This is a genomic window from Paraburkholderia sp. NPDC080076, from assembly GCF_050281145.1.
Lineage (GTDB): Bacteria > Pseudomonadota > Gammaproteobacteria > Burkholderiales > Burkholderiaceae > Paraburkholderia.
Genome location: NZ_JBNNWQ010000001.1, coordinates 1,484,199 through 1,599,541, shown reverse-complemented (window position 1 = coordinate 1,599,541; position 115,343 = coordinate 1,484,199). Strand labels below are relative to the sequence as shown.

General features: G+C 61.8%; 92 protein-coding genes and 2 pseudogenes (2 of these 94 cut by a window edge). 69 read left to right on the top strand and 25 right to left on the bottom strand.

The features are described from left to right. The 7 genes from ACQKRQ_RS07105 to ACQKRQ_RS07075 form a co-directional block, all read left to right on the top strand. Positions 1-876: the final stretch of an FAD-dependent oxidoreductase gene (locus ACQKRQ_RS07105; RefSeq protein ID WP_427475942.1), read on the top strand. The gene continues 1,188 nt to the left of window position 1, outside the view; the window shows 876 of its 2,064 coding nt (coding positions 1,189-2,064); its start codon lies beyond the left edge, outside the window; it ends in the stop codon at positions 874-876. A 2-nt stretch (positions 877-878) separates the two neighbouring features. Then, positions 879-2,792 carry a (Fe-S)-binding protein gene (locus ACQKRQ_RS07100; protein WP_427475940.1) on the top strand — a complete coding sequence of 638 codons (1,914 nt, stop codon included), beginning with the start codon at positions 879-881 and terminating at the stop codon, positions 2,790-2,792. 4 nt (positions 2,793-2,796) lie between these two features. Next, entirely contained in the window at positions 2,797-3,969 is a 1,173-nt protein-coding gene (locus ACQKRQ_RS07095) for an electron transfer flavoprotein subunit alpha/FixB family protein (protein ID WP_427475938.1), read from the top strand. Then, positions 3,966-4,742 carry an electron transfer flavoprotein subunit beta/FixA family protein gene (locus ACQKRQ_RS07090; RefSeq protein ID WP_427475937.1) on the top strand — a complete coding sequence of 259 codons (777 nt, stop codon included), beginning with the start codon at positions 3,966-3,968 and terminating at the stop codon, positions 4,740-4,742. The genes ACQKRQ_RS07095 and ACQKRQ_RS07090 overlap by 4 nt, the downstream gene beginning before the upstream one ends. Before the next feature lie 73 nt (positions 4,743-4,815). After that, entirely contained in the window at positions 4,816-6,129 is a 1,314-nt protein-coding gene (locus ACQKRQ_RS07085; RefSeq protein ID WP_408288627.1) for an aromatic ring-hydroxylating oxygenase subunit alpha, read from the top strand. A gap of 33 nt (positions 6,130-6,162) precedes the next feature. Beyond that, positions 6,163-7,422 carry an FAD-binding oxidoreductase gene (locus tag ACQKRQ_RS07080; protein WP_427475934.1) on the top strand — a complete coding sequence of 420 codons (1,260 nt, stop codon included), beginning with the start codon at positions 6,163-6,165 and terminating at the stop codon, positions 7,420-7,422. Positions 7,423-7,561: 139 nt separating this feature from the next. Continuing rightward, a complete protein-coding gene (locus ACQKRQ_RS07075; RefSeq protein ID WP_132377108.1) occupies positions 7,562-8,419 on the top strand; it encodes a glycine betaine ABC transporter substrate-binding protein in 858 nt (285 codons plus the stop codon). A gap of 83 nt (positions 8,420-8,502) precedes the next feature. On the opposite strand, the gene purU is transcribed toward ACQKRQ_RS07075, so the two are convergent. Together purU and ACQKRQ_RS07065 are read right to left on the bottom strand one after the other, a co-directional pair. After that, positions 8,503-9,378, bottom strand: coding sequence for a formyltetrahydrofolate deformylase (gene purU / locus ACQKRQ_RS07070; RefSeq protein WP_427475932.1), 876 nt, complete (start codon positions 9,376-9,378; stop codon positions 8,503-8,505). 138 nt (positions 9,379-9,516) lie between these two features. Further along, complete coding sequence (locus ACQKRQ_RS07065; protein ID WP_408288640.1) at positions 9,517-10,431, bottom strand: choline sulfate utilization transcriptional regulator; 915 nt, start codon at positions 10,429-10,431, stop codon at positions 9,517-9,519. 162 nt (positions 10,432-10,593) lie between these two features. On the opposite strand from ACQKRQ_RS07065, the gene betC reads away from it, so the two are divergent. From betC to ACQKRQ_RS07050, 3 genes are all read left to right on the top strand, one after another. Continuing rightward, positions 10,594-12,132, top strand: coding sequence for a choline-sulfatase (gene betC / locus ACQKRQ_RS07060; RefSeq protein WP_427475930.1), 1,539 nt, complete (start codon positions 10,594-10,596; stop codon positions 12,130-12,132). 51 nt (positions 12,133-12,183) lie between these two features. Then, positions 12,184-13,134, top strand: coding sequence for a choline ABC transporter substrate-binding protein (locus ACQKRQ_RS07055; RefSeq protein WP_427475928.1), 951 nt, complete (start codon positions 12,184-12,186; stop codon positions 13,132-13,134). Between the two features lie 269 nt (positions 13,135-13,403). Next, positions 13,404-14,552: a porin gene (locus tag ACQKRQ_RS07050; protein ID WP_408256197.1), complete on the top strand. Its 1,149-nt coding sequence runs from the start codon at positions 13,404-13,406 to the stop codon at positions 14,550-14,552. Between the two features lie 59 nt (positions 14,553-14,611). On the opposite strand, the gene ACQKRQ_RS07045 is transcribed toward ACQKRQ_RS07050, so the two are convergent. Beyond that, a complete protein-coding gene (locus tag ACQKRQ_RS07045) occupies positions 14,612-15,532 on the bottom strand; it encodes a LysR family transcriptional regulator (RefSeq protein ID WP_408315166.1) in 921 nt (306 codons plus the stop codon). A 110-nt stretch (positions 15,533-15,642) separates the two neighbouring features. Between ACQKRQ_RS07045 and ACQKRQ_RS07040 the strand changes: the two genes are divergently transcribed. Together ACQKRQ_RS07040 and ACQKRQ_RS07035 are read left to right on the top strand one after the other, a co-directional pair. Next, positions 15,643-16,284, top strand: coding sequence for a glutathione S-transferase family protein (locus tag ACQKRQ_RS07040; protein WP_427475925.1), 642 nt, complete (start codon positions 15,643-15,645; stop codon positions 16,282-16,284). Positions 16,285-16,317: 33 nt separating this feature from the next. Then, on the top strand, positions 16,318-18,366 hold the full coding sequence (locus tag ACQKRQ_RS07035) for a pyridoxamine 5'-phosphate oxidase family protein (protein ID WP_427475923.1): 2,049 nt from the start codon (positions 16,318-16,320) through the stop codon (positions 18,364-18,366). A 28-nt stretch (positions 18,367-18,394) separates the two neighbouring features. On the opposite strand, the gene ACQKRQ_RS07030 is transcribed toward ACQKRQ_RS07035, so the two are convergent. Then, the gene (locus tag ACQKRQ_RS07030) at positions 18,395-19,072 is read right to left on the bottom strand and encodes a TetR/AcrR family transcriptional regulator (RefSeq protein ID WP_427475921.1); all 678 of its coding nucleotides are present in this window, start codon (positions 19,070-19,072) and stop codon (positions 18,395-18,397) included. Between the two features lie 71 nt (positions 19,073-19,143). On the opposite strand from ACQKRQ_RS07030, the gene ACQKRQ_RS07025 reads away from it, so the two are divergent. Continuing rightward, positions 19,144-19,788 (top strand): glutathione binding-like protein, encoded by a 645-nt coding sequence (locus ACQKRQ_RS07025; RefSeq protein WP_427475919.1) that lies wholly within the window; start codon positions 19,144-19,146, stop codon positions 19,786-19,788. A gap of 91 nt (positions 19,789-19,879) precedes the next feature. On the opposite strand, the gene ACQKRQ_RS07020 is transcribed toward ACQKRQ_RS07025, so the two are convergent. From ACQKRQ_RS07020 to ACQKRQ_RS07010, 3 genes are all read right to left on the bottom strand, one after another. Continuing rightward, positions 19,880-21,235 (bottom strand): epoxide hydrolase family protein, encoded by a 1,356-nt coding sequence (locus ACQKRQ_RS07020; protein ID WP_427475917.1) that lies wholly within the window; start codon positions 21,233-21,235, stop codon positions 19,880-19,882. Between the two features lie 354 nt (positions 21,236-21,589). After that, on the bottom strand, positions 21,590-23,191 hold the full coding sequence (locus ACQKRQ_RS07015) for a DUF6345 domain-containing protein (protein ID WP_427475915.1): 1,602 nt from the start codon (positions 23,189-23,191) through the stop codon (positions 21,590-21,592). A 176-nt stretch (positions 23,192-23,367) separates the two neighbouring features. Beyond that, positions 23,368-25,119, bottom strand: a complete 1,752-nt coding sequence (locus ACQKRQ_RS07010) for an FAD-binding protein (protein ID WP_427475913.1) — start codon at positions 25,117-25,119, stop codon at positions 23,368-23,370. A 348-nt stretch (positions 25,120-25,467) separates the two neighbouring features. On the opposite strand from ACQKRQ_RS07010, the gene ACQKRQ_RS07005 reads away from it, so the two are divergent. Together ACQKRQ_RS07005 and ACQKRQ_RS07000 are read left to right on the top strand one after the other, a co-directional pair. After that, a complete protein-coding gene (locus ACQKRQ_RS07005; RefSeq protein WP_408288675.1) occupies positions 25,468-26,460 on the top strand; it encodes an ABC transporter substrate-binding protein in 993 nt (330 codons plus the stop codon). Between the two features lie 336 nt (positions 26,461-26,796). Next, positions 26,797-27,330, top strand: coding sequence for a MarR family winged helix-turn-helix transcriptional regulator (locus ACQKRQ_RS07000; RefSeq protein ID WP_408434034.1), 534 nt, complete (start codon positions 26,797-26,799; stop codon positions 27,328-27,330). A 22-nt stretch (positions 27,331-27,352) separates the two neighbouring features. Here the strand turns inward: ACQKRQ_RS07000 and ACQKRQ_RS06995 are convergent, their stop codons facing one another. Continuing rightward, complete coding sequence (locus tag ACQKRQ_RS06995; protein WP_132377122.1) at positions 27,353-28,288, bottom strand: LysR family transcriptional regulator; 936 nt, start codon at positions 28,286-28,288, stop codon at positions 27,353-27,355. 183 nt (positions 28,289-28,471) lie between these two features. Here ACQKRQ_RS06995 and gtdA point away from each other — a divergent pair, with 183 nt between their 5' ends. From gtdA to ACQKRQ_RS06970, 5 genes are all read left to right on the top strand, one after another. Beyond that, the gene (gene gtdA, locus ACQKRQ_RS06990) at positions 28,472-29,518 is read left to right on the top strand and encodes a gentisate 1,2-dioxygenase (RefSeq protein WP_427475911.1); all 1,047 of its coding nucleotides are present in this window, start codon (positions 28,472-28,474) and stop codon (positions 29,516-29,518) included. A 71-nt stretch (positions 29,519-29,589) separates the two neighbouring features. Next, positions 29,590-30,288 (top strand): fumarylacetoacetate hydrolase family protein, encoded by a 699-nt coding sequence (locus ACQKRQ_RS06985; RefSeq protein WP_408179179.1) that lies wholly within the window; start codon positions 29,590-29,592, stop codon positions 30,286-30,288. Positions 30,289-30,321: 33 nt separating this feature from the next. After that, positions 30,322-30,963: a maleylacetoacetate isomerase gene (maiA, locus tag ACQKRQ_RS06980; RefSeq protein ID WP_427475909.1), complete on the top strand. Its 642-nt coding sequence runs from the start codon at positions 30,322-30,324 to the stop codon at positions 30,961-30,963. 27 nt (positions 30,964-30,990) lie between these two features. After that, positions 30,991-32,196 (top strand): 3-hydroxybenzoate 6-monooxygenase, encoded by a 1,206-nt coding sequence (locus ACQKRQ_RS06975; protein ID WP_132377125.1) that lies wholly within the window; start codon positions 30,991-30,993, stop codon positions 32,194-32,196. A 230-nt stretch (positions 32,197-32,426) separates the two neighbouring features. Continuing rightward, positions 32,427-32,711: a DUF4148 domain-containing protein gene (locus ACQKRQ_RS06970; protein WP_408179181.1), complete on the top strand. Its 285-nt coding sequence runs from the start codon at positions 32,427-32,429 to the stop codon at positions 32,709-32,711. 132 nt (positions 32,712-32,843) lie between these two features. Here the strand turns inward: ACQKRQ_RS06970 and ACQKRQ_RS06965 are convergent, their stop codons facing one another. Then, a complete protein-coding gene (locus ACQKRQ_RS06965; protein WP_427475906.1) occupies positions 32,844-35,582 on the bottom strand; it encodes a LuxR C-terminal-related transcriptional regulator in 2,739 nt (912 codons plus the stop codon). 433 nt (positions 35,583-36,015) lie between these two features. On the opposite strand from ACQKRQ_RS06965, the gene ACQKRQ_RS06960 reads away from it, so the two are divergent. The 3 genes from ACQKRQ_RS06960 (at position 36,016) to ACQKRQ_RS06950 (ending at position 38,827) form a co-directional block, all read left to right on the top strand. Beyond that, positions 36,016-37,398 (top strand): sensor histidine kinase, encoded by a 1,383-nt coding sequence (locus tag ACQKRQ_RS06960; RefSeq protein ID WP_243658285.1) that lies wholly within the window; start codon positions 36,016-36,018, stop codon positions 37,396-37,398. A gap of 379 nt (positions 37,399-37,777) precedes the next feature. Next, entirely contained in the window at positions 37,778-38,419 is a 642-nt protein-coding gene (locus tag ACQKRQ_RS06955) for a response regulator transcription factor (RefSeq protein WP_132377129.1), read from the top strand. Between the two features lie 42 nt (positions 38,420-38,461). Continuing rightward, on the top strand, positions 38,462-38,827 hold the full coding sequence (locus ACQKRQ_RS06950) for a response regulator (RefSeq protein WP_427475903.1): 366 nt from the start codon (positions 38,462-38,464) through the stop codon (positions 38,825-38,827). A gap of 30 nt (positions 38,828-38,857) precedes the next feature. Here the strand turns inward: ACQKRQ_RS06950 and ACQKRQ_RS06945 are convergent, their stop codons facing one another. Beyond that, on the bottom strand, positions 38,858-40,228 hold the full coding sequence (locus tag ACQKRQ_RS06945; protein ID WP_427476108.1) for a sensor domain-containing diguanylate cyclase: 1,371 nt from the start codon (positions 40,226-40,228) through the stop codon (positions 38,858-38,860). Positions 40,229-41,004: 776 nt separating this feature from the next. On the opposite strand from ACQKRQ_RS06945, the gene ACQKRQ_RS06940 reads away from it, so the two are divergent. The 3 genes from ACQKRQ_RS06940 (at position 41,005) to ACQKRQ_RS06930 (ending at position 51,894) form a co-directional block, all read left to right on the top strand. After that, complete coding sequence (locus ACQKRQ_RS06940; RefSeq protein WP_408315183.1) at positions 41,005-41,862, top strand: hypothetical protein; 858 nt, start codon at positions 41,005-41,007, stop codon at positions 41,860-41,862. Between the two features lie 131 nt (positions 41,863-41,993). After that, positions 41,994-50,411: an RHS repeat domain-containing protein gene (locus ACQKRQ_RS06935; protein WP_427475901.1), complete on the top strand. Its 8,418-nt coding sequence runs from the start codon at positions 41,994-41,996 to the stop codon at positions 50,409-50,411. Between the two features lie 88 nt (positions 50,412-50,499). Beyond that, positions 50,500-51,894 (top strand): hypothetical protein, encoded by a 1,395-nt coding sequence (locus ACQKRQ_RS06930; RefSeq protein WP_427475899.1) that lies wholly within the window; start codon positions 50,500-50,502, stop codon positions 51,892-51,894. Positions 51,895-52,036: 142 nt separating this feature from the next. Here ACQKRQ_RS06930 and ACQKRQ_RS06925 read toward each other — a convergent pair whose 3' ends face one another. Further along, positions 52,037-52,282: a hypothetical protein gene (locus ACQKRQ_RS06925; protein ID WP_427475897.1), complete on the bottom strand. Its 246-nt coding sequence runs from the start codon at positions 52,280-52,282 to the stop codon at positions 52,037-52,039. Positions 52,283-52,310: 28 nt separating this feature from the next. Then, positions 52,311-53,273: a LysR substrate-binding domain-containing protein gene (locus ACQKRQ_RS06920; protein ID WP_427475895.1), complete on the bottom strand. Its 963-nt coding sequence runs from the start codon at positions 53,271-53,273 to the stop codon at positions 52,311-52,313. 168 nt (positions 53,274-53,441) lie between these two features. Between ACQKRQ_RS06920 and ACQKRQ_RS06915 the strand changes: the two genes are divergently transcribed. The 4 genes from ACQKRQ_RS06915 to ACQKRQ_RS06900 all read left to right on the top strand — a co-directional run bounded on the left by ACQKRQ_RS06915 (position 53,442) and on the right by ACQKRQ_RS06900 (position 57,982). Further along, entirely contained in the window at positions 53,442-54,248 is an 807-nt protein-coding gene (locus ACQKRQ_RS06915; RefSeq protein ID WP_427475893.1) for a citryl-CoA lyase, read from the top strand. Between the two features lie 63 nt (positions 54,249-54,311). Next, positions 54,312-55,493, top strand: a complete 1,182-nt coding sequence (locus tag ACQKRQ_RS06910) for a CaiB/BaiF CoA transferase family protein (protein WP_427475892.1) — start codon at positions 54,312-54,314, stop codon at positions 55,491-55,493. 124 nt (positions 55,494-55,617) lie between these two features. Further along, positions 55,618-56,925, top strand: a complete 1,308-nt coding sequence (locus ACQKRQ_RS06905) for an MFS transporter (protein ID WP_408315257.1) — start codon at positions 55,618-55,620, stop codon at positions 56,923-56,925. Positions 56,926-56,947: 22 nt separating this feature from the next. Beyond that, positions 56,948-57,982: an esterase gene (locus ACQKRQ_RS06900; protein WP_427475890.1), complete on the top strand. Its 1,035-nt coding sequence runs from the start codon at positions 56,948-56,950 to the stop codon at positions 57,980-57,982. Positions 57,983-58,158: 176 nt separating this feature from the next. Here the strand turns inward: ACQKRQ_RS06900 and ACQKRQ_RS06895 are convergent, their stop codons facing one another. Both ACQKRQ_RS06895 and ACQKRQ_RS06890 read right to left on the bottom strand, forming a co-directional pair. Continuing rightward, on the bottom strand, positions 58,159-58,758 hold the full coding sequence (locus ACQKRQ_RS06895) for a short chain dehydrogenase (RefSeq protein WP_132377137.1): 600 nt from the start codon (positions 58,756-58,758) through the stop codon (positions 58,159-58,161). Positions 58,759-58,944: 186 nt separating this feature from the next. Continuing rightward, on the bottom strand, positions 58,945-59,385 hold the full coding sequence (locus tag ACQKRQ_RS06890) for a YkgJ family cysteine cluster protein (RefSeq protein ID WP_408315197.1): 441 nt from the start codon (positions 59,383-59,385) through the stop codon (positions 58,945-58,947). Between the two features lie 846 nt (positions 59,386-60,231). Between ACQKRQ_RS06890 and ACQKRQ_RS06885 the strand changes: the two genes are divergently transcribed. The 3 genes from ACQKRQ_RS06885 to ACQKRQ_RS06875 all read left to right on the top strand — a co-directional run bounded on the left by ACQKRQ_RS06885 (position 60,232) and on the right by ACQKRQ_RS06875 (position 63,064). Next, the gene (locus ACQKRQ_RS06885) at positions 60,232-61,287 is read left to right on the top strand and encodes a methyl-accepting chemotaxis protein (RefSeq protein WP_427475888.1); all 1,056 of its coding nucleotides are present in this window, start codon (positions 60,232-60,234) and stop codon (positions 61,285-61,287) included. A 506-nt stretch (positions 61,288-61,793) separates the two neighbouring features. Continuing rightward, a complete protein-coding gene (locus ACQKRQ_RS06880; protein WP_427475886.1) occupies positions 61,794-62,594 on the top strand; it encodes an acetoacetate decarboxylase family protein in 801 nt (266 codons plus the stop codon). Between the two features lie 95 nt (positions 62,595-62,689). Then, a complete protein-coding gene (locus ACQKRQ_RS06875) occupies positions 62,690-63,064 on the top strand; it encodes a tautomerase family protein (protein WP_408285919.1) in 375 nt (124 codons plus the stop codon). Positions 63,065-63,196: 132 nt separating this feature from the next. Here the strand turns inward: ACQKRQ_RS06875 and ACQKRQ_RS06870 are convergent, their stop codons facing one another. Continuing rightward, positions 63,197-63,406, bottom strand: a complete 210-nt coding sequence (locus ACQKRQ_RS06870) for a DUF1059 domain-containing protein (protein WP_427475884.1) — start codon at positions 63,404-63,406, stop codon at positions 63,197-63,199. Positions 63,407-63,660: 254 nt separating this feature from the next. Between ACQKRQ_RS06870 and ACQKRQ_RS06865 the strand changes: the two genes are divergently transcribed. The 5 genes from ACQKRQ_RS06865 (at position 63,661) to ACQKRQ_RS06845 (ending at position 68,718) form a co-directional block, all read left to right on the top strand. Continuing rightward, complete coding sequence (locus tag ACQKRQ_RS06865) at positions 63,661-64,119, top strand: MEKHLA domain-containing protein (RefSeq protein ID WP_132377142.1); 459 nt, start codon at positions 63,661-63,663, stop codon at positions 64,117-64,119. Positions 64,120-64,280: 161 nt separating this feature from the next. After that, positions 64,281-65,330 carry a Rieske 2Fe-2S domain-containing protein gene (locus tag ACQKRQ_RS06860; RefSeq protein ID WP_427475881.1) on the top strand — a complete coding sequence of 350 codons (1,050 nt, stop codon included), beginning with the start codon at positions 64,281-64,283 and terminating at the stop codon, positions 65,328-65,330. 69 nt (positions 65,331-65,399) lie between these two features. After that, on the top strand, positions 65,400-66,764 hold the full coding sequence (locus ACQKRQ_RS06855; RefSeq protein ID WP_427475879.1) for an MFS transporter: 1,365 nt from the start codon (positions 65,400-65,402) through the stop codon (positions 66,762-66,764). Between the two features lie 22 nt (positions 66,765-66,786). Then, positions 66,787-67,734 carry a PDR/VanB family oxidoreductase gene (locus tag ACQKRQ_RS06850; protein ID WP_427475877.1) on the top strand — a complete coding sequence of 316 codons (948 nt, stop codon included), beginning with the start codon at positions 66,787-66,789 and terminating at the stop codon, positions 67,732-67,734. Between the two features lie 75 nt (positions 67,735-67,809). Next, complete coding sequence (locus ACQKRQ_RS06845) at positions 67,810-68,718, top strand: LysR substrate-binding domain-containing protein (protein ID WP_408179202.1); 909 nt, start codon at positions 67,810-67,812, stop codon at positions 68,716-68,718. Positions 68,719-68,741: 23 nt separating this feature from the next. Here the strand turns inward: ACQKRQ_RS06845 and ACQKRQ_RS06840 are convergent, their stop codons facing one another. After that, positions 68,742-69,977 carry a citrate synthase gene (locus tag ACQKRQ_RS06840; RefSeq protein ID WP_427476106.1) on the bottom strand — a complete coding sequence of 412 codons (1,236 nt, stop codon included), beginning with the start codon at positions 69,975-69,977 and terminating at the stop codon, positions 68,742-68,744. Between the two features lie 266 nt (positions 69,978-70,243). Between ACQKRQ_RS06840 and ACQKRQ_RS06835 the strand changes: the two genes are divergently transcribed. From ACQKRQ_RS06835 to ACQKRQ_RS06800, 8 genes are all read left to right on the top strand, one after another. Beyond that, positions 70,244-71,371, top strand: coding sequence for a cupin domain-containing protein (locus ACQKRQ_RS06835; RefSeq protein WP_132377147.1), 1,128 nt, complete (start codon positions 70,244-70,246; stop codon positions 71,369-71,371). A gap of 28 nt (positions 71,372-71,399) precedes the next feature. Next, positions 71,400-72,293, top strand: a complete 894-nt coding sequence (gene dapA, locus ACQKRQ_RS06830; protein ID WP_427475874.1) for a 4-hydroxy-tetrahydrodipicolinate synthase — start codon at positions 71,400-71,402, stop codon at positions 72,291-72,293. A gap of 43 nt (positions 72,294-72,336) precedes the next feature. Then, positions 72,337-72,891 (top strand): hypothetical protein, encoded by a 555-nt coding sequence (locus tag ACQKRQ_RS06825; protein WP_427475872.1) that lies wholly within the window; start codon positions 72,337-72,339, stop codon positions 72,889-72,891. After that, positions 72,888-73,877 (top strand): ornithine cyclodeaminase family protein, encoded by a 990-nt coding sequence (locus ACQKRQ_RS06820; protein ID WP_427475871.1) that lies wholly within the window; start codon positions 72,888-72,890, stop codon positions 73,875-73,877. The genes ACQKRQ_RS06825 and ACQKRQ_RS06820 overlap by 4 nt, the downstream gene beginning before the upstream one ends. A 133-nt stretch (positions 73,878-74,010) precedes the next feature. Beyond that, positions 74,011-75,072 carry a porin gene (locus ACQKRQ_RS06815; protein WP_408179207.1) on the top strand — a complete coding sequence of 354 codons (1,062 nt, stop codon included), beginning with the start codon at positions 74,011-74,013 and terminating at the stop codon, positions 75,070-75,072. 14 nt (positions 75,073-75,086) lie between these two features. Beyond that, complete coding sequence (locus ACQKRQ_RS06810) at positions 75,087-76,448, top strand: MFS transporter (RefSeq protein ID WP_132377152.1); 1,362 nt, start codon at positions 75,087-75,089, stop codon at positions 76,446-76,448. Between the two features lie 25 nt (positions 76,449-76,473). Then, positions 76,474-77,463 carry a 4,5-dihydroxyphthalate decarboxylase gene (locus tag ACQKRQ_RS06805; RefSeq protein WP_427475869.1) on the top strand — a complete coding sequence of 330 codons (990 nt, stop codon included), beginning with the start codon at positions 76,474-76,476 and terminating at the stop codon, positions 77,461-77,463. Between the two features lie 49 nt (positions 77,464-77,512). Continuing rightward, entirely contained in the window at positions 77,513-78,433 is a 921-nt protein-coding gene (locus tag ACQKRQ_RS06800) for an alpha/beta fold hydrolase (protein WP_427475867.1), read from the top strand. A 31-nt stretch (positions 78,434-78,464) separates the two neighbouring features. Here ACQKRQ_RS06800 and ACQKRQ_RS06795 read toward each other — a convergent pair whose 3' ends face one another. After that, positions 78,465-80,441, bottom strand: a complete 1,977-nt coding sequence (locus ACQKRQ_RS06795; protein ID WP_427475865.1) for an APC family permease — start codon at positions 80,439-80,441, stop codon at positions 78,465-78,467. Between the two features lie 490 nt (positions 80,442-80,931). Here ACQKRQ_RS06795 and ACQKRQ_RS06790 point away from each other — a divergent pair. Further along, positions 80,932-81,981, top strand: a pseudogene (locus ACQKRQ_RS06790) (sigma-54-dependent transcriptional regulator); the annotation flags it as partial. Between the two features lie 136 nt (positions 81,982-82,117). Here the strand turns inward: ACQKRQ_RS06790 and ACQKRQ_RS06785 are convergent. Beyond that, positions 82,118-84,016: a serine aminopeptidase domain-containing protein gene (locus ACQKRQ_RS06785; protein WP_427475864.1), complete on the bottom strand. Its 1,899-nt coding sequence runs from the start codon at positions 84,014-84,016 to the stop codon at positions 82,118-82,120. A 1,762-nt stretch (positions 84,017-85,778) separates the two neighbouring features. On the opposite strand from ACQKRQ_RS06785, the gene ACQKRQ_RS06780 reads away from it, so the two are divergent. The 15 genes from ACQKRQ_RS06780 (at position 85,779) to ACQKRQ_RS06710 (ending at position 102,920) form a co-directional block, all read left to right on the top strand. Then, on the top strand, positions 85,779-86,945 hold the full coding sequence (locus ACQKRQ_RS06780; RefSeq protein ID WP_427475862.1) for a hypothetical protein: 1,167 nt from the start codon (positions 85,779-85,781) through the stop codon (positions 86,943-86,945). Positions 86,946-88,024: 1,079 nt separating this feature from the next. Next, a complete protein-coding gene (locus tag ACQKRQ_RS06775; RefSeq protein ID WP_408181352.1) occupies positions 88,025-89,068 on the top strand; it encodes an NAD(P)-dependent alcohol dehydrogenase in 1,044 nt (347 codons plus the stop codon). Positions 89,069-89,103: 35 nt separating this feature from the next. Further along, entirely contained in the window at positions 89,104-89,421 is a 318-nt protein-coding gene (locus tag ACQKRQ_RS06770; protein ID WP_427475861.1) for a hypothetical protein, read from the top strand. Further along, the gene (locus tag ACQKRQ_RS06765; RefSeq protein WP_427475860.1) at positions 89,418-90,440 is read left to right on the top strand and encodes a CobW family GTP-binding protein; all 1,023 of its coding nucleotides are present in this window, start codon (positions 89,418-89,420) and stop codon (positions 90,438-90,440) included. The genes ACQKRQ_RS06770 and ACQKRQ_RS06765 overlap by 4 nt, the downstream gene beginning before the upstream one ends. Then, positions 90,437-91,531: a WD40 repeat domain-containing protein gene (locus ACQKRQ_RS06760; protein ID WP_427475858.1), complete on the top strand. Its 1,095-nt coding sequence runs from the start codon at positions 90,437-90,439 to the stop codon at positions 91,529-91,531. Before ACQKRQ_RS06765 ends, ACQKRQ_RS06760 begins: the two co-directional genes overlap by 4 nt. A gap of 40 nt (positions 91,532-91,571) precedes the next feature. Continuing rightward, positions 91,572-91,775, top strand: coding sequence for a hypothetical protein (locus ACQKRQ_RS06755; RefSeq protein ID WP_132377162.1), 204 nt, complete (start codon positions 91,572-91,574; stop codon positions 91,773-91,775). A gap of 469 nt (positions 91,776-92,244) precedes the next feature. Then, on the top strand, positions 92,245-93,915 hold the full coding sequence (locus ACQKRQ_RS06750) for an aromatic/alkene/methane monooxygenase hydroxylase/oxygenase subunit alpha (RefSeq protein ID WP_132377163.1): 1,671 nt from the start codon (positions 92,245-92,247) through the stop codon (positions 93,913-93,915). Positions 93,916-93,972: 57 nt separating this feature from the next. Continuing rightward, positions 93,973-95,055: an NADH:ubiquinone reductase (Na(+)-transporting) subunit F gene (locus ACQKRQ_RS06745; RefSeq protein WP_427475855.1), complete on the top strand. Its 1,083-nt coding sequence runs from the start codon at positions 93,973-93,975 to the stop codon at positions 95,053-95,055. A gap of 60 nt (positions 95,056-95,115) precedes the next feature. Continuing rightward, on the top strand, positions 95,116-96,198 hold the full coding sequence (locus ACQKRQ_RS06740) for an aromatic/alkene monooxygenase hydroxylase subunit beta (RefSeq protein WP_132377165.1): 1,083 nt from the start codon (positions 95,116-95,118) through the stop codon (positions 96,196-96,198). 44 nt (positions 96,199-96,242) lie between these two features. Further along, positions 96,243-96,596, top strand: coding sequence for an MmoB/DmpM family protein (locus tag ACQKRQ_RS06735; RefSeq protein WP_018434416.1), 354 nt, complete (start codon positions 96,243-96,245; stop codon positions 96,594-96,596). An 82-nt stretch (positions 96,597-96,678) separates the two neighbouring features. Beyond that, positions 96,679-97,704: an amidohydrolase family protein gene (locus ACQKRQ_RS06730; protein WP_132377166.1), complete on the top strand. Its 1,026-nt coding sequence runs from the start codon at positions 96,679-96,681 to the stop codon at positions 97,702-97,704. Further along, on the top strand, positions 97,701-98,585 hold the full coding sequence (locus tag ACQKRQ_RS06725; RefSeq protein WP_427475853.1) for an iron-sulfur cluster assembly protein: 885 nt from the start codon (positions 97,701-97,703) through the stop codon (positions 98,583-98,585). The genes ACQKRQ_RS06730 and ACQKRQ_RS06725 overlap by 4 nt, the downstream gene beginning before the upstream one ends. 42 nt (positions 98,586-98,627) lie before the next feature. After that, positions 98,628-100,265, top strand: a complete 1,638-nt coding sequence (locus ACQKRQ_RS06720; RefSeq protein WP_132377168.1) for a molecular chaperone GroEL — start codon at positions 98,628-98,630, stop codon at positions 100,263-100,265. 100 nt (positions 100,266-100,365) lie between these two features. Further along, positions 100,366-100,572 (top strand): hypothetical protein, encoded by a 207-nt coding sequence (locus ACQKRQ_RS06715; protein ID WP_427475851.1) that lies wholly within the window; start codon positions 100,366-100,368, stop codon positions 100,570-100,572. A 356-nt stretch (positions 100,573-100,928) separates the two neighbouring features. Further along, a complete protein-coding gene (locus tag ACQKRQ_RS06710; protein WP_427476105.1) occupies positions 100,929-102,920 on the top strand; it encodes a sigma-54-dependent Fis family transcriptional regulator in 1,992 nt (663 codons plus the stop codon). A 216-nt stretch (positions 102,921-103,136) separates the two neighbouring features. Here ACQKRQ_RS06710 and ACQKRQ_RS06705 read toward each other — a convergent pair. From ACQKRQ_RS06705 to ACQKRQ_RS06695, 3 genes and pseudogenes are all read right to left on the bottom strand, one after another. Next, positions 103,137-103,517 (bottom strand): annotated as a pseudogene (locus tag ACQKRQ_RS06705) (FAD-dependent oxidoreductase); the annotation flags it as partial. Positions 103,518-103,520: 3 nt separating this feature from the next. Then, positions 103,521-103,928, bottom strand: a complete 408-nt coding sequence (locus ACQKRQ_RS06700) for a DUF427 domain-containing protein (protein ID WP_132377170.1) — start codon at positions 103,926-103,928, stop codon at positions 103,521-103,523. Positions 103,929-103,996: 68 nt separating this feature from the next. Beyond that, on the bottom strand, positions 103,997-104,644 hold the full coding sequence (locus tag ACQKRQ_RS06695) for a glutathione S-transferase family protein (protein WP_427475850.1): 648 nt from the start codon (positions 104,642-104,644) through the stop codon (positions 103,997-103,999). 325 nt (positions 104,645-104,969) lie between these two features. Between ACQKRQ_RS06695 and ACQKRQ_RS06690 the strand changes: the two genes are divergently transcribed. The 3 genes from ACQKRQ_RS06690 (at position 104,970) to ACQKRQ_RS06680 (ending at position 107,608) form a co-directional block, all read left to right on the top strand. Next, complete coding sequence (locus ACQKRQ_RS06690) at positions 104,970-105,869, top strand: LysR family transcriptional regulator (RefSeq protein ID WP_408181414.1); 900 nt, start codon at positions 104,970-104,972, stop codon at positions 105,867-105,869. A 240-nt stretch (positions 105,870-106,109) separates the two neighbouring features. After that, on the top strand, positions 106,110-106,577 hold the full coding sequence (locus ACQKRQ_RS06685) for a MaoC family dehydratase (protein ID WP_427475848.1): 468 nt from the start codon (positions 106,110-106,112) through the stop codon (positions 106,575-106,577). 140 nt (positions 106,578-106,717) lie between these two features. Continuing rightward, positions 106,718-107,608, top strand: coding sequence for an NAD(P)-dependent oxidoreductase (locus tag ACQKRQ_RS06680; protein ID WP_427476102.1), 891 nt, complete (start codon positions 106,718-106,720; stop codon positions 107,606-107,608). 10 nt (positions 107,609-107,618) lie between these two features. Here ACQKRQ_RS06680 and ACQKRQ_RS06675 read toward each other — a convergent pair whose 3' ends face one another. Further along, entirely contained in the window at positions 107,619-108,212 is a 594-nt protein-coding gene (locus tag ACQKRQ_RS06675; RefSeq protein ID WP_408181378.1) for a TetR/AcrR family transcriptional regulator, read from the bottom strand. A gap of 102 nt (positions 108,213-108,314) precedes the next feature. Between ACQKRQ_RS06675 and ACQKRQ_RS06670 the strand changes: the two genes are divergently transcribed. From ACQKRQ_RS06670 to ACQKRQ_RS06660, 3 genes are all read left to right on the top strand, one after another. Then, a complete protein-coding gene (locus ACQKRQ_RS06670) occupies positions 108,315-109,283 on the top strand; it encodes a quinone oxidoreductase family protein (RefSeq protein WP_427475846.1) in 969 nt (322 codons plus the stop codon). Positions 109,284-109,463: 180 nt separating this feature from the next. Then, positions 109,464-110,195, top strand: a complete 732-nt coding sequence (locus ACQKRQ_RS06665) for an SDR family NAD(P)-dependent oxidoreductase (protein WP_427475844.1) — start codon at positions 109,464-109,466, stop codon at positions 110,193-110,195. A 199-nt stretch (positions 110,196-110,394) separates the two neighbouring features. Continuing rightward, complete coding sequence (locus ACQKRQ_RS06660) at positions 110,395-111,363, top strand: zinc-dependent alcohol dehydrogenase family protein (protein WP_427475843.1); 969 nt, start codon at positions 110,395-110,397, stop codon at positions 111,361-111,363. Between the two features lie 390 nt (positions 111,364-111,753). Here the strand turns inward: ACQKRQ_RS06660 and ACQKRQ_RS06655 are convergent, their stop codons facing one another. Next, complete coding sequence (locus ACQKRQ_RS06655; RefSeq protein ID WP_427475841.1) at positions 111,754-113,355, bottom strand: 2Fe-2S iron-sulfur cluster-binding protein; 1,602 nt, start codon at positions 113,353-113,355, stop codon at positions 111,754-111,756. 61 nt (positions 113,356-113,416) lie between these two features. Then, positions 113,417-113,962, bottom strand: coding sequence for a carboxymuconolactone decarboxylase family protein (locus ACQKRQ_RS06650; RefSeq protein WP_427475839.1), 546 nt, complete (start codon positions 113,960-113,962; stop codon positions 113,417-113,419). A gap of 136 nt (positions 113,963-114,098) precedes the next feature. Between ACQKRQ_RS06650 and ACQKRQ_RS06645 the strand changes: the two genes are divergently transcribed. Then, the gene (locus ACQKRQ_RS06645; protein WP_427475837.1) at positions 114,099-115,025 is read left to right on the top strand and encodes a LysR family transcriptional regulator; all 927 of its coding nucleotides are present in this window, start codon (positions 114,099-114,101) and stop codon (positions 115,023-115,025) included. 215 nt (positions 115,026-115,240) lie between these two features. On the opposite strand, the gene ACQKRQ_RS06640 is transcribed toward ACQKRQ_RS06645, so the two are convergent. Continuing rightward, positions 115,241-115,343, bottom strand: partial view of an alpha/beta fold hydrolase gene (locus ACQKRQ_RS06640; RefSeq protein ID WP_427475835.1) — the end only. The gene runs 779 nt beyond the window's last position; only the last 103 of its 882 coding nucleotides appear in the window; its start codon lies beyond the right edge, outside the window — the gene reads right to left on this strand; the stop codon is at positions 115,241-115,243.

Here is a 115,343-nt window from a genome sequence, read left to right as displayed (position 1 = left end):
GCGGGTCCGGCGGGACTCGAAGCGGCGCGTGTAGCGAAGTCGCGCGGTCATGACGTGGTGTTGTTCGAGAAGAACGACTACGTCGGCGGTCAGATCATGCTGGCCGCGAAAGCGCCGCAACGCGAACAGATGGCGGGCATCGTGCGCTGGTTCGACATGGAGACGAAGCGCCTCGGCGTGGACCGGCGCCTCGGTGTCGCCGCCGACGAGCAAACCATCATGGCCGAGAAGCCGGACATCGTCGTGCTCGCCACGGGCGGTTCGTCGTTCACGTCGCAAGTGGCGGCGTGGGGCGTCGACGAAGGCCTCGCCGTGAGTTCGTGGGATGTGCTCTCGGGCAAGGTCGAACCGGGCAAGAACGTGCTGGTGTACGACGGCGTCAGCACGCATGCCGGCGCGGGCGTGGCCGATTTCATGTCGAGCCGCGGCTCGAACGTCGAGATCGTGACGCCGGACGTGAAGGTCGCCGACGACGTAGGCGGGACCACGTTCCCGATTTTCTACCGGCGGCTCTACGCGCAAGGCGTGATCCACACGCCGAACTACTGGCTCGACAAGGTCTACGAGGAAGACGGCAAGAAGATCGCCGTGATCCGCAACGAGTACACCGAGGAGCAGGAAGAGCGCGCGGTCGATCAGGTGGTGATCGAAAACGGCAGCACGCCGAACGACGAGTTGTACTGGAAGCTCAAGCCGGAGTCGGTGAATCGCGGTCAGGTGGACGTGCACAAGCTGTTCGCCTCCGAGCCGCAACCGTCTTTGGGCGAAGAACTCGGCAATGGCCGCTTCCTGCTGTTCCGTGTCGGCGACTGCATTTCCATGCACAACATTCACGGCGCGATCTACGACGCGCTGCGCCTTTGCAAGGATTTCTGACGATGAGCCCCGTGTTTGTCATCACCGTCCTGCTGTGGTTGTCGGTGGCTGGCCTGGCGTTCGCGCTCGTCAAACGCGCCGCGTATTGGCGCGAAGGCCGCGCCACGGCGGCGGGCGCATACGGCTGGGCCAATCTGCTGACGATTCCCAAGCGCTATTTCGTCGATCTGCATCATGTGGTGGCGCGCGATCCGTACATTGCCAAAACGCACGTGGCGACCGCGGGCGGCGCGATTCTCGCGATGGCGCTGGTGTTCGTCAACTACGGTCTGGCGATTTACTCGCCGTGGCTCGACAAGCTGATCTTTCTCGCCGCGCTCGTGATGCTGGTCGGCGCTGTGTTCGTCTGGCGCCGCCGTCACGGCGCGAAAGCGGTGCCGGCCCGGCTCTCGCGCGGACCTTGGGATCATTTGCCGCTGTTGCTTGGATCGTTCGCGCTCGGCCTCGTGCTCTTTATCGCGCTGCCTGCCGGGGCGATGTCCGGCGCGCTGGCGATCATCGTCGCGCTGCTGATCGCGGCGGGCGCGTTTGCGATGACGTTCGGCGCGGCGCGCGGCGGTCCGATGAAGCATGCGCTCGCCGGTTTGCTGCACCTCGCGTTTCATCCGCGCCAGGAGCGTTTCGCCGAGCGCAATGACACCGACGTGGTGCCGCCTACCGCATTGAAAGCGCCGCTGCTCGACGCGAAAGAATACGGTGTAGGCAAGCCGGTCGAGTTCCGCTGGAACCAGTTGCTCAGTTTCGATGCGTGCGTGCAGTGCGGCAAGTGCGAAGCGGCGTGTCCCGCGTTCGCCGCCGGTCAGCCGCTCAATCCGAAGAAGCTGATTCAGGATCTCGTCACCGGCATGGTGGGCGGCACGGATGCGGAATACGCGGGTAGTCCCACGCCAGGCTTTCCAGTCGGCAAGCATGCTGGCGCGCCGGGCAAGCCGCTGATTTCCAGTCTGATCGAAGCGGACACGCTGTGGTCCTGCACGACCTGCCGCGCATGCGTGCAGGAGTGCCCGATGCTGATCGAGCACGTGGACGCGATCGTGGATATGCGCCGCAATCAGACGCTGGTGGAAGGCAGCGTGCCGGGCAAAGGCCCGATCACGCTCGCGAATCTGCGCGAGACGGGCAGCTCGAACGGCTACGACATCGGCGCGCGTTACGACTGGGCCGTTGATCTGCAGGTGCAGGTCGCGCAGCCGGGGCGTCCGGTGGATGTGCTGCTGATCGCGGGCGAAGGCGCGTTCGACATGCGCTATCAGCGCACGCTGCGCGCGCTTGTTAAGGTGCTGAATCGCGCGGGCATCGACTATGCGGTATTGGGCGGCGTGGAAACGGATACCGGCGACACGGCCCGCCGCCTCGGTGACGAAGCGACTTTCCAGCAACTTGCGCAGAAGCTGATCGGCACGCTTTCGCAGTACTCGTTCCGCAAGATCGTCACCGCCGATCCGCACGTGCTGCATAGCCTGCGCAACGAGTATCGCGCGCTCGGCGGCTTCTATGAAGTGCAGCATCACACGGCGCTGATCGAGCAACTGGTCGCGAGCGGCAAGCTGACGCCGCGCGCGGTGGCCGCCTTCGCGGATCGCAAGATCACGTATCACGACCCGTGCTATCTGGGCCGCTATAACGGTGAAACGGAAGCGCCGCGCCGTTTGCTGAAGACCATCGGCATCAAGGTCGTGGAGATGGAGCGCAACGGTATGCGCGGACGCTGCTGCGGCGGTGGCGGTGGTGCGCCTCTAACCGACATTCCGGGCAAGCGGCGTATTCCGGATATCCGTATTGACGACGCGAAAACCGTCGGCGCGGAGATCGTCGCGGTGGGCTGTCCGAATTGCACGGCGATGCTCGAAGGCGTGGTCGGGCCGCGTCCGGAAGTGCTGGACGTCGCCGAACTGGTTGCAGCGGCGCTGGAGTAACGCGATGAACACTCTCAAACGAATCGATCCGCGCCGTCCGTTCACGATCACGGCAGACGGACTCAAACGCATCACGCTCGGCGTGACGGGCGTAACTGGTTCACTGGAATTTGCCACGCACGGCGGCGCCTCGCATCGTGAACAGGCCAAACCGCGCCGGAGCACAACTGTGCCGCAGCGCGTGATACTCGTGGCCGCGCATGCCGACCGTGGCGCATTGGACGATCACGCACGTCAAACTCTGGCTGGCGCTGCTTTGATCGCCGATTCGGCAACCGAAGTCGTGCTGCTGGTATTCGGCGAGTTCAGCGGCGACGCCGCCGCGCTCGGCGCCGACAAGTTGATCGAATTGGCGATGTTCGATCGCCGCAGCTTTGCGCCGCTAGACGAACTGAACGCGCTGGCTGCGTGCGTCGCGGCGTATGCGCCAGTCCATATTTTCCTGCCCGACAACGCGACCGGCGACGGCGATCTCGGCCGGCGGTATGCCGCTGCCGCGAATGCAAGCGTCGCGACGCATGTCGTCGAGATCGATGCCGCGCATGTGGCGGCCTATGTTCAGGCGAATACAGCGTTCGCCGCGCGCAAGCTGCCCGAGGTGGTGCTGCTAGCGCCCAACGCGGTCGATCCGAAATTGCCGTTCGTCGGTGCGGGTGAACGGGTCATGTGGCGCTTCGACGGAGAGCCCGCCTCGCAGCAAGGCGTGGTGCGCGATCTCGGCATCGAGGAAATCGACGCCGCGCAACTCGCGCTCGAAGAGGCGGATTTCATCGTGTCAGCCGGCAACGGCGTGAGCGACGTGCCGGCGTTCGAGCGTCTCGCGGCTACGCTGGGCGCGGCGATCGGCGCGAGCCGCGTCGCCGTGGACGACGGCAAGTTCACCCGCGACAAGCAGATCGGCGCGACCGGCAAGACCGTCGAAGCGAGTGTGTATATCGCGTTCGGCATTTCCGGCGCGGTGCAGCATCTGCAAGGCATCAAGGATTGCCGGCATGTGATCGCGGTGAATCTGGACGCCAGCGCGCCGATCGCCAAGCGCGCGAATCTCACGCTGATCGCGGACGCGCAGGAAACCATCGCGGCGCTCAACGAAGCGGCGTCCGCGGCGCGCACGGCGCGCGGAACCGGTGCGGCGCTGCTCAATTCAAAGGCCGTCGCCGAAGGAGCGCTCGCATGAAGATCGCCATCCTCGTTTCCGTGGGCCGTCATCCGGTGAGCGGCACTGCGCGCTACAGCCGCAACGACGCCGCCGCGCTAACCCTGGCGCTCTCGCTCGCCAGAACGCACAACGCGACGCTCGACGTGCTACACGCGGGCGATCCGTCCAATCCCGCATTGAAAGAATATCTGGCGCTCGGCGCACGTTCGGTCGAAGTGCTCGAGATCGCCGCCACGCCCGAATTGCAAGCCGACGCAACCGCGCCGCTGGCTGCGCGTCTGCGTGGCTACGACCTCGTTCTGACAGGCACGCGTGCCGAAGGCGCATTCGACAGCGGCATGCTGCCGTATCGCGTCGCCAATGCGCTGGAGATGCCGCTGGTCGGCGCCGCCGTCGACATCGCGCTGCGCGACGGCTGCGCGGAAGTCCGCCAGTTCATGCCGAAGGGTTTGCGCCGTCGCGTGGAAGTGCGGCTGCCCGCGCTGATTGCCGTGCATCCGCTGGCCAACGCCGCACCGACCTACGCGTATGCGCGCTTGCGCGAAGGCTCGATTCGCCCGGTCGCCACGCAGGCCGCCGCCAACCCCGACGACCTCGCCTGGACCGTGCGCCCGGCGGGCGCGAAACCGGTGCGCCTCGCCGCTGCCGAAAAGCGCTCCGGCCACGCCCGCATGCTCTCGGCGACGACGACTGAAAGCCGCGGCGGCAGCGTCGTAATTGAAGGAAGTTCTGTCGAAAAAGCACAAGTGATTCTGGCGTATTTGCGCGAGCATCAACTCGTGGATTACTGATTTCCGGTTCGGGCCAGCATGCGACCAGGAGGGCCTGGCGCGGCGCCAGACGTGACATGCAACGGAGCACACAATGAAAGTTTCGGCAGACGTTCGCGCAATGATCGAACGCCGCAAGAAGAATTACACGCTGGAAGCGCCGTTCTATACGAGCGAGGATATTTTCGCGCTCGACATGGACGCGATCTTCCGTCAGCACTGGATTCAGGTCGCGGTGGAACCGGACGTGCCGGAGCCGGGCGATTACATCACGGTGGAAATCGGCAACGATTCGATTCTGATCGTGCGCGACGACGACATGCAGGTGAGGGCGTTTCACAACGTCTGCCGCCATCGCGGCGCGCGCCTGTGCAATACCGACAAAGGCTCGCTCGGCAATATCGTCTGCCCGTATCACAGCTGGACGTACAACCTGAACGGCGATCTGATGTTCGCCGAGCACATGGGCGATCAGTTCGACCGCTGCAAACATAGCCTGAAGGCCGTGCACGTCGAGAATCTGGCGGGCCTGATTTTCATTTGCCTGGCTGACAATCCGCCGACCGACTTCGGCGTGATGCGTGCCGCAATGGAACCGTACCTGCTGCCGCACGATCTGGCCGGCTGCAAGATCGCGGCCTCGATCGACATTATCGAAGACGGCAACTGGAAGCTCACGATGGAGAACAATCGCGAGTGCTATCACTGCGTCGCAAACCATCCCGAGCTGACCATTTCGCTCTACGAATACGGTTTCGGCTATCAGCGCTCGCCGGCCAACGAAGAAGGCATGGCCGCCTTCGAAGAGACGGTGGCTCGCCGTACCGCGCAATGGGAAGCGATGAAGCTGCCCTCGGCGGAAATCGAACGGCTGGCCGATCTGGTCACGGGTTTCCGCACGCAACGCCTGCCGCTCGATCGCGATGGTGAATCGCAGACGCTCGACGCGAAAGTGGCGTCGAAAAAACTGCTGGGCGGCTTCGAGCAGGCCGATCTCGGCGGCCTGTCGTTCTGGACGCAGCCGAATTCGTGGCATCACTTCATGAGCGATCACATCGTGAGCTTTTCGGTGATTCCGCTCTCGGCGGGCAAGACGCTGGTGCGCACCAAGTGGCTCGTGCACAAGGACGCGCGCGAAGGCATCGATTACGACGTGAACAACCTCACCGCCGTGTGGCGCGCGACCAACGATCAGGACCGCGCCCTTGTCGAATACTCGCAACGCGGCGCGACGAGCAGCGCGTACGAGCCGGGTCCGTATTCGCCGTTCACGGAAGGGCTCGTCGAAAAGTTCTGCGAGTGGTACATCGCGCGCATGGCGGATTACAGCAATGCACCCCAAACCCATGAGGCAGGCGATACCGCGCCGGCTTCGCACGGCGAAAAAGTCGTGTCCTTCATGCGCTGAGCGCGACACCGCAACCAGGAGTCGGAGAAAACAATGATGCGCGATCAGGCGACGTTTCAGCTCAGCCCCGAGCCGGCTCCGGTCCACGCTGCGAGCCGCGTCACGCAGCCGCGGTTCTGGGAGACGTTGCCGCCACGCTGGAATAGCGATACCGACGATACACTGGTGTGCTGCCAGGTTCGTCAGGAAACGCACGACGTGAAGAGCTTTTTCTTTCGCGCGCCGTCCGGGCGGGCGTTCGTGTTCGAGCCGGGGCAGTTCATTACGCTGGAGTTGGAGATCGACGGCGAATCGATCAACCGTTGCTATACGATTTCTTCGCCGCCCACGCGCCCTCACACGATCTCGATCACGGTGAAGCGTGTACCGGGCGGCAAGGTCTCCAATTGGCTGCACGACAATCTGCACGCGGGCGCCGAAGTTCGTGTGCTCGGGCCGTCGGGCGAATTCACCTGCGCACGGCATCCGGCGCGCAAGTTTCTGTTTCTATCGGCCGGCTCGGGCATCACGCCGCTGATGTCGATGAGCCGCGCGCATCATGAACTCGGCGAAGACAGCGACATCGTGTTCGTGCACAGCGCCCGTACGCCGGACGACATCATCTTCGCGCGCGAGCTCGATCTGATCGCGTCGAATCAGGCCCATTTCCGCACCGCGTTTGTGTGCGAACGGCTCGGTGCGCGCACGAATTGGCCAGGTGTCACCGGTTTTCTGACCTTGCCACTGCTCAAGCTCATCGCGCCGGACTATCTGGAGCGGGAGATTTTCACCTGCGGCCCCGCGCCGTACATGCAAGCCGTGCGCAATCTGCTGGACGAGGGCGGGTTCGATCGCAGCCACTATCACGAGGAAAGTTTTTCCTTCGAGACGGTCAGCGAAGTGGCCGCGCAATTGACCACCGTGCATGTCGCGGACGCATTGCAAGGCGCGCTCGCGCCGGTGACTGCCGACAGCTTTATCGAGGCGCGCGAAGAGGCGTCCGGGTTCACGCCCACGTCCGCACCGGCGCCCGTTTCCGTCGAAACGGAAACGCGCTTCAAGGTGAGTTTCGCCAGGAGCAACCGCGAGATCGAATGCGGCAGCGCCCAACACGTGCTCGACGCGGCGAAGAAAGCGGGCGTGCGGCTCCCCGCGTCATGTACGCAGGGGATGTGCGGCACTTGCAAGGTGAAACTGGTATCGGGTGAAGTCGCGATGAAACACGCCGGCGGCATTCGTCAGCGTGAGATCGATCAGGGCATGGTGCTGCTGTGCTGCAGCAAGCCGTTGAGCGATCTCGTCGTGGATAAGTAAGACGAGAAGGATGGTGTGTCCAGTGGCCACGAAGTCGCGTGGGGACAACTGGATGTCGGAAAACAACGCTACCCGGCAATTCTGGCTGGCGATTCTAAATGCTCATTGGGTTGTTTTGACGGCAAACGGGAGAGCGGCGATGAGACTGATCAGAAAGATATTCGTGTTGAGCGCCTTGAGCGCGGCGCTGGCGGCAAGCAGCGTGAGCGTGTCGGCCGATAGCAAGCCGACCATCAAGATCGGTTACGTGGAAGGCTGGGACGATAGCGTCGCGACCTCGAACGTGGCTGCCCGTGTGATCGAAAAGCGCCTCGGCTATCAGGTCACACTCGTGCCGGTCGCGGCCGGTGTGATGTGGCAGGGCGTGGCGCGCGGCGACCTCGACGCGACGCTGTCGGCGTGGCTGCCGGTCACGCACGGCGCGTACTGGAACAACTTCAAGGACAAGGTGGTCGACCTTGGTCCGAACTTCAACGACGCGAAGATTGGGCTGATCGTGCCGGATAACGTCGACGTGAAGAGCCTGGGCGATCTGCAAGCGAAGAAGTCGGAGTTCGGTTCGCGCATCGTCGGTATCGACGCCGGCGCGGGCGTGATGCAAAAGACCAGTGAGGCGATCAAGGCCTACGGTCTCGACTACACGCTGATGCCGAGCTCGGGCAGCGCGATGACCGCTGAACTGGCGCGTTCGGAAGCGGCGAGCAAGCCGATTATCGTGACGGGCTGGAAGCCGCACTGGATGTTCGCGAAGTACAAGCTCAAATTCCTCGACGATCCGAAGAAGGTTTTCGGCGAAGCGGAGCACGTGGATAGCGTCGTGAATCCTGAACTCGAGAAGAAGGCGCCGCCGGTGGTCGCGTTCCTCAAGAAGTTTCAATGGAAACCCGGCGAAATTGACAGCGTGATGCTGGCGACGCAGAACGGCGAAAAGCCGACCGCCGCCGCCGATGCGTGGATCAGCGCGCATAGCGATCGGGTGGATAGCTGGGTGAAGTGATTGTGCTGTTCGTGTGAACGCGTTGCCGCTTTGATGAAGCGGCAACGTCTAAAGGAAACGCCGCTTTTTAGCGGCGTTTTCGTTTATTGCAGTACGACGGTCCGATCCCCGTTGATAAACACCCTTCGCTCGATAAACGCCTTGACCGCCCGCGCGAGCGTAATGCATTCGACGTCGCGCCCCGTAGCGAGCAAGCGCTCCGGGCTATACGAATGATCGACGCGCTCCACCACCTGTTCGATGATCGGACCTTCGTCGAGATCGTCGGTGACGAAGTGCGCGGTGGCGCCGATCAGTTTGACGCCGCGTGTGTGCGCCTGATGATACGGCTTGGCGCCCTTGAAGCCGGGCAGAAACGAATGGTGGATATTGATCGCGCACGCCGCGAGCGCACGGCTCGTCTCGCCGGACAGAATCTGCATATAGCGCGCGAGAATCATCAGCTCGGCACCCGACGTCTCGAACAGATCGAGCAGGCGCGCTTCCTGTTGCGGCTTTGTGTCCGCGGTGATGGGCAGATGGTGGAAGGGCAGGCCGTGCTGCTGCGCCAGCGGTTCGAGATCGCGATGATTCGAGCCGATGCCGACGATGTCCATTTTCAGCTCACCCATGCGCCAGCGGAACAGCAGGTCGGCGAGACAGTGCTCGAGCTTCGACACCATGATCAGCACCTTCGGCCGAGTGCCGACATCGTGCATTGCCCACGTCATGCGGAAACGCTCGGCAATCGGTTCGAATTCGCGCTTGAGCGCCGTAACGTGCAGCGTCTCGCTGCTGTCGACGCCATGAAACACACAGCGCACGAAGAAGCGCTCGCTGAGGTCGTCGTCGAAAACGGTCAGTTCGTCGATATAGCAATGATGCCGATCGAGAAAGCCGACGACGGCGGCAACCTGGCCCGCCGCGCTCGGACAGGCGACGGTGAGAACCAGCTGATCGGGACGGGAATCGGCGGACATGCGCACTCCACTTGGACGATAGGACGATGCCGCGGGGCGCGGCATGCATCTTCGCAGTAGAGCAAATCAGGCGGGCGCGCGGATAGAAGCTAACCGCCGTCGCGCTGGAACGGGAGCGTCAGGCTGGCGCGCAGGCGTTCATTCGGCGTCGAGCCCGCATTCGCCGAGCAGCCAATGGCGAAAGGCGCCGACCACAGGTGTCGCCGCGCGCTGCGTGACGAGCAGGTAGCCGCGCTCGGTGACGACCGGCGGGTCGAACAGTTCGACCAGTTGGCCGGTGGCAAGCAGTTCGTCGATCAATGGCGCCCAGCCCAGCGCGACGCCCTGACCCATGATCGCCGCATGGGCCACGAGCGCAAAACTGTTGAACGTGATGCCGCGATGCGCGGCGGGCGCATCCAGTTCGTGCGCGGCGAACCAGTCGGCCCACGACAGCCAGCGCGCCGGCTGGGTCGGCTCGAGATGCAGCAGCGGCAGGTTCAGCAGATCGGACGGCGTGCGCAACGACGGATGCGCCGCGAGAAAGGCGGGGCTGCACACCGGTGTGACGCGCTCGGGAAACAGCTTGACCACGCCGCGTGCGGTCCAGTCCGCGTGTTCGTCGCCGAACGCAATGGCGATATCCGCCTTATCGTGCGAAGGATCGAACACGTTCTGCGAGGTGATGATCTTCACGTCGACGTCCGGCATCAGCGCCTTGAACTGCGATAGACGCGGCATCAGCCAATAGGTGGCAAAGCCGAAGTCGGTGGAGAGCGTGAGCGTTTGCGGAGTGCGCCGCGCGCGGATTTCGCTGGTGGCGAGGCGAATCGTGTCCAGCGCGTGGCGCACCGCTTCGAAGAGCCGCTCGCCGTCTTCCGTGAGCGTGACGCCGCGATGGCCGCGCTCGAAGAGCGGCGCGCCCAGCGCTTCCTCGAGTTGGACGACGCGTTGACTCACCGCGGGCTGCGTCGAACCCAGCTCGCGCGCGGCCGCCGTGAAGCTGGCCAGACGCGCGGCGGATTCGAACACCGTCAACGCCTGCATCGGCGGCAAGCGATCCTGTCTCGACATAACACCCTCTTATAGGCACATAACGAATTGCCGTCTTCACAGCGGCGAATTGGACGGCAATAGTGGTGCACATGGCGGGCTCGGCACGCTGGCAGCCGCTCGTGGTTGCATCCATCACGACATTTGCACCAACACTTGCGATTCTATTCGAGGCACGCACCAATGCTTGACACCAGGAAGAATATTCTCATTCTGATGGCCGACCAAATGACGCCGTTCGCGCTCGCCGCTTACGGACACCGTCTGACGAAAACGCCCAATCTCGATCGCCTCGCGAAACAGGGCGTGGTGTTCGAATCGGCCTATTGCGCGAGTCCACTGTGTGCGCCTTCGCGGTTCTCCTTTTTGTCGGGCAAGCTGCCTTCCGCAATCGGCGCCTATGACAATGCAGCGGAATTTCCGTCGCAGACGCTGACTTTCGCGCATTATCTTCGGGCCGAAGGATATCGCACGATTCTCTCCGGCAAGATGCATTTCTGCGGCGCCGATCAGTTGCACGGGTTCGAGGAACGGCTCACCACCGACATCTATCCCGCCGACTTCGGCTGGACCCCCGACTGGGACAACTTCGAAGCGCGTCCCACGTGGTATCACAACATGAGTTCCGTGATCGACGCGGGCCCATGCGTGCGCACTAATCAACTCGACTTCGACGACGAGGTCACGTTCACCACCCGTCAGAAACTCTTCGACATCGCGCGCGAACGTCATGCGGGCAAAGACGCGCGGCCATTCTGCATGGTCGCCTCGCTGACGCACCCGCACGACCCGTACGCGATTCCGCAAAAGTACTGGGACATGTATCGCGACGAAGATATCGACATGCCCGCGTTTCGCGATTCGTTCGAAGACGCCGACCCGCACTCGAAGCGCTTGCGCCATGTCTGCGAAACCGATCGCACGCCGCCCACCGATCAACAAATCCGCAATGCGCGCCGCGCCTACTACGGCGCGATCTCCTACGTCGACGACCAGTTCGGCGCGATCCTCGAAGCGCTCGACCAAGCCGGGCTCGCGAAAGACACCGTGATCGTCGTGACGTCCGATCATGGCGAGATGCTCGGCGAGCGCGGCCTTTGGTACAAGATGACTTTCTTCGAAGGCGGTTGTCGCGTTCCGCTGATCGTGCACGCACCGCAGCAATTCGACGCGCATCGCGTGCAGGCATCCGTCTCGCATCTCGATCTGGTGCCGACGCTGGTCGAACTGGCGCGCGGCGAACAACCGGCTGCGTGGCCCGATTCGCCCGATGGACAAAGCCTCGTGCCGCATCTGCTGGGGACTCGAGGCGGCCATGACGAAGCCATCGGCGAATATCTGGCTGAGGGCGCGATTGCGCCGATTGTGATGTTGCGGCGTGGGCGCTTCAAGTTCATTCATACGCCGGCCGATCCCGATCAACTCTACGACGTGGCGGCTGATCCGCTCGAACGCGAGAACCTTGCCGCGCGCAGTGAATATGCATCACAGGTCGCGGCATTTCGTGAGGAAATCGCGCAACGCTGGGACCTCGCCGCGTTGCACGACGAAGTGCTGCAAAGCCAGCGGCGCCGCCATTTTCATTTTGCTTCCACGACGCAAGGCACGGTCGCGTCATGGGACTGGCAGCCGCTCGTCGATGCGAGCCAGCGCTATATGCGCAATCACATCGATCTCGATACGCTCGAAGCAATGGCGCGCTTTCCCGCCGTCGCCCGTTGATCCTCACGCTGCTAACGACCCCATCCACCCCACGAACAGGAAGCCGACATAATGAAAAAGCTCTTCAAACAGACGGTAACCGGCGTTGCGCTGCTGTGCGCGGCAGCCACTTTCGCGTCGGCCGCCGAGCCACAGTCGTGCGCGCAGGTCAACATGGCGGGGCCGGGATGGACCGACATCGACGCGACCAATGCGATGACCGGCGTGCTGTTGAAGGCGCTCGGCTACAAACAGAACGTCGCGAACCTGTCGGTGCCGATCACGTATCAAGGCCTGAAGAAAGGGCAGATCGATGTATTCCTCGGCAACTGGATGCCGGCGCAAGCGCCGGTCGTCAAACCGTTCGAGGAAGAAAAGTCGATCGAGGTCGTGCATCCGAATCTCAGCAACGCCAAGTTCACGCTCGCCGTACCTGACTATGTGGCCGCTGCCGGCATCCATTCGTTCGCTGATCTGGCGAAGAATGCCGACAAGTTCGAAAGCAAGATTTATGGCATCGAGCCTGGCGCGCCGGCCAATCAGAACATCAAGAAGATGGTCGACGACAAGGCGTTCGGACTCGGCAGCTGGAAGCTCGTCGAATCGAGTGAAACCGGCATGCTTACGCAAGTGGAGCGCGCGGTGCGCGAGAAGAAGTGGATTGTCTTTCTCGCGTGGGAGCCGCATTTGATGAACACGAAGTTCAAGCTCACGTACCTCGATGGGGGAGACAAGTACTTCGGGCCTAATTACGGCGGCGCCACGGTCAATACGGTTGCGCGCAGTGGCTATGCGGCGCAGTGCCCGAATATCGGCCGCCTGTTCAGGCAACTCACCTTCAGCGTGGATCTGGAAAACGGCGTGATCACCGAAGTACTGGAAAAGAAGACTGGCGTGGATGCAGCGGCGACAGAAGCGCTCAAGCGTCACCCCGAATTGTTGAAGTCGTGGCTCGACGGCGTGAACACAGCCAGCGGCGCCAATGGCCTGCAAGCCGTGCAAACCGCACTCGGCGTGAAATAACAGCCGCATTCCTAACGATGAGGTCGCCGTGCGACAGATTTATGTCGCATCCGGTCGAATCCTCGTCAATCTGGACTCGTATTCTTGATCCGGCGATGCGGACATGATTGGTCACTGCATGCATCGTAGATAGCTCCAATCCGTTTCACTCGGTCTCAGCCGGTTTCGAACTGCCCGTCATGCGAGAAGTGCCGCGCGCTGGTCAACAGCACGCAGCAGGGATCGCTTTATCCAACGAAATAAGCAGGCAAAGAGCAGGGGAGAATTAGATGAAGAAGAGAAATGCCGTCAGCCTTTCGGGACTCGCGATCGCGGCAAGCGCTGTATGCGCGCCGACGGCTGCCCATGCGCAAAGCAGCGTCACCCTGTACGGCATTCTGGATGCCGGCATCACCTACGTGAACAATGCCGGCGGGGCTCACCAGTTCAAATTCGATGACGGTATTTCGTACGGCAACCGGATCGGCTTCAAGGGCGTCGAGGATCTCGGCGGCGGCTTGCAGGCCGTGTTCGTGCTCGAATCGGGGTTTCACTTGGGCAACGGGCAATTAGCATTCGGCGGCGCCGAGTTCGGACGCCAGGCTTATGTCGGCTTGAAGAACAACTGGGGAACGCTTTCGCTGGGTAATCAACTCGACATGACCGAAGAGTTTGTCTACCTCTATAACATCTCGGCATGGGCGAGCGGCTACGCGATCCATCAAGGCGACTTCGACCGGATGAACGGCGACCGGCTGCCGAATTCGGTCAAGTTTCTCTCCAACGACTATGCGGGCTTCTCGTTCGGCGGCATGTATTCGTTCGGCAATACGGCGGGCGACTTCCACAACAAGAGCGCGTGGAGCGTGGGTGCGCGTTACGAGCATAGCGCCTTCAACATGGGCGCGGCCTATACCCAGTTGAACAACCCGAACGGCATCTATGCATTCGACCCATACGCGATGATCGGCACGCGCACGTTCCTCGGCAAGCCGACCGTATCCGTCGATCCGGCGACCGGCGCAGTGACGGACCTGTATAGCTCGTCGCCGTTCCCGGTCGACAAACAAGGGGCGTTCGCGGTCGGCGCCGCCTATACGATCGGCAACGTCATGCTGAGCGGCGACTTCACCTACACGACCATCAAGGGTCTCGGCGAAACCTCGCATATGCAGGTCTATGAGGCGGGCGCCTCGTACACCTTCACGCCTGCGTTGATGCTGTACGGCGGCTATCAGCACACGCGGTTCGAAGGCAATCACTGGAACCAGGGCTCGCTTGGGCTCCATTACCTGTTGTCCAAGCGAACGGACGTCTATATCTCCGGCGACTATCTGCGCGCATCGGATGGCGTGAACGCGGTAATCGGTTATAGCTTTACGCCGTCCACATCGAACACACAGACCGACGTGCGGATCGGCATGCGGCATTCGTTTTGACGTGCGGCGAAGTTTTCAGGTTTTGCGGTGTCCCGGGTCACGGGACACCATCCACGCCGTCACGATGCGCGCTCGAGCTGCTTCTTGAACGTGTCGATCAGCGCCCGCACTTTTGGCGGAGGATGGCTGGTGGGCGGAAAGATAGCCTGAATACTCGCGGGCTCGGTCGCCCATTCCGGCAGTAGGCGAATCAACCGCCCGGCGGCGATGTCGCCGCCGATCGAGAAGTCCGTCAACAGGCCGAAGCCGCCGCCGGCAAGTGTCGCCGCACGGCAGGCGTCGGCGGTGTTCACTAGCAACGCGTTTTCACAGCGCACGGTTTCCACGTCGCCATCACTTTTGCCACCGTTGCGCTGCAGGTCGAGCGTCAGCGGACGCGGCAAGACCGTCAACGCGCAGAAGGGCATCGCCGACAATTCGGCGGGCGTCTGCGGCTGCCCCCATATTTCGACGAAATCCGGACTCGCCACGACCCACTTGACGAAGCTGCCGAGTTTCACCGCGCGGTAATTGGAATCGGCCAGCCGGCCGAGGCGAATCGCGACGTCGATGCCGTCCGCGATGAGATCCACATATCGGTCGGTGCACAGCAACTCGACATTGAGTTGCGGATGCGTGCGGCGCAGTTCGACGAGCACCGGCGCGACGGCAAGCGAACCGTAATCGATCGGCGAGCTCACGCGCAACATGCCGCGCACGGACGCCGTTTCGCCGCCGATCGCCGACAGCGCGTCTTCCGTGGCGCGCAGGATCTTCACACTCGCGTCGTAGAATGCGCGGCCCGCTTCGGTCAAACCGAGCCGCCGTGTCGTGCGCACCAGCAGGCTTGCGCCCACTTCGGCCTCGAGCCGCTGCATGTGCGTGCTGACCATCGTCTTGGCGAGACCCAGACGCGCTGCCGCGGCGGTCAGCGAACCCGCGTCGACGACCGCGACGAAGATCGCCAAGCGGTTGAGGTTTACGTCGCGCACGTCGGCCATGGTGGATTGTCCATCTTCGATTGATTGTGTTTCCCGGATTATCAGGCTTCTGCAAGGTGGCTCGTGCGCATTATGCTCGATCCATTCCTTCACGTTTTCCGGAACCCGTCATGCCCGTTGCCCGACCCGCCCAGCCGATCCGCCTCTATACGACCCTGCTTTCCGGCCACGGCCATCGGGTGAAGCTGTTTCTGACCCTGCTCGATCTGCCGTTCGAAGTGGTCGAACTGGATATGAAGGCCGGTGAGAACCGCAAGCCGGCGTATCTGGCGCTTAACCCGTTCGGGCAGGTGCCGACGATTCAGGACGGCGACATCACGCTGTTCGATTCGAACGCCATTCTCGTGTATCTGGCGAAGCGTTACGGCGACGCCTCGTGGTTGCCGGAAGACCCGCTCGGCGCGGCCGCGGTGCAACGCTGGCTGTCGCTCGCTGCCGGCCAGATCGCCTATGGGCCGTGCACGGCGCGGCTCGTCACCGTGTTTGGTGCGCCGCACGATCACGACACCGCGAAGAAGCTGGCCGTCAAGCTGTTCGACGTGCTCGACGGCGAACTGGCGCACAAGCCGTTCGCGGCGGGCAATCAGGCGACGATTGCCGACATCGCCGCCCACACCTACATCGCGCACGCGCCGGAAGGCGGCGTGTCGCTCGACCCGTATCCGAACATTCGTGCGTGGCTGCGCCGCGTCGAGGCATTGCCGCGGTTCATCGCGATGCCGTCGACAAAAGCGGGGCTGCTCGCCGAGTGAGCGGCTGATCCTTCAAGATACCGGAGTCCGGTCATGTCCACCTTTATCCCACTGAATGGCTGGGGCGTCGACGCCTCGCCGTTTCACGCGGCCGAACTCGCCGCCCAGCAGCGCGCCGGGGTGAGAAGCATGGCGGAAGCGTCGGGACGCCGGGGGATTCGCCGCTACATGCCGGATCAGCATCGCAAGTTTTTCAGCGAGCAGCCGTTCATGGTGTTCGGCGGCGTCGATGCGCACGGGCAGCCGTGGGCGACGGTGCGCGCCGGCATGCCGGGCTTCGTGTCGTCGCCGGATGCGCAGACATTGCGCATCGAAGGCGGCGTGTTGCCCGGCGATCCGCTCGCGGATAGCTGGCGGGAGGGCTCGATGATCGGCGGCCTGGGGCTGCAGCCGCAGACCCGCAGGCGCAACCGGATCAACGGCGTCGTGAGGTCGGTGGACGGGGCCGCGTTGACACTCGACGTTCGCCAGAGCTTCGGCAACTGCAATAAGTACATCCAGAGCCGTACGCCGACCTGGGTGGAGCAGAGTACGTCGGAACCTGCCACGCCGCCGGAAATAGCGACCCACCTCAGCGATGCCGACCGCGCGTTACTGGCGCGGGCGGATACGTTTTTCATCGCGAGCGCGAATCTTGCGGAAGATGCGGACCTTGCCCGCGGCGTCGACGTGTCGCATCGCGGTGGCGCGCCCCGCTTCGTGCGTGTCGACGATGAGCACACGCTGACGACGCCCGACTTTGTCGGCAACAACTTCTTCAATACGATCGGCAACCTGATCCACGATCCGCGCGCCGGCCTGCTGTTCATCGACTTTGCGAGCGGCGATCTGCTGTATATCGCGGCGCGCGCTGAAATCGTATGGGACGGCGCGGAACTGGCTGCGTTCGAAGGCGCGCAACGGCTCGTGCGTTTTCACGTGCAGGAAGTGCGGCGCAGCCGGAACGCGTTGCCGTTCCGTTGGTCCGAGGTCGAGTATGCGCCGCAGTTTGCGGCCGCGGTGCGTAAGCCGGTGGCTGCCTCGCCCTGGCATAAGTTGAAGGTCGCGGCCGTGGTCGATGAGACAGCGTCGGTTCGCTCCTTCTATTTCGAATCGGTCGACGGTGTGCCGTTGCCGCCGTACAAGCCGGGGCAGTTTCTGCCGATCCGCGTGCCGGTGTCGGACTCTGCCACGCCTTTGTCGCGTACCTACACGCTTTCCGATGCGCACGATCCGCGGCGGTATCGAATCAGCGTGAAGCGCGAAGGCGTGGCTTCGACATGGCTGCATGAGCACCTCATTGCCGGCACGGAAATCGAAGCGATGAAGCCGCGCGGCGCGTTCGTTTTCGATGAAGACAGCCCGCGGCCCGCCGTCCTTATCTCGGCGGGCATCGGCATCACACCGATGATGGCGATGCTTCGGCACGCGTTGGCAGCATCTCCCAGTGGGGGCGCGCGAGCGAAGCGGCTGTTCTTCTTTCACGGCGCGCGCAGCGATCGCCAACGTCCGTTCAGTGCGCAATTGAAAGAGCTTGCCGCGCGCAATGCGGGGCTCTCCTTGCATCTTTTCGATAGCGCCGCCGATGGGTTGGCCGAAGGCGTGTCGGCCGGGCGTGTGACTATCGACGCGTTAAAGCGCGTGCTTCCGTTCGATGACTACGACTTCTATCTGTGCGGCCCCGAGTCGTTCATGCGTGATCTGTATGAGGGCCTCCGCGGCTTGAATGTCGCGGATGAGCGGATTCGTTTCGAGGCCTTCGGTCCGGCGACCGTCAAGCGTGCGGTGGTCGTAAGCGCGGAGACGAAACCGGTTCAGACTTCGGCGCAAGACACCGGCGCTGTGCAAGTGACTTTCGCGCGTTCGGAGCGGACGATTCAATGGCTGCCGCGCGACGGCAGCTTGCTCGAATTTGCCGAAGCGCACGGTATCGACGCGCCGTCCAGTTGCCGAGCGGGTGTATGCGGGACGTGTTCGACGCGACTGTTGTCGGGCAAGGTCAAGTACGACGGCGAAGTCGAGGCGCAAATCGAACCCGGCGCGGCACTCGTTTGCATGGCACATCCGGTTGCTGGCGATGCGGGCGTGACGTTGGATCTTTGATCGACGGCCTCCAGCTTTCGGTAAAAGTCTAGGACTTCGTTTTGCGTCGCCCGCGTGGTTGCGGATCGGCTGGCGGCTCGTCGCGCGTGCCGCAGATCAACGCGATGCCGGCCTCGGCGGTCGCTCGCAACGAATCGCTCGAGTCGCCCGCACGCGAGCGCAGCGCGATGCTGTGAAGGATCGCCGAGGCGATTTTCGCCAGCATGGCCGGATCCGAGTCCGCACTGAGTTCGCCTTCGGCTTTGGCGCGTTCCAGCCGCCGCTCGAATGCGTGATCGTAGGTAGTCAGGCCGCCGAGGAGCTTGTCGCGAACTTCGCCATCGTTTCTTGATTCCACGACTGCCGTACCGATCAGGAAACATCCGCGAGGCGCCTCGCCTGGAGGAAGGTACATGGCGAGCGCGGCGTCGTACACCGACTGCAAGGCCTTCGCCAATGGGCGATCTCCGGCGAGCGCGGCTTCCATCCCCTGACGCCCGAGTTCGATGTATTGATCCAGCGTGTTCAGATAGAGCGCGTGTTTATCGCCGAATGCGCCGTATAGACTCGGCCGGTTCATGCCGGTCGCGTCGCTCAGCGCGTCGAGCGACGTGCCGGAATAGCCGCCATGCCAGAACGCGTCCCGCGCGTCGCGCAGCGCCTGCTCGGAATCGTAGCCACGAGGCCGTCCGCGCGAACGCTTCTCACTTTTTGTACCGTTGTGCATAAAATTATCTGGCCGCATCGATTTTTATACACTATAGTACAAAAATCATTCCAACGACCGGAGACGCCAGCATGGAGCTTTACTTCTCGCCGCTCGCCTGTTCGCTCGCGACACGTATTGCGCTCTACGAGGCCAATGCGGACGCGCAGTTCATCGAAGTCGATACGAAGTCGAAGCAGTTGCGTGACGGCTCCGATTTCTATCCGATCAACCCGTTAGGTCAGGTGCCTGTCTTGCGTACCGACGAGGGTTGGCTGCTCAGGGAAAACACCGCGATCCTGCCGTATGTTGCCGACGCATTTCCGGCAGCGCGGCTCGCGCCGGCAGTGGGGACCGCGGAACGCGCGAAATTGCAGGAATGGCTGGGTTTTATCAGCACGGAGCTTCATAAAGCCGTATTCGTGCCGCTGCTCGATCCGCATGCGACGGCCGACGTTCAGACCTACACACGCAAGAAAGTCAACCTCCGACTCGGTGTGCTGGAAGCGCATCTACGCGGGCGCGAGTTTCTCATGGAGCATTTCACGGTTGGGGACGCTTATCTCGTCACCGTCCTGAACTGGGCGCAGCATAGCGGTGTCGATCTTGCCGAGTGGCCGTCCGTCGACGCGTATTACAAACGAACGGCGCATCGTCCGCAGGTCGCTAAGGCGTTGGCGGAAGAGGTGGCGCTTTATCTCGAGGAACAGGCTCGACGACAGGTGAATGCTGCGTGAACTGCCGTAGCGCGATGCGGCCGCGTGATACGCCGAACTCGGACCGTTGTCGCTTGTTGCGGGTAGTGGTCCGAGTCCGGCAATTTCTCATTTACGTGCGCAGCGGCCTCAACCCTGCGCGGACCTCTTCGGCAAATAGTTGCGGTTGCTCCCATGCCGCGAAGTGGCCGCCTTTATCGAGCCGGTTGTAATAGATCAGGTTGTGATACGCCCGCTCTGTCCAACTGCGCGGAGCCTGATAATTCTCGCGCGGAAAGACGCTTACCGCAGCGGGGACGGATACATCGGCGGCGGCCAGGAAGTTGAAGTGCGACTCCCAATAGAAACGCGCCGCGGAAACGCCCGTGTTCGTCAACCAGTACAGGGTGATGTCGTCGAGTACATCGTTGCGCGTCAGCTCGCCGGCCGATTCCCCGTTGATGGAGTGCCCGAACACGGCCGAGGTCAGTGCCGCCGCCGGCTGCTCATACCCGTCGCCGTGGTCGAGAAGCCAGCTCGCGAGGCCAATGGGAGAGTCCGACAATCCAGAGAGCGTTTGCGGGCGTGTGCCCATTTCCAATGCGTAGGCGCGTCGCTTCTTGGCCGCGGAACTCAGTTGTTCGTAAGCGTGCTTTTCGTCGGCGGAGAGGTTGGCTGGCGGCGGATCGCCGGCTTGAAGCGCCTTGGTGATTTCCGGTGGAACAGTCGCCGGGAAATTGACGTGGATGCCTAACAATTCCGGTGGTGCCTGCTTGCCCATTACGTTGCAGACGACACCACCGAGATCGCCGCCTTGCGCGGCAAATTTCTCGTATCCGAGGCGCTTCATGAGGACGACCCACGCACGCGCGGTACGCTCGGGGCCCCAGCCGGTCGTGGTCGGCTTGCCTGAAAATCCGTAGCCCGGCAACGACGGAATGATCAGATGAAACGCGTCGGACGCACTAGCGCCATACGCGGTTGGATTGGTCAGCGGATCGATGATTTTGAACTGCTCGATCACCGAACCTGGCCATCCATGCGTGACGATGAGCGGCATCGCATTCTCATGTTTCGAGCGGACGTGAATGAAATGAATGTCCAGTCCGTCGATCTCGGTCACGAAATTCGGCAGCGAGTTGAGCTTCGCTTCGCACTTGCGCCAATCGTAGTCGGTTGCCCAATGGCGCGCGAGTTCCTGGATCATCGCGAGCGGCACGCCTTGCGAGTTATCCGTGACGGTCTCCCGATCAGGCCATCTCGTCGCCTTGATGCGTCGGCGCAGGTCGATGAGTTGCGATTCCGGCACATGCACGCGGAGCCGGCGAATGGCGGTCTTGTCGCCGCCCGTCGCCGGGACAACTTCAGTAATCGCTTGATTCGTTTCCGCGAACGCGAGCTGACTCAATGAGCCGGCGGCAACGGCCGCCGCTGCCACGCTGACAAAACGGCGGCGAGAGGGCGAGTGAGGAGGGAGGTTGTCCGACATAAAGTCTCCGATCGGCGATGAAGCCAGGCTTACCCATCAATGGCAACATGATTTCACGATTTCACGAGCGATTGGCAGGCGGTATTCGATGTAGGGTGGACGTATTGGAGCGCGCGGAGGTATCCCGCGTGTGTCGGGAGGGGCGGTTTTTGTATGCGCGGGTATCGGTGAACCCGGCAGATACGTTGCGATACAAAGCGGAACCGTATCGGCGCACACGGCGGATCCGCTTTCATTTCAACGGCGCAGGTTCGCAGTTGGAGAGTGGTTCAACGACGAAGCCTCCAACTGCCACAGACGTGTGCCGCTTGACCCACATCTACAGCAGTTGGAGTACGAGGCTGAGTGTTGCGCTCAGCAGGTCGTCCACATCGCGGCGAGCCACGTTGGCGAGGTCGGATCGTTGGCGACCGAGCCATAGTCCCATGCGTGGTCGTTGACGGGATCGACTCCGTCCTTGCCCACCCACATCGCGCCGACCCAGACGTTCGGACCATCGGGCGCGGCGGCGCCGTTCGTCGCCGGCTGAATCTCCCGGGCTGTGCGGAACCACGAATCGATGATGGTGCTGCCGCCCTTCGCGTACTGGGCGAGTTTGCGTCCTTCGTCGGTGTTGTCGAAGGTGATCGCGCCGTAGCCCATCAGGATGTGCATGCCATCGAACGCGCCATCCCAGCGGGCCAGCACGTCACCGCCGCCGCTTGCGAGCAGGTCGTCCTGCAATGGGCCGCAGGCGGCAATCGTCGCCCATTCGAGATCGCTTTGGCCCCACAGGTCGCCCGGTGCTTGTGGTCCGGCGCCGACTTCGGCGAAGTCGAGGAATCCGTCGTCGGGTTTGGACAGCACCCAGCCGTTCATATTGGCGTGCCCCGTGTAGAACACGAAGTCGGCGTTGTCCACCCAGGTGTCGTCGTTGCGACGCCAATCCGATTCCCATGCGTTGGCATCGCCCCAGTTGAAATCGATGTGCCAACCTGCTGCCGCCCATTCGTCGACGAATCCTTGCGCGTTGGCCTGGCTCCCCGCCAAACCCCCGCTCTGTCCGATCCACGATGTCCCGGCTTCCCACGGCCGCGTCACGGTTGCGGCGGCAAACGACCGGCGCAATTTGCCGGCTGCTTCGGTCTTGACTTTTTCCTTCGACACCGTGGCGGGCTTGGCCGACTTCGGCCGTTTCGCTTGCGGCTCGCCGAAGGTGAGCGGTGGGCCGAAGTCGGTGGCGGCGAGCATGACCTGCCGAAGCGGCACGCGTTGTTTGCCGAACACGGCGGTGGCGCGGCACACGTACACCGGATAGAGGAATTCCTGCGCGGTAAACGAGGGCGCCGCGTAATAAGCGAGCGACATGTCGAAGGATTCGATTTTCATCTGGCTCATGAGGCCGTGAAACTGTTCCTTCACTTTGTCCGGCGCGATCATTTTCGCGTCGAATTCAGCCACCACTGTGCGCCAGCCGCCGTTAAAGCCGATCACGCTGCCTTTGTGTCCCAACGTCACAGTCAGATCGCTGCCACCGCCGACTACGGGAATCTTGTCGACCATAACCGGGTACACCACCTGCACGTCGAGACGTCGGTTTTGCCGCTTGCCGTCCTTGCGTAACGCGAAATGAGTGCCGCCGATCACCGGCTTGCCATAGGAAAACGGCGCTTCCAAACCAGGCAGCAAACCTTCTCGATGCAGAAAGTCTTTGGCTATCGACAGTGCGTCGTCATCGTCCGGCAGTTCCGCGTTGACCGATGGTCGCCACATCTGCGACTCGTCAGCGGCCCACACGGCGCCGCTGGCATTGGCAATTTCCACGACGTGGTGGGCGTTGCGCAGTACTTTGCCGTCGCGCGTTTCGCTGAGCCGGAACTCATCGTGCAGGCCGAAGATTTGCCGCCCGAGCATCGCCAGGCGGTTGACGCTGGTGTCTTGGGGTTCGAGCCGGTAAATGGGCAAACTGTCTTTCATGATGAACTCCTTGTGCGCATACATACGGGGCGACGACAGGCGATATAAGGAAACCGCCAATCAAAGGACGACGAGCGCGCAAGCGAATTGAAAGACAGTGAAGGTTTGGATGCCGAAACGAGGCGCGGAGTACGCGCCTTCATCGAATGGACGATTCAGCGGTTTGCGGTATTTGATCAGGAAAGGCCGACGTCTTGCGTACGCGATGAAGTGGACTCCAACTTGCTGATCACCTCGGCCTGATCATTCGCGGCAAGCGCCATGGCGGCGAGATATCCAAACGTCAATGCGGGCCCGAGCGTAATTCCGGCACCGATGTAATGACCGCCTACCGGCGAGTTCATATCGTTGCCGCAGGCATATAGTCCGGGAATCGGGCGACTATCGTCGTCGAGAACTTCTCCGTGAGATCCGGTCACGAGGCCACGGCTCGTTCCAAAGTCGCCCGGCATCAGCTTGACGGCGTAGAAGGGCCCCTTTTCAATCGGGCCGAGACAGGGACTGGGCGAGTGTGTCGGATCACCCTTATAAATGTTGTACGCAGATGATCCCTTCCCGAAGTCCTCGTCGATACCGGTTTTCGCAAAGCGATTGTTGCGCTCGACACTGCGTTCCAGTCCGCCCGGGTCGACGCCGATCTTGCCGGCAAGTTCACGCAACGTGCGACCGCTGAACAGGTAGCCCGCTTTCTCATAGCGTCGCAACGACAAGCTGCCGGGCAGGATGACGCCAATCCCGTACTTCTTGATCGCCGTGGCATCTGCGATCAGGTGGGCCGGGATTGCGCCCGCGTTGAACATGCCAAGCGTGAAAGCATGATACGACGCCGCCTCATTCGTGAAGCGGTGTCCGTCCTTGCCTACGGCAATGAAGCCGGGCTTGGGACGGTCGAGCATGAAGTGCCCCCAGAGTTCCTTGCCACCCGCGTCGTTCGAATAGACCGACATGGGGACGTAAAAGCCGGTGTCCTGACCGTTGTGGTCGAGTCGACCACCGGCCGATTCGCCAAGATGAATGCCTTCGCCGACGTTGCTGGGCAGACCAAGTCCGAGTTCGACCGTTGGTTGTCGGGAGTGCTCGCGACGCATGACCGGGTTGCCGGGGTAGCCCCCCGTCGCAATGACGACGCCCCGGCGAGCGCGTACGCGGATTGTCCGGCCGTCTCGCACCACTTCCGCGCCCGTGACTTTGCCGCCATCCATGATCAGCCGGGTCGCGGACGCGCGCAGCCAGACGTCGATGTTCTGATCCAGCATTGTTTTGTACAAGCGGCCTATCAATGCATTCCCACCGACGAGCCGGGTGCCGCGATGATAGTTCAGCCGGTCCACGCCATAGCGAAAAAAGCGCTTCAGTACATGGAAGAACGACCGCGCCGAACGCGTGAAGGAAAGAAAGTGGAGCAGGTCGACGAGGTCGAGCATCATCCCGCCGAACGGCGCGAAGGCCGGAAGCGGGGCACGTAGATCCTTGAAGTGCGCGCCGAGCTTGCGCCCGTCGAATTCGAGGGGGGCATGAGCGCGACCGAACATCCCGCCCTCGAGTTCGGGACTGTAGTCCGGATACTCGAGCGCCATGACTTCCAGTTCGGAGTGACGCAACAGGTAATCGAGCGCGACACGGCCCTGCGAGATGTAGGCTTCCTGCAATGAGCGGTCGACACTGGTCCCGACCGTGGCGGCAAAGTATTTTCGCGCCTTGTCCAACGAGTCCTTGAAGCCGGCCGCCTGCATTGGCGTGCTGTCGACGAACCACATCATGCCCACCGACCAGGCGGAGGTGCCCCCGACCTGATCGGTCTTCTCGAGAACGAGCGGCACAAGACCTTCGTTCTTTGACACGATTGCCGCCGTCATGCCAGCCGCGCCGGCTCCCATGATGATGACGTCGGCCTCGCGGTCCCAGTTCTCCGTCGTAGCGGTATCCATGGCGGTTTTCCTGCTTTAAGGGTTTCTGTTGGATCTGGCTGAAAATCGATTTATATCGAATCATGCGTCGCGGAATGAATGATGTCAAGAAACTCCAGGGAATCCCCTGGCAAAGTCATATCCGTCTTATGTGCCGCGCGTGTCGTCTCGCCCTGAGAACTTGCTGACGCGCATAATTCCTAGTAAGATCATGCGATATAAAACGAAATTGGCTCGATTGTCGATCGCGATGAAGGTTGGGCTGCGTTGGCACCCTCGCAACTGGAAAGAGCGAGACAGGAGTCGTGAGCCACCAGACGATGCATCAACCCGCAGAGGTTGCATTTTCAGTAACGTTCAGGAGACGCAATGAGCAAGCTTCAGCTTTCCGTCGCCGTAGGCAACTACGACCGGATTCGGCCGCTGGTCGATGGCGAGGTGCAGATCGAGGGTGTCGATCCGGTTTTCATGTTGCAGGATCCCGAAGAGATATTCTTCCGTGCCTTCCGACATGCGGACTACGATATCTGCGAACTCTCGCTTAGCAGTTACTCGGTGAAGACCGCAGCGGGCACTTCACCCTACATCGCTGTCCCGGTGTTTCCGTCGAGAGCGTTTCGGCACACCTCGATTTATGTGCGTGCGGACCGCGGCATCAACCGCCCTGAGGATCTGAAGGGTAAGCGCATCGGCGTGCCCGAGTATCAACTCACCGCCAACGTCTGGGTCCGTCTCTTTCTCGAAGAAGAATACGGAGTGAAGGCTTCCGACGTGACGTGGGTGCGCGGCGGCTACGAGGATGCGACACGCGTCGAGAAAATCTCGTTGAATCTGCCTGACGATGTGAAACTGGAGAACGCTCCTGAAGGGCAGACGATCTCGAACCTGCTCGCAGAAGGGGAGATCGACGCGGTCATCGGGCCGCGCGCTCCTTCCTGCTTCGACCGTGGACATCCGCAGGTCAGGTATCTTTTCGACGATCCGCACAAGACCGCCGCCGAGTGGTATTCGCGCACGAAGCTTTTCCCTATCATGCACACGCTCGGAATCAGGAAGACGCTCGCGGAACGTCACCCGTGGCTGCCCGGCGCAGTAATGAAGGCGTTTGAGAAGTCCAAGGCTCTTGCCTTGACTCGGCTGAGCGATACGTCGGCCACGAAGATTACGTTGCCGTTCGTTGAGGATCAGTTGCGTGCCGCTCGCAAGCTGATGGGCACCGACTTCTGGTCATACGGTTTTGCTGACAATGAACATGTCGTTGACCGCTTTCTCGCCCGTCACTATGCGGAGGGACTGTCGAGCCGCCGGCTGGAAGCTCGGGAGCTATTCCATCCGGCAAGTCTCGAGAGCTTTGCGATCTGATCCAGGCCGGCAAGGCTAGAGGTTGCACGGAGCAGCAGTTGCCAACTCCGGCGTGGAATTGGCGTGCTGCTTTCCTGACAGCCTGATGCCGTTACCCTGTGCGCGGAGCCACTAACGGCAGCGGCCTCGCCAGACGGTGAGCGTCAACAAAGCAGCGTGCCGGGTCCCGCACTATAAGTGGATTCGCGGATACAGATGAACAGACGGGTATCTATTGTATGATCTCTGTCGAAACGAATCATCTTTAAAAAGATGATTCCGTTGGAGATAGAGTTATATCGAATGATGTGTTTTGGGGTGAATAAAGTCAAAGACTCCATGTCAAGGAATGAGCGAATGCCCAAGTCAAATTCCACTGCCGCCAAAGCAACGATGGACGTTGCCGTACGACCGGCAGCAACAGAACCCTCTGACGTGTTTGATGATCGGGGTCGAACTGTGCCGTGGATGGCGCGAACGATACACAGGCTCTACGACGCGCAAGCACAAAAGATTCTCGACAGGGAGAATCTCGCGATCGCGTACTGGTACTACCTTCGAGTCCTGGCCGAACGCGGTGAACTAAACCAGTTGGAACTCAGCAAGCGCGTTGGCATTGCCTCAACCACCGCGGTACCGGCGCTGGATAATCTTGAAAAACGCGGCCTCGTGCAACGAACCCGCGATCCAAACGACAGAAGAAAGTACTTCGTCAATCTGCAGGACGAGGGCAAGCGGCTTGTCGATGAAATGCTGCCCGAGCTCACTGAGATGATTTCGTCATCATTCGACGGGATCACCCAAAAAGATATGCGCATTTTCTGGAAGGTCATGCGTCAGATCGAGACGAACCTCACCCAGAAGTCTCAAGGCGATACGGTCGTGGATTGAACGTGGGCCGGCGTCCAAGGCCTTAAGCGGTGTGCCATTCTTCCATATGCGGGTCGGCGAAAGCGCGCAGGCTTTCCAGTGTCATGGCCACCGCGGCGCGATTGACGTTCTCGGCGTGCCAGTAGACCGAGACCGACCCGAAGCCTTCGAGTTCGATAGGCAGAATACGAAGGGCGTTTAACTGCTCGAATCGGAGCGCGGCCCGATGCGATGCGACGCCTACCAGTTCCGTGTTGTTCAGCAATGTCAGGTTGAGAATCGAGGAATTCGATTCCACGCAATGATCTGGCAGCGTGCGTCCTTCGGCCGTCAGCGCTGCTTCCAGTGCCGTTCGCACCGGCGTGCCCTGTGGCCAGACGATCCATGAAAAACCAAGCACGTCTTCCCACGTGAGCGTCGACTTGCGGGTGAGCGGGTGCTGCGGTCCCGCGACGAAGTTGATCGGCTCTGTGTAAAGCGTCTGCGTCTGCAACTGCGGATCGTCGTACTGCTGGCCAGACCGGCCGACGACGATATCCAGCTCGCCGCGCGCCAGCTGCGGCATCAGCTGGTTCATCGTGCTCTCGACGAGTCGCACCTGCGCACGAGGCATGCGCTCCAGAAGCCGGGAGACGGCGAGGGGCACTGTATCGGCCGCGGATACGCCCGACGTTCCGATGCTCACGAGGCCGCTGCCGCCTTCACGCATTGCCTGCATGTCGTCGCGCGCGACGTCGAGGCGCGCTTCGATGCGGCGCGCGTGTTCGATCAGCGCCTCGCCATACGACGTAGGCCGCAAGCCGCGCGCGTGCCGCTCGAATAGCGGCAGGCCGACATCCTCCTCCAGTTCCTTGAGCCATTTCGACAAGGCCGGCTGCGTCGTGTTGAGCGCCGCCGCCGACTGGCTCAGATTGCCTGTGCTCGCAAGGCTCAGCAGCACCTGCAGATGCCTCAGACGAAGACGGTAAGTCCAGTCCATCGCCTAATCCTCTCGTCAGATTCCCGTTGTGGTAGCGCAGATATACCCAAAACCATATGGGCTAGATGTTTTTGCCATTTTACCGAGTATAGCTTTGTCGCATATAAATAATGCGGAGGGTCGACAAGAGCGACGCGTGACCCGCGACGCGCCTGACCCACGAGACACTGAAAGGAGACGCGAATGAGCAACAACGCTCCGGGCGCATCGCGCGCGGCCTATTACGAGCAAATCGCGCGGCAGCGCATGTCGCCGCTGTGGGAATCGCTGCACAACCTCGTGCCGAAGACGCCGCAACCGAAAGCCCAGCCCGCGATCTGGAAGTACGCGCAAGTGCGCGACCTCGTGATGCAGGCCGGTTCCGTGATCAGCGCCGAAGAGGCCGTGCGTCGCGTGCTGGTGCTCGAAAACCCCGGCCTGCCCGGCAAGTCGAGCATGACGCCGAACCTGTACGCCGGATTGCAGTTGATCCTGCCGGGCGAAATCGCGCCGAGCCATCGGCATACGCAATCGGCGCTGCGCTTTATCGTCGAAGGCAAGGGCGCGTGGACAGCCGTCAACGGCGAACGCACGACCATGCATCCGGGCGACTTCATCATTACGCCGTCGTGGACGTGGCACGACCACGGCAATCCGTCCGTGGAAGACGGCGGCGAACCCGTCGTATGGCTCGACGGCCTGGACATTCCGCTCGTCGCGCAGATGGACGCGGGTTTCGCCGAGAACTATCCCGAGGCGACGCAACCGGTTTCGCGCCCGGAAGGTGACAGCTTTGCGCGCTTCGGCCACAACATGGCGCCCGTGCGGCATCGCGTGACCGATCCCACCTCGCCGATTTTCAGCTACCCGTATGAGCGCAGCCGCGAAGCGCTCGACGCGCTGTTGCGCAACGGTGAACTCGACGAATGGGATGGCGTGAAGCTGCGCTACGTGAATCCGGCGACGGGCGGCTGGCCGATGCCGACCATCGCGACCTTCATGCAATACCTGCCTGCGGGCTTCAAAGGCCGCACATATCGCAGCACCGATGCAACCGTGTACTGCGTCGTCGAAGGCAAGGGCGCCGTGAAGATCGGCAATGACGAATTCACCTTCGAGCCTCACGACGTGTTCGTCGCGCCGTCGTGGGCGCCCGTGCAATTGTCGGCGGCCGCGGAAAGCGTGCTGTTCAGCTATTCGGATCGTCCGGTGCTCGCCGCGCTGAATCTGTTACGCGAAGAACGCAGCTAACCGTTGGCATTTTCTTACGCGCGCCGCCGGCGCGGCGCGTGCTCAATCCTCTTCTCCGAGTCGAATTCATCATGGCTTTTGTATTTCCTCCCGAAGCTCCGATCGCCGTTCCCGTCGCTGGCAGCGATGCTCAATTCGCGGTACGTCGCGTCTATTGCGTGGGCCGCAATTACGCGGCGCACGCACGTGAAATGGGCTTCGATCCCGATCGTGAGCCGCCGTTTTTCTTCTGCAAGCCCGCCGATGCCGTCGTGCCCGTTGCTGATGGCGAGACGCTAGAACTCGCGTATCCGTCGCAGACGCAGAACTACCACTACGAGGCCGAACTCGTCGCGGTGATCGGCAAGGGTGGCTCGGATATTGCCGTCGAACAGGCGCTCGATCACGTATGGGGCTACGCGGTTGGCCTCGACATGACGCGCCGCGACTTGCAGATGAAGATGCGCGAGATGGGCCGTCCGTGGGAAATCGGCAAGGCCTTCGACCGTTCGGCGCCGATCGGCCCGATTCATCCCGCCAGTGCGGTCGGCCACTTTGAAAGTGGCGGCCTGTGGCTGACGGTCAACGGCGAGACAAAGCAGAAGAGCGATGTGTCGCATCTGATCTGGTCGGTGGCCGAAACCGTTGCGGACCTGTCCAAGTACTTCCGCCTTGAACCGGGCGATGTGATTTTCACGGGCACGCCGGAAGGCGTCGGCTCGGTGAAGTCGGGCGACACGATGAAAGTAGGCGTCGAGCGTCTGGGCGAAGTGACGGTACGCGTGGCCTGATACAGGTAATCTGCATTGGACGGAGATCTACTCGTGCAACTCCATAGTTTCTTCAACAGCTCGACCTCGTACCGTGTGCGCATTGCACTCGCGCTCAAAGGTCTCGCGTACGACACGTTGCCCGTGAATATCCGCATCGGCGAACATCGCGCGGCGGACTATGTGGCGAACGTGAATCCGTCGGCGTCGGTGCCGGCGCTCGTCGACGGCGATTTCAAACTCGGCCAGTCACTCGCGATCATCGACTATCTCGACCGGACGCATCCCGAGCCGCGCCTGATTCCGCTCGAACCGGTGGCGCGTGCGCGCGTGCTCGAATTCGCGTCACTGATTTCGTGCGACATTCATCCGGTCAACAACCTGCGCGTGCTGCGCTATCTGGAAACGGAACTCAGGGTGACGCCACAGCAGAAGACCGCGTGGTATCGACACTGGATTGCTGAAGGCATGGCCGGTGCCGAGCGCATGCTTGAACGCAGCAATGAAGGCCCTTGGTGCTTCGGCGCGCAGCCGACGCTCGCTGACGTGTCCCTCGTGCCGCAGATCGCCAACGCGTTGCGCATGGACTGCGATCTGAGCGCCTATCCGCGCTGCCTCGCTGTGTATGAACACGCGTCGAAACACCCGGCATTCGCTGCTGCGCAGCCGCAGCGCCAGCCGGATTACATTGCTTGATGCCGGTGCAATCATGGGGAGACAGTCATGAGTGAGACAGACAAAGGGCGCCGCGTGCTCGTGATCGGCGGCGGAATTGGCGGCCTGGCCGCTGCGCTGGTGCTGGCGCGTCAGGGCATTCGCGTGCAACTGCTCGAGCAGGCTCCGGAAATCCAGGAGATAGGCGCGGGCATCCAGCTGGCCGCGAACGCGTTCAATGCGCTCGATGCGCTGGGTGTCGGCGAGGCGGCGCGTGGCCGGGCCGTGTTCACCGACTATCTGAGCCTGATGGACGCGCTCGACGCGAAGGAAATCGTGCGCGTCGACGTCGGCGCGCCGTATCGCGAGCGCTTCGGCAATCCGTATGCGGTGATTCATCGCGCGGACATCCATCTGTCGATTCTCGAAGCCGTGAAGGATCATCCGCTGATCCAGTTCCGCACGAACACGCAAGTCTGCACGCTCGATCAGGATGCAGACGGTGTGACCGTCACCGATCAGCATGGCGAGCGCTACAGCGCGGACGCGGTGATTGGTTGTGACGGCGTGAAGTCAGCGATACGCAAGGCATTGATCGGCGACGAGCATCGCGTGACGGGACATGTCGTGTATCGCGCAGTCGTCGATGCCGGGAACATGCCCACGGATCTGCAAATCAATGCGCCTGTCGTGTGGGCGGGTCCGCATTGTCACCTCGTGCACTATCCGCTGCGCGGCGGCCGGCAGTACAACCTCGTCGTTACGTTCCATAGCCGCGAAAAGGAGGAATGGGGCGTGCGCGAAGGCAGCAAGCAGGAAGTGCTGTCGTACTTCGAGGGCATCCATCCGCTGCCGCACCAGATGCTCGACCGGCCGACCTCCTGGAAGCGCTGGGCCACGGCGGACCGCGATCCCGTGGAACGCTGGAGCGACGGGCGCGCCACCGTGCTCGGCGACGCCGCGCACCCGATGACCCAGTACCTCGCCCAAGGCGCCTGCCAGGCGCTTGAAGACGCGGTCACGCTCGGCGCGGCCGTTGCCGCGACTGACGGCGATTTCGAAGCCGCGTTCAAGCTGTACGAGACCGCACGTATTCCGCGCACGGCACGCGTGCTGTACTCGGCGCGCGAAATGGGCCGCATCTATCACGCGAAAGGTGTCGAGCGTCTGGTGCGTAACTCGCTTTGGGTCGGCCGCACGCAGGAGCAGTTCTACGACGCGTTGGCGTGGTTGCATGGCTGGCGCGCGGAAGATTGCCTGAAGGGCGTCCTCTGAGGATAAGGGTTGCTGTGCGCCAAGATCGAGGTCTGCGGAAAAGACACGATCGGCTCTGTGTTGGAATACCAAAAGTGATGAGATCGCTTTTCTGATTGTGTGCGCCGATGCAACGGTGAATTGGCAAAATTGGTACTTACCCTAAGTGCTTCTCCCTCTTAGACTGTTTTTCAGCCGTGGCAGAAAACCCGTGTGGTCCTGCCACCAACCAATCTAAGAGGTACGAAGTCATGAAGTCGTTCACCAAGGTTGTTCTCGTTGCGGCGCTTGCCGTTGTCCCTCTTGCATCGTTCGCACAGTCAAGTCCGTCGCTGACCCGTGCGCAAGTGCGTGCCCAGTTGGAACAGCTCGAGAAAGCGGGTTACAACCCGCGCGATTGGGTTCATTACCCGGAAAATATCCAGGCTGCTGAAGCGAAAGTCGCGGCACAAAACACCGCAGCGCAAGGTGCGGTATCCGGGTATGGTGGTGATGTGGATGGAACGTCTCGCTCGGGGCGAGCAGACGGACTCTGATACGAAGCTGTATCGGGACTGAGGCGGCGCAACCTCAGTTCTGGAATTCCGCGGATCGCGGCGGCACGGTCCCTGGCTGAGCCCGGCAAGTGCGTTAGTCCACATACCGTGAGCGGCCCCTCGGCACGCGGCCTAGTACGGACCCACGAGTCCGAGGTCCCGTGCGCGTGCAACGGCTTGAGCTCGCTTATCGACGCCGAGTTTCATGAAGATGCTCTTCATATGAGATTTAACGGTTTCAGCGCCAATTCCAAGCGTATTTGCGATTTCCTTGTTCGACTGTCCTCTCGCAATCAAGTCGACGATTTCACGCTCCCTTGAACTCAGTGATCCGCGCTCCGTGTCGCGCTGACGGTTGCCGCCGGGCTGATAGAGTGTCCGCCAGCCATGGAGCAGATGATTGGCGTAGGCGATCGTCTCGTTCGTTTGCGCCGTATTCTGCGCGTCGTCGCAAACGGCGTGCAGCAAGTCGCCGATGTCCGGGCCCACATCGAGAATGGATTGGTACACACCTGCGGGCGCGGCGATCTTCAGGACTTCGCTAAAGACCTCGATCGCACGGGCGCGTTCGTTCGCTGCCAGCCAGACGAGCGCAAGCATGGTTCGCAAACGTATCGCGAGGAAATCTCCATGTCGCCGTTCCGCGCTCTGCAGCGCAGTGTTCAACAGCGCAGTGGCCTCTTCGGTCCGGTGCTGAGCCGCGGCGACAGAGGCCGCCCCTAGTGCACGATAATCCTCGATCTCGAGCGAGATGGAGCGTGAAGAATGGGAATGGGAACTCGCCACCTGATCGAGTTGGGCGACGCACACAGCCGCCTCGACCGTCCTGCCTTCCACAAGATAGAGCCGTATGCGTTCGACCAGGGCGGCGGCGGTCATGCGTTCCCATCCACGTGCGCAAGCCAACGCCTGCGCGCGATCCAGCAACGCATACGCCTGCCTCATGTCCGAACGCGCGACTGCGATTCGGATGAGGACGCGATAGGCGATCAACACGCTATCTAGCAAGACCGCCACGTCGATAACGGGCATCAGTCCGGCAACCAGCGTTTCAGCCTCGTCCAGTCGGCCGTGTTCGTACCAGATCTGTCCGATCATCGGTGCGCATAGTGCTACCGAGATCGAATCGGGACCGGCTTCGCGTTCGGCCAGCTTCATCGACTCCGTGAAATACCGTTCTGCAAGCTCGAAGTGCAACTGTTGCATCTCCGCGTGTCCCAGCAGGCACAGCCGGTAGACGGAAGAATAGAGGTTGCGTTGATTTTCTTCGATTGAATAGGACATCCACGGCGTGGCGTAAAGCGCTTCGAGGTCGCCGGCCTTCCAGTGCGCGAAGCGCACGACGTTGGATGCCACATTGGTCGTCCAGATATTGGCGGACGGTCGTTCGAGGCATGGCTCAGCGATAGCGAGCGCCGCTTCAGGATCGTCCTTCAGTGCCGCGACGACCGAACGGATCGCCTGGCATTCCCACCGGATGTCTTCGGGCTCGGCGCCGGTCTGGGACGGGATATCACGTTCGACCGCGTCCAGCATCGCGAGCGCCTCGTCGAAACGCAACGCGAGCGCCATTCCCCAGGCGATCGCCAGCGTAACCCTCACCTGTGCACCGGCCAGACCCACGGGGAAGCGGCGCTGCAAACCGAGCAGCGTGAGCAGATCGCCTTTCTTGACGAGTGCCATCGCGCACTGTTCCATGAGACGGATCGCGTTATCCGTGGTGCCCGCGGCGATCGCATGTTTGACTGCCTCCGTCCACAGCTCCTCGCCGCCATACCACCCGGACGCGCGGCAATGCAATTCCGCCACCTCGTCGGCGTGCTGTGCGTCGAGCTTCGCTCGCAGGTACTCGCCCATCAGATGGTGATAGCGGAACCATTTTCCGTCGCAGTCGAGCGCTTGCAACAGCATCTGCCCCTCGGCGATGTCGTCCAGCATGCGCTGGCTCGTGCGCAGGCCCGTTACCGCCTCGCACAGCGGCGCGCTCAATCGATCGAGTATCGACGTGCGCAGCATGAACCCAACTATTTCGGCCGGCAGCCGCTCGAACATGTGTTCGATATAGGCGGCGAACGGCCGCGACGTGCCAGACGGCGCACCAGGCTCCTTAACGCCTTGGCATTCCTTGCGCGAGAGCATGGACATCGAGATGCGCAACGCCGCAGCCCAGCCCTCTGTGCTCGCAAAAAGCGTCTCGATGCGGGAAGCGTTCAGCACGTCGGGCAATGCGTGTTCGACGAAGCGCTTCGTTTCGTCGAAGTCGAAACGTAACGCCGACGCATCGATTTCCAGCAGATCGTCTCCAGCTCTCATCCTCGCGAGCGGCAGCGATGGTTCTGTGCGACAGCAGAGAACCACATGCACATTCTGCGGCGCCTTTTCAATAAAGAACGACATCGCATCGTGCACTGCTGGACGGGTGACCAGGTGATAGTCGTCCAGAAACAGGACGACCTCGTCGTCGACTTCGACAAGCTCGTTGATCAGCGTGGAAACGACGGCGTGCAGAGGGACGAATGCGGCGTCGGCAGTCAGGCTGATCGCCGCCGCGCCGACATTGCCGCAGGCATGCCACAACGCATGCGCCAGGTAATTGACGAAGCGCGGGGGTTCGTCGTCCTCGGCGTCGAGCGACAACCAGGCCACCCGCGCACCGTTCGCGCGCAGCCGGTCGAGCCAGATGAGCGCCAGCGAAGTCTTGCCGAATCCGGCGGGCGCTTTGATCACGGTGAGACGTTTGCTCGCGGCGCGCTCAGCCAGACCGACGAGTTGCGGACGAACGATCAGATCCACCGGCAAACGCGGCGGAACGACCTTCGTTGCAAGGAAAAGATGCGGCCCGATCGTGGACGTTTCTCCAACCACACGCATTTTTCAGTCACATTGTTTTGGGGGGTGGCCGTGCTTGCCGCCATCCCCCATCTATTGAAGCGTATCCCCCGGGTTGGGGGATGGCGGGCATCTCCCCTGTATGGGGGATGGTGGGCCGCGCCGCGCCAGGAGATCATGCGTCCACCGGGTTGGGATCGAAGCGTGCCCCCTGGAGAAGGCAGCGCGCTTGTCGATCACTGCCGGGTGCCGGGCGGCTCACTGGCGCTTCGCCGGGAACGACTCGTTTTTTGCCACATGATACGCCGCCTCGAATCGCATTGCAGAGTACCAGGCGGGAACCGGTCGGCGCGCAGCCGTCAACATCGCTGCGCCGGCGCTCCTTGTCAGTCGAAATCGCGCGCCTGCTACTGATAGATATATAGCCGTGTTAGCCAAAGTTCCAAAGATCAGCAATCACTTGCGGGAAAAAACCGTGTCCATCGCAGCCGATCTGACGCTTGTCGTCGAACGCACGCTTGCGATACTGACCCAGTTCGATGGATACAAATTGCTCGCGCCGGCAGCGAAACGGGACGTTCACGAATCCGTCGCGCTGTCAGCCAAAGTATGGTTCGAGACGCTGTTGTCGGGCGAACCTCCATCGGCACAGGACATGGACGCTTTCCGGGAAATCAGCCAAAGACGTGAGCATCAGCGCGTGCCGCTGCAGAGCCTCCTTCAGGCGCTGCGCCTCGGGTTGCGAGAAACCTGGAGCACGTACATCGCGCTGGGCGAGTTGGACGAGCGCATTGCCAAAGAACTTCTGGCCGACGTCTCGCTGTATCTGCTCGATCATTTCGATTTCATTGCGCAGATCATTGTCCGGGCCTATCTGGCTGAACATTATCGGCAACCGCGGTGGGCGGAATTGGCCATCGCAATCGAGGAGGGCGCGCGCCGATCCGAAAGTGTACGGCACCATCTCGTCGCGCTCCTCGAGCAGTTATCGGATGAGCCGGACCTGCTATCAAGGCTCGAAGTCGGCCACGCTCGAGAGCAACGCGGTACTGAAGCGGCCGGCGCGCAGGTGATGAAGTTCTTCGGCCTCGACGTCGATATCGATGACGGCGCGGAACTGTCGAAGGCCTTGCACGATGCGCAGGAGCAACTCGCGCAGGCGTCGAGGCTCGCGGCCGTCGCCGAGCTGTCCGCCTCCATCGCTCACGAACTCAATCAGCCGCTCCAGGCCATCGTGGCACATGGGCGCGCATGCGTGCGATGGCTCGCCGCAACGCCGCCCAGGATCGACGAAGCCAAATATTCGGCCGAGCAGTTGCTCCGCGACGCGAATTCCGCAGCGGACGTGGTCAGCCGCATTCGGGCGCTCTTCAGGCACACGGCTCCACAGAAGGTCGAACTCGATATCAACAAGCTGATTCTTCAGGTATGCACGCTGATGGCCGACGACATCCAGCGCAGCGCGGTTTCGCTCGAGACAATATTGGGCGAAGACGTGTCGAAGATCAGCGCGGACGCGGTGCAGATCCAGCAGGTGATCGTGAACCTCGTGCGCAACGCGATCGAAGCGCTGGCGGCAACCGAGGAACGGCCGAGGCTGCTAGTGATTCGCTCGCGTCGCGATGCGGACAACGTGGTGGTCGACGTGGAGGATCATGGTTCGGGACAGGTGGACTTCAAGAAGATCTTCGAGCCGTTCTTCACCACGAAGGAAACAGGAATGGGAATGGGGCTGGCAATCTGCCGGTCCATCATCGAGGCACACGCGGGCCGGATCTGGGCCGTGCGCAATGTGTCCCGCGGCGTAACCTTCAGCTTCAGTCTTCCGATAGAGCGGTCTAACGCGACAGCACGTTGACGAGGGCTGGCGGTATCGCCGGTCGGCTCGTCAGGTAAGCCTTTCCACCTGGGCATTCATTGACCAGCGCCCGCATTTGCGCAGCCAGACCCTGCGGGGATGGTTCAGGCACACGTCAACGCAAGGACGTATGCAGACCATTCGTGACAGACCTTGTGGGCCATTTAGCAATGGGTGCCGAGCCTACAACTTCATTTTGGGCGCTGCCATTACATATTCATGTGATGCACAACACAGCCGTCCGTGGTCTCATGTGACGTTTCCGATGGCAATGGTTTTTTTGTCGGCACGACCGCGCGAGACGGACATTCAGCGGGATTATCGTGGCCCGGCTGTGCCGAAGTTAGGAGGGACTTTCACCTAACCACCGAGGGGTTCCATGGAATCCGCAAGCGAATTGGTCTACGTGGTCGACGACGAAAAACGGGTGCGGGAAGCACTCTCCGCACTGCTGCGCGCAAACGGAAGAAACGTTCAGGCATTCAGCTCCGGTGGAGAGTTTCTGGACACGCCGCGTCAAAAAAATGTCGTTGCATGTCTGATCCTGGACATGCGCATGCCAGACATGAATGGCCTGGAAGTCCAGAAGCTGGTACGCACGGACTCGCGAATTCCTGTCATTTTCATTACGGGAAGAGGCGATGTGCCGTCCGCGGTCCTGGCCATGAAGGGCGGGGCAGTTGATTTCCTCACCAAGCCCGTCAATGAAGACGCACTGATGGGCGCGGTCGATGCGGCTCTCGCGAGGGCATACGTGCTTCGCAAGGAGGCGGAGGACGCGACGACACTCTGGGCTCTCTATCAATCGCTGACGCCTCGCGAACAGGAAATTTTGCCGTTACTCGCAAGCGGTCTGCTCAACAAGCAGGCGGCAGCAATTCTTGGCATCACCGAATACACCGTGCAGGTACATCGCGGCCACATCATGAGAAAAATGCAGGCGGATTCATTTGCTACTCTCGTCAGGCAGGCCAGCAAACTGCAACTCGAAGCATCGCTGACAACCACGTCCGATGTCTGAGGTCGATTAATTCTTCGTGAGAAGCGATGAGCGGAGAAAAAAATGCCCACGCCTCCGGTTCGGACCGTCGCCATAATTGATGACGACCGGCGCGTTTTGACGTCTCTTGCGAACCTGCTTGCGTCTGGCGGGTATGGAGTACGAGTCTACGAATCGCCACTGGATTTCTTTTCCGATGGTTACTCCGGTCTGGTATGCGTTATCACGGACTTGGGAATGCGGCCCATTGACGGTATTCAAGTACTCGAAAGAACGGTTCATACGAACGCGCTTACACCCGTCATCATCATCACCGGGAACTCGAGCGGGCATACGGAAGACTACTATCTGCAAAGAGGCGCCTTGGGTTTCTTCAGAAAGCCTGTTGACGGCGACGCGTTGCTGGACCTGCTGGATAGTATCGCTTGAGCGGTTGGCCCTGAAACAGACAGTCGCGCTTCACGGCAGCGACGTGACGGACTGAACCCGATTACGTCCTGCACGTTTTGCGTCGTAAAGCGCGGCATCCGCTGCGTGAACGAGTGCGCTGGGCGTGCCCAGTGTGTTTGGGTCGATCGTTGTCGCGCACCCGGCGCTGATGGTGATCTGACCGGCGGGTATCGGCGCTGTCAATCGTAAGTCCATGACTGCGAGCCTGGCCTGCTCGGCAATCGCCGATGCCTCGCTCAATCCCGTGTCGGGTAGCACGAGCGCGAACTCTTCACCGCCGTAACGGGCGACGAAATCGCCTGGCCGGCGCGCGGTTCCTGCCAGCGCGCCCGCAATCACCCTAAGGCAGGCATCGCCACGAAGATGACCAAAAGCGTCGTTGTAGTCTTTGAAATTGTCGACATCGACCATGACGAGCGAGAGCGGCTGACGGTTGCGCGTCGCACGCTCGAATTCCCTGCGAAACTGGTCGTCAAAGTAGCTGCGGTTATAAACGCGGGTCAGTGCGTCGCGTATGGAGGTATGCAACAGAGTCGTGTGCGCCTCGGACAGTTTGCGATAGAGAACAGTGACTTCCCAGACCAGGACGCAGACCAGGACGCCGGGAGCCAGCATGCTGAAGACCCGTGCGACGTACCAGCCGAGCGTGAACTGAACGATGCTCAGCAGATTCAGGGTAGCGTCCACGAACGACGCCAGCAGGGCGATGGTGATCCACAGATCGAGCACCGTGCGCAGTCGCCCTTTTATCAAAACGACGACAATGGCCAGAACGTCGAGCGAGCAGATAACGACCGCGGTTCGGCCGCCTGAGAGCACGCCCGTTTCGGGCGCCATATGAAAAGGCGCCGACAGATCCGCATAAACAGCGAGGACGCCTAGCGCGGCGGCAAGCGCGGTTGGAACACCGATCAGCGCCCAGGTCCAGAAGTCGATATGAGGCAGTTCGATCGACTTGCCCGGAAAGCGGTCGCGAATGAGCGCTGCCACAATGACGAGCAGCGGGAATCCCGCATGCCAGAAAACCCACATCCACGCCGCACTGTAAGCGCCGGCGCCGAACAGGCCAGTGCGCGTGAAAATGCCAGGGAACATCAGCAGTTGCAAAGCGACGGTGATCGCCGTGAATGCGTATGCGCCACCGAGCGCGCCGATCATCGGTTGTTGCGTCACGGCAAAGCGGGCACCGAGAAGGAACGCGGCGATTCCCGACATGGTGAACACCGTGAGCGCGCACATCGGCATGAAGGAAGTGATTGCCGGCAACGTCTGGTGCGCGCGCGGACCCGCGATCACGAAGGTGAGCAGAACAAGCGACGCAAATGTACCTGCGAAAACGGCCTGTTTGCGTGTCGCCGGCCCGATAAGCAAGCTGTCCATTCTGACCCGTTTGGTTGATGTTCTGTCTTCTGGGTGTATCGGCGTCGCTAGCCATCCAATCTGTATGTGTGCTGGACGGCAGAGTGCGGAGTGCGCTGCTGACGGAACATATTGTCCTACATATCCGCTCCGACGAAAGGCTTTCAGCTTATTCAGTGCGGGCTCGCACTCATCACAACCCGAGCACAACGCGCCCGGTTCATCCGCTTTGCATCGATGCCCGATAGCCAAACGTCAAACTGCGCTAATCGACTGAAATTATCTCTCTTTCAATTGGGAATGTGATTTTCCTTACCCGCCGAACCGGCGCCTGAGTGAAACGCTTTTTTTTGATGGCAATGCCTTTCGGAATTGGTCTGAACATTGAATTTCCTGTTGCCATCAACCATACTGAGTCGCATAACAGCAATTTAGACGCAATCCGGCTATCGGCCGCTCAGAGTGCCGAGGTTCTGTAGGAGGCCATCGAATACCGGGGGCATCAGGCCCGCGGGACGGGCATTTCCGTTCGTACGCGAGAGTGCGGTCTGCGCTTTCGCTCTTCAAAATCAGACAATCCGATTCCCTTCTCTGGAGTCTGGGAGAGCTTTTGTATTTTGGATTCTGATTTAGCGGGAATATTAAATTTTTAAATAAAAGTACGTTTGGTTTTATTTCAGTCTTTTACTGAAAGGGGTTCCTTTTTTTATTAAAAATGGCTGGTTAAGCCAAGGCGCATAAATCGCCATGGCAGGGACTGGCTTTGTCCGCGCGTATTCAAATTCGGGAGCAATATCATGCCGCTGCAGATTCAGAGTGCCCAGATCAAACCCGGTGCTACCAACACCTTCAACTTCACCGACCAGATTACGCAACGTATGGTCGGCATCTCGGCTTTTTCGTTGAGCTATGGCAATACGGACCATCACGTGCAGACGATATCGGTCTCGCTGAGCGTCAATCAATCGGGATCGTCCCTCGCCATCACGGCGCATGCGACGATGGTCGATGCAAGCGGAAACAACCTCGATCCGGCTTCGTCCTATGTCAATGTCGTCGCGCTCGCGTGGGTCGGCGTCGACGATTCCAATCTGAAGCTCGGCAATGTCTCCGGCATCGTCAACGGCGGGACGAGTTCGCCGATCACGATTCCCGGCACCGATCCGAACGTGCTGCAAGCCGCGCTCGCCGGTTACTACCTGTCGTATGGCGGCACCGATCACCATATGGAGACGGCATGCGCGGCTGTCGGCACGACCTTGAGCGGGAACACCGCGTCGATCAACGGCACGGTCTATATGTACGACGACACGGGTCATGGAAACGTATCGGGCACCGTGGATGCGGGACTCGTGGCGAACTGCGACCCGTCGCTCGGCAACTTCGTGCGCGGCACCAACACGTTGCAGAACAACACGCAGAAAGTCACGTTCGGCAAGCCGTTCGCGCACTACACGCCGTTCCTGAGCAGCTACAAGGTGCAGTACCGCGACAACTCGGACCATCACGTGAAAACGTTCTCAGTGAGTCTGTCGGTGCAGAGCGTGAGCGGCAGTGACGTCACGGTCACCGGCGCGGCGAAGCTGATCGACAACTCCGGCCATGTGCAGGACGACGGCGTGAGTAACGTCAGCGGTTTCATCGTCGGCACCTGAGCTAACGACCAGGCAACCCGCCGCAACATGCAACGGCGCACGCGCGTGCGCCTCCTTACACCTGCGCGTTCACGCCGCCCGCATTGGCCGCGGGCGGTCGCGTGCGCGCGTTCTTTCCGGAGCCGGCCGTCATGTCTGATTCCTCGATTCCCAGCATTCGTACTTTCCAGATGGATGCCAGCACGGTGGGCGTGCTCAAGAGCAGCGTCAACCTGTTTCGCGGCGACGTGAACCTTACGCAGGCACTGTTTTCGATGCCCGGGCGTACCGGCAACGACGGCCTGCAGATCGATCTGTCGATCCAGTACGAGAGCAACGTCCACCAGCAGGCGATGACATGGAACCGCGACCGTCCGACGGGCGTGCTGGGCATGGGCTGGCAATTGCCGGTATCGGCGATCACGCTCGACACCGGCGGCGCGCCGACACCGGGAGCGGCGACCTATTCGATCAATATGGCGGGCGTGTCGAGCCAACTGATCCGCGAGCCCGCCAATCCGTCGCTGTTCGGCATGGCCGGCGCGCTGGCGGGATCGCTGGTCGACGGTCAGGCGGTGCCGGCCGCCGTGCGCAGCGAGTTCGTGCAGCGCGGCTTGCCGCTCTCGGTGAGCGCGAAGATCGCGGGCAGCGCAAGCCCGTGGCGGATCGACGATGATGCACTCCAGCAGCAATTCGTTCTGCAACTGAATCAGCAAACGCTCGATGCCAGCGACGGCGGCGAGTCGTACCAACTGGTCAATTACAAGTTCTGGAAGGTGCTGTATTACTCGCGTTACGAGCGTTGGGCCGTGACCAACGAGTCGGGGCAGACGATGTCGTTCGGCGGCGGCGTCGCGCAAACCGCGCAGGGCTACAACGTCAGCGCCGGCAACAGCATCGAATGGGCCGTGCAATGGACCGACGACAACGGTCTCGCTCTGTGGCAAGGCAATAGCGCCGTGACCGGCAAGCAGCGGCAATACGCGAGCGCGTGGCATTTGCAGCGCGCCTATAGCCGCTTTGGTGAATTCGTCTCGTACGGCTACAACGGCTTCGATCGCGACGGCAGCGGACTGCTTACGCATGGGGCGGAACAGCAGGTCGGCGTGGGCGGCAAGCCGTACACCAAGGCCTGCTATCTGACGAGTATCACCGACGTGTTCGGCCGTACTGCAAGCTTCACCTATCAGCCAAAACTGTGGAGCAATGCGACACCGGAGAGCCCGCGCGAATATGCGGATCCGCACAAGACCGTGCCGGACATCACACCCAATGGCTTCCAGGACCGTTACGAGACGCAGTTCCTGAGCGGGATCGCGGTCACGCATACCGACGGCTCGACGCTGTTTTCGCTGGCATTCATCTACGACCCGAGCCCGTCGAACCCGGGCGCGCAGGCGGTGGCCAACGTTGCCGGCACATCGGGCGACACCTGCAAGCGGTTGCTCACCGGCTTCGCGCTGTTCAATCCAGCCGAAGAAAATTTGCCGGGCTATGGCTATGACTACAACCTCGACATCGGCGAGCCCACCAACCTCGGCGCGTTGCGGCGCGTCGTCTATCCGACCGGCGGCAGCGCCAGCTATGCGTATGAGCAGGTCGAGCTGCCGATCTGCGAGCGCGCGCTGACGCTGTCCGCGCCGGCGCCCATGCCGCAGCAGTCGATGCCGCGCGTGTGGTTCGGTCCCGACTATGCGGTCGCGCTGTGGAACAACAGCGCGACGCAGCAGTTGTCGTTGCAGATCCTCACCTGGAACGGACAGTGGACCAGCTGGCAGGCGGACCCATCCAACCCGCTGCTGGTGGACGGCAACGGCGGCACGGATCTCTCGACGGTCGCCGTGCTGGCCGCCGCGGACTTCGTTGCGATTACCTACAACACGAGCAGCAACACCAATCTGCACCTGTTCCGCAAGGATCCGGCGCGCCGGGCCCAGTGGGACGCAGCAGTGATTGCCGGCGGCGGCAGCGGCGGTTGCAACAGCCCGACCTGGCACTGGCCGATTGCCAACGGCCACGTCTCGACACTGGCCGGACAGAACTTCGTGCTCGTGCCGCAGATGAGCACCTCGGCCAATCAGGGCACCTATGACCTGTTCACGTGGAACTGGCCGACCCAAAGCTGGACGCATACGACCCAGCAGACGGCCTCCTATACGTGGTTCACGGCCGGCCGCGAGTACTTCACCACGCTGGATATGAAGTCCCAGGTCACGCTGTCGTATCTGAGCCCGACGGGCACGTGGCAGCAGGGCGGCAGCGCGACGCTCGGTTTTTCGCTGAGCAATACCACGACAGTCGCGCAGAGTTCGGACGTGTCGCTGCTGGCGGTCTCGCATCTGACCTCGGGTGGCGCGTCGAGCGGTCAGCAGGGCTACGACGTGTTCGTGCTGCAATGGAACAGCGCCTACCGCTTTGCCGCGCCGGCGAAGTTCTCGTTCATCGACAAATTCGACAACGCGTATCCGACCAGTTGGGCGCCCGCGAGCATCGGCAACGCGATGGTCGCGGTGGGCGGCAACCTGATCCGCTTCGATGGCGACACATGGCTCGCGAACAGCAACCTGAAGCCGCAAAGCGGCGTGATCGTCGGCGAGCAGCGTTACGCGTATGGACCGGACTACGGCACGCTGATTCTCGTCGGCAACGGTTCGCCGAAAGCACAACTGGTCGGCTACGACGCGAACAGCACCAGCGCGAACTGGACCGACACGGCGACCGCGATCACCGGCTTGAGCGTCCCGCCGAGCAACCAGAGCACGGCGAACTGGGCGAGCGGCGGCAACCCGGACTATTTGAGCGTCGGCACGCAGCTATTTTTCCGCGGCGTGGCGACCAACTGGTCGCATGCGGTGACGCAGAGCATCGGCGACATCCAGACGCTGATCAACCAGGCCGCCGGAACGAGCAACCGCTATCAGTTGAACGCGGCGTCGGTGATCAACGAAGGTCCCGCGTTTATCGCCTGTGCGGCGTACGACACGCAGAATCCGAGCGGGCATGCAACGGCTTCGTCGGCGCTGGTGCTGCGCAATGGCGGGGTGGCCGGCTCCGCCCAACTGCTCGGCGGCCAGCAGATGTGGACGGCGCAGGAGCACGATTTGCCGGGACAGGGCATGTATCCGGGCGGAGCCTCGGCGTTCTTCACGTACCCGGACACCGCGAGCGATCTCGACGACGCCACCAGCGTCAATCTGCATCGCTACGCGGGCGACGCGATCCAGGGGCCGATCGAGGATTGGCCCGTGGCCAGCATCACGATCGACGACGGCCTGTCGGAAAGCTCGACCACCTGCTATGCGCAGAACACCGCGAGCGCCGCGTGCGATGCGAGCGGCGAGGTCGTCAAATATTTCGAGAGCATCGTGTACCCGGGCGGCAGCAGCGCGAATCCGGTGAATGGTTCGGTGACGAGTTGCTACCTGAACGGCAATCAGCTGGTCGCGCCCGACGATTACTACAACATGCTTGACGGCTTGCTGCACAGCGTCGTGACCTGCGATGCATCGGGCACGACCCTGAGCAGCGTCGAGAACGAATGGAATGCGTATGTGATGCGCGCGGGCGATCCGACCGATACGCATGCCGCGCCGGTTCAGCTTTATGGCGCATACGTCCTGCAGACCGCGCAGAACGCGGTGACGGACGGCGTCGCCTCGGGGCAGACGACCGCGTACGCGCCGCAAGGGCTGCCGTACACCTACACGGGACAGCCGGCGAGCGTCACCCGCACGACGATGAACGGCGCGGGCGAACTCGAAACCGACGTGCAGACCAACGTGTACGCGTGCGAAGTCAACCCGGCCAGCCGCGTGCTGAGCGATGTCAGCAGCCTGGTGGCGCAAACCTCGACCAACGCCGGCGTCACGACATCGTCGGCGGTCACGGCGCTGAGCAACTGGCCGACGCTATGGGGCGACGACGTGCTGACGCCCGCCGAAGAAGCCGACTTCAGCTGGACCGGCGGACCCGCCGCGTTCCCGTTTTCGACCTATGCTCCGGGCGAAACACCCGCTGACTGGCAATGCACGACGCGCAACCTGGTGCGCGCGGCCAACGGCACCGTCTTGCAGCAGGCGGATGGCGCCGGGACTTTATGCGCAACGCTGTTCGGCACCGCACTGGGTTTGCCGGTGGCGACATTCAAGGCCGCGGCGCTCGCCGAATGCGCCTGGAACGGTTTCCAGTCCTACGAGGACGCGAGCGGCTGGACACTCACGGGCACGACCTTCGACACGGCCAACGCGTGGCTCGGCACCCGCAGCCTGAGCGTACCGAAAGGTGCGAGCGCAAGCGTGACGGTTGCGCCGGCGGCAGGGCGCACGGCCTATCTGCTGGCCGTGCGTTATCAGACGCCCGCGGGCTACGACGCCGACGGCTCAGGCATCGACATCGACTGTGGCTCACAGAAGAGTCACCTCGCGTTCGTCGACACGCAAGGGCAATGGCAGTATCTGAGCGCGTCGGTCGCGCTGGCTGCGGGCACCAGCAGCATCGCGTTGCGCCTTGCCAATGTCGGCAGCGGCAATGTGCTGGTGGACAGTGTGCTGTTCGCGCCGTTCGGCACTGACGTCACGGTTCAAAGCTGGCACGCGGACACGCGTCTGCTGCGCGCGACGATGAACGCCGGCGGCAACGTCAGCTTCACGCTCTATGACGCGTACAACCGCCCGCTGGGCGCGGTCGGCGGCGACGGTCAGTTGCAGGAACTGGACGTGCGCTTCCTGTCGCGCCAGGGCGCGTCCGACGATGCGTTCAACAACGCCAGTCCGAATGCCGAACTGACATTGCACATGGCCGACGGCGGCCACGCGGAAACCTTCCGCGACGGCGCGCAGTGGCGCACCCGCTGGCAGCCCGGCAATCCGGGCCTGTGGAGCACCGCGGACGGCGTGCTGAGCAAGACCGGCAACGCCGCCGACTCGCTGGTCTGGCAAGGCGCCGCGAACGCCGCACCGGCCGTCGTGTTCTTCATCGAGATGGTGCCGCCGGCGACGCTGGGCAACGGCACGATAGCGTTCCAGTTCGGCGCCGGCGAGCAGATCGGCTGGACTCCGGGATTCGGCTGGCAATGGAGCGGCGCGGGCGGCACAACCGTGCAAACCCCGCTGGCGACCCCGCCGCATCTGGCGACCCAATGGCTACTCGCCATGGTGCCGGGCGCCGTGCTGTTCTTCGGCAACGGCCAGTTGTTGTTCAGTCATGCGAGCGCCGCGACGCCGTCGCAAGGCCTGACGTTCGCCACCGGGCCGAACGCGTTGCAGATCGTCAATCTGATGGCGGGCGCCAATCCGCGCATCGGCCAGTCTTATACCGACGGCGCCGCGCGCCAGCGCCAGGTGCATCAGTTGCAGGGGACCGACAGCCGCGTGATGGAAGTCGTCTACGACGCGCTCGACCGGCAACTCGCCCTGACGCGCATTGCGCCCGGCACGTTCGGCAGCGGCGCGGCGTTCGCGCCGCTGCAATACCGCTCGAGCTTCGTCGACGTGCCGGCTTTCCTCGCCGCGCTGCAAAACACCTGCGAGATGGAAGGCGACGTCGCGGCGTACTACGCCGGCCAATCCGACGGGCCGGTCAAGCGTTCGAACGACCAGAACTATCCGTACAACGGACTGCGCTACGGCGGCTCGGCGCTTGGCCGCATCGTGGAAAGCGGCAAGCCTGGGCTGCAACTGTCGATTCACGACGTCAACACCACAAGTCCCGCCGGGCGCGAAACGACGCGCACCGTCTATACGGCAAGCGCCGCGAATGATCCGGTGCAAGCCGGCCAGTATTTCGCGACTCTCACCACCACGCCCGGCGGTTACCAGGGACGACAGTTCGTCGATACGGCCAAGCGCGCGGTGGCCACAGTGCAACTCGCCACCGACGGCAGCAACGCCGGGCAAACCACCGTGAGCCCGAGCTATGACGCGGCGGCCGGCACGGCCGGGATCCTCGGCACGATGAAATTGCCGAATGCGTTCACGAACGGGCCGCAGTCCGACCCGGCCGCATTCGTACGGACGACTTTGCAGAATCCGTTGGGCCAGCCAAGCGTCTATAGCGATCCGGATACAGGCAACACGTCGTATCTGTTCGACGGGAAGGGCCAGTCGCGCTTCGTTCAGGTGCCGCTCGACGGCGATGAGCAGTACTTCCTCTATACCCGCTACGACGCGCTCGGCCGCATCGTCGAGGAGGGCGTGGTAGCCGGAGCATGGGACGCCGCAAAACTCACCGCGGAAGTGGACAACCTCGCGTGGCCGAGTGCGAGCGATGGCGCAACCGCGGCGCGTGTCTACAGCTACGACGGCGACGGCACGGACCCGAACGCGCTCGGCAAGCTCACGCGCGCGCTCACCTACAATCCGGCGCCGGCATCCGCACGCGGCCTCGGCGACTGCACTGTCGACGAGCAATGGGTCTACGACGCCTTGGGCCGTGTCGTGACGACGCGTCTTGATGTATCCGGCGCCGCGCAACTGTCGGCCAGCGCGACTTATCACTACAACGCGCTGAACGAGATCACGCAGATCGATCTGCCGGCGGGCAGTCCATTGCCGAGCATCGTCTACACGTACGACGATCAGGGGCAAATCACCGCGATCGGCGTGCCCGGCACGCCGGCCGCAATCGCAAGCTATACATGGACCGCCGACGGCCAGTTGCAAACCGCACAACGCGGCGCGCTAGCCGACGCGTGGGGCTACGACTCGCCCGGCAGCATCCTCACGCACCAGGCGAGCGTGGGCACGAAGACGGTGTTCAGCCAGAACTACACGTATACGCCCGACTCGCAGATCGCCAGCCGTGACACCGCCTTCAATTTCAGTGCGCTGAGCGACACGCGTTCGGTCGCGTACACCTACGACGGCCAGCAACGCTTCAACACGGCAGTCGTGGCCAACGCCGGCCGCGGCAATCAGGCGGTGACGGAGTACGACGCGAACGGCAACATCTGGAAGGCCACGCAGGACGGCGCGACCTTGTCGGCGAGTTGTAGCGCGGGCACCGACCGGCTCGACACCGCGACGCTCGTAAACGGCGAGGGCGTCACGTTCCACTATCGCAACGACGGCAAACCCGATCAGTGGCGCGGCCTGAGCATGGAATACGACCCGGCACTCGGCACGGTCGCCGCCGTGACGAATGGCTCGAACGTGGTTCGCTACGCACGCGGCCTGAACAATCAGCGCGTGCTGCGTCAGCAGGGCAGTGCATTGCAGATCAGTTTCCAGGGCGCGGGCAACACGCCGCTCGTGATCTGGAACGACGGCACGCCGCAGGTTTGCATCTGGGGGGCCAATGGGCTCGCCGCCGTGCACGATGGCGCCCTGAAGTATCCGCTCGCCGATCATCAGAACACGGTCTGGGCCGTGACCGACACAGCCGGCGCACTGGTTGCCAGTTTCGACTATCTGCCGTTCGGCGGGTTGTTGAGCGAAGCGGGCAGCGGCGCACCGAGCTGGTTGTTCCAGTACGCTGGCAAGCCGTGGGACGCGACGCTCGGTTTGTACGACTTCGGCGCGCGGCTCTACGACCCTGCGCTGCTGCGCTTCGTCACGCCAGATCCGGCGCGGCAATTTGCGAGCCCTTATGTGTTCGCGAGCAATAACCCGCTGAACATGGTCGACCCGAGCGGCAACATTTCGCTATGGGCGCAGATCGGCATCGGTGCGGCGATGGTTGCGGTGATCGCGGCCGGCATCGCACTGAGCTTCGTGACGTTCGGCGCCGCCGCACCGGCAGCCGCGGCGGCCGACGGTGCGCTGGCGGGAGCGGCACTCGGCGGTGAGGCCGCAGCCGGCGCGGTGGCCGTGGGCGGTGAAGCGGCCGGTGCGGCCGCGGGCGCCGCGGCGGGCGAGGTCGCGGTCGAAGGGGCGGCGGCCGGAGCGACCGAGGTCGCGGCCGGCGCGAGTGCCAGCGTCGAGGCGGCCGCGCCGCTCACGACCGCGCAGGTCGTCGCGCAGAACGCCACCTCGGTGTTGTGGAGCGCGACCACCAGCGCGATCAGCGGCGCCGGCACGAGCGGCTTGCAGTACGACGTCCAGCACGGCCGGGACTTCACGGCCAAGGGCTTTTTCGAAGCCATGGGCACCGGCGCGCTGACCGGCTTTGCGAGCGGCGGCATCGGCGGGCTTGCCACGATGCCGGCCACGCTGGGTTTGTCGCAGGGCATGAGCGCCACGGCGAGCGTCGCGTTCCGGGCCTTGACGAAGGCGACAGCCGGCATGATCGGCAAGGACGTCTCGACGCTGCTCACCGACGCCGTCTCCGGCCAGAAGGTAACGGTCGGACAGTTGCTGCTCAGCTCGGCGCAGGGCTTCGGCACGGGAGCGCTCTCGGGTGCGTTCAGCGGCGTGAAAGCGGCCAATGGCGGGCCGGCGTCTACCGCCGTCAGCGCGTCGGACAAGGCGATCGTGCGGGTCTCCAGCGTGATCAACGGCGCGGTCGACACGCTCAAGCAGCAGGCAACCTCGCAGGCGGCGATCGCCGCGTATATCGCGGGCGGCTATTTCCTCGTCACCGGTTATACGGTGTGGGGCGTCTACGGCGCGTCGTCGAAGAACCAGAGTGCATGAAGTCGATCACGATGATTGAACGCGGTGGTGGGGTGCGGCGCAGCGACTGCGCCGCGCGACGTTTCTCACGGTCCCTCAAGGAGATGCCATGTCGGAACGATCGATGACGATCAACCTTACGAACTGGGCTGCCGGCCTGACGCTCGAGTTCGGCAGCGCGGCCGCCAGCGACGGGCCTGTGCCGCAAGCACAGCCGGGCGCGATCGGCTATGGAAAAAAGATGGTGACCAGCGCGCTCAACCGCTCGGGCGGCTGCACCGGCCGCTTCAGCCTGACGGGCAGCGCCGTGAACTTCGGCGTGTCGTACAACCATCCGTCTGGAGCGGGTTCGACGACGGTGAGCGTGGATGCGTCGACCGGTTATATCGCGGGCGCCAATGCAACGACGTTCCCAGGGCACGACTCGGTGGCTTATCTGAATCTATATCGGGCCGTCAACGCCAACGATCGCGCGTGGGTCGTGCCGCTGGGTCTGCTCGATACACCGGCGCGCAATAACAGCCAGGATTTCGTCAACAGCATGTTTGGCGAAGGCACACGCGATGCGGCCGTCGTCACCACGGCGTACGGCAACGGTGCGCCGAACGGCTATATCGAGCCGGCGGATTTCACCGGCGGCCAGATGGCGGGCTTCGCCGCACAATGGGCACAACAGTGGCTCGAGGGCGGCAGCATGTCCGGAAACAACGCGGCTTGTCCGCCGCAGGACGCGGCGCTGATCGGATTGCTCGCGCGTTACATGAGCGGCGCGGCGAGCAACGGACCGCTGACCATGTGGGTGCCGCAAATCACCTGGCAGGCGGGCACCAATCCGTCCGTGTTCGCTATCAGCGGCTATCGTGCGTTTCCATTCGGCGACGGTGCGAAGTGGAACGCCGCGAGCGTGACAGCGTTCACCAGCTTACTGGCGGCGGGCGCGCATTTCGTCGCCGTCAGTGCGAAGGACGATCTGCCGGCGGGCGTTGCCATGAGCGCGTTCGATCAGTTCTTCACTTCGGCTGGCCTGCCGACGCGGCACGACATGGGCAACTCGCACTATGCGAGCGTCACCAATATCACCGGCACGTACTATCTGGATGTCAGCGGCAGCTTTGCGCCGGAAAACTGCGCGTTGATCCTGGCGTTTCTCGCCGGACGCACGGTCAACGATCCGTACGCCAGCGCAGGCAGCTACAACACGTTTATCCAGCTCGAAGGATGGCAAGCGGGTTCGCAACGCCATAACATCGACTACGACACTTACAAGCAGACCCTGTGGAATATCTCGACGTTCGGTGCGTGTCCGTACAGCGAGAAGCGTGCGACGACGATTTTTCTGGCGCCTTCAGGCTGGACGCCACAGCTCTATCAGACGACTTGCATGATGCCTTACGTCGGCGCGTATGCGGTTTCGCAGGGCACCCCGCAGGCGTGGCTGAACACCGCGGTCGTGCGGATTCCTGCTGATGCGCCAGTACTTCCCTCGCGGTACATAACCGGTTAGCAGAGGTTGTGAGGCTCTCTGAAATGGGTCGATTGTCTGGACCAACTCGCCGCAACCCGACCTCTCGCGTGACGAGGTCGCAGTGACGGCTGCGTCAAGGTGAGCGTATCCGGCTGACTGTGGCGACGAGCCCTAAGGTGCCTCAGTCTTCAATGGGCACGTTGTAGAGCGTCTCGCAAGCGGGGCAGAGCATCGGCTGGATCGTGGATTGCGCGGCGAGCTGGGTTAGCGCATGGTCTTCTCCGCGCAGGTAGCAGACCGGGCACGGGAAACCCTCATGAGATTTCAACTGGTGCCAGCGATCGATGAAGCGCGCGATTTCCGCCGACGATGCGTCGATCGATTCGAGATGGTCGAGCAGTACATGGAATAGGGGCGCGTTCTGCATTGATGTTCTCGTGGCGTCTGCGGTGAGACTAACTCGAAACGGGGTTTGAATCCTGGCGCTGATTCGGTTTTTTTCGAGCAGCGGCGCGCGAACTTGCGCGTCGCCTGTCGTGGCTCGCCTCGGCACAAACCGACCGGATAATTGACGCGAAGGCTCGCGCGGCCGGGGAACGACTTTCCTCGGTCCGCCACATCAGGCCCGGCGCGCGCGTCGGCGTGGGGCTCTCGACCGGAATCATCCGCACGTCTTCACGCCTCGTTGCATGTTCAGAAACGATTGCCGCAATGTCCGTCGAGCTTACCAGTTCCATCATCGGCGCAATGGCGTTCATTTCGGCAACGACAACGGGCGTAGCGTTCGCCATGCGGAAGCATTCGTCAAGAAGTGCACGTGTTGCGAACGAGCGCGGCAGAAGCACGACTTTCTGCAAATGCAGTTCGGACATTCGAACAAAGCGTCGTTTAGAGAACGAATGAGTCAGGCCGACGGCCAGCATCATCTCTTCTGTGTACAACGCCTCGAATCGCAGGCCGGAGGCATTCTGCGGTTTGTAAGTCACGCCGATGTCGAGACCGCCGCGCGCGAGCGATTCTGCGATGTCGTCACCCGACATTTCCATCACTTCGACGCGCACGGAGGGGTGGCGCGCTACGAAGACCGATATGCATCGCGGAATGATGCGCATATTGAAGGTGTGCGTCGTGCCAATTCGCACCACGCCGCTCATCTCTTCAGCGGCCATTCGAACGGACCACAGGCCTTCGTCGACTTCGCGAAGGGCGTTGCGCGCTCTTTCAAGGAACGCCTCGCCTGTCTGGGTCATCGTCACCTTTCGACTTTCCCGCTCGAAGAGGCGGCTGCCCAGTTCGTCTTCGAGCTGTTTTATCTGATGGGAGAGGGTGGATTGCGTGACATGCACCTTCTCGGCCGCTAGCGTGAAATTCAGCTGTTCCGCGAGCGCGACGAAGTAGCGGAGATGGCGAAGTTCCATATGGCCGGCGAAAGAGGTTGTCCTGCACGCTCAACTATCGATGGCATCGATTATGAGCTAGTGAAAAATACCATTTCTGTCGATGCTTGGCCAGTCGTAAACTGCTCCACATTGAAGCGATGAAAGGAGACTTCGTCGCGAGCGGACACCGACAAAACGGACATCAAGATGAAAATCGGCAAGGAAACGATTCCCCGGACTGCGATCTCGACATCCAACTCTCAAACGATTGTCGTGCGCGGGCGCGACCTTTCGGAAGAACTCATTGGAAAGATTTCGTTCACCGACTACTTCTTCCTGCTGGTCACCGGCCGGCTCCCGTCATCGTCGGCGTCCGCTGTGTTGAATGCGACGCTCGTAGCTATTGCGGAGCATGGCCTCGTGCCCAGCGTGCAGGCAAGCCGCATGACGCTCGCCGCGGCGCCCGATGCGCTGCAGGGCGCCGTTGCCGCAGGCGTTCTGGGTTGCGGCTCCGTCATCCTCGGTGCTTCGGAGGCTTGTGGCCGGCTGCTGGATGAGGTGCGTCGGCGCGCCGAAGAGAGTGGCGACATTCCGCGCGCGGCGTCAACGGTGGTGAGTGAGTATCGGGCTGCAGGGCGAACCATACCGGGATACGGTCATCCCCTGCATAAGGCACGTGACCCGCGTGTCGCGGCCCTCTTCAAGGTTGCGCAACAGGCAGGCGCCAATCTCGAGTATGTCCGCATCGCCGAGGCCATTGAGGCAGTGATCCCCGAGTTGGTCGGCAAGTCTCTCATGTTGAACGTCTCCGCGGCTATCCCTGCTGTCCTGCTCGGTGTCGGTTTTCCGCTGGAAGCGCTCAAAGGCGTGCCTATTCTCGCCAGGACCGCCGGGCTCATCGGACACCTGACTGAGGAACTGTCGCGGTCAATAGGCTTTGCGCTCTCTTACCAGGCGACCAACGGACTCGTTTACGACGGCGACGCGCCGGACGGTTTCGTCCCGGGTATTTAAACGCGGTCCACGTCCAGGTCAGTCATCGCGTACGCAACGCACATAGCAAACTCGGAGCAGTGAATGGCAAAAGTTCTCGGAGGTCTTCGCGTCCTCGAGCAAGGAACGTTCATAACAGGGCCTGCGGCAGGCATGCTGCTTGGCGACCTGGGCGCGGACGTCGTCAAGATCGAGCACCCTGAAAACGGAGACCCGTTTCGTGCGTTCAAGGGTGGCTTGTATAGCCCTCACTACCAGACATATAACCGGAACAAGCGCAGCGTAACGCTGAACACAAAAAATGACAGCGACCTCGCTCTCTTCGACGAACTGATTCGCGAGTCGGATGTATATATCCAGAACTTCCGGCCGGGCGCGGCGGAGCGTCTCAATGCCGGGTATGAACGCCTGCGTGAGATTAACCCGCGGCTCATCTACTGTGCGATCAGTGGGTTTGGACAGACCGGACCGGCAGCGGCAAGACCGGCCTATGATTCGGTCGCCCAGGCCGCCAGCGGTTTTCTCGGTCTGCTCATCAATCCGGCAAATCCGCGGGTAGTGGGACCCGCAATTGCGGATTCGCTCACCGGCTTCTACGCGACTTATGGCATTCTCGGCGCGCTCCATGAGCGCAGCCACACCGGCGTTGGCCGCAAGGTCGAAGTCTCCATGCTCGAGGCGATGTCGCACTTCAACCTCGACGCATTTACGCATTTTTATGCGGCGGGCGAGGTGATGGGCCCATACAGCCGACCGAGCGTCTCCCAGTCGTACGTGATGGAGTGCGCCGATGGAAAATGGCTGGCACTTCACATGTCGTCACCCGAGAAGTTCTGGGCGGGGCTTGCCAATGCAATAGAGAGGCCAGGATTACTCGAAGATCCGCGTTTTTCAAACCGGGCCGGCCGGATTGAACATCAGGAAGAACTGATCAAAGTGCTCGGCTCGATTTTCATCTCACGCACCCGTGAAGAATGGTGCCGGCGCCTCGAGGCTAATGATGTCCCCCACGCGCCGATGTACGACGCAAGCGAGGCATTGGAAGACCCGCAGGCGAAACACCTCGAGTTGCTTGTAGAAACCGAGCATCCGGTGATGGGGCGGTTCCGGACAGTGCGCTCGCCAGTGACTTTTGATGATGAGCGGCCGTTGGACGTCGTTGCGCCTCCAACCCTTGGCGAGCACAACGACGAGATTCTGTCCCCGGTGCGTGAGAGGCTTGAAAAGCGGGCCGGCTCCGCGAAAAAGATGCAGCAAAGTCTGTAGCTGCGGATGTTCCTCCATTGAGGACAATGGATACGTTGTTTGAATACGCGCACAAATACTATTAAGTGGAGACACGTCAATGAAAATGCCTCAGGGAACGCTTGCGGAGGAGCGGGTGGCCGGCATGCCGTCATCCGTCGACGCCGCTGCGACGGCGCCTGCGGATGTCGAGCGCACATTCGGCCGCATAGCGAAGCGAATCATCCCGTTTCTCTTTCTTTGCTATGTCCTCAACTATATCGATCGGGTCAACATCAGTTTTGCCCATCTCCAGTTCAAGACCGACATCGGGCTGACTGAAGCTGCATATGGCCTTGGTGTCGGGGTCTTCTATATCGGCTATGTGCTGTTCGAAGTGCCGAGCAACCTGCTTCTGCGCCGCATTGGACCTCGGCGAACCATCGCCCGAATCATGGTGTTGTGGGGCCTGGTATCCATTTCCATGATGCTCGTGCGTAATCCCACGCAGTTCTATGTGGCCCGCATTGCCCTGGGTGTTGCCGAGGCAGGCTTTTTCCCGGGAATCATCTATTACCTGACAACCTGGTTTCCGAACCGGTATCGTGCACGGGTGCTTTCCGCCTTTGTGCTTGGGATCGCGGTCGCGGGTATCACTGGCGGCCCGGTCTCGGGCTGGATTCTGAGCAACGCGGAAGGGTGGCAGGCGCTGCATGCGTGGCAGTGGCTGTTCCTTCTGGAGGGCATCCCGCCGGTGCTGGTTGGGGTGTGCGCCTTGTGGTATCTGCCAGATAGCCCGGAGACGACGAAATGGCTATCGGCGCATGAAAAGGCCATCGTTGTCCGCGAACTGGAAGCCGTGCCGGGTTCGACATCCCATCAGATTTCGCACTTCGGGGCGGCCCTCAGGAACTGGCGAGTGTACGTTTGTGCCTTCGGATACTTCACCATCACATGGGCCGGAAGTGTCCTCAACTTCTGGGCGCCATCCGTGATCCGCCAGGCGGGCGTAGCCAATCCCTTCCATATTGGCCTGTTGTCCGCCGTTCCGTATTTCATCGGTGCAATCGGCATGCTGGCAGTGAGCCGGCATTCGGATGCCCGCGACGAGCGTCGCCTGCACTTCGCCTGTTGTGCTCTGGTGTCGGCCCTGGGCGCGGTGCTTCTTGGCGCAGCGCATTCGTCGTTCGGCCCTGCCATCGCCGGACTGGCGCTTGTGGCCATCGGCTATCTGACGTGTACCGCAATCTTCTGGACGATTCCGGCTACGTTCCTGTCGGGCACGGCGTCAGCCGGTTCAATCGCGCTGATATCGAGCATTGGTCAACTGGGCAGCCTCACCGCTCCGACCGCGATTGGCTCGCTGACGGCGGTCACCCATTCGATAAGCGCCGGTTCGTATCTCGCGGCGTTCGTCCTGACGTGCGGCGCAACAGTGATCGCGGTGGCGATGCGCAATGGCGTAGCGAAATAAAAGAAGGTTCAAGGAGACCCGTATGTCGCTCATCGCGAAGTTAAAACGAGCGTTGACACTGGCCGCGTTGTGCACGGCCACCTGCCCGGCGTTCGCGCAGAGTTTCGACATTGATAAGCCTTTAACCATCGCGAAGCAAGGAAGCTTCTTCGTAGGCGGCCGCGATATCACGTCAGACACCTTGTCGACGTTGCCGCAGGCGGACCCGAAAGGAACAGTCACTGTTGAGCAGATGTACGTCCAGTACCAGGTGCCTGTCCACCCGAGTTCGACATCCGTGGTCTTCATTCACGGCTGTTGCCTGACCGGTGCGGAATGGGAGACGACGCCAGATGGCCGCATGGGGTGGGCCGAGTACTTCGTTCGAAAAGGCTTCCCGACATACGTGGTGGACCAGGCGGCAAGAGGGCGGTCTGCCGCGAACGCAGCGTCCGTGGGCGCGGTCAAAACTGGCAAGCTTCCGCCCGATGCACTCCCTTCTGGTTTTGCGGTCGGCCGGGAATTCGCCTGGGCGCTCTTCAGGTTTGGTCCACGGTATCCGGAAGCGTACCCCGGTCTTCAATTCCCGCTGGAAGCACAGGATGAGTTGTGGAAGCAGATGGTTCCGGACTGGGCTTACTCCATGTCGACGCCGAATCCCACGGTGCCTTCACTCGGATTGCTATCCGGGCGGCTAGGAAAGACCGTACTCATCAGCCATTCCCAGTCTGGAATCTATCCGTTCCAGGCCGTCGCAGGAGGAGCGGACGGAATCGCCGCGATCGTGGCCGTCGAGCCGACCGCTTGCCCGGCTCCAAATCTGGACGCTAAACGCTACGCCACGATTCCGATTCTGCTTCTCTATGGCGACTTCATTGTTGAGTCACCCCCTTGGGCCGCGCACTACGCAGCTTGCAAGGCATTCGCTGCATCGGTGAATGCTGCCGGCGGGCATGTTGATGTGGTGGAGACGACGCAACTGGGAATGCACGGAAACTCACACATGCTAATGCAGGACCGAAACAATCTAAAAATCGCAGACGTTGTGACAGACTGGATTAAGCACAAGGTCCATTGAGTGGCTCTGATAGGCGGTCATCCCATGGACGAACACGTTGCTCAAACGTCAGGTTGAGGCGGGGAGCGCCGACGCGTGAACTGTCGCGTGATAGTCGTGGGTTTCAATCCGCGCGCCAGCCCAGCAAATAAAGCTCGCCAGTGTCATGCGAGCGGTGTTGAACTCGCCGCCCTCGCTTACCACTTCGCGACCTGAATGACCCGGCCCGTGATGTCCTCGACGAGACTCCGTTTGTACGCGTGGGCGACGGCCTCGGCGGGAACGCCGGCAGAGCGGGCCTGGCCCATCGCGGCAAGGGTTTCGGACACCCAGCCCGGACTCACGACATTGACCCGTGTCTTGCCCTGCAGTTCGAGCGCCGCCGACCTGCCGAACGCCTCGATCCCAGCATTCACGATACTCACGGCGGGGCTGCCTTGCATCGGATATTGGGCCAGGATGCCGCTGGTCAGTGTCAGGGATCCACCTTGCGTAACATGGCCGACGGAGCATCGGACGAGATTGACCTGACCCATCAGCTTGTTGGCCAGACTGAACGAAAAATCTTCATCCGTCAGCGCTTCGAGCGGCGCGAATTTGGCCGAACCTGCGGCGCAAATCACGGCATCCACGGTTCCGAGTTGCCGATACATGGACACGATGGAGGCTTTGTCTGCGAGGTCGACGGACAGGTCTGAGCCCGTACGGCTGGCGCCGATGATCTGGTGTTCGGGCGAAAGCAGGCGAACGATCTCTTTGCCGAGCAGTCCGGTTGCGCCGACTATCAGTACACGCATAGGTTCTCCTATGTCTGGAAAGGTCCCGCGGCGCGGAACGACACATCACGCAAGGCGTGAGGAGACAGGACTTGAATATCGTACTACCTCTCGCGGCAACGTGAACGCTACGCGTCGTGCTGCGCCGCGGACGGGCGAAAATGGCCCGTTCGCTCTCGTAGAGGAGCAGCACGCCATGTCCGCCATTTAGCACTGCGCGATACCTGGCACAGCGGACCGGGGCTTCAGCGGCACTAGTCCAATATTTTTTCGCAGTCGCTGACAATCGGGATTAGGCGTTCCATCTTCGAGCCATACTCGATATTCGCGACATGGCGACGGCCGCAGAGGGTAGATTTCGCACCGGATGCCAGGCTTGCCGACTACCCCGCGCAGAGCGACGCAGCGTCCATAGCCGGCCTCCGTTCCCTTCATGCAGACAATGACTGGATTGACGGCGGATACGAGCTCATCCGGTACCGTGCCGCCTGGCGAACTCGCCATTTCACCCATATACATCGACACCCGGAAGTGCTGGCAACATGCTCCGCACGACAAGCACGGGTTGCTTTCGTCGTCAGCCATATCTACGAAGACACGGTTGTCGTCCTGGACATGAAGTAGTTGAACGATTTTGCTGTTGGTCATATTCGTACTGAGCCGTTTATCGTACGGCTGGTTGCCGCGGCTAGCAGCCCCCGGCTGTGCTGCCTCGCATACGGGCTTTTCATGAGTGCCGAAAAAAAAGCGCCGAAAACTATGAGAAGAGCGCTTTAAGGCGCTGCCAGAACGCAGCAAATTTGCGTGGTTCGCGAGCATGCATTGCGAGCATGGCGTCGTAGTGGGTGCGCGATTCCTGGACGTGGGGCAGTTGTGAAAGGAGAAGGCCTAGGTTCATCATATTTCTCCGAGCATTGAGCTTCTAGTAATCCAAATGGTGCGGATGAGCACAGCCGCGACTTGGCGGACGCGACATGGCGCCACGCGAACGCGCGCGAAAGCTGCATTCGCATGGGCGCTATCAAGCGTGTATGGGGAATTAGCTGCGACGTGCACCGTCTGCCGGCTGGCAAGACAGCGGCTGAAAGAAGAGCGCGCGACGTCCTGCAGGTCAGACAGCGAAACTGCCAGAAAATCGACGACATCGATTGCGCAAGCCGCCACTCCTTTATTTGATGTTCTTGAGATTCTAGGCGTGCTCCAAATGCAGCGGCAAGTAAAAAGGCTGTAAAGACCGTCTTGCTAATTCCGAATAAAAAACGCAATAGCAAGCATTGCACGTTGGCGAACTCCAACGCGGTCGCTCGCGACCGGCGCAATGGGCAACAAAAAAATGCACAGCGTCGGTGCATACGAAAATGGCGCATCAAAGCGCCAATATCGGTTGTGTCTTCCTTAAGTATTCGTATCGGGATGCCGTTAATCCCGATTAATTCTCCGAGTCGGCGAGGAGCCACGGGCTCCCCACTTCGCACGCAACTGGGATATATGAAAATGTCCATAGAGCAGGCAAAACCTCGTCAATCGTCCGAAGGGGCGGTCATCGCCGAGTTGACCCGCGAAGTGCGCAAGATATCCACGGATAAGATCGCCGATATCGACCTGATCAATCGCGAAGCGACCTATCTCGCCATCAACGCGTTGATCGAAGCCGCTCGTGCAGGAGAGGCCGGTCGCGGCTTTGCGGTCGTCGCCAACCAGGTCAAGAACGTGTCCGGCCGGATCGGGCAACTCACTGGCGAACTCGGTAAGGAATTGGCCAGCATCAGCGAACGCATGGTGACGGAGCTCGAGCGGCAACAAGGCCGGCGTCTGACCGACCTTGCGTTGAACATGATTGACGTGATCGACCGCAACCTCTACGAACGTTCATGCGACGTGCGTTGGTGGGCAACCGATGCAGCGGTTGTCGATTGCATGACGACTGGATCGGCGTCGGCTGCCGCGCATGCGGCAAAGCGGCTGTCGGTCATCCTGGATAGCTATACGGTATACCTCGACATCTGGGTGCTGGATATCGAGGGTCGTGTCGTTGCGAATGGAAGACCTTCGCTGTTTCCAGTCGTCGGCACAGTGAACGCATCCCAGCATGACTGGTTCGCCGCGGCGCTCGCTACGCGGTCCGGCGATGAGTACGCAACCGCCAACGTTGACGTAGCCGCGGGATTGAACGGCGCGCAGGTTGCCACCTATGCGACGGCGATCCGCCAGGACGGTGCAAGTGACGGAAAGGTCGTCGGCGTTCTGGCGGTGTTCTTCGATTGGGCCAAGCAGGCGTCGACCGTCGTAAATAGCGTCCGGTTGACCAGTGGAGAACGGGAGCGCACGCGCTGCATGATCGTCGACGCATGTGGTCGAGTGATCGCCTCCTCTGCAACAGCGGGCCGCGAGAGTATGCGCTTCGACCTGCCACCGAACAGGGCTGATATCGGAACCTACCGTACGGCTGGGGGATCGCTTGTCGGGTATGCGCTGACTCCGGGTTATGAAACTTATCGCGGTATGGGCTGGTTCGGCGTCATCGAGCAACAGCCGGATCGAACACCGTAACCGTGTCATTGGCGTGAACACACGCGGGTTGGGTCATCTGCAATGGTGGCATTCGCGCACGCGCCGCGGCCTGGTTCGCGAGGGACGCAGGGCGCAGGTGACTACAGGTTTATGTAATAGCCGTGCTCCAGCGCGCTGACTATGCTCACGGGAGGGTGGAGCAAAGCGGGCCGTCACATAGATCGAAGATCCCGATCTTCGCTCGTTGGGCGAAGGTCCTTGCGGCGCCCGGGTCAGGTAAGCGCAGGTGTTACTGGCTTGCGGTTCAAGGCGTACGTACCGTGCTAATACGCTAGTCGATCGTGCGATTTGGACAGCGTTAGCAGACGAGGCACGGCACTATTGCCTCACTCGCGGCACGCTGACTGCAGCGCTGCCGCTAATCGCATCGTGGCCATGAGTTGCGCGCTCGACCCGTCCGCGTCAGGTGATACGCGGCGTTTCCAGGCAACGCCACGATTCCACGTACGGCGACTTAGGGTCGCGCCAATTCAGGACGAAACGAGATGCCAAAAGCTTTTTCCGTTCCCATCACTCCGCAAGGAAAGTCCGCACTGGCGACACTGCCTCCGTGGCACTATTCCAGCGACTGCCTCGCCATCGAATACTGGGCCGACCAGAAAGCAATCGCTGCGCTTCTGCCGCCAGGTGTCACGGTGGACGAGAAATCAGGAGGGCGCGCCTTCTTCTGGTTTCTGGACTGGCAGTTCACCGGTTCCAATGACGAAGTGACGGATCCTGCCCGGTATCAATACCGTGAGGCCTTCGTTCTGGTCGAGGCAGTCTTCGACGGGCTGCCGATCAATTACTGCCCGTACATCTTCGTCGACAACGATGCCGCCATCGCCCGCGGATGGGCGCAGGGTTTTCCCAAGAAACTCGCCAGTGTCTATCAGACCCGCAGTTTCTCCGCTCCCAGCGCGGCGGCTGCGCCGCTTGCCAGGGGAAGTCGCTTCGGCGCCAGCGTGTCCGCGCACGGAGAGCGGCTGGCAACCGCCCGTATCCAGCTCGAGGAACCTGTCGCTGACCCGACGACCGTTTTCAATCGGCCGACGACGATGCGCCGCTACTTTCCCCAACTCGCGGCCGGCAGTCAGGACAAACCACCCGTCGACGAACTGACCATGTCGCTCACGGACAATCTCGCGATCGTGGATGTCTGGACCGGATCGGCGGAACTGAAGCTTCCCGAAGTCGATGGCGAGGACATGCATCTGATCGCGCCGTTGCGCGTCGGCCGGGGTTATCGGCTGGGTATGGCGTATTCCGTGACCGACCTGCGCATTCTGAAGAACTACGTCGGTTGATCGTCTGGACGGCCCCGTGCGTTGGCAAGGAGGCAGCTTATGTGGGCCACCGTCGATGAAAATGTCCGCGAAACGTCGATAGAGGATTCGCTTCCATGCCGCTCTATACCTTGATTACTCAGGACGGCGCACTCAGCAGTGATGCCAAGGCCAAGCTCGCAATAGAGCTGACGACCCTGCATTCCGAATACGCGGGTGTGCCGAAAAATTGGGTGCATGTCGTGTTTCAGGACTATGCGCCGGGCAGCGGGTTCACCGCCGGAGAACCCGCGGCAACTGCCGCGCTGACGCTTTTGATGCGCGCCGGGCGGTCGCCTGCATACAAGCGGGAATTGCTACAGCGTCTTTGGAAACTGTTTCAGACCGCGACGGGAGCGCCCGATGACCAGCTTGTCATCGGCATTCAGGAAGTGCCGGCCAGTCAGGCGATGGAGATGGGACAGGTCATGCCGGACATCGCGAACGAATAGCGGCGCGGGCGGCGGCGCCAACGAGCGTCCGCGCTTCCTGATGAACGCAATTCCAAAGCCCGCATTGCAACGTGTTGCAGGGTGTCGCATCGGCATTCTGCGCAGATGCGGCGTGCGAGACGGGGCGACCGATCAGCATTCAGGCGCTGCGTCCCATTTTGGTTTCATTTCTTTACCCCACTTCTGCGGATCTTGTTTGTGCATTGTTTCCATTTCCTTGGCGACATCCGGGTGTTTGTCCATGACGTGTTTCGTCATGACCTGTACCATTTCGTCCCATGATTCAGCCGATAACTTCTGATCACATTTACCCCCGAGCTCTTTGCACGTCATGGTTTTCATTTGAAATCTCCTTGTCACTTCTTACAGGAATATGGGTGCACGGTGACACACTGTGGACACGCGGGCAGACGCGTCGCGAAAGCGGGCGACGTGGCTGGACGCGAGGTTCACATTTCCCTCGCAATTGCTGGTCCTGAGGTCATGGATCACGACCCCTTGCCACCGCCGGACTCAACAAACTTCGCCTGAAGATGCTGTATCGTGAACGCCTCCGTGTTTACACAGAGCCCACGATCACCGTAGAGACGCCTTAGATGACCCCACTCCACAGCAATCCAGCTTTCTACCAACTCCTTACCGACAGTTACGCCCGGGTGCTTGGCCACCCTCTGGTGCCGCACGCCATGCCCGTAGTCGAAGCTGCCGAATGGCTCTACGAGAGCGCACCGTTCGCGGTGCTTGCGCACAACACCGATCCCGACCCGCTCTTTATTTACGGCAATAAGGCCGCGCAGCGTCGCTTTGAATATAGCTGGGATGAAATTACCCGTTTGCCGTCCCGGCTCTCGGCTGAAGCCCCGAATCGCGAGGAGCGACAACAGTTCCTCGCACGCGTGCAGCGGCTTGGCTATGAGGCGGGCTACAAGGGCGTGCGCATCACCAAGTCAGGCCAGCGCTTCATGATCGAGGAAGCAACACTGTGGCAACTTCTCGATGGGGAAGGCAAATTGCACGGCCAGGCGGTTGTCATCCCGCGCACGCGCGACATTTGATCGTGCATACCGAGGGGTACCGGGTGTGTCCGCTTCGCTCCCTGCTCCAGCCATCGAAAATTTGCGATTCAGCCAGCAAATAATTGCGTTTGTTCTGTCCGTCTTCCCCCGATAACCTGCGTATATCCCCAATACCAGCGTTATCCGAGGAAAGACGAGTCATGAAGCTTCTGAAAAACACGTGGTACGCGGCCGCCTGGAGCCGTGACGTCGGGTCCGGGTTCGTCACTCGCGATCTGCTGGGCGAGCCGGTGCTGCTGTATCGCAAGCACGACGGCTCGCCCGTCGCGATGATCGACCGCTGCCCGCATCGTTTTGCTCCGCTGTCGATGGGCAAGCGCGTCGGCGACGGCGTCGAGTGCGGTTATCACGGCCTGCAATTCGATTGCAGCGGCGCGTGCTCGCTGAATCCCCACGGCGACGGCCGCATTCCACCGGCCGCGCGCGTGCGCGCGTTTCCCGCCGCGGACCGGCACGGGCTGATCTGGATCTGGGCGGGCGAGCTGTCGCGCGCCGACCCGAGCCTGATTCCCGATTTCTCGCATCTGCTGTCGCCGCAACTGAAAACCGTCGGCGACCAGATGACGCAAAAAGCGCACTACGAATTGGTCGTCGACAACCTGATGGACCTCTCGCACGTCAACTATCTGCATGCGCCGTATCAGCAGGTCGACGATTTCCTCAAGGCGAAACACGACGTGGTGCAGGACGGCAGTGCGCTGGAAAGCCGCCGCACGATACCGGCCACGCGCGCGCCGCAATCGTTCCGGCCGTTTCTCGACGACCCCGACGCGCCCGTCGAATACTGGCTGAACATTCGCTGGCACGCGCCGGGATGCTGCATGCTGGAGACCGGCGTCGTGCCCGTCGGCAGGCCGCGCGAAATGGGCCTCGTGCGTATCGGCACGCATATCGTCACGCCGATCGGCGCGGCCTCGACGCAATATCTCTACGCGAGTTCTCGCAACTATCGCCTCGACGACGCCGAGGCCGACAATGAGACGACGCGCTGGCAGCAGATGGGCTTTCACGAGCAGGACAAGCCGATGATCGAAGGCGTGCAGACGCGCATGGGCGATCGCGAACTGCTGTCGATGCGGCCGATCCTGCTGGCGACCGACGCCGCCGCGATCCGCGCGCGGCGCCTGCTCTCGGCGATGATCGAAGCCGAAGCGCGCGTCGACGAACCCGCCCCGGCCGCCGTCGCCTGAGGTGCGCGCGGACCACGCTTAAAAAACAAAACAGGCGGGACGCAAAGCGCCCGCTTTACGGAGACAGACATGCAATCAACCGCTTCGCAGGGCGCCGCCGCCTCGCTGATCGACAGCCGGCCGCTCTCGGCCTGCCAGCGCCTGATTCTCGTATTGTGCGGATCAGTGATCTTTCTCGACGGGCTCGACACCCAGTCGATCAGCGTGGCAACCAAGGCCATGGCGCATGCGCTGAACGTGCCGCTGGCGAGCTTCGGCGTGGTGTTCTCGGTGCTGCAGCTCGGCGGCCTGATCGGCACCTTCGTGTTCGGCTACCTCGCCGACCGGGTCGGGCGCCGCCCGCTCGTGATCGTCGCTGCGCTGCTGATCGGCGCGCTCACGCTCGGCACGGCGTCCGTGAACAACTACACGCAACTGCTGATCGTGCGTTTTCTCGGCGGAGTGGGCCTCGGCGGCATCTTTCCATGCGTGCTCGCACTGGGCGCGGAATATGTGCACAGCCGCTCGAAAGGCCTCGCGGTCGCGCTGCTGTTCGCCAACTATTCGCTCGGCGCAGCGGTGGGCGCGATGATCAACGGCTACGTGCTGGCGCATTACGGCTGGCGCGCGGTCTATGTGGTCGGTGGCGTGCTGTCGATTGCCGCGGCGCTCGCGATCATCGCGTGGCTGCCGGAATCGCCGCATTTCCTTGCCTCGCGCGGCAAGATGGACAAGCTGCGCGCGGTGTTCCAGCGCCTCTATCCCAACGAGGCGATCGACGTCGAGCCGCTGCGCGTGAGCGCCGGGTCCGAGGCGGCACAAAAGCCCGCGCGCGGCGGCGTGCCGGTGCGGGAGATTTTCAGCGAAGGGCGCACGGGGATCACTTTGCTGCTGCTCGGCATCCTGATGCTCAGCTACGCGACCATCAAGGTGATGACGGTGTGGCTCACACCGCTTCTGCAGACTGCGGGCATTTCGGTGGTGCACACGTCGTACGTGCTCGCGAGCCTCGACATCGGCTCGATGCTCGGACTCGGTGTAGCGGGTTACGTCGTGAGCCGTTTCGGGCCGACGCGCTCGCTGTTGCCGTCGCTGCTGCTGCTCGCGGTCGCCACCGTGGTGGTCGCCTGCGAAGTCACGCGTTTCGGCGTGCTGCTGCCAAGCGGCTTTGTGATTGGCTTCACGGGGGGAATCGGCCAGTCCGCGCCGCTCGCGCTGTTCGCGCTGATCTTTCCGACCCGTGTGCGTTCCACCGCGCTCGGCCTCGGCGGCGCCGCCGGCCAGATCGGTAAGATCGGCTCGCCGATGCTGGTGGGCGCGGTGCTTGCCAACGGCTGGAAACCCGAGACCATTCTCTTCGCCGTCGCCCTGCTGCCGGCAATCGGCGTGCTGCTGATGCTATGCGTAACGCTGTCGCGCCGCCACGCGGTGACGAGCGTGAGCCAGAGCGCCTGACGACTTCACACTCAAAACTCATATGAAAGTAGGCATCGCACGAATCGAGGAAACCGCAGCCGGCATCCGCGTATTCGAACTCGCGCCGCTCGACGGCAAGCCGCTGCCGCCCTATACGGCGGGCGCGCACATCAGCGTGCATCTGCCGGCTGGCCTCGTGCGCCAATATTCGCTATGCGGGCGTCCGGAACAGGACGACGCTTATGTGATCGCAGTGCAGCACGCTGACGGATCGCGCGGCGGTTCGCGCGCGATGCATGCGCTGCGGGTGGGCGACAGCTTGCACGTCGAAGGGCCGCGTAACGACTTTCCGCTCGCGCGCGATGCGCGGCATTCGGTGCTGCTCGCGGGCGGCATCGGCATCACGCCGCTGTTGTGCATGGCCGAGCGGCTCGCGCGGGCCGGCGGTTCGTTCGAGCTGCATTACTGCGTGCGCGAACGCGAGCGCGCGGCCTTTCTCGACCGGCTCGCCGAGCCGCTGCTGAAAGGTCGCTGCACGCTCTATGTCGACGACGCGCCGGCCGACGCGCGGCTCGACTTCGAGCGCGTCATGCGCCGTTACCGCCCCGGCTGGCATCTGTACGTGTGCGGTCCCGCGGGGTTCATGGAGCATGCGCTCTCGACCGCGAAGCAGGCGGGTTGGCCGGATCGCGAACTGCATCGCGAGTACTTCGGCGCGCCCGTCGCCGATACCGCTAGCGACCGTGCGTTCAGCGTGCGGCTCGCGCGCAGCGGGCGGGTGGTGCAGGTGGGCGCCACTCAAACGGTGGTGCAGGCGCTCGCCGCGCAAGGCGTGCAGATAGCGACGTCGTGTGAACAGGGCGTGTGCGGGACCTGTCTCACGCGCGTGCTGGGCGGGCAACCCGAGCATCGCGATCTGTATCTGACCGACGCCGAGCGTGTCTGCAACGACCAGTTCCTGCCTTGCTGCTCGCGCTCGCGATCGGACGAACTCGTGCTCGACCTGTGAGGCGCGGCATACCCGGATTGCGGCGTGCGGCGCGCGTGAGTACGATGCGTGATGCTTGTCGACGGAGCCTTTCCCTTGAGTACGCAAACGCTACCTTCGATCAATCATCTGCGCAGCTTCCAGGTGATCGGCCACCATCTGAATCTCGTGCATGCGGCGCGCGAACTGCACCTGAGTCCATCGGCGCTGAGCTATCAACTCGGCGTGCTCGAAGACCGGCTCGGCACGCGGCTCTTCACGCGCACCGGCCGTGGCCTTGCTTTCACGGAAGCGGGGCGGCTGCTGCACGGCGAAGTCGATCAATGCCTGCAGCGGCTGTGGTCGGCATGGCAGCGCGTGGCGGCCAACGAACGCGCGGCGCCGCTGGTCGTGAATTCGCTGCCGACCTTCGCGATGCACTGGCTGCTGCCGAGACTCACGGCCGTGCAGGAACAATTCGCCAACGTGGAGATTCGCGTGTCGATCGCGCCGGTGGATCTCGAACGCGATGCGCTCGATTGCGCGATCGCATACGGCGATGGCCGCTGGCCCGGCGCGCAATGCGATTTTCTGCGCGCGGAGTCGCTGGTCGTGGTGTGCTCGCCCGCGGCGATCGCGGCGAACGGTCCGCTGTGCAGCGTCGCCGATCTCGCGCGCTTCACGCTGCTCACCGCAAAGACGCGGCCAGACGACTGGACCTTGTGGGCGGATGCCGCGCGCGATCCGCTGCCCGTCGGCGGCCGGCAATTGCTGCTCGCGTCGCGCATCATGGTAATTCAGGCCGCCTGCGAAAGCCTCGGCGTGGCCGTCGTCGATCCGGCGATGGTGCGGGCCGAGCTGTCGTCCGGGCGCCTCGTGCAAGCGCTGCCGCATACCGCGCGCGGCCAGGGCTCGTACTACCTCGTGTATCCGCTGGACGAGGAATCGCTCGCGCGCGTCGCCGCGTTTCGCACATGGCTGCTCGCCGAGATGGCGCGCGACAACGCCGCGGATATGTCCGGCTGAATACTTCGCCGCCGATCGCGCGGCTACATGCGCAACCCTGCGATGTACTTCGCGCGCGGCCGCAGCAGGAAGGCTTGCGCGCGCTGCTCCAGCACATGCGCGACCCAGCCGGCCGTGCGGCTGACGATCCAGAGCGCGGTAGCGGTGCCGTCCGGTAGCCCGAGCGCACGCGCCAGCACGACGAGTGCGATCGCCACGCCCGGATGCATCGACAGCCGTTCTTCGGCGAGCGTGAGGAATTCGAGCGTCGGGGCGGTGTCGGGCGTCGCGTTCTCCAGCGCGCGCACCTGTTCGAGAACCAGATTGGCGCGCACGTCGCCCTCCGGATACAGCGGATGGTTGAAGCCGAACAGGCTCGCGCCGACTTCGCGCACGAGTTGCAGGCGGGCGGCCGGGTCGGAGTGGGACACGTCGCGCAACAACAGCGTTTCCACTTTCTCGGTTGCGGTGCCGGTCGAGAAGCCGACGTGCGAGCCGATCGCCGCCGCGATGCAGTTGTAGAGATCGGCGTTGGTCGACGCCGCGACGCGCGCGGCGAAGGTTGCCGGCGCCAGTTCGTTGTCGGCGAGCACGGTGAGCGCGCCGTTGATCGCGAAGACCGCACCGGGCGTACAGGTGCCGCCCGCCGCGCGCAACAGATAGGCCGCGAGGCTCTCGCCGCGCTCGCGCATCACGAATGCACGCTGGTTGCTCAGAAAGCCGAGGCACCCCGCCATTGTCTGCATGATGAGGCGCGCGGCCTGCACGGCGCTGCCGTCGGAGATTTCGGCCGCGCCGCGCCCTTGCATGCCGAGCGCGAGCGGCACCATGCCGAGCAGATTGGCGATGTCGCTGCCTTCCAGCTTGCCCGCATAGGCGCCGAACAGCGGCAGCACCGCTTGCGGCGTGTCGAGCGCGCCCCATGCGGTGACGCCGTCCTGCCAGACGCCGGTCATCAGCAACTGCGAGACGGACTCGAACGACGAGCCCGCCTTCGCCATTTCGACGGCCGAGCGGTTGCGATACAGCGGCCCTTGCGCCGTGATGTGCGTGATTGCCGACGCGAGCACCGGCTCGCCCCAGCGCATTGTCGATTCCGCCGCCGCGGCCTTCGGCATGCGTCCGCGCTTGCGGCTGCCCACGCGTTCGACGTCGGCGCGCACGTACAGGCTGCGCCGGCCGTCGTCGTGCGGCGCGGTGCCGATCATTCCACGACTTACGTACGAGTAAAGCGTGGCCGGCTTGATGTTGAGCCGCGCCAGCACTTCCTCGCGTGTCATCAGATCTTTGGTGGTCATGGAATCAATACAATCAATATAAATTCATCGCCAAAGAGTACGCGACGTCCGATTGAAAGTCCACATAGGCGGGGATAAATCAGCGATTCCGCTGCGCCTCAATGCAGCCGAAGATCCTAAACAATTTTATGTTGATTTGAAATATCAATCTTGATTGATAAATTGCCGGCGAGTAATTTTCAATCCTCGATTCCATTCCCGCGACTGTCCGTCTCCGCTTCGGACAGTCGCCTTGAGGAGACCTTCCGATGCATGACCTGAGACGTGAATTCGATCCGGCGCAAGCAAGCTTCGTCGATCAGACGGGCCAGCGCCCCCGCGACAATCACTACTGGGCGCCCGTTATCGTGAGCCGCGAGCAGATCGACGCGGAGGTGGCGCGGCTGGCCGCGTTGCCGAAGCCGCACGACGGCCGCCGTCATTCCCTGATCGTTCATCCGTCCGCGCGCGACGGCTCGCCGGGACTCGCGCCCGGCATTCAGGTGTCGTTGCAGGTGCTGCTGCCCGGCGAAACCACCGAGTCGATGCGCCACAACGCGACCGAAGTGAATTTCTGCATTCGCGGCGGCGGTTCGACGCGCGTGGCGGGCCGCACCATCGCGTTCCGTCAATACGACGTCTGGAATCATCCCGCCTTCGTCGCGTATTCGCATACGAACGACACCAGCGACATCCAGGTGCGGCTCGTCTATTCGAACATCCCATTGCTGCAGCACATGGAGGTGTACGTGCCCGAGTTCGGCGTCGAACTCGAAGTGCCGACTGAAACGGTCACCGCGCATGCGAGCGACGACCCGAAGCGCCGCAATCCGTTCGGCACGTTCGCGATCGGCGACGACGGCGGTCTGCTGATGCCGTACGAAACGCTGATCAATCCGCAAGTGGTCGACTCGCGTCCGCTGCACTTTCCGTGGCAGCAGGTGAAGAGCGAACTCGACAAGCTCGAGGCGCTCGGCAGCGAGTACGTCGGCCGGCGGCTGTACATGATGTACAACCCGGTCACGGGCCGCACCAACGGCATCACGCCGAACTTCTTCGCGACCATGACGATCCGCCCGCCGAAGATCGTCGACCGTCCGCATCGCCATGTGTCGTCGGCGATCAATTACTACTTCTCCGGCTCCGGCTACAGCATGGTGGCGGGCAACCGCTACGAGTGGAAAGCCGGCGACCTGATGCTGTCGGCACCGGGCTGGGCCGTGCACAACCACGCGTCGTACGACGATTACGTGTACGAGTTGACCATCCAGGACCAGCCGCTGAACATCTACATGCAATCGCTGCTGTGGCAGGAGAGCCTGAAGGAGCCGCCCGCACTGCTCGGTACGCAGACGGGTTTTTCGACCAATCGCGCGAACTCCGCCAAGGCCGCATAAGCGGCGCCATCGACAAGGAATCCGAATCATGCGCGATATCTCATGGCTGAAGGGCTCGATCACGCCGATCGTCACGCCGTTCCGCAATCAGGCGGTCGATTACGAAACGTATGCGCGGCTCGTGGACTGGCAGATCGTCAACGGCGGGCACGGCGTGCTCGTCAACGGTACGACGGCCGAACCGAGTCTGCTGACGGTCGCCGAGCGCAACCGTCTGGTCGATGTGGCCGTCGAAGCCGCCGCGGGCCGGGTGCCGGTGCTGGCCGCGACCGGTTCGCAGTCGCATGCCGAAACCGTCGAACTGACACAGCACGCCGACAAGGCCGGTGTCGACGCGATGCTGGTGGTCACGCCGTACTACATCCGTCCGCCGCAACGCGGCCTCGTCGAGTACTACGCGGACATCGGCACGCGCACCGAGCGGCCGTTGCTGATCTATCACATCCCGGGGCGCGCCGCGGTCAGCATGGATCTGGCGACCGTCAAGGCGATCCGGGAACGCGTGCCGAACATGGCCGGTATGAAGCACGCGGTCAACGACATGGCTTTCGTCACGCACATGCTCGACGCGTTCGGGCCCGACTGGCGCGTGTTCGTCGGCCTCGAAGAGTTGAGCTATCCGATGCTCGCGGTCGGCGCGTGCGGTCTGATGAACGCGGTCGGCAATCTCGCGCCGCGCAAGGTCGCCGATCTGGTCGAAGCCGTCGAGCGTGACGACTACGCGGCCGCACGCAATTTGCACTTCGCGCTGTTCGAGCTGAACCAGTCGGTGTTCTACGACACGAACCCGATCCCCATCAAGTACATGATGAAGCGGATGGGGCTCATTCCCGCCAACGAGCACCGCCTGCCGATGATGCCCGCCACGCGCGAACTCGAAACGCGGCTCGATGGCGTGCTAGATCGCGCCGGGCTGCTCTGAACGTGTTGCGACGACCCGAATCACAACGATCCCGGAGACAACGATGAGCGACAGGATCCCACGGTTGGAGATGGCCGAGATGCGGCCCGATCTGGCCGCCTATCTGACGCCGCGCGTCGAGCGGTTGCGCTATCTCGGCGAGCTGTTCAAGTGCGTGGGGCATGCGCCCGACGTGACCCTGCAATTCATGCATTTCACCGATGCGCTCAAACATGCATTGCCCGACCGTCTGACCGAACTCGGCGCACTGACCGTGGCGAGCTACATGGAGAATCGCTATGAGCGCCACCAGCACGAACGGTTGAGTGAAAAGCTCGGTTTTCCGCGCACGTGGATCGCCCAGGTCAACCGGCTCGATCCCGCCGCGGCGACGGAACTGAGCGACGTCGAGAAAGTCGCGCAAACCTACGCGCTCAAGGCGCTTCGTACGCGCGGGCTCGAAACGCAAGCAGAGTTCGACACGCTCGCGCGCTTGCTGAGCCCCGCTGAAGCGATGGCCTTCGTGATGCTGATCGGCCGCTACGTGACGCATGCGCTGGCCGTCAATACGCTGGGGCTGAAGCCGCCGGTGCCTTCCATTTTCGAGGGCGAGCAATGAACGCGACGAGCACGCCAGTGTGGATTTCCGAGCAACAGATCGTTTCGCTGATGAACCTCTCCGGCGCCATCGAAGCGCTCGAAGACGGGCTCGCGCAGCAGGCAAGCGGGGCGGCGCGCAACATGGGCAAGACGCACGTCGCGTGGGGGCACAACAATCTGCACGCGATCGGCGCGGCGTTCGAGCAGGCGGGGATCGTCGGCACCAAGACGTGGGCGCATACGGAGGGCGGCGCGTGTCCACTGCTGATTCTGTTCGATAGCGGCAATGGCCAACTGCGGGCGATTCTGGAGGCGTTCGCGCTCGGCCAGATGCGTACCGGCGGCATTTCCGGCGTCGCGACGAAGTGGCTCGCGCGGCCCGATGCGGAGGTGTTCGCGCTGATCGGGACCGGCAAGCAGGCGCTCGCGCAACTCGCGGCGGTGGCCGCGGTGCGACCGCTGAAGCTGGTGCGCGTGTACAGTCCGACGCCCGCCAAGCGCCGCGCGTTTGTCGAGCAGGCGCGCGGCAGGTTCGACATCGAAATCGTCGAAGCGACTTCAGTGGAAGCGGCGGTCCGCGATGCGCCGATCGTCACGACCGTGACCCGCGCCACCGAAGCGTTTCTGCCGGCCGCGGCGCTGGCATACGGCACGCACGTGAATGCGGTAGGCGCGATCACGGAAGAACGAATCGAACTCGCCGACGATGTGTTCGCCCGCTGCACGCGCGCCGTGGTCGACGACCTCGGCGCGGCAAAGCGGCTGTCGACGGAGTTCGCCCGCGCATACGGCGCGCGGGATGGCTGGAGCCAGGTGACGCCGCTTTGCGACGTGGTCGCGCAACGTCTCGCGCGCACGGCGTCGGACGATATCACGGTGTTCAAGGCGATGGGCATGGGCGTGTCGGACCTTGCGCTCGGTCTGCGTCTGTACGCGCTCGCGAGTCAGGCGGGGCTCGGCGCGCCGCTGCCGCTGCCGCGCCGCGAGCCGCCGCGGCTGGATTGACGACGCTTCGATCCCGGCAGGATCGCGCGTGTCGTGTAGCGCGGTCTTGCCGGTAGTCGGATTGCTACGTCCCGGCAAGCAGATTCGGAATCCGAACCAATAACATCAATACAATAACCCTGGAGACACAAACGTGAAGAAACGCCACGCCCTTGCGGCGTTCGCCGTGTCATGCACCGCCGTACCGGCCGCGCATGCGCAAAGTTCGGTGACGCTCTACGGCATCGCCGACGTCGGTATCGAAGTCGTCAATCATGTGCCCGGACCCAACGGCACCTCCGGCACCGCCGTGCGCATGGAGTCCGGCAGCCTCGCCGGTTCGCGTTGGGGCTTGCGCGGCCAGGAAGACCTGGGCGGCGGACTCAAGGCCGTGTTCGACCTGGAGAATGGTTTCTCGATCAACAACGGCGCGCTCGGGCAGGGTGGCCGGATGTTCGGCCGCAAGGCGTACGTCGGCTTGAGCACACCGTACGGCGAGGTGACGCTCGGCCGTCAGTACAATCTTCTCTACGAACTGATGTACGTGTACGATCCACTCAACTTCAATCCGAGCTATTCGGCGCAGGGTTACGATCCGACGCTGGTAGGCCGCGCGGACAATTCGGTGCGCTATCTGGCGAGGTTTTCGGGTGTGACGTTCGCCGCGTTGTACAGCACGGGTTTCGATTCGACGATTCCTAACGGCGCGCAGGTGCCCGGCCACTCGAAGGTCGGTCGCGAATATAGCTTTGCGCTGCAATACGCGGGCGGCCCCGCCAATGTCGGGGTCGCGTACGACCAGATGCAGGGCACCTCGATCGCCACGCAAGACGCCACGCAGATGCGCGTGGTGGGCGGCGGCTCGTACGCGTTCGGGCCGGTGAAGGCGTATGTCGGCACACGCTGGCTCAACATCCGCAACAGCACGGCGCTGCAAAGCTCGCTGCTGTACTGGCTGGGCGCCACGTGGCAGGCGAGCGCGCCGCTTACGCTATCGCTTGGCGGCTACCAGGAGCGCATTCGCGGCAGCGGGCAGAAGACATCGAGCGGCGTGCTGCTCGCCGACTATTTTCTGTCCAAGAGCACCGACCTCTACGCGGAGGTCTCATATGTCAGCAATTCCAACGGCCTGAACATCGGCGTGCGCGCGATCGGCGACGTGACGACGGGCAGCAACCAGACCGGCGCGATGGTCGGCATCAAACACAGTTTCTGAGAGCGGAGAAGATCATGGCTCAACTTAAAGTGTCGATGCCGGCCAGCCGCATCGATGTTCGGCAGGAACTGGAGGAGGCGCGCCTCGGCCGCTTCCACATTCGTCTGGGTATCCTGATCTCGCTGATCCTGTTGTTCGACGGCTACGATCTGTACAACTCGGCGTATATCGTTCACTACGTCACCGGACCGTGGGGCCTCTCGCCGGTGCGTATCGGCGTGATGCTGTCGAGCGGGCTTGCCGGGTTCGCCGCCGGGTCGGCCGTCAGCGGGCTGCTCGGCGACCGCTTCGGGCGCCGCAAGATTCTGCTGCTCGGCTGCTGGGGCTCCGGTGTGATGAGTCTCGCGATCGCGCTGTTCGCGCACAATCTCGCGTCGTACATCGCACTGCGTGTGACGATGGGGCTGGCACTCGGCCTGCTGATGCCGCTCGCCGTCACCTATATCAACGAGATCGCGCCGACACGCTCGTCCAACGTCTTCACGATCGTGTTCTTCTCGCTCGGGTGGGTGAGCGGATCGTCGTCGGCGGGGCTGATCGCGGCCTGGCTCACGCCGCATTACGGATGGCAGAGCCTTTACTACGTCGGCGGCATTGCGCTGGTGTTCGCGATGGCGATCCAGCTATGGCTGCCGGAGTCGCCGCGCTTTCTCGCCAATCGCGGCCGGTGGGACGAGTTGAAGCCGCTGCTCTACAGGTTGCGCCCGGAACGCGCCGCGGCGTACGACATGGGCGAGTTCGCCGCGGGCGGCACGCTTTCGCACAAGAGTCCGCTCGGTCGGCTGCTGGCCCAGGATTACCGGTTGCGTACCTTGAGTTTCTGGGCCGCCGGCGCGTTGAGCCTGTTCGCCGCTTACGGTCTGTCGGGCTGGCTGCCGACCATCATGCTCAAGCGCGGCGAGAATCTGTCTTCGAGCTTCGCCTACGGCTCGCTGTTCGCCGGCATGGCGGTTGCGGGCGGACTGATTGCCGGGTTCGCCGCCGACCGCGTCGGCGACCGCCGCAAGGTCCTCGCGCTATCGTATCTGCTTGGCGCCGCGATGGTCGCGCTGCTGGCCTGGGCGACCGACCGCACGACCACGCTGCTTGCCGTGGCCGGCGCGGGCGCCTTCGTGGTCGGCTCGCAGATGGTGCTGAACAACCTCGTCGCGTCGGCGTATCCGACCGAAATGCGCGGCACGGGCGTCGGCGTATTCCTCGGACTATCACGCGTCGGCGCGATGTTCGGACCGGCCGTGGCCGGCCTCCTGCAGCAGTGGTCGGGCGGTCCCGGCATCATGTTCGTCGCGATCGGCGCGGCCGTGCTGATGACGGCGACCCTGGTGCTGACCGTCGGTCCGTCGCAACCGCATGCGGTCGTGACCAACGCCCATTGAAATTTTCGCTTCTACGAGAACCGTTATGTCAAGACTGTCCTTAAGCCTCGCCGTCAGTGATTACGACCATGTGCGCGATCTGGTCTCCGGGCGCGTGCAGCCCGAAGGCATCGAACTGCTGCCCTCGGTCCTGAACGTCGAGGAGATTTTTTATCGCACCACGCATTTCCAGGAGTGGGACATCTCGGAGATGTCGTTCGGCAAATACTCGTCGTTGCGCTCGCAAGGCGACGATCGCCTCGTCGGCTTGCCGGTGTTTCCGTCGCGTTCGTTCCGGCAGTCGTCGCTCTACGTGCGCCGTGGCGGCGCAGTGCGACGTCCGGAGGATTTGCGCGGCAAACGCGTCGGCATTCCCGAGTGGGCGCAAACCGCGGCGATCTATTCGCGCGGCTGGATCGAACATTCGCTGGGTATTCCGCTGTCCGGGATCGAATGGGTGCAGGGCGGCGTGAACCAGGCGGGGCGTAAGGAAAAGGTCGACGTGCGAGTGCCGGAAGGCGTGTCGTATCGATCGGAACCCGGGCATTCGTTGACGTCGCTGCTGCTCGACGGCAAGATCGATGCGGTCATGAGCGCGCGTCCGCCCGAGCCGGATAGCGGCCGCGCGGACGAGATCGTGCGGCTTTACCCCGAATTCGTCGATGCGGAGCGCGCGTACTACGAGGCGACCCGGATCTTCCCGATCATGCATCTGATCGTGCTGCGCCGCGAGACTTTCGAAAAACACCGCTGGATTGCCGGCAATCTGCTGAAGGCCTTCGAGGAAGCGAAGCGCAACAGCCTGTACAGGCTGAGCGATATCACCTGCTCGCATTTTCCGCTGCCGTGGATGCCGTCGCGTGTCGCCGAAGCGCAAGCATTGTTTGGCTCGGACATCTGGCCATACGGGCTCGAGCCTAACCGCACGACGCTCGAAGCGTTCCTCAAGTTCGGCTACGAGCAGGGCGTGTGCCATCGGCTGCTGAAGCCGGAGGAATTGTTTCCCGCTGAAACGCTCAGTGCGGTGCGCGTATGAACACGAAGCGCGGCAGGCAGGCGAGCCGTGACAAGAACCGGTGCGGCCGATGATCACGCTGCGCAAGACGGGTAGCTTCTTCGTCGGCGGGCGGAGTGTGAGCGTGAGCGGCCGCACGCCGTATCGGGTCACGCTCTCTTCGACATCGACGCGCGACTATGATCCGAACGGCACTTACTGGATCGAGGCGGCCTACGTCCAGTACTTCCTGCAGGCCACGCCGCGCTATCCGGTGCCGCTCGTGCTGATGCATGGCGGCGGTCTGACGGGCGCGATGTGGGAAGACACGCCCGACGGCAGGCCCGGCTGGCTCCAGCGGCTGCTGGAAGAGGGCGTGTCGGTGTACGTGGTGGATAACGTCGAACGCGGACGCGCGGGCTTCTGCGCACTCGACAATGTCTGGCCCGACCAGCCGTTGTCGCGCAGCGATGAGGAGTCCGCGAAGATCTACCGCTTCGGCTACGCTGGCCACCGTTTCCCGCTCGGCGCGCTGCGCGGTCTGTCAGCGCAAACGGTGCCGCGTTGGCCTGGCACGATGGCGCTGCAACGGCAGGCGCTGATCGATGTAGTGGCACGCGTTGGCCCGTGCGTGCTGCTCGGCTTTAGCCAGGGTGGCGGATTCGTGTTCGACGCGGCCGATGCGGCGCGCGACCTGGTGCGCGCATGCATCGCGCTGGAACCGCACGGCGTGCCCGCGTCGTTCGATGCCGGTTTGCCGGGCACGCCGGCGCTCGTCGTGTTCGGCGACTTCATCGAAGAAGACGAAGCGTGGCGTGCCCATTCTGCTCGCGCGAACGCCTCGATCGCTGCGTGGAATGCAGCGGGCGGACGAGGCGAACGCATAGATCTGCCGATGCTCGGCATGCGCGGCAACACGCACATGATGATGATGGACACCAACAGCGACGACGTGTTTCGGATCGTGCTCGACTGGCTCGACGGTTGTGCGGGGATGCGTGTGCCTGGCTGATCGCGACAGGTCGTTATGCCAGGGCCGCCCGTCAACCGATCTTCATCGGCAGGAGCACCATCCGTTTGCCTTGCGACTGTAGGCGCTTCCGGATCTCGGCCGGAGTTCGATTGTGCAGCCATGCCGACAGGTTGACCCGACTGAAGGCGAGCTTGCTGGCGAAACACACACTGTTCGGAAACTCGTCCATGGTGGCTTCGGTAAGTCGCACCAGTCCGTCCATCGGACGCGTGACGAACTCGATCCGGCAATCGGCTGCAAACCCCTGATAGCGGCTCTGGGCCATATAGTACGCAAGCGATGACGACATCTCTTGCCGCAAATGCTCGATATGCTTCGCGTCTTCCCAGCTTTGCGCGTCCACTTCGCCGACTGTCAGGACGATCATGTTATCGAACCGCCCCGGAAACATGCGCGCAACGCAAAGCAACGCGTGCATGCTTGTACCGCGATGCCGGTCGACGAGCACGATCGCGGTTGACCGGGATGGGTCCGGCCTGAGCGCCGTGTCGCCATCGCCATCGCCATCGACCTTGGGCGCCGCGCCGGCAAACAGGGCGTCTTCCTTCGCCAACTGCATGGAGATTTCCCTGTAGTGACGCCTGACGAGAAAACACAGCGCGATCACTACGCCTGTCACCAGCACGGTCAGCCAGCCGCCCGCCGTGAACTTTTCGACGAGCGTCACGGCGAGCACCGTGACCGTCGTCGATAAACCGAGGACCGCCCGCGCAAAGGGCCGCAACCAGCCTCCGCGGTCGCGGCGGCTCCACCGGTAGATGCACAGGCCGAGGAACGACAGGCTGAAGGTCAGGAATACGTTGATGCTGTACAGCACCACGAGCGTGGTCACATCACCGTGCGTCCATAGCAGGATCGCGAGATTCGCAACGCCGATGACGACGACGCCGTTCCGTCGTACCAGCCGCGTCGACAGTTGGCGGAAATAACGCGGCATCCATGAGTCCGCTGCCATGTTCGACAAGACCGTTGGTCCGTCGAGGAATCCCGCTTGCGCACCGACGAGCAGCAACCCTGCCTCTAACGCAAGCACCACAGCCAGCAGGGCGTGGCGTGCGAGCGACGAGCCCATCCCGAGATGATCGATCACGCTGCCAAACACGACAGCGTTGAGCGTTTTGCCCTCGACCGGCCTGGCGTGCCAAAGCATGTAAAGCATGATGATGCCTCCCGCCGTGAAAGCGAGCGACGCCGCCATGGAAAACATGGTCCACTTGCCATTGCGCACCCGCGGCTCGACGATCATGTTGACGTTGTTCGACACGGCTTCAAGGCCGGTATAGGTGCCGCCTCCCAGCGAGAACGCTCGCATCAGCAACGCCGCGACCACGAGCGGGCCGAATGCATGCGACATGCCGCGCGCCTCGCCCACGGCGGCCGGCACGATAGCCGTCAGTTGACCGCTGTGGACTGCCACGCCATATACGATCAGCGCGGCATGTATCACGACGAAGCCAAGGAAAACCGGCAGCAGCACAAGGATCGACTGCTTCATGCCGCGCAAGTTAAGGCAGCTCATCAACACGATCAGGCCTAGCTCCGTGACGAGCCTGAACGCCTGTGCGGTCGCCGGCAACAGACTGAATAGGGCTTCGACACCGCTCGCAATGGACGTCGCGACGGTCAGCACATAGTCGACCAGCAGCGCCGCACCGGACACGACGCCACAGCGCGGGCCGAGCAGTTCGGTCGCGACGCGATAACCGCCGCCACCGGCGGGAAACAATTCGATGATCTGGCTGTAACCGAACGAGACGATGAAGACGGTGGCCGCCGTCGCCGCTGCGAGAAAGAGAGCGAGCGGCATGTGCTGTCCGAGCGCGAGAAACGCCTCTTCGGGACCATAGCAGGCAGAGGACAGTCCATCGGCGCCGAGACCGATCAACGCGAACAGCGGCGTAATCGCGATAGCCTGGCGCGTGCGCGGGTCGAGCGGATCCAGCGCCTCGCCGGCAATCAGCTTCTTTATTTTCCGGAAGGCGGTCACGGCGGACGGGTTACCGTATGAGCGTCCGGGGATAAATCACGTCTTCAAAACGGACGATTTGAACGGCGTTGTTTTTAGTCATTTCTGGATATGCGGCCGCGTAAAGCAGGTTCCACCCGACAGGTACAAGGGAATCTGTCATGTTCGGTGGGAGTGCAGAGGATACTTCTGGCGAGATATATTCGTTATAAAATTTCCGCGAATAGAATTAAAACCCCGTATCCGCCCATCTGAATCCACAGCGACATCTGCCGGGCAACCTCAACGTTCCGCTGGATGAACTTTAAGCCTGCGCCGCGGGCGAATTCCGAGGTTCGAGACTTTCCCCGCCGATCCGGCACTTTCAATAAACACTAAAGCCATATAAATCAAAGGCATACGTGTGTTCGCCAAGCGTCGATCATTTGGCATGGGCCTTGCACTAGTGGATGCATAGGCGTTCAACGCCCTCAAGGCGTCCGTTCAGGGCGCGAATACGGAGACGACACCCAAGCCTTTCTCGTCGGATCACATCGCGAGTCGAGTGGCGCGCGCCGTCGAGAAGCGCCGTCTGACGCTCGAAGTACAGGGCTTGCGCGCGGCGCTGCGAAACTGGAAAGGCATAGAAGGCCTTGTGCTCGGCAAGTCACCCGCGATCGTCGAGGTTCGTAGGAAGATCCTGCGGCTCGCGGATACATCTGCGTCAGTGCTGATTACGGGAGAAACTGGCACGGGCAAGGAACTGATCGCACGCGGGCTGCACGATTTCGGCGCCCGCCGCGATCATCATTTCGTTGCGCTCAATTGCGGCGGTCTACCGGAGCAGCTATTCGAAAGTGAGTTATTCGGTCATGAGGCCGGCGCGTTCACGGGTGCGATCAAGAATCGCATTGGCAAAATCGAATGGGCCAACGGCGGCACGCTCTTGCTCGATGAGATCGAAACCATGCCCATCGCACTGCAGATCAAGATGCTGCGAGTACTGCAGGAACGCCGAATTGAACGGCTGGGCGCAAACGAGGAGATCGCCGTCGATTGCCGGATCGTGGCTGCGTCGAAGGCGGATCTCGCCGAGCTTTCGACAGATGGACGTTTCCGGGCCGACTTGCTGTATCGGCTGAACGTCGCGCAGATCGAATTGCCGCCTTTGCGCGAACGTCGTGAAGACGTACCACTGCTATTCGAGCACTTTGTACTCGCTGCCGCAGTTCGTTTCGGGCAGTCCGCTCCGATTGTGTCGGCATCGCAGGTCTCCGAGCTGATGTCGCACCAGTGGCCGGGCAATGTGCGGGAACTGCAGAACGTCGCGGACCGATTCGTGCTGGGTCTCGGCGGCGATTGTCTGTTGCCGAACGGCAGTCAGCGAATCAAAAGCGGAACGCTTGCGGAGCAACTTGCGCATTTCGAGCACATGCTGATCGAAGATATGCTGCGCCGGCACAATGGAAACTTTGCTGAGGCCAGCGCGGAACTGGGAATGCCGAAAAAGACGCTGTATCACAAGGTGCGTCAATTGAAGTTTCCGGCTGGAGACGCGCAAAGCGAAGGGCTCGACGTGTGAGAGTCGGTCAGACCGATGGATCATGTGCCGTTCCACGATGCGAGGGATACGGTGCCGTGCGCGACATAGTGAGTCTATCGGCCAGCACGATGACTATCACCAACACCGCTTTCAAAGGCACCCGCACAAATCGTTCTCACCACCTTCTCCGTAGTGGAGCGCGGGTCAAGACAGACGGAGCCTGTCTTGAGCCATCGTCGGATGTACGAGTTCCGGCTTCTTGCCCGCGCTGCTGCGACATGGCCAACACCGGATCGACGACCTTGGGCGCCACCGCCTTCTCGTGCAGATCCTTGATGAAGGCCTCGCTTATCGCAATGACCTTCGCCGATGCTCGCGGATCGAAAAGCGCGTGATCGAGCTCGTCATAAACAACCGCCTTGACATTCGAAAAGCGCGCCAGCTTCTTTCCGCGTTTGCCGAAATGCGCGTTGAACTGCTCCATCCCTTCGTCGCCTGAACCGTAGATGAAGAGAGTCTGCACGCCTTTGCGTTCGAGCGCATGAACGACGCTATGCGGGTCCGTAGCGGCTTCGGCCGCGCCGGCGCCGTTGCCGGTCACGCCCAGCGTATGCGAACGCAGGCGCGCGATCAGGTTCGAAGCGACGGCCTGCGCGATGGGCCGGAACTTGCGCTTTCCGCTCAGGACGAGCCACCACTTGGACGGCTTGAATATCGCAGGCCCGACACGTTTCATCGAGTTGCGCTGCTCCTCCTCCAGCTCCGCCATCGACATGCCTGGGGGTATGTAAAAGCGCGCGATATTGACCGCGATGACGGCCGTGAGCGTCGGCTCCACGAGCGATGCGTGCAAGGCGCTGTAGGCGCCCGAGCAGATCCCGAACGAGATGACCGTGTGATAGCCCTTGCGCTTGAGCCAGGCGGCTGCCGTCGCGACATCCTCGATGGTTGTGGATGCATGGATCGACGGAACCAGATCGAGCGGCCCTTGTGCGGTGCGCGGCGGACTGTCGCCGATGCCGCGCGCATCGATACGCATGGATGCGATGCCGCGCCGAGCCATTTCACGCGCGATGCGAACCGACAGCCGGCTATCGCCGTGATGTACGCTGCCGGCGGTATTGGTGATCAGCATGACGGGCCCGAACGCGAGCCTGCCGCGCGGTTCGCACAGGATGCCGAACAGGCCGTTGGCGCCGAAGATGACCGGGTGCTCGCGGGCTTCGGGCGTTTCGATGATCGCTTCGTCGTCGAGTGATACGCTCGGCCGTGCGCCTTTGTTCCCCGACCTTTGGACGCGCGTGCCCGGGGCGCCGTCCACGATCCACTGCACGGCCCGGTCAAACGAGCGAGCCGGCACGACCGACGACTTCGTCTCATCCACATATTCGAAGTAGCCTTCCAGCATGCTCGTTTCGACCTCGACGCCGCGTCCGCGCAGCGTCGAACACAGTGCGGCGCTAGCGCGGAAACGTGCATCGAGCACGAGAACGCGTGCGGGCAACGAAGCGTGTTCGTCCATTGACTTCGAGAGATCGAGCGCTTCCAGTTCACCGCAAAGCCGGTCGCTGTAAACCTGTCCGAGCACGTTAAACGGCCTGTCGCGCTGCGCGGCGCGCAAGGGCGGGACGAGATTGTCGAGCCAGACCTTGCGCACGGCCGCCAGTTCGCGCAGATAGGCGCGCCCGCGCGTGACAGGCGCGAGCAACACGAGCGAGTCGGCCGCGCATCGCCGCGACGCCAATGCGGCCACGGCCGCACCGAAACGCAAACCGCAGAGCGTCACGCTCGTCACACCGGTTTGTTCCTTGAGCCGCTCGACGGCCGCTACGGTATCGGACACGAAGGCATCGAGGTGATGGGCATTGCCGTCGACGCCTACGGAGTCTCCCGTTGCCAGATAGTCGAAGCGCAGCACGGGAATGCCGTACGCGGACAGCTCTTCGGCCAGGTAACGGATGCCCTTGTGGCACCACGGCTCTTCATGGCCAAATGGACTGCAGAGCACCACGCCATGTGTGCCATGCCCAGGATGAAGCCATCCAAAGCGTCCACCGAATGCGATCGGCCTCATGGGTTACCTCGACCGGCTTGGTTATCGTCACCTGTTATGGCCGGGTGGCAAAGAGCGGATGTTGCAGCCTCTTTTGCAACTTCGCCGCGCGATGTTCTTGTCTCGTAGCGCATGAGTGTCGAGCCTCTTTTTTGTTTTGAGCATTTCGATCGATTGGATCGCTCTTTAGAAATGAGTTCGGTGCGCTAAACAACACTGCAGAAGCAGGGGACGAAGTTGACCTGGACAGAGGGCATTGATGAGATCGCGCTGCAAGCAGTTGCCACCGTGTCGCGCCAAAGCTCCACGGTGGATGGAAAGGTTGTATTTTCAACGAGTGCTCGGGACGCGGCCGAGGACTACGCATATCTCTTTCAAAGAGTCGATTGAGGTTTTAGCCGTAACCGGCGCGCTTTGTCGTGATGCCAGACGGACTGTGGGAGTGCGCACATAGCATTGTTGACTGGCGCAGTAATCTGTATGCGAGGGAGCGGGGCTCATCGTCAAGTACGGGGCATTGTTGGAATGCGACTGTTCGCCGGTGCCAGCCGGACGACAGCTAAATACGCTATGACGCGTTGTTCCAATACGGGGGCGCGGACGAATCGCGAGAACTTCTTCAGGGGAGGCGTGCGCATGTACGCGCGCGAACCTTTGTTTCACAACATATCGGAGCGAGTCGCTCAGACACGCATGTCGCGCTTTGGCGCGGCGCTCGAGGTCTTCACACCGGCGAGCGTTTTGCGCGCTTCTTCCCAACCTCGAGTTGAATTACGCGCAAAGCCTTCTCGGTCGTGAGACCGCGCCGGAGGAGTCGTCGGCGTTGACCGCTATAGCGGCTCGTCGCCGATGAGCGCGCGACCGTGTTCAGCATGAGTTCGGAATATCCGAGCATGAGCGAGGACGCGGGAGTCGAACGCGGCGAACAGTTCGCACTCGATGCGCTGTGCTCACACATCAAGCGGCCGCAGTTCCAATCGATTTCTGGCTGCATTCGTGCCGGACGTGATAGCGGATCTTCCCCCGGCTGGGCCTGATGGTGAAGAACGTCGACGGCGCACATACCGGTCTCGTCATCGAACCGCGAACCTCGCGACGGTCGCGAATATGCTCGCGCGCAGACTGACCGGCGCTTGCCGAGAATTGCGCGAGCAGTGTGAGTCGCCGCGCTTCCCATGCGCCTGGAACCCAGGAGTTTCAGGCGCAATCTCTCTTCAATTATTTTCTTTCAACCAAATTACTCATACGGTTAAAATCAGATTTAACTGACACAATGTGCGTACCTGATTATTCTTCATACGTTTAAAATCAACATCCAAAATCGTCGGTATTGACATCCATATAAATGGGGATGTTCAGGCAATTTGTTCCGTGTTTGGTAAAAAGTATGATGATATGACGTACATGTTGTAACAAGTGTGACGTAGAACTGACTTTGGTAATCTGATACGATTGTTAAAAGACGGTAATATTTTACCGTCTAGCTATTCTTCTGCTCTCATCGGCGCTTTGCGTCATCGAAATGCAGGTCTGGCGATACCTTCCGGAAGACCCTGCTTTACCAATCCTGAAGTTCTCTTTGCTTTAAGCGGAGATCTCTTCGGGAATTCGCTCGCACCTTCGCGTATTCGCATCGCCGAATACGCGGGGCAGTGCGTATGTAAGCGTTCGGGCTTTTTGCGCCCGTTATCTCGCTTAATTTCCCTTTAAACGCCTGTGCGGTCGAGGTCGTCTGCTTGGGTTTTGGCTTTTCGATCGCGCCGGCATAGTTGGAACGACTTGAATGATTAAGAATACACCAGCTGCAACACTCTCAGTTTCTGACACTCAACTCGCGGTCCGTCGTAAATTTCTGACATCGTTATTGGCCGGCAGCGGTGCACTTGTGCTCGCCGCATGCGGCGGCGGCAGCGATCCCGCCAATGTCGACGCGGTAGCGAACAGAGGCCGGCACGGCGGCGGTGCCTCGAATCCGCGCGGCGCCAGTTCCCCGGCCGGCGCGAGCACGCCGGCTGCGCCGAGCACGCCAGCGAGCACGCCGTCAAACACCGATGGCGTTCTTCTCGACACGTCTTTCGGCGTAAAGGGCGATGGAACGACCAACGATCGCGCCGCGCTTCAGCGCGCAATCGACGGCTCCGTCGGGCAGATTCTGCTGATTACCGGAAAGAGCCGGATTGATTCGGCCGGTCTCGATCTACGCACCAATAGCCATGTGCGATTTGCAAGCGGCGCTTCGATCAAGTTGCTCCCGCATAATACCGACACTTATGAAATTCTTCGATTGGCGGACGTAAGCAACGTCACGCTCGAAAGCCCGTATCTCGACGGCAGCAAGGAATTGAATTCGGCGAAGTCGGGTGAATGGGGAATGGGGATTTCGATTAATGGCGCGACGAATTGCACCATTACGTCCCCGACCACGATTAATTGCTGGGGCGACGGAATTTATATCAATAATAGCGATAGGCAGAGTAGTTCCTACAGCAAAAACATTACGGTCAATTCTCACCATGCGACCGGATGCCGTCGCCAGGGTGTATCGATTATTAGTGGTAGCGGGATTACGTTCAATACTCCGCTTTGGGAAAATATCGGAGGAACGCAACCCGGATGCGGTCTTGATATCGAACCGAACGATAATACCGCCGTGTTTGAAAACATTCGCATCGTCAGCCCGACGACGAATAATTGCGCCGGTGGCGGAATTCTCATTTATTTCGGTTTCTTGCCGGGTCCGGTCAACAAGACGGTCAGCATCAGCATTACCGGTCATACGGATACGGGCAGTCCCGGCGGCTCGTTCAACGTTCAGGGCCTCCATCTGAACGGCTACGTCGTGAACGGATCGATTACCAGCGCCAATCCGGTCTGGAAACGCGCGATGAGCCTGGAAGACTGGGACAAGGGCGGCCCGACGGTGACGGTCACCAACGCGCGCATCGGGTGATGTGAGTGTTAGTCGGTGGCGCGATGCCGCAATGGATCGCGCCCCGGCTGTTTAATCGTCTGGGGGAACATTCTCCAGAGGAAAATGGCGATAGAAGCTAAAAATCAGCGACGCTCCAGTTTGCCGGAATCATAGAAAAAGCCTTCTTGTCAGAAGAAATTCCTTGAGCAATTTCTCATCCGACAATCGATTCATATGTTTGGCGCGCAAGAGCTAAGTTGAATGCCCTATACCTCAGTTGAATCCGCCAGTCTGTTCGGTTAAATCCGCCAATCAAATAAAAAACGCGGCATTCTGGCGTTAATGGGCGAAGTCTGTGAAAAATCTCACAATACTATTTCCGCTTTATAGCTTCGCCGTATGGGTCCTCCGCGTTATTCAGTGCAACTTGGCGGCTTAGCTTTCCGTTCAAGGAACTGACACCCCGGCGCTTCGTGAGTGGACTTTGGTAATCGGCGAGCGCCTTAAGGCGAGGGGCGTCACACTGACCAGCCACTTCGCCGACCACCGCGTCGCAGTCTGCGGCACCTTATCGGTCACGATGCCGGCTTCGATGCATCGCGACATCGAGCTCGGAAATTCGCCTGGCATTGCCTTGACTTAGCGTAGCGTCGCCGAGACGGGCGGAGAACTGGGCATTCCCACATCCTGAAACCAGGCGGATCAGACATAGTGGTACTTCGCGTTTCGAGAACGCATAAACAGGGGAGTTGGACGACGCCGGGTATGTCGGGCAAGAGCGCAGGCACGCAGCTAGCCGGGCGATGATGTCCCGCTACTGGCAATTCGAAATTCCGCGCGGCGTCAGCAAGCCTTCATGCCGGATGCGTCCCATTTTCGGACAAGCCGCCGATCCCCACCCACACTAAGCGTCCGATTTTGCGACAGTGCTCCAGCACGCGAGCCATCTGGTCGCTGCGGATAACACCGCTTCCCATGCTCACGCGCCTTCTTAGGGTGGCGTGATCGCTTCCTTCTCCTTTGGCATGGACATTGCCTAGTCTGTGTCGGCCCCGCGCAAAAGCGCCGCTCGTATGGTTGGTGCATTTGCCGGCCATACATAAACGGAGGAGACAAAAGTGAAAGCTGCCGTGCTGCATCAGTACGACGAGTCGCTGACTCGCGAAGAATTCGTGCGCTACGAAGATGTCGACGATCCGAAGATCGAGCGACCCACTGATGTCATCGTCCGGATTGGCGGCGCCGGTGTGTGCCGCACCGATCTGCACGTCGTGGAAGGCATCTGGCGCAGCAAGGTCGATGTGACGTTGCCCTACATCATGGGCCACGAAAACGCCGGCTGGGTCGAAGAAGTGGGCCGCGGGGTGGAGAGTGTCAAGGTGGGCGACCCGGTCATCTGCCATCCCCTCGTGACGAGCGGACATTGCCTCGCCTGCCGGCGTGGCGACGATATGCACGCCACGGAGAGCCGGTTTCCCGGCATCAATGCCAACGGCGGCTACGCGCAATATCTGGCGACGGGCGAACGCTCGCTGATCCAGTTGCCGAAATCGCTCGCACCGAAGGACGTCGCACCGTATACCGACGCCGGCTTGACCGCGTACCGCGCTGCGAAAAAAGCGTCGCGCCATTTGCTCCCGGGTCAATTTGCCGTCGTGATCGGCGCCGGTGGTCTGGGGCACATCGGCATTCAGGTTTTGAACGCGCTTTGCGCGGCTGAAATCATCGTAGTCGACCGCTCCGAGGTCGCGCTGCAGCTTGCGAAGGATTGCGGCGCGCATCACACGGTCAAGGGCGACGGTGATGAAGTGGAGCGAGTACTCGAACTGACGGGCGGCAACGGCGCCGAAGCGGTAATCGATTTTGTGGGCGAAGGCGACGCCATCGCAAAGGGCCTCGCCATGACGCGCAACGCGGGCTTCTATTACATCGTCGGCTATGGCGGAAAGATCGAGTTGCCGACCATCGACATGATCACCAGCGAGAAGACGATCGTCGGCAACCTGGTCGGCACGTATCCCGAACTCGTCGAACTGATGGCGCTCGCCGACCGTGGCCTCGTCCATCTGTCAACCCGCGAATACCGTCTGAGCGAGGCGAACCAGGCGCTCAAGGATCTGCACCACGGCAAGGTCAAAGGCCGGGCGGTGTTGATTCCGTAGTCGCCTCGACGGGGCACCTCAACGTGGAGATTGCCGTGACTGTGGAGCGTGACGCAGCCTCGCTTTTCGAGCGCATGCGTCTGGTTATTGCACTGACCGAAGTCAATTCCCACCACTTGCGCGGAGAAAGCAGACGCGCGGGCGCGGAGATCGAACTGGCGTGCGCACTCGCTTGCGAGCAGCGCGACGGTGTGTCGCCAGAAGGAACGTCGCATATCGAGCAATTGCGCGAGCGCCTCGGCGAGGCCGAAAGCGCGTTGCGGGCGATCGAATCCGAGCGGGAGCGGCTTGCGAACGAGCTGGCTCGACTGGACAGTCGAGCGTCGTCTGAGACACAAGGGGGCTGGCAATGAATCGGATTCCGGTTACGGTGCTCACCGGCTTTCTCGGCGCTGGCAAAACCACGCTGCTCAATCGCATTCTGCGCGAGCAGCACGGTCGGCGCTATGCGGTGATCGTCAACGAGTTCGGCGCGATCGGCATTGACGGTGGTCTCGTCGTCGGCGCAGAAGACGAGGTCATCGAATTGAACAACGGCTGTGTCTGTTGCAAGGTGCGCGGTGATCTGATTCGCGTGGTGGCGGCGCTGGTCAAGCGCAAGGACGGCTTCGACGGGATCCTGATCGAAACCTCCGGTCTGGCTGACCCCGCGCCGGTGGTGCAAACCTTCTTTATCGATGATGAGATCCGGCAGCGCACGCGGCTCGACAGCGTAATCTGCGTGGCCGATGCCGCGCATTTGCAGGCGCGCCTCGCAGACAGCCGCGAGGCCGCGGAGCAACTCGCGCAGGCCGACATCGTACTGATCAACAAGATCGACCTCGTCGATCCGGCCGGTCTCGCTTCGGTTCAGGACGCCGTGCGGCGCATCAACCCGACCGTGGAATGGCGGACCAGTGTGCGCTGCGAAATATCGCTTGCCGCGCTGCTCGATCGCGGCGCGTTCGATCTCAAGCGCATGGCGCTCGCCACATCGGCGGGTGAGGGCGTTGAATCATCACGCGGCGAGCGGACTTACCACTACGTGCCGCTTCGTGCAGGCGCCCCCGTCAAACCGGGTCGCCATAGTCACGGTATCGACAGCGTATCGCTGCGTGTCGAGCGCCCGCTCGAACGCACGCGCTTCCTTTCCTGGCTGCAGCAGTTGGTGGTCGAGCAAGGCCAGAATCTGTTGCGTGCAAAAGGGATTGTCGATCTCGCCGGATCGGAGCGTCGCTTCGTGTTTCAGGGCGTGCACATGACGATGGATACGGATTTCGACCGGCCCTGGCGAGCCGGCGAACACCGTGACAGCCGCCTCGTGTTTATCGGCCGCAATCTCGACCGGCGCGAGTTGCGGGAGAGCATCCGGTACTGCGAGATCGACTCATGAACGCGCCTCCCGTTCTGATCGAACTGCTCGGGGCGTGTTGGGTTACCGATGCGTCCGTCGTCGAAGTGGTGTGGGACGCGGCGGGGCAATCTGCCGGGTTCGCCCTCGGTGACGGCACGCTAGCGCTCGCCACCGGTGTCTGGGACGGCGGCCCCCGACTCAAACCACGCGAGAGCGGCGGCGTCGAGGTCGTGCAGGCGCAGGCACCACCAGCGCCGCTCGCGCGCTTCAGCGTGCATGAGGGCACGTGCCTGGCCCTTGCCGCCGACCCTGCGGGCGGCTTCTTGAGCGGTGGTGATGATGGCCGTCTCGTCCATCTGCGGCTCGATGGCACGAGCGAACTCGTCGCGCATGAAGCCGGCGCATGGATCGACCGCGTGGCCGCCAGCCAGGCGGGTGGTCGAGTCTATGCAAGCGGTCGCCGGGTTCATTGGCTTGGGGCCAAACCTGCCTGCCTGATGCTGCCCGGATCGGCGACATCGCTGGCTTTCGACCCAACTGGTACACAACTGGCGATCTCGCATCATGGTGGCGTCACGCTGTGGGCAGCCGACACGCTCCGGGAGCGTCAGCTTGCGTGGCCGGGCTATCACCGCAACGTCGCGTGGAGCCCTGATGGCCGCTATCTCGTGAGCGGTATGGAAGAGAATGCGCTGCATGGCTGGCGGCTGCCCGACGGCGCGGACATCGAGATGGGCGGCTATCCCGGCCAGCCGCGCTCGCTATCGTTTTCCGCTGACGGCCGCTTTCTCGCCACCAGCGGCGGCATGCACGCAGTGTGCTGGCGCTTCGATCCGCCCGGCGCGAACGACGAACCACACGAATGCGGCGTTCTCGGCAAGGCGCCGGTAAGCCAGGTGGCCTGCCATCCGGCTCATCCGCTGATTGCAGTGGGTTATCACAGCGGTGCGGTGTTGCTGTGTCAGCCAGGCAGTAGCGACATTCTGTTTATCAAGGATTCCGGCAACAGTGCGGTCAGCGCGATGGCCTGGTCGCCGGACGGTGGGCGGCTCGCTCTGGGAACCGAGGCGGGCGAGTTGGCGCTGGTGTTTCTGCCCGACGAGCTGTTCCGCTTCGGACGCCGCGGATAAACGGGCGGTGCTTCCATCACATGTCAAAACGGAGACAAACATGCATAACGGACACACACCCAAAGAGCAGTTCTTCGAGCGCCTTGGCGCCGTGGCGGACGAGATGATCGAAGCGTACGGCAAGGACTTCGCGCTGGGCGCGCTAATTCTTACGGCACGCTTTGTCGCCGAAGGAAAAGAGCCCGACGGCGCTGCCCGAAGCGTGATTCTTACGGGTGAAAGCCACGGCAGCGTTGCGACGTAGCAGCGTGCCACGGTTCACCCCGTTAGCCGTCATTAAAAATATGGTATCCGAAATAATATAGACGATCGATTCAGCACCCGCCGCCCGATCCAAACGTCCCAATATCGGACAGCGTCGCGAGGCGGAGTTGTCGCAGAACACAACATGGCGCACTGCAAGAATTTCCGGCAAAAGCCCGTGCTCGTTACCAGGCTTGATGCGGAATAAAGAATTCCTTCTGGCACGCTTATCGCTCTATCAGTGCAGGTCAAACCAGAAGCGTCGACGTCACAAAACGCGAGCCGAAAACAGCAGGAGACACGATCAATGAAGACCGGCCCAACAGGCTTGTCCTTCCGTTCCTTCTCCCGAACTTTTTGCTTGCCAACGAGACGGCCCGCCCGTGTTGTTGACTCTGGTCCTGGCGGTAGCCGGCCCTGCCCGAAGCGTCGCATTGCGACAGTTATCGAAATGGAACTAGGAGAGCTCAATGTCTGATGGATTAACGCTCAACAAGATCACGTCCCAGCGCGGGATCAGCATTGGCGAAGCGGCACGCCGCGTTGCCGATCTCGGTTGGACTCCGAGTTACGTCCAGGAGGCCATGACCTTCCCGACGGACTACAAGATCAGCAAGGCGCCACGCGACCCGATGAAACAGGTGCTGCGCTCTTATTTTCCGATGCAGGAGGAAAAGGACAACCGCGTCTACGGCGCACTCGACGCGGCATTGCGCGGCGACATGTTCCGCAACGTCCAGCCCCGCTGGGTCGAATGGATGAAGCTGTTCCTCGCCATCATTCCGTTCCCCGAGATTTCTGCGGCGCGTTCGATGGCGATGCTCGGCCGGCTCGCACCGGGTGAAGAGCTACGCACCGGCTTTACGATGCAGATGGTCGACGAGTTCCGGCACTCCACGATCCAGATGAACCTGAAAAAGTGGTACATGGAAAACTATATCGATCCGGCCGGGTTCGATATTACTGAAGCCGCATTCGGCAAGTGCTATGCCACCACGATCGGCCGTCAGTTCGCCGAGGGCTTCCTCACCGGCGATGCGGTTACGGCCGCTAACGTGTTCCTGCAGGTGGTGGCCGAAACGGCGTTCACGAACACGCTGTTTGTCGCGATGCCATCGGAAGCCGCCCGCAACGGCGACTATGCGTTGCCGACCGTGTTCCTTTCGGTGCAGTCGGACGAAAGCCGCCACATCGGCAATGGTCACTCGCTGGTGATGTCGATCATCAACGATCCGGACAACCATCTGCTGCTCGAGCGCGACCTGCGCTATGCGTTCTGGCAGAACCACGCGATCGTCGATGCCGCCATTGGCACCTTCATCGAGTACGGCACCACGGACCGCGACAAGAACAAGGAATCGTACGCCGAGTTGTGGCACCGGTGGATCTACGAGGATTACTACCGCACCTACATGCTGCCGCTGGAAAAGTACGGCATCAAGATTCACCACGACGACGTAGCCGCCGCCTGGGACCGCATTGTCAAGCAGAACTATGTCCACAAAGTCGCACAGTTCTTCTCCGTGGGCTGGCCCGTCAACTTCTGGCGCATTGAAGCGCAGACCGAGAAAGACTTCGAATGGTTCGAACACAAGTACCCCGGCTGGTACGCCGAATTCGGCGACTTCTGGAAGTGGTACGCGAAGAAGAGCGTGCCGGGCGAAACCAACATGCTGTTCGATCAGGAAAACGGTTACGTGTATCCGCACCGTTGCTGGAGCTGTCTGGTGCCCTGTCTGATCCGTGAAGACTTCGTGGTGGATGAGGTCGACGGCCAACTGTATACGTATTGCTCGGAGCTGTGCCGCTGGACACATAAGGTGGCGTTCGCGCCGGAATACGAGGGCAGACCGACCCCGGCTATGGGCCGCTTCAGCGGACGCCGCCAATGGGAAGAGTGCTACCACGGCTGGGATCTGGCTGATTGCATCAAGGATCTCGGCTTTGTGCGCAGCGACGGCAAGACGCTCGTGCCGCAACCCCATCTGCGCTTTGACGACAAGCAGATGTGGACGCTCGACCACGTGCGCGGCAACACGATCCAGAGCCCGATCGTGCTGCTGCGCGCCATGACACCGGAGCAGCGCGAGAAACACATTGCCGAGTATCGCGCCGGCTTCAAGATCAATCCGGTGAATTGACGAAGCTATCCGATCCGGCGGCGCCTATACCGCCGCCGGACGGATCAGGAGCACAAGATGAGCGACACGCAAGAGACGAGGCACGAGATGACGGACACAGGCGACGACAAAGTATTCCATACCGTTTCCTTCGAGCCGGTCGGTGTGCAGATGTCGGTGGCGGAAGGCGAGACAGTGCTCGATGCAGCGTTTCGCCAGGGCATTGCGGTGATGCATGGATGCAAGGAGGGGCAGTGCAGCAGCTGCAAGTCGCTGTTGATCGAAGGCGATGTCGAACTCAAGAAGTACTCGACGTTCGCGCTGCCCGACTACGAACGCGAATCCGGTCACATCCTGCTTTGCCGCACGCTCGCCTATAGCGATCTGACCGTCGAGCTTCTGAATTATGACGAAGACCTGATGCGCCGCTCGATCGCGGTGAGCGAATATGATGCGACGCTCACGAAGATCACCGCGCTCACGCACGACATCAGGCTGCTGGAAGTGAGGTTGTCGAGGCCGTTGCGCTTTTGGGCCGGACAGTATGTCGACCTGACGATTCCGGGCGCGGGCATCACGCGATCTTTCTCGATGGCGAATACGCCTGACGGCGAATCGACGCTGAAATTCATCATCAAGAAGTATCCCAATGGTGCGTTTTCGTCGCAACTTGACGGTGGTCTGAGCCCGGGCGACAGACTGATCGCGAAGGGGCCGTACGGCACCTGTTTTCGTCGCGAGGACCAACCCGGACCGATGATTCTGGTGGGCGGAGGGTCGGGGATGTCGCCGCTCTGGTCGATCCTCAGCGACCACGTGCAAAGCGGCGAAGAGCGACCGATCCGTTTTTTCTACGGCGCGCGCAGCCGTCGCGATCTGTTCTATCTCGACGAGTTCGAGGAGCTGGAACAAAAGCTGCCGGATTTCCGCTTTATTCCGGCGCTCTCGAATGCCGAACCAGATGACGTCTGGACGGGTGAGACCGGCTTCATCCACGAGGTGCTCAGCCGCACCTTGCGCGAAGAGGCGCTCGCTGGCGAGATCGACGCCTACACATGCGGTCCTACCCCGATGATCGAGGCGGTGATGCCGGTTCTTCAGATGGCGGGTGTCGCGCCCGAGCGGCTCTATTTCGACAAGTTTACGCAGGCGGTTCGCTGACCGAATCTGGCAAAACGCCTATTCGAAGTGCCTATAACCGAAACACGATGGAGGACTAACATGAGTACGTTGGCAGAGCAGTCGCCAGTGAAGTCGGGCGCGGCCGGCGCGGCCCAGTTTTCCGGCTGGGACAGCCGCAAGTACAACTACTTCGAGCCGAAGGGACGCAAGGCGAGCCACTACGAAGACATGACAGTGGATGTACAGCCGGACCCGAATCGGTATCTGCTGCAAGACTGGATTCTTGCATTCGCTGACGGCACGCCAACATATTCGAAAACCTGGACGGCGGCCAAAAGCTCGGACTGGCATCGGTTCCGCGCGGTGGACGAAGAGTGGGAGCGCACCCATTACCAGCGTCAGTCGACCATTGTCGGCATGATCACCGGCGCGATCCAGAACGCGCGGCGCTCGGGTGCGGTAAAGCGCTTCGATAAAACCTGGATCAAGGTGCTGGAACAGCATCTGGGCGCATACAAGCATGCGGAGTTCGGCTTGGGCACGGCCACGATGCATGCGCAGCGCTACGGCTACACCCAGATGATCAATAGCGCCATCCTCACGAACGCGTCGTACAAGCTGCGCTTTGCTCAGGACTTGACGCTTTATTTAGGCGAGATCGCGTTGGACCTGCCCAACCTCGACCTCGATGCCGGCAAGCAGCATTGGCTCACCGACCCAATCTGGCAGGACACGCGCCGGGCGATAGAGACCATCGGCGGCGCCACCGATTTTCTCGAGAAGTACTTCGCCGTGAACATCGTATTCGAACCGCTCGTGGCGGATCTGTTTCGCAGCGGATTCATCATGCAGGTCGCCGCCTCGCAAAACGATTTTCTGACTCCGACCGTCGTGTCCGCGGCGGAAGGCGACTATGAGCGCAATCTGGCCAATGCCGTCGAACTGTTCCATATGCTCGCCAACGACCCGCAACACGGCGAAGCCAATCGCAAGCTGTTCGGCGAGTGGCTGGAAAAACACGGTGCGCTGGCCTCGGCGGCAGCAAAACAGTTGCAGCCGATCTGGTCGATTCCGCATGTGAAGACGGCCCAGTTCAACGACTGTCTGAACAGTTCCATAGAGCGGGCGGAGATGATCGCGAGAGAAATCGGCGTTCACTTTCCGTCGTCGATCCGCGCCTGAGCGCTTCTCGAACCCATCGAACCAACCGCGAAGAGGAGTACGCAATGTCAGTGCATACCGACAATATTTTCAAGTCGATGAAGGACGTCCGCTTCGAACAGACCATTTCGCATCAATGTGGCGTGACGATGAACGACAGCGTCGAAGCCCGGGCGATTGCCGAACTGATGTCCGCCAAGCCCGGCATCACGGTGACCTATCTGCCCGCGATGATCCGTATCGACGGGCAGGGCAAGATCGAGTTCAAGATGGGCGAGATCAGCGAAGTGCTCGGTCGCGAGATGACGCCGCATCTGTTCGAAATCTCCACCTCGACCCACTACGGGCGGATGGTGATGATCGACGACGAGACGGTGGTGCTGTTCGGCAATATGGACGATGCGATGGCTTACGAGTGAGCGAACACCCCGCCAGCTAATCAGGCGGCCGCGTGTCCTCAAAGGGCGACGGGCCGCCCATGCAACCAAGGAGACGAATGCCATGTATCGAACCACGGACGGTGAGGAAATCTTCGTCATCGACGGACACGTTCATCTATGGGACGGCAGCAAGGCCAACCTTAAAAACGTGCACGGTCAGCAATTCATTGACTGCTTCTACGCGTATCACTCGAACCTGAGCCCCAAGGAGTATTTGTGGCCGAAGGAGAAGTTCGACAAGTACGGCGAAGAAGCCATGTACAACGACCTGTTCGTCACGGGTTACGACGATATGGCGATCTGTCAGCCAACCTATCTGACGGACTTCTACAAGAACGGCTTCAACACGACCGAAGCCAACTACGTGCTCAAGCAGAAGTATCCGCACCGCTTTATCGTCAACGGCGCATTTGATCCGCGCGATGGGGAAGCCGGACTCGATCGTCTCGAGGAGCTTGCGTCCCTCTACAAGATTCAGGGCGTCAAGCTTTACACGGCGGAGTGGCGCGGCGACAGCAAGGGCTACAAGCTGTCGGACCCCGGCGTGCAGCGTTATTTCGAACGCTGCGAGAAGCTGGGCATCAAGAACATCCACGTGCACAAGGGACCGACGATTCTGCCGCTGAATCGCGACGCGTTCGACGTGGCCGATGTTGACGATGCCGCCACCAGCTTTCAGAACCTGAATTTCATCGTCGAGCACTGCGGCTTGCCACGGCTTGACGATTTCTGCTGGATCGCGACCCAGGAGACGAATGTCTACGGTGGTCTCGCCGTGGTGCTGCCGTTCATCCACACCCGGCCTGAGTACTTCGCGCATGTGATCTCGGAACTGCTGTTCTGGATCGGCGAAGACAAGATCCTCTACGGCAGCGACTATGGCATCTGGTCGCCGAAATGGCTGATCGAGAAGTTCATGGCCTTCGAACTGCCCGAGTCGGTGAGTAAGGAAACCGGCGTGCAGTTGTCGCTGACGGCCAAGAAAAAGATCCTCGGGCTCAATGCGGCGCGGTTGTACGGCATCGACATCGAGGCGCAAAAGGCGCTGCTGGAGGACGTCCGGCAACCGGCAGCGGTCGGCGCATGAGCACCGCGCGCGCTGTGCAAGCACCGGCTGTCGTCGTGTCGAGGGGCGCTGTCGACCGGGTCGCCGAGGTCTGGTGCCGGCTGGCGGCGGTCGACGACCCGGAACTCGATGAGTCGGTGACGGAGCTGGGTTTCGTCACCGCGGTGGAGGTCGACGGCGGCTCTGTATCGATCGGTTTCCGCCTGCCGACCTACTGGTGTGCGGCCAACTTCGCCTACCTGATGGCGGACGACATGCGACGGGCGATAGCGGCCTTGCCATGGGTGACAGACATCACGATCACACTCGACGAGCATATGTATGCCGCCGAGATCAATCGAGGTGTAGCCGCCGGACGGTCGTTCCAGCAAACCTTCGGCAACGAAGCGAATGGCGAAGTGGAAGACGTGCGGCGCATTTTTCTCGTCAAGGCTTTTCAGCGGCGGCAGGAAGCGCTTTTAAGCTGGCTGCTGGCGCAAGGCAACGAGCCTGCGATGCTGGTGCGCTTGAACATGGCGCAGCTGTCTGCGCTCGCAAGCACAAGCACGGACGACGACGGGAAAACCCAGCGCCTGGTCGCGCGCTATCGCGAGCGGCGTTTTGTAGTGGGGCGCTGTATCGACGAAGCAGAGCAGACGGATGAACCGGCTTTTATCGACACGGAAGGTGCGCCGCTGAATCCTGACGGGCTGGGTGCATACCTGCGCGCGTTGCGAAGGGTCGGCGTCAATGCCGAATTCAACGGCGCGTTATGCCGCGGTCTTCTGGCTGCCCGCTATGGCGAAAGCTGCACTCCGGCGTCAGCGGTCGAGATCAAACCGGTGCATTTCGTCCGCACTGTCGGTTCGAAGCCCGGAGGCACGTTCGCGCCACCACGAGAGACACGCGGCGCAGCAGAGTAAAAAACAGCAATCCGAACTAACCGGATCAGGAGGAGCAGGATCATGCCGAATATCATGCTGCATGACGACGACGCGCGTATGGCGCTAGGTCGAGGCGTTGCGAAACTGGCCAAGGCAGTGCGAGGCACGCTCGGCCCACGTGGAATGAACGCGATCATCGACCGGCCAATCGGCACGCCGATCATTTCGCGCGACGGTGTCAGTATTGCCAACGAGATCGAACTCGAAGATCCATTCGAGAATATCGGTGCGCAAGTCGTCCGCGAAGTGTCCAAGCAGACCAATGAAGTGGCCGGGGACGGCACGACCACCGCGACCGTTCTGGCCGACGCACTGGTCCAGGACGGGCTCGCTTGCCTCGCGCAAGGCGCCAATCCGGTCGAACTGGTGCAAGGTCTGGAACTGGCCGTCAACGAAGCAATCGACGCGCTCAAACGCGCTGCGACGCCTCTGCGCAGCGGTGACGAAGTGCGCGCCGTGGCGGTGGTGGCAGCCAACGACGAATTCACCGGCAAGCTGGTGGCCGAAGCATTGGAGCGGGTGGGCGCCGATGGGATTGTCGATGTGGAATACGGCACCACCGTCGAAACCCGTCTGGAAGTGGTAGACGGGATGGCTTTCGATCGCGGCTACCTGTCACACCATATGGTGACGGACATCGAGAGAATGCAGGTGGTGCTGGATAACCCGCTCATTCTGATGACCGACCAGCGGCTGCAATCGCAGGAAGAAGTCGCAGCGCTTCAGGCATTGGCGAGCCGGAGTAAACGTCCGCTGCTGATCATTGCCGAGGAGGTGGCGCCGGCCTGCGTCATGACGCTGCTCGCATGGCGCGACAACGGCGGCATGCCTGTCGCCGCGATTCATCCACCGGAGTACGGACACTGGCGCAAGGCGATGCTCGAGGACATCGCAATCGTCACAGGCGGCAAGGTCGTTGCCCGCGACCTGGGCGGGAAGCTGGAAGCCACCGAATTGCGCGACCTCGGCAGCGCGCGGCAGGTGCGCATTTCGTCGAACCAGACCATCATCACGGCCGGCGGGGGCGATCCGTCGGCGGTTGCGGCGCGCCGTCAGCAGGTGGCGCGCCAGTACGAGATGGCGCCGGAGAACGTTGAGCGCGACAAGTTTCAGGTGCGCCTTGCAAAACTGTCGGGCGGCACCGCGCTGATTCTCGCGGGTGGCGCGACGCCGGTCGAACAGAAACGTCGATTGCATCTGATCGACGATGCCATCCACGCGGCGCGCGCGGCGATTGCCGAAGGCGTCGTGCCGGGCGGCGGCATGGCCCTGTTGCGGGTCTCGTCGGAACTGGAAGGCGTCATCGCGCGTAGCCACGGCAGCGTGCAGCAAGGCGCGCGGCTCTTGCAGCGTGCGTTGGCGAAGCCGCTCTTTCACATCGCGACGAATTGCGGCCTCGACGGCGCGGCCATCGTAAGTGAAGCGGTGCGGGCAGAACCCGGCATGGGTCTCGACGCGCGTAGCGGCGCATTCGTCAATCTCGTCGAGGCCGGCATCATCGATCCGGTAAAGGTCAGCTACAGCGCGGTGCGCAATGCGGCATCGGTAGCAGGGTTGATTCTCACCACCCAGACGCTGATCGCCAAGAAGCCGGAGACGATCGATCCGACCGCCGGACCGGCGCTAGGCGCAGGCGCCGAACTGCTCGGCCGCCAATAGACGCGTGAGATCGACATAGCCGGTCTCCGTATCCGGGGACCGGCACAGCAAGGCCGCTGCCGGCACGAATCGGGCGGCCACCGTTAGAAGGAGACGAACGATGGCTACAGGAACGGCCCGCCACTTCAGCGTAATTGCGACGACTGCCCGGTATCTTTGCGCGATGCCTTCGACGCGTCTGCTTAAGCTCACGCTGGGCTGGAGCATTACACTGTGTGGGACAGGTATTCTGGTAAATGATGTAAGCGCAACGATCGCTCCGTTTTTACGCGGCGTCGCCGGAGCGATCATTAAAGCAATGGCGTAGTCGACGTGCTTGCCTGCCTGGGCGGTCGCTCTTGCGGATTGCGGCGAGAAGGAGAACACACGCCTGGATGATCGCGTTCAGCGAACGTGCGTGACGAATTCAGGGGCACGACAACAGAAGCTAAGAAAGGGGCGCGATCCGGTGCGCTGACCGTGTTTCCCCCAAAAGACATGTTGAAGATCCAGGGCTATACTGCACGCGCGTTAGCTGCTGGGTTTGAAAAAAATAGAAGTCCACCAGATACGCCCAGCCATAACATCCTAGCTAGTCAAGACGAAGCCAGCCGTAGAGCCCGGTTCCGCGTTAACCCATCGCCCAGGAGGAAAGTTGTGGCGAGGAGACATCAGATTGGCAGCATGTTGGGTCTAGGTAGTCAGGCGGCGATGCGCAGCATCGTGGCCAACGCGCAGCGCGCCAATCTCCGTCATTCCGACCGGGGTACGATGCTCGCGTGGGAACGTTTTCTGGCGGGCGAGCCGTCCACGTCTGCTCCCCCGGCGCTCATCGACTCATGGCAACGCAGCTTGCAGTCCGGTGTCAGTCCGACCGCGGTCTCGGCGCCGATCGCGGTACACGGCGACGCGGTTGCGGCGCTGTGCTGGCGCCATCGCGACCTGCTGGCAGCGGCCGACCGCCTGTTCTCGGTCACGGCCGACCTTTTCGCCGATTCACATTCAATTCTGCTGCTCACGAACCAGGACGGCGTGATCCTCAAAGCGGCCGGCGATTTGCGCACGCAGGCGGCGGGCGAAAAAATCCATCTGACGATCGGTGGCGACTGGGGCGAGGGCAGAGCCGGCACGAATGGGATCGGCACCGCGCTGGCGACCCGCGAGCCGACCTATATCCATGCCTCCGAGCACTTCTGTGAAGGCATCAAGTCATGGAGTTGCGCAGCCGCGCCGATTTGCGAACCTGGCACTGGTGCGGTGATCGGGGTGCTCGATATTTCCGGTCCGCCTTCCACCTATCAGATCAACAACCTCACGTTGGCCGTAACAGCGGCGCGCCAGATCGAAATGGTGCTCGCCGAGCAGGCCGCGCGCGAGCATATGCGTTTGTTGGCCTTCTGTCTGCAACGGTTGTCGTCGTCGGATGCGACCGGCATGGTGGCGATAGACCGCAGCGGCCGGCTCGTGCATACCACGGGCAGAGTCGCATTGCCGGTCGGCATCGGCGAGCGTTTCCCGGGAATGAGCGAGACTTCCGCCGTGGAGGACTGGACGCAGCATTTGCCCGCAGGGTTGCACGCCGAATGGTTCAATCCCGTGGTCGTCGACGGCAACACGATTGGCGCGATGCTGGTCGTGCCCGCGCGAACCCGTCCCATCCACGCGCGAGTCGCGGAGCGCAGCGGAGAGGCTGATCCGCTGCGCAACTGTTTCGCGCAGATTCAGGGGCGAAGTGCGGCGATGCTGGCGGCCGTCAATCGTGGACGCCAACTTGCCAGCAGGCGTGTACCGGTACTGATCGAGGGCGAAACAGGGGTTGGCAAGGAACTGTTCGCGCGCGCCATTCATGGCGAAGAAGGAGGAGGCGGCCCGTTCGTCGCGTATAACTGCGGGGCGGCGTCGAAAGAACTGATTGCGAGCGAGTTGTTCGGTCACGTGCGCGGCGCTTTCACTGGCGCGACGACGGAAGGGCGGGCCGGCCGTTTCGAGCTGGCTCATGGTGGGACGCTCTGTCTCGACGAGATCGGTGAGATGCCGCTCGAACTGCAACCTGTTCTGTTGCGTGTGCTGGAAGAAGGCATCATCTACCGGCTTGGCGACACGCAGCCGCGGCGCGTCGATGTGCGCCTGCTGGCAATGACCAACCGCAATCTGCGCGAAGAGGTCGAGTCCGGTCACTTTCGCCGCGATCTGTATTACCGGATCAGTGTTACACGCATACGTATTCCGCCGCTGCGTGAACGGGACATTGATATCGATCTGCTCGTCGAGCACTTTAACCGCAAGCTTGCCTTGCGCCACGGGGTCCCCGAACGACAACTGAGCGCGGAGATCATGGCGGTGTTGCGCGCCTATTCGTGGCCAGGCAACGTAAGGGAAATGCGCAACGTGATCGAGAATATGCTTTTGACGTCCGGCGAACCCGCTGTGTCGTTCGATGATCTGCCTGCCGAGTTGCTCGATGAAATCGCGACGTCCGGGGACGTGCCGTTGCTGCGGGACGAGGGGGCGAGTCTCGAAGAAACGGAGCGTTTAGCCATTGCACGCGCGGTGCACAATGCGCACGGCAATCTTGCGCAGGCCGCCCGCGCCTTGGGCGTTTCGCGTAGCACCCTTTATCGCAAGATCGAGCTTTATCAGTTGGAAGGGATCGTCAAGCCAGCCGGAAAGGAATGAGGTTGTGCGGAGATCTGTGCATTGGTTGCTCGCGGGGGGCGGCAGATGACCACGTCGTGCGCAGAGGGACTGCGCACCTGATCCGAGCGACCCAGACGATTTCGCCTGGTTCTGCTCCGAGCGCGATGAACCTTATCGGTTTTTTTCGGCACAGTAGCTTGTGCAACGACTCGTTGCACAAGCGTCGTGGCCACACGTTGTCACACGACTTACTCTAAGCCAGGTGCCGCCCTGCCGTTCACTCGGCTCTTCCGTAAGCGCATCGAAATCGCGAATCCAGTCCAGGTGATTCGGCACGCTGTCGCGTGCGCCCAGGCGCGCGTTGCGGGCCTGGGCGGCCGGCCCGTCGGGCAAGTGCAGCACGTCCGCAGTGGTTATCGACGCGTACTGCACCTTGCGCGTGCGGCCCCGGCGCAGGCGCTCGTAGGCTTCCTGCGCCTCGCGCCAATTGCCTGGACCCGCCGAGGCCAATTGAGCGGCCAACACCACGGCATCTTCAATCGACTGGTTGGCGCCCTGGCCGTGATGCGGCACTAGCGCATGCGCGGCATCGCCGATCAGCGTCACGCGGCCTTTGCTCCAGCGACCGAGCGGGGGCGCTCAGCTCGACGCAGCCGGCCGCTCGTCGATCGAGTCCACGCGGTCCGGATAGAACGCGAGGTGATCGCGAATTCGTGCGACGGTTTCGTAAGGATGCTCGTAGCTCCAAACGGCGTTGACCGCACGCACGCCGCCAGCCGGAATCGAAAAGTACGCGCAATCACCCTTATATGGGCAGTAGGTTGCGTGGTCCGTGCGCTCGAGCAACGTCATGTCGATATCCTTTCGTGGGACATAGACAACTGCCGGGTAATTGGCCTCGCGCAGCGTCAACGCGTCCTGCGTATCGGCAATGACCTTGCCGGCCACCGTGACTACCACCCGCGATGGGTTGCGTTCGATGGTGATCGGATGGTCCTTGCCCGGAATCTTCACTGGCCGGGGGGCGGGAGTGGTGTTAGTGATCATGGGTTTCTCCTTGGGATGGCGCCTCACGGGCGTTGGTTCCGGCAACGAGTCGGCGCCGGCGCAATGCGTTATGCAGTGGCGCTCGGCCGGGCAGATACCTCGTCGTACCATCGCTTAAACGCGATGTGTTGGACTGGAATCGGCATCCTCAGCGCGTTGGCCGCGAAGTCGGTCGTCACGAGGGTCGTGATGTCCGCAGCGGAGAAATCATCGCCGGCGACGAACCGGACTGTATCGAGCCGCTCGTTGAAGTCGGCGAAGAAGTGGCCTACGCGCTGTTTGCTTCGTGCGATCAGTTCTGGAATCTGGTCATAGTCATGCGGACCTGACAGCGCACGACCTTTCAGTCCCGCGACCGCGTTACGTACGCCTTCCATGACTGGCGCGAAGCCGTCCAGTTCTGCGCGGCGTTCCCACATCGTGACGAGGGCTTTCAACTTTGCCGAGGTGCCCAGCAATGGGGTCTGCGGATACGCTTCTTCCAGATAACGCCAGATGGCGAGCACTTCGGCAATGACGGGGCCGTCGGGGAGGGCCAACGCTGGCACCTGGCTGCGCGGGTTGATTGCTCGGTAGGCATCGGAGAACTGCTCTTTGGCGCCCAGGTCGACAGGCTTCGTCGGGATGTCGATTCGCTTCTCGGCGATGAAGATGCGTACGCGGCGTGAGTTCGGAGAACTCTTTGATTCGTACAGTATGGGTGTTTCGGTTGTCATTTGAATCGTCCTCTATGATGCTTCCATAAATACGGATACCTGATTAATAAGGCGTCTCGACGACTCCGGAAACAGGCGTGAATCAGGTTGATCTGGAGTCTCGATCCGCCGTCGACACACAGCGTTTCACCGCTAATCCAGCGCGTCGCATCCGGGGCGAGAAAGGTATGGCTTGAGGTGCACGTGCTGACTGAGCGGCGACACCGGCCCGAGCGCTGGGAGCACGCTCCATGACACGTCCATGGGAAAGAATCTAGAGACTTGTGGCAACATTGAAAAAGACTTTATAGGCTGGTCGGCATACTTCACAGGCATGGGATCCGCAATGGAACTGCGACATCTTCGGTATTTCATCGCTGTCGCTGAGACGGGCAGCCTGACGGAGGCAGCCGAACGGCGCCTGCACACTTCGCAGCCGTCACTGAGTCGGCAGATTCGGGATCTGGAGGATCAGGTTGGGGTCGAGTTGCTGAGCCGCAGCGCACGCGGCGTGGAGCTGACGCCAGCAGGCAAGGCATTCATCGATCACGCCCGACTGGCGCTGACCCAGGTGGAAGCCGCAGTCGAAGCTGCCCGAAGGGCAGCGCAACCTGCCAAGCAGCGCTTCTCTCTCGGCTTCCTCACTGGGCAGGAAATGACCTGGCTGCCTGAGGCCATGCGCATTCTGCGCGGCGAGTTGCCGAACATCGACGTCATCGTGTCCAGCGACTATTCGCCGGATCTTGCCGAAGGACTCGCGCGCGGCAAGCTGGATTTGGCGTTCCTGCGTGCCGAACCGGACTTCAATCTCGCCTATCAGGTCGTGGGTCGGGAACCGCTCGTGGTGCTCATGCCTGGTGACCACGCGCTGACGTCCCGCGTCGCAATCCTTCCACAAGAACTCGTTGGTGAGCCTTTCATCGCCATGGGTGACAAGGCCAAGGTGCTACGCGCGGTGATCGACGATTACCTGGATCGATCTGGAGTCCATATCACGTCGGCGCAGAGTGTGGACAACCCCGCGGTGGTGATGTCACTTGTTGCGTCGACGCGAGGCGTGACGCTGATCCCGGCCTATGTCGAAAACCTGATGCCTGGGTCGGTCGTTAGCCGTCCGCTCGAAGGCGGGGCGCCGACGATCGACTTGGTTATCGGTTACAGAAAGGCAAATACCTCTCCGATTCTGAAGCTGTTCCTCTCGAGAGTGGATGAGCTAATCGCAGGCGTCGCGAAGAGATCTTCGTGATTCTGCTTGAGCTGACGGACTCCTGCCTTCATATCCGTAAGCTCCTTCCGCTCCGATTTTTCCCTTGACAAAGTAACAGACCTGTTCCTAGTATTAAAGTTACGTACAGGTTGGTAACTTTATTGGAAATCATTCGATGTGCCGTGATGGCCACGAGCGGGGCACCGTCACCTTGTGCACCGGCAGCGGGAAGACATCGCGCTTCCGCTTGAAACCATCACCCGAACCTGGAGTTGATTCATGAATCAGTTGACGGAGCGCTATTTAGAGGATTTTGCGGTGGGGCAGGCGTTCGGGTCAGGACGGCTGCGTATCGACCGGGAACGGGCCATCGCGTTCGCTGCCGAGTTCGATCCGCAGCCTTTTCACCTCGATGAGGCGGCCGCCCGCCGCTCGATTTTCGGTGGACTGGCAGCTAGCGGCTGGCACACCGCTGCTCTGACGATGCGCTTGCTGATAGAGACCGAACTCAAGCCGGCCGGCGGCTTCATCGGCGCTGGACTCGATGAGTGCCGCTGGCCCCGGCCAGTGCGGCCCGGTGACGAGTTGCGCGTCGAGTGCGAGGTGATCGAGGTGCGACCGTCGAAGTCGCGTCCGGAGCAGGGCCTGATCAAGCTCCGGACGACCACCCTGAACCAGGACGACGAGGCCGTGCTGATGTATGTCGTGAATATGGTCGTGCCGCGCCGGAAACAACCTTCGTGTTGATGCCGCAAAACGGGATTGCCGGAGAAGAATGCTCATAATGGAAATTTTGGATCCCGAACCGAATGCGCCGAATCCGAACGGGCCCTGGCGTTCGCGGCAACGTATCCGACGGTGTCGCCACAAGCGCCAACTGTCTTGGGATGGAGGTGAATATGGACATCGGTTTCATCGGCTTGGGCGTCATGGGACAGCCCATGGCGCTCAATCTGGCCCGCGCGGGCACACAACTCGTTGTCTGGAATCGCTCCGCTGACAGGAGCGAGTGTTTGCGAGCGGCGGGCGCAACGGTCGCGACGAATCCGGCCGAGATATTTAAACAGACCCGCACGGTATTCCTGATGCTGGTCGATGGCGACGCAGTCGACACCGTGCTCGGCCGCGGCACATCGCAGTTCAGTGCGAACGTTGCGCATCACACGATCGTCCACATGGGGACGACTTCGCCCGACTACTCGCGCGGACTCGAAAGCGACATTCGCAACGCCGGTGGCAGCTACGTGGAAGCGCCCGTCTCGGGCTCGCGCAAGCCCGCCGAGGCGGGCCAGCTTGTAGCGATGCTGGCGGGCGAAGACGCGGCCCTCGAAAGCGTCCGCCCTCTGCTCGAGCCAATGTGCCATCAGACGATTGTGTGCGGCCCGGTTCCGAATGGGCTTCTCATGAAGCTTGCGGTGAACCTGTTTCTGATGACCACGGTCGCCGGTCTTGCGGAAGCGGCTCATTTTGCCGAACGGCATGGTCTGGACATGCAGCAGTTTCGCGCCATCTTGGACGCCGGTCAGATGGCGAGCGACATCTCACGCGTGAAGATTCTCAAACTGGTGATGCGTGACTTCGATGTTCAGGGGTCGATCACCAATGTGCTGACGGTCAATCGATTGATTGCGGAGGCGGCCAGGGAAGCCGGGGTCGCGTCGCCGCTATTGGATGTCTGCCATGCACTATTCGGCGAGACGCTGGCGTTGGGGCACGGACAGTCCGACATCGCGGCCGTTGTCCACGCACTCGAGGCAAGAACCGATTCCAGCAAATGATCGCGTTCGACTAGGCCAATAACTTCGTGGCGGCATCAATGAGGTCGCCCCGCAGATCACCCGACTCCGCTATCAAGCCGGTGACATATGCGCCGTTAATGAGGAGCGCTATCTGAGACGCGGTACGGTTGGGATCATCAACGCCCAGCCTGATCGCGATCGTTGCGAGCCGCGCCCGCATTTCGTCCTTATTGTCTCTAGCGATAACCCGGCCAGGATGGCTGTCGTCGGGAAACTCCGCCACCAGGTTAAGAAAGGGGCAGCCACGAAAGGCGGGGTGCGCAATCCGCTTCGCGATTCCAGATAGCAGCGCGTCCAGCAAAGCGCGCGGGTCCTCAGCGTGCTTCTTTTCAACGTCATCCCACCACGCCCAGAACAACCGATCCTTCTCCGCTGCGAAAGCAGAGATCAAAGCGTCCTTGGAGTCGAACACGCGATAGAGGCTCGTCTTCGACACCCCGGATTGCTCGACGACCGTGTCGACGCCGATGGCACGGATGCCCTCGCGGTAGAACAGATCGCTTGCCGTCGCGAGGATACGCTCCCGTGCGCTTACTTCGCCCTTTGGCGGGGCTCCCCTTCGGGGTCGGGCTCCTGCCTTCATATCCGCGAACTCCTTTCATTCGGATTTTCTGGTTGACAAAGTAACAGATCGGTACCTACTATGAAAGTTACGTACAGGTATGTTACTTTATAGGATACGCCAATGCGTGTGATCGAAGCGGAAACCTTTTCGGGCTATCACGGGTTGCGGCAGATCGAATCACCCAGGCCGCAACCGGCGACGGGCAGGGTGCTGGTTCGCGTGAGGGCCGCTGGCGTCACGCCGCTCGAATACACGCTCCTGTCGGGTGGACACCCACGCGCCAAGGCGCCGCTGGTGCTCGGCAACGAGGGCGTCGGCGTTATCGAGGACGCAGGCGACTCGGGGTTCGAGGTAGGAAGCCGCGTGATGTTCACGGGACCCTATGGCGTTGCTGAAAATGGCACGTGGCAGGAATGGCTGCTGGTGAGGCCGGAACATCTGGCGTTGGCTGACGCGATCGGGGACGTCGTCGCGGCCAGCATTCCGGTGGCCTATCTGACGGCACAGATCAGCCTCACCGACGCCGGGTTCAAGCCGGGCATGACCGTGCTGGCTCCTGGAATCGGCGGGTCGGTCGGCAACGCGACCTATCAGCTCGCGCGGGCACAGGGCGCCGGCAAGGTGATCTCTACGGCTGGCAGCGCGGCGAAAGCCGCGAGGGCACGCGAACTTGGCTTCGAGGACGTGATTGACCTCACCGAGGAAGGCCTCGCCGACGGTGTTCGTCGGATAACGGCAGGCAAGGGCGTCGATATCGTCATCGAGAGCATCGGTGGCACTGTGACGAGTGAGGCGCTGAGCAGCCTGAGTCGCGACGGTGTCCTGATCACGATGGGCTACTCCGCTGGCCGCAGAACCACCATCGACGTCACGGACCTCATCTGGAAGGGCGCGCGGATGGCCGGCTTCTCCCTGTTCGCCCAGTCACCGGCGACGATCGCCACCGCGTGGCAGCACATCATCCCGTTGATCGTAAGCGGATCAGTCAAACCGATCGTCGAGCGGGTCTACCCCCTCGCTGATGCGGGCGAAGCCCTGCGTCACCTGATAGAGGATCGGCCATTTGGAAAAGTCATTTTAACGATGTGACCGGCATCGCCAGCGGATATTCACAGCTCCCACGCGCACCTATTCCATTCGTGCGACGGGGCGGCGTTCCGGTTCGAGATCTAGCCGCCGGACAGCCAAGGAGATGATCGACTGGCTGGCAGCTGACCGCTAGCCCAGAGGTGTTGTCAAACGGAATCAGCAATCAATGGAGTAGTCGTTATGGACAAGTTGCAGGGAAAGGTGGCCGTCATCACTGGCGGCTCGTCGGGGATAGGCCTCGCCGCCGCGAAGCTCTTTGTCGCCGAGGGCGCCTACGTGTTCATTACCGGCCGTCGCCAGAAGGAGCTCGACGAAGCCGTGAGGGCCATCGGAGGCAATGTGACTGGCATCCATGGAGACGTCACCAATCTGGATGATCTTGACCGTCTCTATGAGAGCGTCAACGCGACAGGGCGAAGAATCGACATCGTCTTTGCCAACGCTGGCATCGCTGAGTTCGCCGCGTTGGGCAATATCACCGAAGCGCATTTCGACAAGCTGTTCAATACCAATGTGAAGGGAGTGCTCTTCACCGTTCAAAAGGCTCTGCCTCTCCTGAATGACGGCGGATCGATCATTCTCACGGGCTCCGTCGCGAGCGCCAAAGGGACGCCCGCCTTCTGGGTCTACGGCGCGACCAAGGCCGCCATCCGCAATTTCGTACGCGGCTGGACTGTGGAGTTGAAGGATCGTCGCATCCGTTCCAACGTCCTTAGCCCGGGGCCAATTGATACCCCGGTCATTGGTCAGCAGCCTGCGGACGCCATTGCGAGAATTTTATCCACTATCCCGATGGGACGCATGGGGGAAGCCGACGAAGTTGCTAAAGCTGCTCTGTTTCTCGCTTCGGATGACTCGAGTTTCGTCACGGGCATCGAACTCTTCGTGGACGGGGGCAGGGCCCAGATCTGACATCGATCGGTTTGCTTCGCCGCCGCCTTGTTCGCACGTCGAAAACCGAAGAATCGACGTGTTACGCGAAGCTCCGAATATCGTAACTACAGCGCGCGCCTTCCCCAATGGATTGGCTGACATTCCGCGACCCGATGCCCTATGAGGCATGCCCGGACGCCGCGTCCACTTAGGCGTCCATCGAAGATGGAGTTTCATCATGAAAGGTATTGTGCTCACCGCATATGGCGACCCTGCAACGGGACTTGAATTCCGTGAGTTGCCCGAACCCGCCAGTCCGGGCGCGGGCCAGGTGATGGTCGCGGTCGACTACGCTCCTATCAACTTCAGCGACATTCTCGTCGCGCGGGGCTTGTATCCGCTACATCCGGAATTGCCATCCGTGATCGGCAACGAAGGCGCGGGGCGTGTGCTGGAAGTTGGCGCCGGGGTCAGCAACGTCAGGGTCGGCGATCGCGTCACTCTGCCGATGGGCAGCTTCACCTGGCGCGAGCGGATGGTCGTCAACGTGGACGGCATAGTCGCGCTTCCCGCCGACGCCGACGCCAGCCAGTTGGCGATGCTTACTATCAACCCGCCCACCGCGCACCTGCTGCTCGAAACATATGTGCACCTTGGGTCGGATGACTGGATTGCAATCAACGCCGCCAACTCGGCCATAGCGCGCTGGATAGTCGGCTTCGCCAAGCAAAAAGGTGTTAGGACTCTCGGACTCGTGCGCCGCGCTGGGGCTATGAGTGCCGCACAAGAAGCGGGATGCGACCTGGTCTTGCTGGACGATGATGACGCGCCGACGAAGATGACTGAGACGCTGGCCGGAAAACGCGTGCGGCTTGCGTTGGATGCTGTCAGCGGGGAAGCTGCTGGCCGTCTGGCCAAGCTGCTGGGCCCTCGCGGCACACTGGTGTCGTATGCTGCACCAAGCTTTGCTGCTATAGCGGTTAGCCCTTTCGACGTCATCTTCAATGACTTGACCATTCGTGGCTTTTCTTTGGGCAATCCGGACTTCGCCGGACAGGTCTCCGGCGCCATCATGCAGGCGTCAAAGATGGTGGCGGCAGGCGAAGTTGCAATTCCAGTGGCCGCGACATATCGGCTGGAGGAAATCGGCGCCGCAATCTCCCATCAGATGCGAGGCGGAAAAGTTCTTCTGAAAGTCGGCGACTAGGTGCAGCACATCAGGCAATGGCCAAACTGCGAGTGCGTGATATTTTGCCTTGGTCAACGCGTTGCATCGCGGGCAACGCTGATGCAGCAGAAGCCGCAATTTTTAGCCACGGTCGCTGGGACGGTAGTCGGTCGCTGCTCGGCCACGAACGGTTCTTAGCGTCTGATGTCGTCTTCAAATTGTCTCTGCCGCAGCCTTTTTAGACTCCAAGGGGCAAAGAGCCGCTTAAATAAACGAAAGCCCGGCACGCATGCCGGGCTTTCGTCAATCGGACTTCCGCATCCGCATTGTCTGGCGGCTCATGCACAAGCGGCCCCTCAAGAGCCACCAGGGTGGTCTTGAGCGGCCGACAGATCAGGACTATTGCGAGTACTTCGGCATCGCATCCATCTATAGATCCAGCGTCAGATTCGCGCCGGTCGCACGCGAAACGCAGATACACATCAGTTTTTCATCATTACGCTGTTCGCTCGACAGCACGTCGTCGCGATGATCCGGGCTACCGCTAGTCACCTTAACCGCGCACGTGCCGCACTGGCCCGTGCGGCACGACGCAGGTGCGTCGATGCCGGCGGCGTGAACGGCATCCAGAACAGTTTGATCCGCCGCTACTTCAATGACTTTCCCGCTCCTCGCGAGCGTCACTGTGAGTGGGTGATTCTCTGTCGCGCTAACAGTACTCGTAAAGCGCTCGAAACGGATGCGCTTTTCATCAACGCCGGCAATGCGGCCGCCTTTGCGGACAGCATCGATCAGGCGCGCCGGTCCGCAGACACAAAAGAGCGTGTCGCGCGGCGCCGCGCCAATCAATGCAGTGGGATCGATACGCGTACCTTCATCAGCCGGATAGACGACGAGGCGCCCTCCGAATTGTGCTTCGAGTTCTTCGAGGAATGGAGCTTCGCTGCGCGACCTGACCGCGTAGTGCAACTCGAAAGGCTGGCCTCGCGCAGACAACGCATGCATCATCGCCTTGATCGGTGTAATGCCGATACCGCCTGCGATCAATATCGTGCGAGGCGCATGGTCGTCGAGACGGAAGTGGTTTTCCGGCAACCCGCAATGAAGCGTCAGACCCAGCCGGAACGCGTCATGCACGCTTGTCGAACCGCCGCTGCCGGCGTCCTCGCGCAGCACCGCGATTTCATAGACGTTGCGCTGTCCCGGATCCGAAGCTATCGAATAACGGCGCGTGCCCGCAGTGCCATCGGCAAGCCTCACCGGCACCTCCAGGTGCGCACCCGCGCTGATTTCGGGCAAGGCCGCGCCGACGATATCGCGCAGTTCATACGCGCGCACGCGTGCCGTCAATTGACGCATGCCGGTGATCTTGAGCGTGAGCGGGCCATCGCCGAACTGGTCAGGTTGACGCTGCGCCGACGCCTCGGCCGACACTTGCGCCAGTTGTTCTTTCATGTGGCGCAACCGCGCGTGAACTGGCGCGACCATGCGGGTTATCTCCGCTTCAGTAAAGCGCGGCGTAATGTGTTGCGGACAGTTCCAGTCGAATCCTTCGATGCTAATCACAATGACCCGTTCGACGCGGCCGTCGTAGCCCGGCGTGCGCACGCGCTCGACAAGTTCGGGATCGTCCGCGATCTCGACGGTATGCGCGCGGCCCAGAAGCTTCAGGCGCCGCTGGTTCGCGTAGTCCATCACGATCATCGCGATACGGTCGTCTTTCTTCAGATTGCCGACGCTGATGTACTGGACGTTGCCGACGAAGTCGGTAAAGCCCAGCGTCCTGTCGTCGATGACTTTCAGAAAACCGGCCGGGCCGCCGCGATGCTGCACATAGGGCCAGCCGGTTTCGCTGACGGTGGCCTGATAGAAGTGGTCGGCGGCCTTGATGAAGTCGATCTCGCGGCGGCCCAGGCGATCTCCGCGGTCCGACGTCCGGTCCAGATGCGCATACTGTTCCCGGCTCCCCATCAGGGTCTGGATTTCGCGCACCTGGGCGGTAAATGCGATATCGGAAAAAGCACGTCCCATGGTCAGCTCCTCGTCGTCGAGTCAGGCAATCACGTGATCAAGTCGTCGGCACGCCGGCGCCTCAGGCGGCCAGCTTCAGGCTGACCTTCGGGAAATCGATATCGACCTGGCTCGCCTTGCCCAGCACGTTGGTCAGGAAGTTCATGCCGACATGAGTGATGATTTCGACGATATCGGAGTCGCTGTAGCCGGCACTGCGCACCTCGGCGAGTTCGAGTGTGCTGATTTCGCCTTTGTTTTCCATCAGGCTGCGCGCGAATTTCACGGCAACCGCGGCTTGTTCATCTTCACTGGTGCCATTGCGGGCCGCCGCGACTTCTTCCGCGGACAGGCCGGTTTTACGGCCGATGGCGGTATGCGCGGAGACGCAGTATTCGCAGCCGTTCTGTTGCGCGAGGGTCAGCGCGATCCGTTCGCGCGTCAATGCGTCCAGGGTGCCGGCGTTCGCGACGCCGTGCAGCCCCAGAAAAGCGCGCAGCGCGACCGGAGAGTTGGCGAAGATCTTGAGGAAGTTGGGAACCATGCCCAGTTGGGCGTGGATGGCGTCCAGCAGGACTTGCTGTTCTTCGTTGGCGTTGGTGTTGTCAACGGTGGTAATGCGGCTCATGGTGATTCCCGGATTGAATTGAAGGGGGACCGCTGCGGCAACTGCCGTTTTGAGCGGACGACCTCAGTCTGGTTGATTCCCGCCATAATAGGAATCGTTGCTACCGGGAATGGATTGTTACCAGACGGGGAATAACGTGGATCGACTCGAAGCAATGACCATCTTCGTCGCGGTGGTCGAGGAGGGCGGGTTCGCCGCCGCGGCGCGCAAGATGAAGATTTCGCCGCCGGTGGTCACGCGCGCGGTGAATAACCTGGAGGCCATGATGGGCGTGCGGTTGCTTGCAAGGACCACGCGCATCGTCCGGTTGACCGAGGTCGGGGCGCGTTACGCGAACGATTGCCGGCGCGTGCTCGCCGACCTGGCGGAGTCAGAGGAGGCTGCCGCGGGCACGCATCGCTCGGTGCGCGGGCGGCTGGTCATTACTGCGCCGTCGCTGTTCGGGCGGATGTTCGTCACGCCGATCGTGACCGCTTATCTGCGCCGCTATCCCGACACGGAAGTCGAGTGCCGTTTTCTGGACCGGGTGGTCAACATGATGGACGAGGGGGTCGACGTCGCGATCCGAATCGGCCCGCTGCAGGACTCGAGCTATCAGGCGCTACCCGTGGGGCAGGTACGGCGGGTGGTCTGCGCGTCGCCTTTGTATCTGCGGCAGCACGGCACGCCGCTCACGCCGGCGGATCTGACGCAGCACGTGTTGATCTCGACGGCAGGCCTGACGCCGTCGCCGGACTGGCGGTTTGCCCATGCCGAGGAGCCGGCCGTCGTTCATGTGCGTCCGCGGCTGACGGTGTCGTCCAATGACGACGCGATCGTCGCGGCGCTCGATGGATTCGGCATCACGCGGCTGTTGTCGTACATGGTGGCGAAACATCTGGCGGCGGGGACGCTGACGGAAGTGTTGCGCGAGCATGAAACCACCGTTGTGCCCATTCATGTCATGCAGCACGAAGGACGTCACGCACCAGCGAAGGTTCGGGCGTTTCTGGACATGGCTACGGAAGCACTACGCGGCGACCCGGCTTTGACTTTGAAGAAGCACGGCAGGACAGGGCGCTAGCTGGCGGGTTGCCACGGTAGCCGCGGGCGCTTGCCGCTTAGAGGTTTCATGACAGCAGGAGCTGTGGCTCAGCGATGCGGTGGATCGGCGTGGAATCTGCGCAATCGGACGGTGGCCGCACGCGAAACCGCATCACACCTTGAGCGGGCAGAAGGCACGGCAAATCCATTGCCAGTCGAGGGGCTGCGGCGCCGTACTACGTCACGCTCGCTAACTCACGAGCGCCGCCGCAGGAAGTCGACGACAAGTTTTGTTGTCGCGGCCGGCTGTTCTTCCGTGATCCAGTGGCCGCAGTCCGGGATGATCACATCTTCCACG

Coding starts and splice junctions, on each gene's coding strand:
- ACQKRQ_RS07100 (WP_427475940.1), top strand. CDS start 879: ATGAGCCCCGTGTTTGTCATCACCGTCCTGCTGTGGTTGTCGGTGGCT.
- ACQKRQ_RS07095 (WP_427475938.1), top strand. CDS start 2,797: ATGAACACTCTCAAACGAATCGATCCGCGCCGTCCGTTCACGATCACG.
- ACQKRQ_RS07090 (WP_427475937.1), top strand. CDS start 3,966: ATGAAGATCGCCATCCTCGTTTCCGTGGGCCGTCATCCGGTGAGCGGC.
- ACQKRQ_RS07085 (WP_408288627.1), top strand. CDS start 4,816: ATGAAAGTTTCGGCAGACGTTCGCGCAATGATCGAACGCCGCAAGAAG.
- ACQKRQ_RS07080 (WP_427475934.1), top strand. CDS start 6,163: ATGATGCGCGATCAGGCGACGTTTCAGCTCAGCCCCGAGCCGGCTCCG.
- ACQKRQ_RS07075 (WP_132377108.1), top strand. CDS start 7,562: ATGAGACTGATCAGAAAGATATTCGTGTTGAGCGCCTTGAGCGCGGCG.
- purU (WP_427475932.1), bottom strand. CDS start 9,378: ATGTCCGCCGATTCCCGTCCCGATCAGCTGGTTCTCACCGTCGCCTGT.
- ACQKRQ_RS07065 (WP_408288640.1), bottom strand. CDS start 10,431: ATGTCGAGACAGGATCGCTTGCCGCCGATGCAGGCGTTGACGGTGTTC.
- betC (WP_427475930.1), top strand. CDS start 10,594: ATGCTTGACACCAGGAAGAATATTCTCATTCTGATGGCCGACCAAATG.
- ACQKRQ_RS07055 (WP_427475928.1), top strand. CDS start 12,184: ATGAAAAAGCTCTTCAAACAGACGGTAACCGGCGTTGCGCTGCTGTGC.
- ACQKRQ_RS07050 (WP_408256197.1), top strand. CDS start 13,404: ATGAAGAAGAGAAATGCCGTCAGCCTTTCGGGACTCGCGATCGCGGCA.
- ACQKRQ_RS07045 (WP_408315166.1), bottom strand. CDS start 15,532: ATGGCCGACGTGCGCGACGTAAACCTCAACCGCTTGGCGATCTTCGTC.
- ACQKRQ_RS07040 (WP_427475925.1), top strand. CDS start 15,643: ATGCCCGTTGCCCGACCCGCCCAGCCGATCCGCCTCTATACGACCCTG.
- ACQKRQ_RS07035 (WP_427475923.1), top strand. CDS start 16,318: ATGTCCACCTTTATCCCACTGAATGGCTGGGGCGTCGACGCCTCGCCG.
- ACQKRQ_RS07030 (WP_427475921.1), bottom strand. CDS start 19,072: ATGCACAACGGTACAAAAAGTGAGAAGCGTTCGCGCGGACGGCCTCGT.
- ACQKRQ_RS07025 (WP_427475919.1), top strand. CDS start 19,144: ATGGAGCTTTACTTCTCGCCGCTCGCCTGTTCGCTCGCGACACGTATT.
- ACQKRQ_RS07020 (WP_427475917.1), bottom strand. CDS start 21,235: ATGTCGGACAACCTCCCTCCTCACTCGCCCTCTCGCCGCCGTTTTGTC.
- ACQKRQ_RS07015 (WP_427475915.1), bottom strand. CDS start 23,191: ATGAAAGACAGTTTGCCCATTTACCGGCTCGAACCCCAAGACACCAGC.
- ACQKRQ_RS07010 (WP_427475913.1), bottom strand. CDS start 25,119: ATGGATACCGCTACGACGGAGAACTGGGACCGCGAGGCCGACGTCATC.
- ACQKRQ_RS07005 (WP_408288675.1), top strand. CDS start 25,468: ATGAGCAAGCTTCAGCTTTCCGTCGCCGTAGGCAACTACGACCGGATT.
- ACQKRQ_RS07000 (WP_408434034.1), top strand. CDS start 26,797: ATGCCCAAGTCAAATTCCACTGCCGCCAAAGCAACGATGGACGTTGCC.
- ACQKRQ_RS06995 (WP_132377122.1), bottom strand. CDS start 28,288: ATGGACTGGACTTACCGTCTTCGTCTGAGGCATCTGCAGGTGCTGCTG.
- gtdA (WP_427475911.1), top strand. CDS start 28,472: ATGAGCAACAACGCTCCGGGCGCATCGCGCGCGGCCTATTACGAGCAA.
- ACQKRQ_RS06985 (WP_408179179.1), top strand. CDS start 29,590: ATGGCTTTTGTATTTCCTCCCGAAGCTCCGATCGCCGTTCCCGTCGCT.
- ACQKRQ_RS06975 (WP_132377125.1), top strand. CDS start 30,991: ATGAGTGAGACAGACAAAGGGCGCCGCGTGCTCGTGATCGGCGGCGGA.
- ACQKRQ_RS06970 (WP_408179181.1), top strand. CDS start 32,427: ATGAAGTCGTTCACCAAGGTTGTTCTCGTTGCGGCGCTTGCCGTTGTC.
- ACQKRQ_RS06965 (WP_427475906.1), bottom strand. CDS start 35,582: ATGCGTGTGGTTGGAGAAACGTCCACGATCGGGCCGCATCTTTTCCTT.
- ACQKRQ_RS06955 (WP_132377129.1), top strand. CDS start 37,778: ATGGAATCCGCAAGCGAATTGGTCTACGTGGTCGACGACGAAAAACGG.
- ACQKRQ_RS06950 (WP_427475903.1), top strand. CDS start 38,462: ATGCCCACGCCTCCGGTTCGGACCGTCGCCATAATTGATGACGACCGG.
- ACQKRQ_RS06945 (WP_427476108.1), bottom strand. CDS start 40,228: ATGGACAGCTTGCTTATCGGGCCGGCGACACGCAAACAGGCCGTTTTC.
- ACQKRQ_RS06940 (WP_408315183.1), top strand. CDS start 41,005: ATGCCGCTGCAGATTCAGAGTGCCCAGATCAAACCCGGTGCTACCAAC.
- ACQKRQ_RS06935 (WP_427475901.1), top strand. CDS start 41,994: ATGTCTGATTCCTCGATTCCCAGCATTCGTACTTTCCAGATGGATGCC.
- ACQKRQ_RS06930 (WP_427475899.1), top strand. CDS start 50,500: ATGTCGGAACGATCGATGACGATCAACCTTACGAACTGGGCTGCCGGC.
- ACQKRQ_RS06925 (WP_427475897.1), bottom strand. CDS start 52,282: ATGCAGAACGCGCCCCTATTCCATGTACTGCTCGACCATCTCGAATCG.
- ACQKRQ_RS06920 (WP_427475895.1), bottom strand. CDS start 53,273: ATGGAACTTCGCCATCTCCGCTACTTCGTCGCGCTCGCGGAACAGCTG.
- ACQKRQ_RS06915 (WP_427475893.1), top strand. CDS start 53,442: ATGAAAATCGGCAAGGAAACGATTCCCCGGACTGCGATCTCGACATCC.
- ACQKRQ_RS06910 (WP_427475892.1), top strand. CDS start 54,312: ATGGCAAAAGTTCTCGGAGGTCTTCGCGTCCTCGAGCAAGGAACGTTC.
- ACQKRQ_RS06905 (WP_408315257.1), top strand. CDS start 55,618: ATGCCGTCATCCGTCGACGCCGCTGCGACGGCGCCTGCGGATGTCGAG.
- ACQKRQ_RS06900 (WP_427475890.1), top strand. CDS start 56,948: ATGTCGCTCATCGCGAAGTTAAAACGAGCGTTGACACTGGCCGCGTTG.
- ACQKRQ_RS06895 (WP_132377137.1), bottom strand. CDS start 58,758: ATGCGTGTACTGATAGTCGGCGCAACCGGACTGCTCGGCAAAGAGATC.
- ACQKRQ_RS06890 (WP_408315197.1), bottom strand. CDS start 59,385: ATGACCAACAGCAAAATCGTTCAACTACTTCATGTCCAGGACGACAAC.
- ACQKRQ_RS06885 (WP_427475888.1), top strand. CDS start 60,232: ATGTCCATAGAGCAGGCAAAACCTCGTCAATCGTCCGAAGGGGCGGTC.
- ACQKRQ_RS06880 (WP_427475886.1), top strand. CDS start 61,794: ATGCCAAAAGCTTTTTCCGTTCCCATCACTCCGCAAGGAAAGTCCGCA.
- ACQKRQ_RS06875 (WP_408285919.1), top strand. CDS start 62,690: ATGCCGCTCTATACCTTGATTACTCAGGACGGCGCACTCAGCAGTGAT.
- ACQKRQ_RS06870 (WP_427475884.1), bottom strand. CDS start 63,406: ATGAAAACCATGACGTGCAAAGAGCTCGGGGGTAAATGTGATCAGAAG.
- ACQKRQ_RS06865 (WP_132377142.1), top strand. CDS start 63,661: ATGACCCCACTCCACAGCAATCCAGCTTTCTACCAACTCCTTACCGAC.
- ACQKRQ_RS06860 (WP_427475881.1), top strand. CDS start 64,281: ATGAAGCTTCTGAAAAACACGTGGTACGCGGCCGCCTGGAGCCGTGAC.
- ACQKRQ_RS06855 (WP_427475879.1), top strand. CDS start 65,400: ATGCAATCAACCGCTTCGCAGGGCGCCGCCGCCTCGCTGATCGACAGC.
- ACQKRQ_RS06850 (WP_427475877.1), top strand. CDS start 66,787: ATGAAAGTAGGCATCGCACGAATCGAGGAAACCGCAGCCGGCATCCGC.
- ACQKRQ_RS06840 (WP_427476106.1), bottom strand. CDS start 69,977: ATGACACGCGAGGAAGTGCTGGCGCGGCTCAACATCAAGCCGGCCACG.
- ACQKRQ_RS06835 (WP_132377147.1), top strand. CDS start 70,244: ATGCATGACCTGAGACGTGAATTCGATCCGGCGCAAGCAAGCTTCGTC.
- dapA (WP_427475874.1), top strand. CDS start 71,400: ATGCGCGATATCTCATGGCTGAAGGGCTCGATCACGCCGATCGTCACG.
- ACQKRQ_RS06825 (WP_427475872.1), top strand. CDS start 72,337: ATGAGCGACAGGATCCCACGGTTGGAGATGGCCGAGATGCGGCCCGAT.
- ACQKRQ_RS06820 (WP_427475871.1), top strand. CDS start 72,888: ATGAACGCGACGAGCACGCCAGTGTGGATTTCCGAGCAACAGATCGTT.
- ACQKRQ_RS06810 (WP_132377152.1), top strand. CDS start 75,087: ATGGCTCAACTTAAAGTGTCGATGCCGGCCAGCCGCATCGATGTTCGG.
- ACQKRQ_RS06805 (WP_427475869.1), top strand. CDS start 76,474: ATGTCAAGACTGTCCTTAAGCCTCGCCGTCAGTGATTACGACCATGTG.
- ACQKRQ_RS06800 (WP_427475867.1), top strand. CDS start 77,513: ATGATCACGCTGCGCAAGACGGGTAGCTTCTTCGTCGGCGGGCGGAGT.
- ACQKRQ_RS06785 (WP_427475864.1), bottom strand. CDS start 84,016: ATGAGGCCGATCGCATTCGGTGGACGCTTTGGATGGCTTCATCCTGGG.
- ACQKRQ_RS06780 (WP_427475862.1), top strand. CDS start 85,779: ATGATTAAGAATACACCAGCTGCAACACTCTCAGTTTCTGACACTCAA.
- ACQKRQ_RS06765 (WP_427475860.1), top strand. CDS start 89,418: ATGAATCGGATTCCGGTTACGGTGCTCACCGGCTTTCTCGGCGCTGGC.
- ACQKRQ_RS06760 (WP_427475858.1), top strand. CDS start 90,437: ATGAACGCGCCTCCCGTTCTGATCGAACTGCTCGGGGCGTGTTGGGTT.
- ACQKRQ_RS06755 (WP_132377162.1), top strand. CDS start 91,572: ATGCATAACGGACACACACCCAAAGAGCAGTTCTTCGAGCGCCTTGGC.
- ACQKRQ_RS06750 (WP_132377163.1), top strand. CDS start 92,245: ATGTCTGATGGATTAACGCTCAACAAGATCACGTCCCAGCGCGGGATC.
- ACQKRQ_RS06745 (WP_427475855.1), top strand. CDS start 93,973: ATGAGCGACACGCAAGAGACGAGGCACGAGATGACGGACACAGGCGAC.
- ACQKRQ_RS06740 (WP_132377165.1), top strand. CDS start 95,116: ATGAGTACGTTGGCAGAGCAGTCGCCAGTGAAGTCGGGCGCGGCCGGC.
- ACQKRQ_RS06735 (WP_018434416.1), top strand. CDS start 96,243: ATGTCAGTGCATACCGACAATATTTTCAAGTCGATGAAGGACGTCCGC.
- ACQKRQ_RS06730 (WP_132377166.1), top strand. CDS start 96,679: ATGTATCGAACCACGGACGGTGAGGAAATCTTCGTCATCGACGGACAC.
- ACQKRQ_RS06725 (WP_427475853.1), top strand. CDS start 97,701: ATGAGCACCGCGCGCGCTGTGCAAGCACCGGCTGTCGTCGTGTCGAGG.
- ACQKRQ_RS06720 (WP_132377168.1), top strand. CDS start 98,628: ATGCCGAATATCATGCTGCATGACGACGACGCGCGTATGGCGCTAGGT.
- ACQKRQ_RS06715 (WP_427475851.1), top strand. CDS start 100,366: ATGGCTACAGGAACGGCCCGCCACTTCAGCGTAATTGCGACGACTGCC.
- ACQKRQ_RS06710 (WP_427476105.1), top strand. CDS start 100,929: ATGTTGGGTCTAGGTAGTCAGGCGGCGATGCGCAGCATCGTGGCCAAC.
- ACQKRQ_RS06700 (WP_132377170.1), bottom strand. CDS start 103,928: ATGATCACTAACACCACTCCCGCCCCCCGGCCAGTGAAGATTCCGGGC.
- ACQKRQ_RS06695 (WP_427475850.1), bottom strand. CDS start 104,644: ATGACAACCGAAACACCCATACTGTACGAATCAAAGAGTTCTCCGAAC.
- ACQKRQ_RS06690 (WP_408181414.1), top strand. CDS start 104,970: ATGGAACTGCGACATCTTCGGTATTTCATCGCTGTCGCTGAGACGGGC.
- ACQKRQ_RS06685 (WP_427475848.1), top strand. CDS start 106,110: ATGAATCAGTTGACGGAGCGCTATTTAGAGGATTTTGCGGTGGGGCAG.
- ACQKRQ_RS06680 (WP_427476102.1), top strand. CDS start 106,718: ATGGAGGTGAATATGGACATCGGTTTCATCGGCTTGGGCGTCATGGGA.
- ACQKRQ_RS06675 (WP_408181378.1), bottom strand. CDS start 108,212: ATGAAGGCAGGAGCCCGACCCCGAAGGGGAGCCCCGCCAAAGGGCGAA.
- ACQKRQ_RS06670 (WP_427475846.1), top strand. CDS start 108,315: ATGCGTGTGATCGAAGCGGAAACCTTTTCGGGCTATCACGGGTTGCGG.
- ACQKRQ_RS06665 (WP_427475844.1), top strand. CDS start 109,464: ATGGACAAGTTGCAGGGAAAGGTGGCCGTCATCACTGGCGGCTCGTCG.
- ACQKRQ_RS06660 (WP_427475843.1), top strand. CDS start 110,395: ATGAAAGGTATTGTGCTCACCGCATATGGCGACCCTGCAACGGGACTT.
- ACQKRQ_RS06655 (WP_427475841.1), bottom strand. CDS start 113,355: ATGGGACGTGCTTTTTCCGATATCGCATTTACCGCCCAGGTGCGCGAA.
- ACQKRQ_RS06650 (WP_427475839.1), bottom strand. CDS start 113,962: ATGAGCCGCATTACCACCGTTGACAACACCAACGCCAACGAAGAACAG.